At 69.1% G+C, this 110569-nt stretch carries 107 protein-coding genes and 2 riboswitches (2 of these 109 running past the window's edge); of the genes, 60 read left to right on the top strand and 47 right to left on the bottom strand.

Annotated features, from left to right (window positions below; genetic code table 11):
• Together JMV16_RS19510 and JMV16_RS19505 are read right to left on the bottom strand one after the other, a co-directional pair.
• Nucleotides 1–1128: the 5' end (the start) of a M16 family metallopeptidase gene (locus JMV16_RS19510; protein WP_201495962.1), read on the bottom strand. 1632 nt of this gene lie to the left of the window's left edge; only the first 1128 of its 2760 coding nucleotides appear in the window; its start codon is at nucleotides 1126–1128; its stop codon lies off the left edge, out of view.
• Between the two features lie 129 nt (nucleotides 1129–1257).
• Nucleotides 1258–1995, bottom strand: coding sequence for a Crp/Fnr family transcriptional regulator (locus JMV16_RS19505; RefSeq protein ID WP_201495961.1), 738 nt, complete (start codon nucleotides 1993–1995; stop codon nucleotides 1258–1260).
• Nucleotides 1996–2121: 126 nt separating this feature from the next.
• On the opposite strand from JMV16_RS19505, the gene JMV16_RS19500 reads away from it, so the two are divergent.
• From JMV16_RS19500 to JMV16_RS19465, 8 genes are all read left to right on the top strand, one after another.
• Nucleotides 2122–4077, top strand: a complete 1956-nt coding sequence (locus JMV16_RS19500; protein WP_201495960.1) for an AMP-dependent synthetase/ligase — start codon at nucleotides 2122–2124, stop codon at nucleotides 4075–4077.
• 1 nt (nucleotide 4078) lies between these two features.
• Nucleotides 4079–4864: an ABC transporter ATP-binding protein gene (locus JMV16_RS19495; RefSeq protein WP_201495959.1), complete on the top strand. Its 786-nt coding sequence runs from the start codon at nucleotides 4079–4081 to the stop codon at nucleotides 4862–4864.
• Between the two features lie 12 nt (nucleotides 4865–4876).
• Entirely contained in the window at nucleotides 4877–5806 is a 930-nt protein-coding gene (locus JMV16_RS19490) for a branched-chain amino acid ABC transporter permease (protein ID WP_201495958.1), read from the top strand.
• 4 nt (nucleotides 5807–5810) lie between these two features.
• Nucleotides 5811–6875 (top strand): branched-chain amino acid ABC transporter permease, encoded by a 1065-nt coding sequence (locus JMV16_RS19485; protein ID WP_201495957.1) that lies wholly within the window; start codon nucleotides 5811–5813, stop codon nucleotides 6873–6875.
• A gap of 32 nt (nucleotides 6876–6907) precedes the next feature.
• Nucleotides 6908–8233, top strand: a complete 1326-nt coding sequence (locus JMV16_RS19480) for an ABC transporter substrate-binding protein (protein WP_201495956.1) — start codon at nucleotides 6908–6910, stop codon at nucleotides 8231–8233.
• 107 nt (nucleotides 8234–8340) lie between these two features.
• Nucleotides 8341–9147, top strand: coding sequence for an ABC transporter ATP-binding protein (locus JMV16_RS19475; protein WP_201495955.1), 807 nt, complete (start codon nucleotides 8341–8343; stop codon nucleotides 9145–9147).
• 109 nt (nucleotides 9148–9256) lie between these two features.
• Nucleotides 9257–9556 (top strand): hypothetical protein, encoded by a 300-nt coding sequence (locus JMV16_RS19470; protein WP_201495954.1) that lies wholly within the window; start codon nucleotides 9257–9259, stop codon nucleotides 9554–9556.
• Entirely contained in the window at nucleotides 9553–10821 is a 1269-nt protein-coding gene (locus tag JMV16_RS19465) for a phenylacetate--CoA ligase family protein (RefSeq protein ID WP_201495953.1), read from the top strand. Before JMV16_RS19470 ends, JMV16_RS19465 begins: the two co-directional genes overlap by 4 nt.
• On the opposite strand, the gene JMV16_RS19460 is transcribed toward JMV16_RS19465, so the two are convergent.
• Nucleotides 10812–11822, bottom strand: a complete 1011-nt coding sequence (locus tag JMV16_RS19460; protein WP_201495952.1) for a PEP-CTERM sorting domain-containing protein — start codon at nucleotides 11820–11822, stop codon at nucleotides 10812–10814. The two genes, JMV16_RS19465 and JMV16_RS19460, sit on opposite strands and share 10 nt — an antisense overlap.
• A 158-nt stretch (nucleotides 11823–11980) precedes the next feature.
• On the opposite strand from JMV16_RS19460, the gene JMV16_RS19455 reads away from it, so the two are divergent.
• Nucleotides 11981–12952, top strand: coding sequence for a tripartite tricarboxylate transporter substrate-binding protein (locus JMV16_RS19455; protein ID WP_201495951.1), 972 nt, complete (start codon nucleotides 11981–11983; stop codon nucleotides 12950–12952).
• Nucleotides 12953–12994: 42 nt separating this feature from the next.
• Here JMV16_RS19455 and dtd read toward each other — a convergent pair whose 3' ends face one another.
• The 3 genes from dtd to tyrS are packed head-to-tail and all read right to left on the bottom strand — an operon-like array spanning nucleotide 12995 to nucleotide 15590.
• A complete protein-coding gene (gene dtd, locus JMV16_RS19450; protein WP_201495950.1) occupies nucleotides 12995–13435 on the bottom strand; it encodes a D-aminoacyl-tRNA deacylase in 441 nt (146 codons plus the stop codon).
• On the bottom strand, nucleotides 13435–14325 hold the full coding sequence (locus tag JMV16_RS19445) for a cation diffusion facilitator family transporter (protein WP_201495949.1): 891 nt from the start codon (nucleotides 14323–14325) through the stop codon (nucleotides 13435–13437). Before JMV16_RS19445 ends, dtd begins: the two co-directional genes overlap by 1 nt.
• A gap of 17 nt (nucleotides 14326–14342) precedes the next feature.
• Nucleotides 14343–15590 carry a tyrosine--tRNA ligase gene (gene tyrS, locus JMV16_RS19440; protein WP_201495948.1) on the bottom strand — a complete coding sequence of 416 codons (1248 nt, stop codon included), beginning with the start codon at nucleotides 15588–15590 and terminating at the stop codon, nucleotides 14343–14345.
• A gap of 293 nt (nucleotides 15591–15883) precedes the next feature.
• Between tyrS and JMV16_RS19435 the strand changes: the two genes are divergently transcribed.
• Together JMV16_RS19435 and JMV16_RS19430 are read left to right on the top strand one after the other, a co-directional pair.
• Nucleotides 15884–17218, top strand: a complete 1335-nt coding sequence (locus tag JMV16_RS19435; protein ID WP_201496031.1) for a M23 family metallopeptidase — start codon at nucleotides 15884–15886, stop codon at nucleotides 17216–17218.
• 13 nt (nucleotides 17219–17231) lie between these two features.
• A complete protein-coding gene (locus JMV16_RS19430) occupies nucleotides 17232–18344 on the top strand; it encodes an anhydro-N-acetylmuramic acid kinase (protein ID WP_201495947.1) in 1113 nt (370 codons plus the stop codon).
• Nucleotides 18345–18363: 19 nt separating this feature from the next.
• Here the strand turns inward: JMV16_RS19430 and erpA are convergent, their stop codons facing one another.
• The 3 genes from erpA to rplM form a co-directional block, all read right to left on the bottom strand.
• Nucleotides 18364–18741 carry an iron-sulfur cluster insertion protein ErpA gene (gene erpA / locus JMV16_RS19425; protein ID WP_201495946.1) on the bottom strand — a complete coding sequence of 126 codons (378 nt, stop codon included), beginning with the start codon at nucleotides 18739–18741 and terminating at the stop codon, nucleotides 18364–18366.
• 264 nt (nucleotides 18742–19005) lie between these two features.
• Entirely contained in the window at nucleotides 19006–19398 is a 393-nt protein-coding gene (gene rpsI, locus JMV16_RS19420; RefSeq protein ID WP_201495945.1) for a 30S ribosomal protein S9, read from the bottom strand.
• A 10-nt stretch (nucleotides 19399–19408) separates the two neighbouring features.
• Nucleotides 19409–19837, bottom strand: coding sequence for a 50S ribosomal protein L13 (gene rplM, locus JMV16_RS19415; protein WP_201495944.1), 429 nt, complete (start codon nucleotides 19835–19837; stop codon nucleotides 19409–19411).
• Nucleotides 19838–20167: 330 nt separating this feature from the next.
• On the opposite strand from rplM, the gene JMV16_RS19410 reads away from it, so the two are divergent.
• The 3 genes from JMV16_RS19410 (at nucleotide 20168) to JMV16_RS19400 (ending at nucleotide 22668) form a co-directional block, all read left to right on the top strand.
• The gene (locus JMV16_RS19410) at nucleotides 20168–20821 is read left to right on the top strand and encodes a GNAT family N-acetyltransferase (protein ID WP_201495943.1); all 654 of its coding nucleotides are present in this window, start codon (nucleotides 20168–20170) and stop codon (nucleotides 20819–20821) included.
• A gap of 107 nt (nucleotides 20822–20928) precedes the next feature.
• Nucleotides 20929–21657 (top strand): DUF2726 domain-containing protein, encoded by a 729-nt coding sequence (locus JMV16_RS19405; protein ID WP_201495942.1) that lies wholly within the window; start codon nucleotides 20929–20931, stop codon nucleotides 21655–21657.
• On the top strand, nucleotides 21658–22668 hold the full coding sequence (locus JMV16_RS19400; protein ID WP_201495941.1) for a serine/threonine protein kinase: 1011 nt from the start codon (nucleotides 21658–21660) through the stop codon (nucleotides 22666–22668).
• Here the strand turns inward: JMV16_RS19400 and JMV16_RS19395 are convergent.
• A complete protein-coding gene (locus JMV16_RS19395; RefSeq protein ID WP_201495940.1) occupies nucleotides 22665–23687 on the bottom strand; it encodes a hypothetical protein in 1023 nt (340 codons plus the stop codon). The genes JMV16_RS19400 and JMV16_RS19395 overlap by 4 nt on opposite strands.
• Nucleotides 23688–23797: 110 nt before the next feature.
• A complete protein-coding gene (gene htpG, locus JMV16_RS19390) occupies nucleotides 23798–25669 on the bottom strand; it encodes a molecular chaperone HtpG (protein WP_201495939.1) in 1872 nt (623 codons plus the stop codon).
• 172 nt (nucleotides 25670–25841) lie between these two features.
• Between htpG and JMV16_RS19385 the strand changes: the two genes are divergently transcribed.
• From JMV16_RS19385 to JMV16_RS19375, 3 genes are read left to right on the top strand one after another with little or no spacing between them, the layout of a single operon-like run.
• Nucleotides 25842–26279, top strand: coding sequence for a hemerythrin domain-containing protein (locus JMV16_RS19385; RefSeq protein WP_201495938.1), 438 nt, complete (start codon nucleotides 25842–25844; stop codon nucleotides 26277–26279).
• Nucleotides 26276–26506 carry a DUF2249 domain-containing protein gene (locus JMV16_RS19380; RefSeq protein WP_201495937.1) on the top strand — a complete coding sequence of 77 codons (231 nt, stop codon included), beginning with the start codon at nucleotides 26276–26278 and terminating at the stop codon, nucleotides 26504–26506. The genes JMV16_RS19385 and JMV16_RS19380 overlap by 4 nt, the downstream gene beginning before the upstream one ends.
• Before the next feature lie 9 nt (nucleotides 26507–26515).
• Nucleotides 26516–27802 (top strand): hypothetical protein, encoded by a 1287-nt coding sequence (locus JMV16_RS19375; protein WP_201495936.1) that lies wholly within the window; start codon nucleotides 26516–26518, stop codon nucleotides 27800–27802.
• On the opposite strand, the gene JMV16_RS19370 is transcribed toward JMV16_RS19375, so the two are convergent.
• The 5 genes from JMV16_RS19370 to JMV16_RS19350 form a co-directional block, all read right to left on the bottom strand.
• The gene (locus JMV16_RS19370; RefSeq protein WP_201495935.1) at nucleotides 27777–29141 is read right to left on the bottom strand and encodes a S8 family serine peptidase; all 1365 of its coding nucleotides are present in this window, start codon (nucleotides 29139–29141) and stop codon (nucleotides 27777–27779) included. The genes JMV16_RS19375 and JMV16_RS19370 overlap by 26 nt on opposite strands.
• Before the next feature lie 253 nt (nucleotides 29142–29394).
• Nucleotides 29395–32136, bottom strand: a complete 2742-nt coding sequence (locus JMV16_RS19365) for a CHAT domain-containing protein (RefSeq protein ID WP_201495934.1) — start codon at nucleotides 32134–32136, stop codon at nucleotides 29395–29397.
• Between the two features lie 53 nt (nucleotides 32137–32189).
• Nucleotides 32190–32711 (bottom strand): hypothetical protein, encoded by a 522-nt coding sequence (locus tag JMV16_RS19360; protein WP_201495933.1) that lies wholly within the window; start codon nucleotides 32709–32711, stop codon nucleotides 32190–32192.
• A 73-nt stretch (nucleotides 32712–32784) separates the two neighbouring features.
• Complete coding sequence (locus JMV16_RS19355; protein ID WP_201495932.1) at nucleotides 32785–33375, bottom strand: RNA polymerase sigma factor; 591 nt, start codon at nucleotides 33373–33375, stop codon at nucleotides 32785–32787.
• Nucleotides 33376–33411: 36 nt separating this feature from the next.
• Nucleotides 33412–34443: an aldo/keto reductase gene (locus JMV16_RS19350; protein WP_201495931.1), complete on the bottom strand. Its 1032-nt coding sequence runs from the start codon at nucleotides 34441–34443 to the stop codon at nucleotides 33412–33414.
• A gap of 89 nt (nucleotides 34444–34532) precedes the next feature.
• On the opposite strand from JMV16_RS19350, the gene JMV16_RS19345 reads away from it, so the two are divergent.
• Nucleotides 34533–35660 (top strand): hypothetical protein, encoded by a 1128-nt coding sequence (locus JMV16_RS19345; protein ID WP_201495930.1) that lies wholly within the window; start codon nucleotides 34533–34535, stop codon nucleotides 35658–35660.
• 13 nt (nucleotides 35661–35673) lie between these two features.
• Here JMV16_RS19345 and JMV16_RS19340 read toward each other — a convergent pair whose 3' ends face one another.
• Both JMV16_RS19340 and JMV16_RS19335 read right to left on the bottom strand, forming a co-directional pair.
• Nucleotides 35674–36090, bottom strand: a complete 417-nt coding sequence (locus JMV16_RS19340; RefSeq protein WP_201495929.1) for a hypothetical protein — start codon at nucleotides 36088–36090, stop codon at nucleotides 35674–35676.
• 58 nt (nucleotides 36091–36148) lie between these two features.
• Nucleotides 36149–36793: a Crp/Fnr family transcriptional regulator gene (locus tag JMV16_RS19335; protein WP_201495928.1), complete on the bottom strand. Its 645-nt coding sequence runs from the start codon at nucleotides 36791–36793 to the stop codon at nucleotides 36149–36151.
• A 144-nt stretch (nucleotides 36794–36937) separates the two neighbouring features.
• On the opposite strand from JMV16_RS19335, the gene JMV16_RS19330 reads away from it, so the two are divergent.
• Complete coding sequence (locus JMV16_RS19330) at nucleotides 36938–39571, top strand: bifunctional acetate--CoA ligase family protein/GNAT family N-acetyltransferase (RefSeq protein WP_201495927.1); 2634 nt, start codon at nucleotides 36938–36940, stop codon at nucleotides 39569–39571.
• 22 nt (nucleotides 39572–39593) lie between these two features.
• Here the strand turns inward: JMV16_RS19330 and JMV16_RS19325 are convergent, their stop codons facing one another.
• Nucleotides 39594–40811 carry a 6-phosphofructokinase gene (locus JMV16_RS19325; protein WP_201495926.1) on the bottom strand — a complete coding sequence of 406 codons (1218 nt, stop codon included), beginning with the start codon at nucleotides 40809–40811 and terminating at the stop codon, nucleotides 39594–39596.
• Nucleotides 40812–40905: 94 nt separating this feature from the next.
• Between JMV16_RS19325 and JMV16_RS19320 the strand changes: the two genes are divergently transcribed.
• Nucleotides 40906–41496: a 1-acyl-sn-glycerol-3-phosphate acyltransferase gene (locus JMV16_RS19320; protein WP_201495925.1), complete on the top strand. Its 591-nt coding sequence runs from the start codon at nucleotides 40906–40908 to the stop codon at nucleotides 41494–41496.
• Nucleotides 41497–41537: 41 nt separating this feature from the next.
• Entirely contained in the window at nucleotides 41538–42050 is a 513-nt protein-coding gene (locus JMV16_RS19315) for a hypothetical protein (RefSeq protein ID WP_201495924.1), read from the top strand.
• Between the two features lie 10 nt (nucleotides 42051–42060).
• Here the strand turns inward: JMV16_RS19315 and JMV16_RS19310 are convergent, their stop codons facing one another.
• A complete protein-coding gene (locus JMV16_RS19310) occupies nucleotides 42061–43470 on the bottom strand; it encodes a hypothetical protein (RefSeq protein WP_201495923.1) in 1410 nt (469 codons plus the stop codon).
• Nucleotides 43471–43609: 139 nt separating this feature from the next.
• Here JMV16_RS19310 and glgC point away from each other — a divergent pair, with 139 nt between their 5' ends.
• Both glgC and glgA read left to right on the top strand, forming a co-directional pair.
• Complete coding sequence (glgC, locus tag JMV16_RS19305; RefSeq protein WP_201495922.1) at nucleotides 43610–44920, top strand: glucose-1-phosphate adenylyltransferase; 1311 nt, start codon at nucleotides 43610–43612, stop codon at nucleotides 44918–44920.
• A gap of 19 nt (nucleotides 44921–44939) precedes the next feature.
• Nucleotides 44940–46403, top strand: a complete 1464-nt coding sequence (gene glgA / locus JMV16_RS19300; RefSeq protein ID WP_201495921.1) for a glycogen synthase GlgA — start codon at nucleotides 44940–44942, stop codon at nucleotides 46401–46403.
• Here the strand turns inward: glgA and JMV16_RS19295 are convergent.
• Nucleotides 46400–46657: a hypothetical protein gene (locus tag JMV16_RS19295; protein WP_201495920.1), complete on the bottom strand. Its 258-nt coding sequence runs from the start codon at nucleotides 46655–46657 to the stop codon at nucleotides 46400–46402. The genes glgA and JMV16_RS19295 overlap by 4 nt on opposite strands.
• Nucleotides 46658–46659: 2 nt before the next feature.
• Nucleotides 46660–46842 (bottom strand): DUF3563 family protein, encoded by a 183-nt coding sequence (locus JMV16_RS19290; RefSeq protein ID WP_201495919.1) that lies wholly within the window; start codon nucleotides 46840–46842, stop codon nucleotides 46660–46662.
• 150 nt (nucleotides 46843–46992) lie between these two features.
• Here JMV16_RS19290 and hppD point away from each other — a divergent pair, with 150 nt between their 5' ends.
• From hppD to ipdC, 8 genes are all read left to right on the top strand, one after another.
• Nucleotides 46993–48072, top strand: coding sequence for a 4-hydroxyphenylpyruvate dioxygenase (hppD, locus tag JMV16_RS19285; protein WP_201495918.1), 1080 nt, complete (start codon nucleotides 46993–46995; stop codon nucleotides 48070–48072).
• A 150-nt stretch (nucleotides 48073–48222) separates the two neighbouring features.
• Complete coding sequence (locus JMV16_RS19280; protein ID WP_201495917.1) at nucleotides 48223–49260, top strand: ABC transporter ATP-binding protein; 1038 nt, start codon at nucleotides 48223–48225, stop codon at nucleotides 49258–49260.
• Nucleotides 49261–49347: 87 nt separating this feature from the next.
• Nucleotides 49348–50628: a PotD/PotF family extracellular solute-binding protein gene (locus JMV16_RS19275; protein ID WP_201495916.1), complete on the top strand. Its 1281-nt coding sequence runs from the start codon at nucleotides 49348–49350 to the stop codon at nucleotides 50626–50628.
• Nucleotides 50629–50663: 35 nt separating this feature from the next.
• Complete coding sequence (locus tag JMV16_RS19270; protein WP_201495915.1) at nucleotides 50664–51545, top strand: ABC transporter permease; 882 nt, start codon at nucleotides 50664–50666, stop codon at nucleotides 51543–51545.
• Nucleotides 51545–52438 (top strand): ABC transporter permease, encoded by an 894-nt coding sequence (locus JMV16_RS19265; protein ID WP_201495914.1) that lies wholly within the window; start codon nucleotides 51545–51547, stop codon nucleotides 52436–52438. Before JMV16_RS19270 ends, JMV16_RS19265 begins: the two co-directional genes overlap by 1 nt.
• 37 nt (nucleotides 52439–52475) lie before the next feature.
• Nucleotides 52476–53231: an aspartate/glutamate racemase family protein gene (locus tag JMV16_RS19260; protein WP_201495913.1), complete on the top strand. Its 756-nt coding sequence runs from the start codon at nucleotides 52476–52478 to the stop codon at nucleotides 53229–53231.
• An 85-nt stretch (nucleotides 53232–53316) separates the two neighbouring features.
• Nucleotides 53317–53955 (top strand): MBL fold metallo-hydrolase, encoded by a 639-nt coding sequence (locus tag JMV16_RS19255; protein ID WP_201495912.1) that lies wholly within the window; start codon nucleotides 53317–53319, stop codon nucleotides 53953–53955.
• A gap of 27 nt (nucleotides 53956–53982) precedes the next feature.
• Nucleotides 53983–55623 (top strand): indolepyruvate/phenylpyruvate decarboxylase, encoded by a 1641-nt coding sequence (ipdC, locus tag JMV16_RS19250; protein WP_201495911.1) that lies wholly within the window; start codon nucleotides 53983–53985, stop codon nucleotides 55621–55623.
• Here ipdC and JMV16_RS19245 read toward each other — a convergent pair.
• Complete coding sequence (locus JMV16_RS19245) at nucleotides 55620–56198, bottom strand: TMEM165/GDT1 family protein (protein WP_201495910.1); 579 nt, start codon at nucleotides 56196–56198, stop codon at nucleotides 55620–55622. The two genes, ipdC and JMV16_RS19245, sit on opposite strands and share 4 nt — an antisense overlap.
• A 14-nt stretch (nucleotides 56199–56212) precedes the next feature.
• Nucleotides 56213–56391, bottom strand: a riboswitch (yybP-ykoY riboswitch).
• 226 nt (nucleotides 56392–56617) lie between these two features.
• Between JMV16_RS19245 and JMV16_RS19240 the strand changes: the two genes are divergently transcribed.
• The 4 genes from JMV16_RS19240 (at nucleotide 56618) to JMV16_RS19225 (ending at nucleotide 61557) form a co-directional block, all read left to right on the top strand.
• Nucleotides 56618–57433 carry a substrate-binding domain-containing protein gene (locus JMV16_RS19240; RefSeq protein WP_201495909.1) on the top strand — a complete coding sequence of 272 codons (816 nt, stop codon included), beginning with the start codon at nucleotides 56618–56620 and terminating at the stop codon, nucleotides 57431–57433.
• Nucleotides 57433–59670 (top strand): EAL domain-containing protein, encoded by a 2238-nt coding sequence (locus tag JMV16_RS19235; RefSeq protein ID WP_201495908.1) that lies wholly within the window; start codon nucleotides 57433–57435, stop codon nucleotides 59668–59670. Before JMV16_RS19240 ends, JMV16_RS19235 begins: the two co-directional genes overlap by 1 nt.
• Before the next feature lie 81 nt (nucleotides 59671–59751).
• Nucleotides 59752–60129, top strand: a complete 378-nt coding sequence (locus JMV16_RS19230; RefSeq protein WP_201495907.1) for a carboxymuconolactone decarboxylase family protein — start codon at nucleotides 59752–59754, stop codon at nucleotides 60127–60129.
• Nucleotides 60130–60297: 168 nt separating this feature from the next.
• Entirely contained in the window at nucleotides 60298–61557 is a 1260-nt protein-coding gene (locus JMV16_RS19225) for a nitronate monooxygenase (protein WP_201495906.1), read from the top strand.
• 109 nt (nucleotides 61558–61666) lie between these two features.
• On the opposite strand, the gene minE is transcribed toward JMV16_RS19225, so the two are convergent.
• From minE to JMV16_RS19200, 5 genes are all read right to left on the bottom strand, one after another.
• A complete protein-coding gene (gene minE / locus JMV16_RS19220; RefSeq protein ID WP_201495905.1) occupies nucleotides 61667–61930 on the bottom strand; it encodes a cell division topological specificity factor MinE in 264 nt (87 codons plus the stop codon).
• Nucleotides 61931–61935: 5 nt separating this feature from the next.
• Nucleotides 61936–62751: a septum site-determining protein MinD gene (gene minD / locus JMV16_RS19215; protein ID WP_201495904.1), complete on the bottom strand. Its 816-nt coding sequence runs from the start codon at nucleotides 62749–62751 to the stop codon at nucleotides 61936–61938.
• 49 nt (nucleotides 62752–62800) lie between these two features.
• Nucleotides 62801–63613, bottom strand: a complete 813-nt coding sequence (gene minC / locus JMV16_RS19210; RefSeq protein WP_201495903.1) for a septum site-determining protein MinC — start codon at nucleotides 63611–63613, stop codon at nucleotides 62801–62803.
• A 146-nt stretch (nucleotides 63614–63759) separates the two neighbouring features.
• Nucleotides 63760–64947, bottom strand: coding sequence for a vWA domain-containing protein (locus tag JMV16_RS19205; RefSeq protein ID WP_201495902.1), 1188 nt, complete (start codon nucleotides 64945–64947; stop codon nucleotides 63760–63762).
• Nucleotides 64948–64957: 10 nt separating this feature from the next.
• On the bottom strand, nucleotides 64958–65875 hold the full coding sequence (locus JMV16_RS19200) for an AAA family ATPase (protein WP_411565050.1): 918 nt from the start codon (nucleotides 65873–65875) through the stop codon (nucleotides 64958–64960).
• Nucleotides 65876–66077: 202 nt separating this feature from the next.
• Here JMV16_RS19200 and JMV16_RS19195 point away from each other — a divergent pair, with 202 nt between their 5' ends.
• Nucleotides 66078–66371, top strand: coding sequence for a hypothetical protein (locus JMV16_RS19195; protein WP_201495901.1), 294 nt, complete (start codon nucleotides 66078–66080; stop codon nucleotides 66369–66371).
• A gap of 84 nt (nucleotides 66372–66455) precedes the next feature.
• On the opposite strand, the gene JMV16_RS19190 is transcribed toward JMV16_RS19195, so the two are convergent.
• The 6 genes from JMV16_RS19190 to JMV16_RS19165 form a co-directional block, all read right to left on the bottom strand.
• Nucleotides 66456–67349 carry a 2-hydroxy-3-oxopropionate reductase gene (locus JMV16_RS19190; protein WP_201495900.1) on the bottom strand — a complete coding sequence of 298 codons (894 nt, stop codon included), beginning with the start codon at nucleotides 67347–67349 and terminating at the stop codon, nucleotides 66456–66458.
• Nucleotides 67350–67380: 31 nt separating this feature from the next.
• Nucleotides 67381–68169, bottom strand: a complete 789-nt coding sequence (locus tag JMV16_RS19185) for an HpcH/HpaI aldolase family protein (RefSeq protein WP_201495899.1) — start codon at nucleotides 68167–68169, stop codon at nucleotides 67381–67383.
• A gap of 22 nt (nucleotides 68170–68191) precedes the next feature.
• Nucleotides 68192–69526: a glucarate dehydratase gene (gudD, locus tag JMV16_RS19180; RefSeq protein ID WP_201495898.1), complete on the bottom strand. Its 1335-nt coding sequence runs from the start codon at nucleotides 69524–69526 to the stop codon at nucleotides 68192–68194.
• Between the two features lie 12 nt (nucleotides 69527–69538).
• Complete coding sequence (locus JMV16_RS19175; protein WP_201495897.1) at nucleotides 69539–70513, bottom strand: Bug family tripartite tricarboxylate transporter substrate binding protein; 975 nt, start codon at nucleotides 70511–70513, stop codon at nucleotides 69539–69541.
• A gap of 119 nt (nucleotides 70514–70632) precedes the next feature.
• Nucleotides 70633–71676, bottom strand: a complete 1044-nt coding sequence (locus tag JMV16_RS19170) for a LacI family DNA-binding transcriptional regulator (RefSeq protein ID WP_201495896.1) — start codon at nucleotides 71674–71676, stop codon at nucleotides 70633–70635.
• Between the two features lie 45 nt (nucleotides 71677–71721).
• Entirely contained in the window at nucleotides 71722–72564 is an 843-nt protein-coding gene (locus JMV16_RS19165) for a hypothetical protein (RefSeq protein ID WP_201495895.1), read from the bottom strand.
• Between the two features lie 108 nt (nucleotides 72565–72672).
• Between JMV16_RS19165 and JMV16_RS19160 the strand changes: the two genes are divergently transcribed.
• Together JMV16_RS19160 and JMV16_RS19155 are read left to right on the top strand one after the other, a co-directional pair.
• Nucleotides 72673–73134 carry a (2Fe-2S)-binding protein gene (locus JMV16_RS19160; RefSeq protein ID WP_201495894.1) on the top strand — a complete coding sequence of 154 codons (462 nt, stop codon included), beginning with the start codon at nucleotides 72673–72675 and terminating at the stop codon, nucleotides 73132–73134.
• 1 nt (nucleotide 73135) lies between these two features.
• Complete coding sequence (locus tag JMV16_RS19155; protein ID WP_201495893.1) at nucleotides 73136–75436, top strand: xanthine dehydrogenase family protein molybdopterin-binding subunit; 2301 nt, start codon at nucleotides 73136–73138, stop codon at nucleotides 75434–75436.
• Here JMV16_RS19155 and JMV16_RS19150 read toward each other — a convergent pair.
• A complete protein-coding gene (locus JMV16_RS19150) occupies nucleotides 75414–75680 on the bottom strand; it encodes a hypothetical protein (RefSeq protein WP_201495892.1) in 267 nt (88 codons plus the stop codon). The genes JMV16_RS19155 and JMV16_RS19150 overlap by 23 nt on opposite strands.
• A 165-nt stretch (nucleotides 75681–75845) precedes the next feature.
• A complete protein-coding gene (gene cynR / locus JMV16_RS19145) occupies nucleotides 75846–76724 on the bottom strand; it encodes a transcriptional regulator CynR (protein WP_201495891.1) in 879 nt (292 codons plus the stop codon).
• Between the two features lie 94 nt (nucleotides 76725–76818).
• Between cynR and JMV16_RS19140 the strand changes: the two genes are divergently transcribed.
• The 7 genes from JMV16_RS19140 to JMV16_RS19110 all read left to right on the top strand — a co-directional run bounded on the left by JMV16_RS19140 (nucleotide 76819) and on the right by JMV16_RS19110 (nucleotide 83127).
• Nucleotides 76819–78030 (top strand): muconate cycloisomerase family protein, encoded by a 1212-nt coding sequence (locus JMV16_RS19140; RefSeq protein WP_201495890.1) that lies wholly within the window; start codon nucleotides 76819–76821, stop codon nucleotides 78028–78030.
• A gap of 40 nt (nucleotides 78031–78070) precedes the next feature.
• A complete protein-coding gene (gene catC / locus JMV16_RS19135; protein ID WP_201495889.1) occupies nucleotides 78071–78352 on the top strand; it encodes a muconolactone Delta-isomerase in 282 nt (93 codons plus the stop codon).
• A 59-nt stretch (nucleotides 78353–78411) separates the two neighbouring features.
• Nucleotides 78412–79128: a 3-oxoacid CoA-transferase subunit A gene (locus JMV16_RS19130; protein ID WP_201495888.1), complete on the top strand. Its 717-nt coding sequence runs from the start codon at nucleotides 78412–78414 to the stop codon at nucleotides 79126–79128.
• On the top strand, nucleotides 79125–79772 hold the full coding sequence (locus JMV16_RS19125; protein WP_201495887.1) for a 3-oxoacid CoA-transferase subunit B: 648 nt from the start codon (nucleotides 79125–79127) through the stop codon (nucleotides 79770–79772). The genes JMV16_RS19130 and JMV16_RS19125 overlap by 4 nt, the downstream gene beginning before the upstream one ends.
• Before the next feature lie 18 nt (nucleotides 79773–79790).
• A complete protein-coding gene (pcaF, locus tag JMV16_RS19120; protein WP_201495886.1) occupies nucleotides 79791–80993 on the top strand; it encodes a 3-oxoadipyl-CoA thiolase in 1203 nt (400 codons plus the stop codon).
• 11 nt (nucleotides 80994–81004) lie between these two features.
• Nucleotides 81005–81838: a 3-oxoadipate enol-lactonase gene (gene pcaD / locus JMV16_RS19115; protein WP_201495885.1), complete on the top strand. Its 834-nt coding sequence runs from the start codon at nucleotides 81005–81007 to the stop codon at nucleotides 81836–81838.
• Nucleotides 81839–81912: 74 nt separating this feature from the next.
• On the top strand, nucleotides 81913–83127 hold the full coding sequence (locus tag JMV16_RS19110; protein ID WP_201495884.1) for a benzoate/H(+) symporter BenE family transporter: 1215 nt from the start codon (nucleotides 81913–81915) through the stop codon (nucleotides 83125–83127).
• Here the strand turns inward: JMV16_RS19110 and JMV16_RS19105 are convergent, their stop codons facing one another.
• Nucleotides 83128–84072 carry a LysR family transcriptional regulator gene (locus JMV16_RS19105; protein WP_201495883.1) on the bottom strand — a complete coding sequence of 315 codons (945 nt, stop codon included), beginning with the start codon at nucleotides 84070–84072 and terminating at the stop codon, nucleotides 83128–83130.
• A 121-nt stretch (nucleotides 84073–84193) separates the two neighbouring features.
• On the opposite strand from JMV16_RS19105, the gene catA reads away from it, so the two are divergent.
• The 7 genes from catA to JMV16_RS19070 all read left to right on the top strand — a co-directional run bounded on the left by catA (nucleotide 84194) and on the right by JMV16_RS19070 (nucleotide 91832).
• Complete coding sequence (catA, locus tag JMV16_RS19100) at nucleotides 84194–85108, top strand: catechol 1,2-dioxygenase (protein ID WP_201495882.1); 915 nt, start codon at nucleotides 84194–84196, stop codon at nucleotides 85106–85108.
• Nucleotides 85109–85257: 149 nt separating this feature from the next.
• The gene (gene benA / locus JMV16_RS19095; RefSeq protein WP_236580612.1) at nucleotides 85258–86673 is read left to right on the top strand and encodes a benzoate 1,2-dioxygenase large subunit; all 1416 of its coding nucleotides are present in this window, start codon (nucleotides 85258–85260) and stop codon (nucleotides 86671–86673) included.
• 35 nt (nucleotides 86674–86708) lie between these two features.
• A complete protein-coding gene (gene benB / locus JMV16_RS19090) occupies nucleotides 86709–87194 on the top strand; it encodes a benzoate 1,2-dioxygenase small subunit (RefSeq protein WP_201495880.1) in 486 nt (161 codons plus the stop codon).
• Nucleotides 87195–87252: 58 nt separating this feature from the next.
• On the top strand, nucleotides 87253–88260 hold the full coding sequence (gene benC, locus JMV16_RS19085) for a benzoate 1,2-dioxygenase electron transfer component BenC (RefSeq protein WP_201495879.1): 1008 nt from the start codon (nucleotides 87253–87255) through the stop codon (nucleotides 88258–88260).
• A gap of 10 nt (nucleotides 88261–88270) precedes the next feature.
• Nucleotides 88271–89059, top strand: a complete 789-nt coding sequence (locus JMV16_RS19080) for a 1,6-dihydroxycyclohexa-2,4-diene-1-carboxylate dehydrogenase (protein ID WP_201495878.1) — start codon at nucleotides 88271–88273, stop codon at nucleotides 89057–89059.
• A gap of 41 nt (nucleotides 89060–89100) precedes the next feature.
• The gene (locus JMV16_RS19075) at nucleotides 89101–90486 is read left to right on the top strand and encodes an MFS transporter (RefSeq protein ID WP_201495877.1); all 1386 of its coding nucleotides are present in this window, start codon (nucleotides 89101–89103) and stop codon (nucleotides 90484–90486) included.
• Nucleotides 90487–90506: 20 nt separating this feature from the next.
• Nucleotides 90507–91832 (top strand): amidohydrolase, encoded by a 1326-nt coding sequence (locus JMV16_RS19070; protein WP_201495876.1) that lies wholly within the window; start codon nucleotides 90507–90509, stop codon nucleotides 91830–91832.
• Between the two features lie 265 nt (nucleotides 91833–92097).
• Here JMV16_RS19070 and JMV16_RS19065 read toward each other — a convergent pair whose 3' ends face one another.
• The gene (locus JMV16_RS19065) at nucleotides 92098–92982 is read right to left on the bottom strand and encodes a LysR family transcriptional regulator (RefSeq protein ID WP_201495875.1); all 885 of its coding nucleotides are present in this window, start codon (nucleotides 92980–92982) and stop codon (nucleotides 92098–92100) included.
• Nucleotides 92983–93113: 131 nt separating this feature from the next.
• Between JMV16_RS19065 and JMV16_RS19060 the strand changes: the two genes are divergently transcribed.
• From JMV16_RS19060 to JMV16_RS19040, 5 genes are all read left to right on the top strand, one after another.
• Complete coding sequence (locus JMV16_RS19060) at nucleotides 93114–94094, top strand: tripartite tricarboxylate transporter substrate binding protein (RefSeq protein ID WP_201495874.1); 981 nt, start codon at nucleotides 93114–93116, stop codon at nucleotides 94092–94094.
• Between the two features lie 7 nt (nucleotides 94095–94101).
• Nucleotides 94102–95304: a M20 aminoacylase family protein gene (locus JMV16_RS19055; RefSeq protein WP_201495873.1), complete on the top strand. Its 1203-nt coding sequence runs from the start codon at nucleotides 94102–94104 to the stop codon at nucleotides 95302–95304.
• 94 nt (nucleotides 95305–95398) lie between these two features.
• A riboswitch (glycine riboswitch) is annotated at nucleotides 95399–95506 on the top strand.
• A gap of 50 nt (nucleotides 95507–95556) precedes the next feature.
• On the top strand, nucleotides 95557–96855 hold the full coding sequence (locus JMV16_RS19050) for a D-amino acid dehydrogenase (protein WP_201495872.1): 1299 nt from the start codon (nucleotides 95557–95559) through the stop codon (nucleotides 96853–96855).
• Between the two features lie 185 nt (nucleotides 96856–97040).
• The gene (locus JMV16_RS19045; protein ID WP_201495871.1) at nucleotides 97041–97328 is read left to right on the top strand and encodes a hypothetical protein; all 288 of its coding nucleotides are present in this window, start codon (nucleotides 97041–97043) and stop codon (nucleotides 97326–97328) included.
• Between the two features lie 453 nt (nucleotides 97329–97781).
• On the top strand, nucleotides 97782–98399 hold the full coding sequence (locus tag JMV16_RS19040) for a glutathione S-transferase family protein (protein ID WP_201496029.1): 618 nt from the start codon (nucleotides 97782–97784) through the stop codon (nucleotides 98397–98399).
• Nucleotides 98400–98871: 472 nt separating this feature from the next.
• On the opposite strand, the gene JMV16_RS19035 is transcribed toward JMV16_RS19040, so the two are convergent.
• From JMV16_RS19035 to JMV16_RS19015, 5 genes are all read right to left on the bottom strand, one after another.
• Nucleotides 98872–99471: a GDSL-type esterase/lipase family protein gene (locus tag JMV16_RS19035; protein WP_201495870.1), complete on the bottom strand. Its 600-nt coding sequence runs from the start codon at nucleotides 99469–99471 to the stop codon at nucleotides 98872–98874.
• Nucleotides 99472–99676: 205 nt separating this feature from the next.
• A complete protein-coding gene (locus JMV16_RS19030) occupies nucleotides 99677–100852 on the bottom strand; it encodes a HupE/UreJ family protein (RefSeq protein WP_201495869.1) in 1176 nt (391 codons plus the stop codon).
• A complete protein-coding gene (locus JMV16_RS19025; RefSeq protein ID WP_201495868.1) occupies nucleotides 100849–101862 on the bottom strand; it encodes a YHYH protein in 1014 nt (337 codons plus the stop codon). The genes JMV16_RS19030 and JMV16_RS19025 overlap by 4 nt, the downstream gene beginning before the upstream one ends.
• Nucleotides 101863–101909: 47 nt before the next feature.
• Nucleotides 101910–102209, bottom strand: coding sequence for a hypothetical protein (locus JMV16_RS19020; RefSeq protein WP_201495867.1), 300 nt, complete (start codon nucleotides 102207–102209; stop codon nucleotides 101910–101912).
• Nucleotides 102210–102382: 173 nt separating this feature from the next.
• On the bottom strand, nucleotides 102383–103000 hold the full coding sequence (locus JMV16_RS19015; RefSeq protein ID WP_201495866.1) for an outer membrane beta-barrel protein: 618 nt from the start codon (nucleotides 102998–103000) through the stop codon (nucleotides 102383–102385).
• Between the two features lie 148 nt (nucleotides 103001–103148).
• Here JMV16_RS19015 and JMV16_RS19010 point away from each other — a divergent pair, with 148 nt between their 5' ends.
• Together JMV16_RS19010 and JMV16_RS19005 are read left to right on the top strand one after the other, a co-directional pair.
• Entirely contained in the window at nucleotides 103149–104648 is a 1500-nt protein-coding gene (locus JMV16_RS19010) for an ATP-binding protein (protein ID WP_201495865.1), read from the top strand.
• Nucleotides 104645–105328, top strand: a complete 684-nt coding sequence (locus tag JMV16_RS19005) for a response regulator (RefSeq protein WP_201495864.1) — start codon at nucleotides 104645–104647, stop codon at nucleotides 105326–105328. Before JMV16_RS19010 ends, JMV16_RS19005 begins: the two co-directional genes overlap by 4 nt.
• A 255-nt stretch (nucleotides 105329–105583) precedes the next feature.
• Here JMV16_RS19005 and JMV16_RS19000 read toward each other — a convergent pair whose 3' ends face one another.
• Nucleotides 105584–106576, bottom strand: a complete 993-nt coding sequence (locus JMV16_RS19000; protein ID WP_201495863.1) for a DUF3616 domain-containing protein — start codon at nucleotides 106574–106576, stop codon at nucleotides 105584–105586.
• 410 nt (nucleotides 106577–106986) lie between these two features.
• Nucleotides 106987–108861, bottom strand: coding sequence for a glutamine--fructose-6-phosphate transaminase (isomerizing) (gene glmS / locus JMV16_RS18995; RefSeq protein WP_201495862.1), 1875 nt, complete (start codon nucleotides 108859–108861; stop codon nucleotides 106987–106989).
• Between the two features lie 156 nt (nucleotides 108862–109017).
• Here glmS and JMV16_RS18990 point away from each other — a divergent pair, with 156 nt between their 5' ends.
• A complete protein-coding gene (locus tag JMV16_RS18990; RefSeq protein WP_201495861.1) occupies nucleotides 109018–109497 on the top strand; it encodes an Lrp/AsnC family transcriptional regulator in 480 nt (159 codons plus the stop codon).
• Nucleotides 109498–109507: 10 nt separating this feature from the next.
• Here the strand turns inward: JMV16_RS18990 and JMV16_RS18985 are convergent, their stop codons facing one another.
• Nucleotides 109508–110299: a leishmanolysin-related zinc metalloendopeptidase gene (locus tag JMV16_RS18985; protein ID WP_201496028.1), complete on the bottom strand. Its 792-nt coding sequence runs from the start codon at nucleotides 110297–110299 to the stop codon at nucleotides 109508–109510.
• A 195-nt stretch (nucleotides 110300–110494) separates the two neighbouring features.
• A protein-coding gene (locus tag JMV16_RS18980) for a class I SAM-dependent rRNA methyltransferase (RefSeq protein WP_201495860.1) crosses the window boundary here: on the bottom strand, nucleotides 110495–110569 show its final stretch. 1119 nt of this gene lie beyond the right edge of the window; 75 of the gene's 1194 nt are visible here — the last part of the coding sequence; its start codon lies beyond the right edge, outside the window; it ends in the stop codon at nucleotides 110495–110497.

Here is a 110569-nt window from a genome sequence, read left to right as displayed (position 1 = left end):
GGCCGTCACCGGCTCGCCGGCGAGGCCGTCAATGGCGGCGGCCATCTCGGTGCGGGCGCGCTCCACGTCCTGGTCGGGCGCAATGGCCGCACCCAGGATCAGCGGCCCGGGTTCGGTGAGCGCCCAGGCACCGGCAAAGGCCTGGGCTGCCAGGCGCTTTTCGACCAGGCGCTTGTGCAGCCGGCCTCCGGGGGTGTCACCCAGCACCGAGGACAGCAACTCGACGGCGGCGAAATCGGGGTCGCCGCCGGCCGGTACGTGGTAGGTCATGTAGATCAGCGGCGCGCCGCCGACGCGCTTCACTGTGACCAGGCGCTCGCCGTCCTGCGGCGGGTCCAGCGTGTAGGTGGGTGCCAGGGCGCGCTGCGGCCGTGGCAGCGCACCGAAAGACTGAGCCACCCAGGTCAGCACCTTGGCCTCGTCGAACTTGCCGCTGACGATGAGGGTGGCGTTGTCGGGCTGGTAATGGCTGCGGTAAAAGGCCTGCAGGCGGCCGATGTCGACGTTTTCGATGTCGCTGCGCGCGCCTATCGTGCTTTTGCCGTAGTTGTGCCACTGGTACATGGCGGCAAAGAGCTTTTGCAGCAGCACGCTGCCGGGACGGTTCTCGCTCGCCTCGAATTCGTTGCGCACCACCGTCATCTCGGTATCGAGATCGCTGCGCGCGATCAGGCAGTTGACCATGATGTCGGCCTGCCAGCCCAGGTACCACTGCAGGTTGTCGTCGTTGGCCGTAAAGCTGGCGAAATAGTTGGTGCGGTCGTAGGAGGTGGTGCCGTTGGGACGGAAACCGCGCTTGGAGAACTCGGCCAGCGCGTTGCGCGTGGTCGGCGTGCCCTTGAACACCAGGTGCTCAAGCAGGTGGGCCATGCCGGTTTCGCCGTAGTTCTCGTGGCGCGAGCCGACGCGGTAGGTGACGTTGACGGTGGTGGTGGGCTTGGCGTCGTCGGGCACCAGCAGCAGTTGCAGGCCATTGGCGAGCCGGTATTCGGTGATGCCCTCGACCGAGGTGACGCGACTGAGGCCGGCCGGCAAGGACGCAGCTTGTGCGGCAGTCTGGGCGCTGGTGGTGCCGGCAAGGCCAGCCAGAGTGAAGCAAAAAGCAGCAAGAAACCAGGAACGGATCATGGGCAACCGGCCGGTGGATGGAACCCGGGCAGTGTAAGCAAAGGCCTGCTGGCCTGCGCCCGTCGTGCAGCTGACGTGTGGCGCGCGTCGGGCGCAGGACAGCCTCCAGGGACTGGCCTGCGGCCGGGCTCAGTCACTGCGGTAGCGGCGCAGCGCGTCGAGATCGGCCACGCGCACGCCGCCATATTCGACACGCACCACGCCCGCCGCCTGCAACGCGTCGAGCGCCTTGTTGACGCGCTGGCGCGAGAGGCCAACCAGGTAGCCCAGCTCCTGCTGCGTGATGCGCAGGATGTCTCCGACGCCGGGGTAGAGCAGCGGGTGGAACAGTGCCGCCAGGCTGCGCGCGACACGTTCGTCGGGGCGAGAGAGGCGGTCGATCTCGCGCGCCGCGATGAACTGGCCCAGGCGCTCGTTGAGCTGGTTCATCACGAAGCGGTTGAAGCCTATGCTGCGATCGAGCAGCCAGTGGAAGGTGACGGCCGACATGCCGGCCACGTTGCTGGTGCGCAGGGCCTGGATGTTGTAGCGGTAGATCTCGCGCTTGAGCACCGTGCCCTCGCCGAACCAGCCGCCCGGCCCGACGCCCGTGAACGTGATGGGCACGCCCAGGGCGGTGTCGTTGCTCATCTTGAGGAGGCCGTCGATGACGCCGAACCAGTAGGTCACCGGCCGCCCGACGCGGCAGACCAGCTCGCCCGGCGCCACCGTCACCACGCGCAGGTCGGCCACCACGCGCTGGCGCTCGGCGGCGTCCAGGCGGTCGAGCCAGGGAATCTGCGCCAGCTCGGCCGCGCCCAGCGAGCGCGAGCGCGACAGCGGCACGGCGGCGGCATGGGCGGCGGGGGGGAAGGTGGTGGTGGCCATCGTTGCAAGCGGCGGCAGACCCGGGAAAGGCCTGTCAGTGCGAACCCGTAAATTGTCGTCGTAACGACAACCTGGCGTCAAAGCCTTGGCCAGAATGCGACGCTCGCTCACCCCTCGGAGGTCTCGGTGGAGTCCACGTTTCCGCGACTGTTGCTAGCCCACGCCCAGCAGCGGCCCGATGCCCCGGCGCTGCGCGAGAAGGTCTACGGCATCTGGCAGACGACCACTTGGTCGCAGCTGGCGGTGATGGTGCGCCAGCTCGCCTGCGGCCTGGCCCGTGCCGGCCTGCAGCGCGGCCAGCACCTGGTGGTGGTGGGCGAGAACCGGCCGCGCCTGTATGCGGCGATGCTGGCGGCGCAGTCCATCGGCGCGGTACCGGTGCCGCTGTACCAGGACGCCGTATCGGCCGAGTACAAGTTCCCCATCAACAACGCCGAGGTCGCCTTCGCCGTGGTGGAAGACCAGGAGCAGGTCGACAAGCTGCTCGAGCTGCGCGATGACTGCCCCCAGCTCCAGCACATCTGGTACGACGACCCGCGCGGCCTGCGCAACTACGCCGAGCCCGGCCTCGAATCGCTGGACGCGCTGCTGGCCGCCGGCCAGGCCCATGACAAGGCCAACCCGGCCCTCTACGACGCCGAGCTGGCGCGCCTGCAGCCGCGCGACGTGGCGGCGATGTTCTTCACCAGCGGCACCACCGGCAACCCCAAGGGCGTGGTGCACACCCACTTCACGCTGCTCGACCGCGCCGAGGCCGGCAAGGACTTCGACCGCCTCACCGCGAGCGAGGAAGTGCTGGCCTACATGCCGCTGGCCTGGATCGGCCAGAACATCTTCAGCTTCGCGCAGTGGCTGGCCTGCGGCTACGTCGTCAATTGCCCCGAGAGCGCGGCCACGGTGACCATCGATCTGAAGGAGATTGGCCCGACCTATTACTTTGCGCCGCCGCGCATTTTTGAGGGCCTGCTCACCAGCGTGATGATCCGCATGGAAGACGCCAGCGCCCCCAAGCGCTGGCTGTTCGGCAAGGCGATGGACCTGGCGCGCCGCGTCGGCCCGGCGCTGATGGACGGCAGCCCGGTGGGCGCCCTCGACCGCCTGGCCTACAAGCTGGGCGAGCTGGGGGTCTACGGCCCGCTGCGCAATGCGCTGGGCCTGAACCGCGTGCGCGTGGCCTATACCGCCGGCGAGGCCATAGGGCCCGACCTCTTCACCTTCTACCGCTCCATCGGCATCAATCTCAAGCAGCTCTACGGCAGCACCGAGACCGCGGTCTTCGTGTGCCTGCAGCCCGACAACCAGGTCAAGGCCGACACCGTGGGCGTGCCCATCAAGGGCGTGGAGATCAAGGTCGCCGACAACGGCGAGATCATGGTCAAGAGCCCGGGCCTGCTCAAGGAGTACTACAAGAACCCGGCCGCCACGGCCGAGGTGCTGACGGCCGACGGCTGGTACCACACCGGCGACGCCGGCTTCCTGGACGCCGGCGGCCACCTCAAGATCATCGACCGCGCCAAGGATGTCGGCCGGCTTCTGGTGAAGGATGGCGGGGCCGGCGAGGGCGCCCTTTTCGCGCCCAAGTACGTCGAGAACAAGCTCAAGTTCTTCCCCTTCGTCAAGGAGGCGGTGGCCTTCGGCGACAAGCGCGAGAAGGTCTGCGCCTTCGTCAACATCGACTTCGAGGCCGTGGGCAACTGGGCCGAGCGGCGCAACCTGCCCTATGCCGGCTACACCGACCTGGCCAGCAAGAAGGAAGTGCTGGAACTCATCCGCGAATGCGTGGAGAAGGTCAATGCCGACCTCGCCGCCGATGCCATGCTGGCCGGCAGCCAGGTCAGCCGCTTCCTCGTGCTGCACAAGGAACTCGACGCCGACGACGGCGAATTGACACGCACGCGCAAGGTGCGGCGCGGCGCCATCGCCGAGAAGTACGCGGTGCTGCTCGATGCGCTCTACGGCGGCCGCAGCGAGCAGTTCATCGAGACCGCGGTCAAGTTCGAGGACGGCCGCAGCGGCAGCGTCAGCGCCACGCTGCCCATCGTCGACGCCAAGACCTATCCCGCCGTGAAGAAGGCAGCCTGACATGGCCGAAAGAACCATCGGCGAGGTCATCCTCGACGTCAAGAACATCAGCCTGCGCTTCGGCGGCGTGAAGGCGCTCACCGACATCAGCTTCAATGTGCGCGAGCACGAGGTGCGCTCCATCATCGGCCCCAACGGTGCCGGCAAGAGCAGCATGCTCAACTGCATCAACGGGGTCTACAGCCCGCAGGAAGGCAGCATCACCTTCCGCGGCAAGACATTCAGCCACATGAACAGCCGCCAGGTGGCCGAAATGGGCGTGGCACGCACCTTCCAGAACCTGGCCCTCTTCAAGGGCATGAACGTCATCGACAACCTGATGTCGGGGCGCAACCTGAAGATGAAGACCAACATCTTCCAGCAGGCCATCCACTTCGGCGCGGCGCGGCGCGAGGAGACGGCCCACCGCGAATTCGTCGAGCACATCATCGAGTTCCTCGAGATCCAGGCCTACCGCAAGACGCCGGTGGGCCGCCTGCCCTACGGCCTGCAAAAGCGCGTCGACCTCGGCCGCGCGCTGGCGATGGAGCCGCAGGTGCTGCTGCTGGACGAGCCGATGGCCGGCATGAACGTCGAGGAGAAGCAGGACATGTGCCGCTTCGTGCTCGACGTCAACGAGGAGTTCGGCACCACCATCGTGCTGATCGAGCACGACATGGGCGTGGTGATGGACATCAGCGACCGCGTGGTCGTGCTCGACTACGGCAAGAAGATCGGCGACGGGTCGCCGGAAGAGGTGCGTTCGAACCCGGACGTCATCAGTGCCTATCTGGGCAACAGCCACTAGGGCGGACGCGACATGGCCTTCTTCCTCGAAACCCTGATCGGCGGCCTCATGACGGGCATGCTGTATTCGCTGGTGGCCCTGGGCTTCGTGCTCATCTTCAAGGCCAGCGGCGTGTTCAACTTTGCGCAGGGCGCGATGGTGCTGTTCGCGGCGCTGGCGATGGCGCGGCTTTCCACCTGGCTGCCGGCGCTGCTGGGCTTCGACAGCCTGCTGCTGGCCAACCTGCTGGCCTTTGCCGGCGCCATGGTGGTGATGATCGTCGTGGCCTGGCTGATCGAGCGTCTGGTGCTGGGCAAGCTCGTCAACCAGGAGGGCGTGACCCTGCTGATGGCCACGCTGGGCATTGCCTACGTGCTCGACGGCGTCGGACAGACCCTGTTCGGCGCCGACATCTACAAGATCGATGTCGGCCTGCCCAAGGATCCGGTCTTCATGCTCGAATCCATGTTCCAGGGCGGCGTGCTGGTGAACAAGGAAGACCTCTACGCGGCGCTGATCGCCGCCACGCTGGTGGGCGCGCTCAGCGTCTTCTTCCAGAAGACTGCCACCGGCCGCGCACTGCGCGCCGTGGCCGACGACCACCAGGCGGCGCAAAGTATCGGCATCCCCCTGTCGCGCATCTGGGTCATTGTCTGGAGCGTGGCCGGCTTCGTCGCGCTGGTGGCCGGCGTCATCTGGGGCAGCAAGCTCGGCGTGCAGTTCTCGCTGTCGCTGGTGGCGCTGAAGGCGCTGCCGGTGGTCATCCTGGGCGGCCTCACCTCGGTGCCCGGCGCGGTGCTGGGCGGCTTGATCATCGGTGTGGGCGAAAAGCTCTCCGAGGTCTATGTCGGCCCCAGCCTTGGCGGCGGCATCGAGATCTGGTTCGCCTATGTTCTTGCACTCATCTTCCTGCTCGTGAGGCCGCAAGGCCTCTTCGGCGAGAAGATCATCGACCGGGTCTGAAGCCATGCTGTACAGAGAAAACGGTCAGTTCAAGACCAGCTACCAGGCCGACCAGCAGGTCTTCCCGATCCGGCAGGACCGCATCGCCATCGCGCTGCTGCTGGCCTTCGCCTTCCTGGTGGTGCCGATGGTGGCGCCGGAATACCTGTTCCGCGCCGTGCTCATCCCCTTCCTCATCCTGTCGCTGGCGGCGCTGGGCCTCAACATCCTGGTCGGCTATTGCGGCCAGATCTCGCTCGGTACCGGCGCCTTCATGGCGGTGGGCGCCTATGCCGCCTACAACGCCCAGGCGCGCATCGAGGGCCTGCCGCTGCTGGCGGCGCTGGCCCTGGGCGGCGGCGCCGCCACCCTGGTAGGCGTGGTCTTCGGCACGCCCAGCCTGCGCATCAAGGGCCTGTACCTGGCGGTGGCCACGCTGGCGGCGCAATTCTTCGTCGACTGGGCCTGCCTGCGCCTGAAGTGGGTGACCAACGATTCAAGCTCCGGCTCGGTCAGCGTGGCCGGGCTCAAGATGCTGGGCCTGCCCATCGAATCGCCGGTCAGCAAATACCTCTTCTGCCTGGCGCTGCTGGTGTTCTTCGCGGTCGTTGCAAAGAACCTGGTGCGCGGCCACATCGGGCGCGAGTGGATGGCCATCCGCGACATGGACGTGGCCGCCGCGGTGATCGGCATCCGCCCGGTCTATGCCAAGCTCAGCGCCTTCGCAGTCAGCAGCTTCATCGTCGGCGTGGCTGGCGCGCTGTGGGGCTTCGTGCACCTGGGCTCGTGGGAGCCGGCGGCCTTCAACATCAACCGCAGCTTCGACCTGCTGTTCATGGTCATCATCGGTGGCCTGGGCTCGATCATGGGCAGCTTCTTCGGCGCCGCCTTCATCGTCGTGCTGCCCATCCTGCTGGACAACGTGCCGCGCGCACTGGGCCTGCAGATCGACACCGCGCTGGCCGCCCACCTGACGACCACCATCTTCGGTGTGCTCATCGTCTTCTTCCTCATCAAGGAGCCGCACGGCATCGCGCGGCTCTGGTCCACGGCCAAGGAAAAGCTGCGGCTTTGGCCCTTCCCACACTAAGCAGTGACGATCAATTCCATCGGAGACCAGCCATGAAACTCGCATCGACCACCCTTGCCGCGGCGGCCTTTGTCGGCGCGGCCCTGTTCGCCGCCGACGCCGCCCAGGCCCAGGCCAAGGAACAGTTCTTCCCCCTGCTCGTCTACCGCACCGGGCCCTACGCGCCCAACGGCGTGCCCTGGGCCAATGGCAAGCAGGACTACATCAAGCTGGTCAATGCCCGTGACGGCGGCATCAACGGCGTCAAGATCACCTATGAGGAATGCGAGACCGGCTACGCCACCGACAAGGGCGTCGAGTGCTACGAGCGGCTCAAGGGCAAGGGCGCGACGCTGTTCGACCCCCAGTCCACCGGCATCACCTTCGCCCTCACCGAGAAGGCGCCCGGCGATAAGACCCCGCTCATCACCCTGGGCTATGGCCTTGCGGCCAGCCAGGATGGCGGCGTCTTCAAGTGGAACTTCCCGCTCATGGGCAGCTACTGGACCGGGGCCGACATCCTGATCCAGCACATTGGCAAGAAGGAAGGCGGCCTGGACAAGCTCAAGGGCAAGAAGATCGCCCTCGTCTACCACGACAGCCCCTTCGGCAAGGAGCCGATTCCACTCATCACCGAGCGCAGCAAGATGCACGGCTTCGAACTGCAGCTGATCCCGGTCACGGCGCCGGGCGTCGAGCAGAAGTCGGCCTGGCTGCAGGTGCGCCAAAGCCGCCCCGACTACGTGATGCTGTGGGGCTGGGGCGTGATGAACAGCACCGCGCTCAAGGAGGCCCAGGCCACCGGCTACCCGCGCGAGAAGATGTACGGCGTCTGGTGGGCCGGCGCCGAGCCTGACGTCAAGGACGTGGGCGAAGGCGCCAAGGGCTACAACGCCCTGGCCCTCAACCCGTCGGGCCAGACGCCCAAGGTGATCCAGGACATCCTCAAGCTCGTCCACGACAAGGGCCAGGGCACCGGCCCGAAGGACGAAGTGGGCTCGGTGCTCTACACCCGCGGCCTCATCATCCAGATGCTGGGCGTGGAGGCCGTGCGCCGCGCGCAGGAGCGCTTCGGCAAGGGCAAGGTCATGACCGGCGAGCAGGTGCGCTGGGGCCTGGAGAACCTGGCACTTGACCAGAAGAAGCTCGACGCGCTGGGCTTCGCCGGCGTGCTGCGTCCGGTCAGCACTTCGTGCAAGGACCACATGGGCAGCACCTGGGCCCGCGTCCACACCTGGGACGGCAAGAAGTGGAACTTCAGCTCCGACTGGCTGCAGGCCGACGAGCAGATCATCAACCCGATGGTCAAGGTGGCCGCCGACAAGTACGCCGGCGACAAGAAGCTGAGCCGCCGCGCGCCGGAAGACTGCCAGTCCTGACCCACCCCCGAAGGCGGCTGGCGCCGCCTTCCCCCTCAAGGGGGCGCCGCCAGCGGCCCGGCAGAGCCGGTTCCGCGGCGGCCGCTTGATCGGAGTTCCTGCACACCATGTCCAACGTCCTACTCAACGTCAACGGCATCGAGGTCATCTACAACCACGTCATCCTGGTGCTCAAGGGCGTGAGCCTGCAGGTGCCCGAGGGTGGCGTGGTGGCCTTGCTCGGCGGCAACGGCGCCGGCAAGACGACCACGCTGCGCGCCGTTTCCAACCTGCTGGCCGGCGAGCGCGGCGAGGTCACCAAGGGCAGCATCGAGCTGCGCGGCGAGCGCATCGAGAAGCTCAGCACCTCGGCCATGGTCGAGCGCGGCGTGGTGCAGGTGATGGAGGGACGGCACTGCTTCGCCCACCTGTCCATCGAGGACAACCTGATGACCGGCGCCTACACGCGCCGCGACGGCAAGGCCGCGGTGGCGGCCACGCTGGAGAAGGTCTACGCCTATTTCCCGCGCCTGAAGACGCGCCGCACCAGCCAGGCCGCCTACACCAGCGGCGGCGAGCAGCAGATGTGCGCCATCGGCCGCGCGCTGATGGCCAACCCCAAGATGGTGCTGCTCGACGAGCCGAGCATGGGCTTGGCGCCGCAGATCGTCGAAGAGGTGTTCGAGATCGTCAAGGATCTCAACAGCAAGGAAAAGACCACCTTCCTGCTGGCCGAGCAGAACACCAATATGGCGCTGCGCTATGCCGACTACGGCTACATCCTCGAGAACGGCCGCATCGTGATGGACGGTGCCGCCAAGGATCTGCGCGAGAACGAGGACGTGAAGGAGTTCTACCTCGGCATGGGCGGCGGCGACCGCAAGAGCTTCAAGGACGTGAAGAGCTACAAGCGGCGCAAGCGCTGGCTGTCTTGACCACCCCCAGCCCTTACCCAACCCCGGCTTCGCCGCTGCCCCTCAAGGGGCGAGGCCAGCGGCCCGGCGGAGCCGGTTCCGCGGCGTCAGCTCGATAAGAGGTTTTGCCATGGCTGACGATGAACTGGGTGGCTTCGCGCCGCCGCCTTTCAAGGCCGACGAGGCGCTGCAGCAGCTCAGGCGCAGCCTGCGCGACCTCAAGCTGGCCGAGCGCGGCAACGGCTTCGAGTTGCGCGGCAAGCGCGTGCTCGAGCTGGTGGCCGAGGACGGCGCCATCAACGCTCGCATCGCGCGCAAGCTGGCACTGACGCCCGAGTGGGACCGCCAGACGCTGCGCTCGGCCCCCGATCAACGCAAGCTCGTCGACGAGATCAAGAAGCGCCTGGCGCGCTGGGAACGCGAAGAATGAACACGCAAGCTCAAGCTCTGGATACCCTGGAAAAGCGCGACCCCGCGGCCCGCGAGGCCGCGCTCATGGCCGCCCTGCCGGCCCAGCTGCGCGCCGCGCTGGCGGTGCCGGCCATGGCCGAGCGCCTGGCCGGCACCGACCCCGCCACGGTGGACTCGCGCGCCGCACTGGCCCGCCTGCCGGTGACGCGCAAGCACGAGCTGCTCGAGCGCCAGCAGGCCCAGCGCGCCACCAGTTCCTTTGGCGGGTATTCGGCCCTGGGCTGGAACGCCCAGCGCGCGCAGCGTCCGGCGCGCCGCGTCTTCCAGTCGCCCGGCCCCATCTACGAGCCCGAGGGCTTTGCCGATGACTATTGGCGCACCGCCCGCGCCATGCGCGCTGCCGGCTTTGCGGCCGGTGACCTGGTCCACAACAGCTTCAGCTACCACCTGACCCCCGGCGCCTGGATCATGGAAAGCGGCGCGCTGGCGCTGGGTTGCACAGTCTTCCCGGGCGGCGTCGGCAACACCGAGTTGCAGCTTCAGGCGATGTCCGACCTGCGGCCCGATGCCTACGCCGGCACGCCCAGCTTTCTGCGCATCCTGCTCGAGAAGGCGGCCGAGACCGGTGTGGCGCTGCCCAGCCTGAAAAAGGCCCTGGTGAGCGGCGAGGCCTTCCCGCCGTCGCTGCGCGACTGGCTGGCTGCGCGCGGCGTGCAGGGCTTCCAGGCCTATGCCACGGCCGAAGCCGGCGTCATCGCCTACGAGACCGCGGCCCGCGAGGGCCTGGTGCTCGACGAAGGCGTGATCCTGGAAATCGTGCGCCCCGGCACCGGCGACCCCGTGCCCGATGGCGAGGTCGGCGAGGTCGTCGTCACCGTGCTCAACCCCGATTACCCGCTGGTGCGCCTGGGCACGGGCGACCTGAGCGCCGTGCTGGCCGGCGCCTGCCCCACTGGCCGCAGCAACACCCGCATCAAGGGCTGGATGGGCCGTGCCGACCAGACCACCAAGGTGCGCGGCATGTTCGTCCATCCCGGCCAGGTGGCCGACATCGCGCGCCGCCACCCCGAAGTGCTGAAGGCCCGCCTGGTGGTGGCCGGCGAGATGGCCGATGACCACATGATGCTGAAGGTAGAGGTGACCGGCGCCCCCGAAGGCCTGGCCGCGGCCGTGGCCGCCAGCGTGCGCGAGGTGACCAAGCTGCGCGCCGAGGTGGTATTGGCCGAACCGGGCAGCCTGCCCAACGACGGCAAGGTGATCGAGGACGCGCGCAGCTACGCCTGAAAGCGGCGGCGCACCGCCAGCCCCAGCAGCCCGGCACCCAGCAGCGCCCACGAGCCGGGCTCAGGCACCGGCGCCGTGGGCGTGGCGATGCCGAAAAGCCCGCCCTGCAGACGCAGCGCCGACGCGGTGATGTCGTTGCCGCCGGCATCGAAGGCCGCCAGGCCGGTCCAGTGCAGGGTGCTGGCGAAATCCGCGTCGGCGAAGGGACCGTTGGAGAAGGGCGCCGGCTGGTTCAGCGGGCCGGCCGCGGTGCCGCCGTCGGCCACCACCAGCGCCGTCTGCGCCAGTTGCACCAGCAGCGGCGCGCCGTTCCAGGCGCTGGCGTCCCAGGTGTAGGTGATGTCCAGACCGCCAGCCACCTCGGCAAAGCTGGCCAGCAGGCCGCCCCCCACCAGGGTGTCGGCAAAGGTGGCGCGCTGGGTGGATTGAACCACGCGGGCCAGCTCGCTGACGACGCCGCTGACGGCATCGCTGAAGGTCAGCTGGGCCGTGGCACGCGCAAAGAAGCGTTCATTGTTGCCAGCCACATCACCCAGTGCCGCCAGACTGCCTTCCATGCGCGTCTGAAAGCGCAGCGTGGCGACGGCCGGGGCACCCGGCACCGCCGACAGCAGATCGCCGTAGGCTGCACCGCTGTTGACGGCCAGCCCGTACTGGTTGCCGCGGGCGTCAATGGCGAAGTAGCCGTAGCCCAGCGTGGCGCGGGCACCCAGGTCAGGCCCGAGCACGCCGGCCTGGCCCTGGGCCATGCCGGTGGTGCGCACATCCGGCGTGGCCACGGTGCAGCCGATGCCCGGCAGGTCCAGCCGCGCCAGCGTGGCATCTGCTGCCTGCTCCAGGCAGGTGTCGCCCCAGCTGCCACCCAGGCGCTCGCGCACCGAGATGCCGGCGGCATAGCCGGTCTGGGCCACGGCCGGCAGGGCCGGCAGCAGCACCGCGGCCAGAACCGCCACCGCGACGGCCCGGCGGGCCGGCACCTTGTCGAGAACGCCTGTTGTCATTGCCATCCTCCCGTTAGAGTGCCGATGTTAATTGCGGGAAGCCGGTCGATGAGAAGACCTCGCGGCGGATCTGCGCGCTAAGTAGTTCCCACGCCTCGGCCAAGGTCTGACAGAGCTAGGATGTCGCCAAGACTTGTCCAAGCACCCGGAGACTAGACATGCACAAGACCTTGCTGGCCCTCGCGGCCATGGCCGTGACCGGCGCCGCCCTGGCCGCCTATCCGGAAAAGCCCGTCACCATCGTCGTGCCCTTCTCGGCCGGCGGCCCCACCGACAAGGTTGCACGCGACCTGGCCGAGGTGATGCGCAAGAACCTCGGCAACCAGACGGTGCTGATCGAGAACGTCGGCGGCGCCGGCGGCACGCTGGGCTCGGCCAAGGTGGCCAAGGCCACGAACGATGGCTACACCCTGCTGTTGCACCACATCGGCATGGCCACCGCGCCGGCGCTGTACCGCACCCTGCCCTACAAGGTGCTCGACGACTTCGAGTACGTCGGCATGATCAACGAAGTGCCGATGACGCTGATCGGCCGCCCCAACCTGCCGGCCGGCAACTATGCCGAACTGGTCAAGTGGCTCGAGGCCAACAAGGGCAAGATCAACCTCGCCAACGCCGGCCTGGGCGCCGCCTCCCACCTCTGCGGCCTGCTGTTCCAGCAAAGCCTCAAGATCGACATGACGACCGTGCCCTACAAGGGCACGGCACCGGCCATGTCCGACCTGCTCGGCGGCCAGGTCGACATCATGTGCGACCAGACCACCAACACCAGCAGCCAGATCGAGGGCGGCAAGGTCAAGGCCTTTGCGGTAACGACGCTCAAGCCGCTCACCACCCCCGCGCTGGCCAAGCTGCCCACCCTCGATTCGCAAGGTCTCAAGGGCTTCAATGTCGCCATCTGGCACGGCCTTTACGCACCCAAGGGCACGCCCAAGCCCGTGCTCGACCAGCTCAACGCGGCGCTGCGCAACGCACTCAAGGATCCGGAATTCATCAAGCGCCAGGAGGCGCTGGGCGCGGTCGTCGTCACCGACAACCGCGTGAGCCCGGCCGAGCACAAGAAGTTCGTCGAGGCCGAGATCAGCAAGTGGGGCCCGGCAATCAAGGCCGCGGGGCAATACGCCGACTGAGGCGCGAAGGCGGCTTGCAGGGCCGGCTGAGCCCGGCTCCGGTCAACGCATGGTGATCGGTATCGTCACTGGGCCGTCGTTGACCAGGTGTACCTGCATGTCGGCGCCGAAGACCCCGGCCGCCACCGGCGCGTGGCGCTCGCGCGCCAGGCGCAGAACCTCGTCGTAAAGCGCGCGGCCCAGGGCCGGCGGCGCAGCGGCCGTGAAACTGGGGCGATTGCCGCCCGAGCAGTCGGCGGCCAGCGTGAACTGCGAGACCACGAGCAAGCCGCCGCCCACATCCTGCACGCTGAGGTTCATCTTGCCGGCGGCGTCAGCAAAGACGCGCAGCTTCAGCATCTTGTCGACGAGCTTGGCGGCCAGCGCCGGCGTGTCGGCCGGCTCGGCGCACACCAGGGCCAGCAGCCCCGGGCCGATGGCCCCGACCTCGGCGCCGCCGACCACCACCCGCGCCTCGCGCACGCGCTGCAAAAGGGCCAACATCAGATCGGGTCTTCAACGTCGTTGAAGTGCGCCTCCACGTCCAGCGGCAGCAGCTGGATGGTGGCGCGCAGCCCCGGCACCGCGCTCATCAGCGCCTGTTCGACCGATCCGCGCACGGCGGCGGCGCGGCCCAAGGTCCAGGACGAGGGCATGTGCATGTGCAGGTCGACGAAGCGGCGCTGGCCGGCGCGGCGCGTGACCACATGGTCGAAACGAATGGTCTGGTGGCCGAAGCCCGCGAGCACCTTGTCGATCTCGGCACGCGCGTCGGGCTCGATGGCGCGGTCCATCAGCGCGTCGGCCGAGCCGCTGACCAGCGAACCGCCCTCGCGCATGATGTTCAGCGCCACGCCTATGGCCACCACCGGGTCCAGCCAGAGCCAGCCGGTGAGGTGAACCGCGCCCAGGCCCACCAGCACGCCGGCCGAGGTCCAGACATCGGTGAAGAGATGGCGCGCATCGGCCTGCAGGGCCATGGAGCGCGCGGCGCGCCCCTTGCGCAGCATCGACCAGGCCAGCGCCCCGTTGAGCGTGGAGCTGAGCACCGACAGCAGCAGGCCCAGGCCCAGCGCCTCGAGTGGCTGCGGATGCAGCAGCCGAGACACCGCGGCCCAGATGATGCCCACCGCGGCGGCGAAGATCAGCACGCCTTCGAAGCCGCTGGAGAAGTACTCGGCCTTGTGGTGGCCGTAGGGATGGTCTTCGTCGGGCGGACGCGCGGCGATGGTCACCATCACCAGCGCGAACATGGCACCGGCGAGGTTGACCAGCGACTCCATTGCGTCCGACAGCAGGCTGACGCTCGCCGTCACCCACCAGGCGCCTGTCTTGAGCGCGATGGTGGCGAGCGCGACCCCGACCGAGATCTTGAGATAGGTGCGGACTTCCAAGGACGGCCCGGTGCGGATCAGGCGCTCAGCGTGACGCGTGCAAACTTGCGCTTGCCCACCTGCACAACCACCGTGCCGGCATCCACCTTGAGCGCCTTGTCGGACACCACGGCGCCGTCGATGCGCACGCCGCCCTGCTCGATCATGCGCATGGCCTCGCTGGTGGACGGCACGAGGCCGGCCTGCTTGAGCAGGTTGGCTATGGCCAGCGGCGCGCCGGCCAGCACCACTTCGGCCACGTCGTCAGGCACGCCGCCGGCGGCGCGACGCTGGAAATCCTGCTCGGCCGCATCGGCTGCGGCGGCACCGTGGAAGCGCGACGTCACCTCCTTGGCCAGCATCACCTTGGCGTCCTTGGGGTTGCGGCCACCCTCGACCGCGGCCTTGAGGCTGGCGATGTCGGCCTCGCTGCGGAACGACAGCAGCGTGTAGTAGCGCCACATCAGCGTGTCGCTGATCGACAGCAGCTTGGCAAACATGGTGTTGGCCGGCTCGGTGATGCCGATGTAGTTGCCCTTGCTCTTGGACATCTTCTCGACGCCGTCCAGGCCCTCGAGCAGCGGCATGGTCAGGATGCACTGCGGCTCCTGGCCGTACTCGCTCTGCAGCGAGCGGCCCACCAGCAGGTTGAACTTCTGGTCGGTGCCGCCGAGTTCGAGATCGCTCTTCAGCGCCACCGAGTCATAGCCCTGCATCAGCGGGTACAGCAACTCGTGTACCGAGATCGGGTTGCCGGCCTTGAAGCGCTTGGTGAAGTCGTCGCGTTCCAGCATGCGCGCCAGCGTGTATCTGGCGGCCAGTTCGATCATGCCGCGTGCGCCCAGCGGGTCGCTCCATTCGCTGTTGTAGCGAATCTCGGTGCGCGCCGGGTCCAGCACCAGGCTGGCCTGCCGATAGTAGGTCTGGGCGTTGGCCTCGATCTGCTCGCGCGTCAGTGGCGGCCGCGTCGCGTTCCGCCCTGAGGGGTCGCCGATCATCGAGGTGAAATCGCCGATGAGGAAGATCACCTGATGCCCCAGATCCTGCAACTGGCGCATCTTGTTGAGCACCACCGTGTGGCCGATGTGGATGTCGGGCGCGGTGGGGTCGAGGCCGAGCTTGATGCGCAGCGGCACCCCGGTGGCCTGCGAGCGCGCCAGCTTCTTGAGCCAATCGGCCTCGGGCAGGAGTTCTTCGCAGCCACGCAGCGACACCGCCAGGGCCTCGCGGACACGGTCGGTGACGGGCCAGTCTGCGGCCGCCGGCACGGTTTGAGGCTCGGTCATTGCTTGTTACATCACGGGGTTTTTCGGGGCAATTGCACGAACCGCACCCGGTATACTCGGCATTCCCATTGCATTGTCATGGGCAATGAGCTTGGCTGCCGCGCTGCGGCGGACTGGCAAACGGATTCTAGGGGACGGCCGCCATCCGTCCCGGCGCTCCCGCCCCGCGGGCCGGCGCCGACAAGGCGGCCTTCCAGAGCAACAACGGCGACGCGTGCCCACACCGGCATGACGGCCCCTGAGACGTCGATTCGGGCTTGAATTCCTCCACCGACCGCGCCCTGCAAGGGCTTATGAGCCAGGCCAGGCAGCACCGCCGCGGCATCGTCGTGTCGGCGGTGGTGGCGATGGCCGGCTTCGCCGTCACTGCCGTGGCCGTGGCGCCGCTGGTGCCCGACGCCGGCACGCTGCCGCAGACCATCGTCACCGAGCCGGTGCAGCCGGCCGGCCTCGATGCCCAGCTTGACGCGTTAGCCGCCCATGACCTGCAGCTCACGCGCAGCGACATCACGCGCGCCACCGACAGCGCCGAGACCCTGCTCGCCCGCCTGGGCGTGCGCGACGCAGCCGCGGCCACCTTCCTGCGCCACAACGCCAGCGCCCGCGCCCTCCTTGGCGGCCGCGGTGGCAAGATGGTGCAGGCTCGCACGGCCGCCGATGGCAGCCTGGTTGAACTGATCGCGCGCTACCCGACCGAGCGCTCCGAACTCGCCCGCAGCCACTTCACGCGCCTGACGGTGGCACTGAGCGGCGGCCAGTGGAGCGCGCAGACGCAGAGCGTGGCCTTCGAATCACGCAAGCGCCTGGCCAGCGGAAGCATCCGCCAGTCGCTGTTCGCCGCTACTGACGAGGCCGGCCTGCCCGACGCGGTAGCCGTGCAACTGGCCGACATCTTCTCGGGCGACATCGATTTCCACCGCGAACTCAAGCGCGGAGACACCTTCAGCGTCGTCTACGAGGCGCTCACCGCCGACGGCGAGCCGGTGACCTGGAACGAAGGCGCCGGCCGCGTGCTGGCAGCGGAGTTCGTCAACCGCAACAAGACCTACCAGGCCGTGTGGTTCAACGGCCCTGACGGCCGCGGCGCCTATTACAGCCCCGATGGCAGCAGCCGCCGCCGCGCCTTCCTGGCCAGCCCGATGGAGTTCTCGCGCGTCACCAGCGGCTTCGCGATGCGCCTGCACCCGCTGGCACGGCAATGGCGCCAGCACCTGGGCGTGGACTACGGCGCACCCATAGGCACGCCGGTGCGTGCGGTCGGCGACGGCGTGGTCGATTTCGCCGGGCGCCAGAACGGCTACGGCAATGTCGTGCAGGTGCGCCACGGGGGCGAGCGCAGCACGCTCTACGCTCACCTGAGCCGCATCGACGTGCGCCAGGGCCAGCACATCGAGCAGGGCCAGCGTCTGGGCGCGGTGGGCATGACCGGCTGGAGCACGGGTCCGCATCTGCACTTCGAATTCCGCGTCGGCGGACAGCATCTCGATCCGCTGGTGGCCGCCAAGGCCGCCGAGACGGTGCCTCTGGACGCCGGCTCCAGGCCGCGCTTCGCGGCGCTGGCACGCACGGTGCGCTCCGAGCTGGATGTCGCCCAGACCCTGAGCAGCCAGCGCGCCACTTTCGAATAGGCGCTGCCGCCCCATGGCCTGGACCATCGGGCTGATGTCGGGCACCTCCCTCGACGGCGTCGATGCGGTGCTGGCCGAAGACGGGCCGGACGGCGAGTTCCGTTCCCGCGGCCATGTCCATCTGCCCATGCCGGCTCCGCTGCGCGCCGCGCTGCTGGCCCTCAACCGCCCGGCCGCCGACGAGTTGCACGCCGCGGCGCTGGCGGCCAATGCGCTGAGCCGGCTCTATGCCGAGACGGTGACGGCACTGCTGGCGGCCAGCGGGCTGGCGGCCGACGCGATCAGCGCCATCGGCGCCCACGGCCAGACGGTGCGCCACCGGCCGCGCGAGTTCGACGGCAACGGCTACACCCTGCAATTGCTCAACGGCGCCCTGCTGGCCGAACTGTGCGGCATAGCCGTCGTCTGCGATTTCCGCAGCCGCGACCTCGCCGCCGGCGGCGAGGGGGCGCCGCTGGTGCCGGCCTTCCACGCCGCGGTCTTCGGGTGGCCCGGACACGACATCGCGGTGCTCAACCTGGGCGGCATCGCCAACCTCACGCTGCTGCCCGCTGCGGGCGCGGTCAGCGGCTTCGATTGCGGCCCGGGCAACATGCTGATGGACGGCTGGTGCCAACGCCATCTGAACCTCGCCTATGACGCCGATGGCGCCTGGGCGGCCGGTGGCCGGGTCGACGCAGCCCTGCTGCAGCGCCTGCTCGCCGAGCCGTACTTCGCACGCCTGCCGCCCAAGAGCACGGGCCGCGAGCTCTTCGATGCCGCCTGGCTGGACGCCCGACTCGCCGGCATCTCGCTGGCCGCGGTGGACGTGATGGCGACACTGGGCGAACTCACGGCCTGCAGCGCTGCCGAGGCGCTGTTGGGCTATGCACCTGCAACGCGGCAGTTGCTGGTCTGCGGCGGCGGCGCTTACAACAGCCTGTTGATGGCGCGGATCAAGTCCCGCCTGGGCGCCGGGGTGGCGGTCGCATCAACAGCAAATGCCGGCGTGCCGCCTGACCAGGTCGAGGCACTGGCCTTCGCCTGGCTGGCACGCGCACACCTGCGCCGCGAGCCGGGCAACCTGCCGGATGTGACTGGGGCGCGCGCAGCAAGAGTGCTGGGCGCTCTCTATCCGGCCGCCTGAGCGGCGGCCGGCGTGTACATCAGACCGAGAAGGACGAGCCGCAACCGCAGGTGGTGGTGGCGTTCGGGTTCTTGATCACGAACTGCGCGCCCTGCAGATCTTCCTTGTAGTCGATCTCGGCGCCGGCCAGGTATTGCAGGCTCATGGCGTCGATGAGCAGCGTGACGCCGTTCTTGGCCATCTGCGTGTCGTCCTCGTTGACGACCTCGTCGAAGGTGAACCCGTACTGGAAACCCGAGCAACCGCCGCCCTGCACAAAGACGCGCAGCTTGAGGTCGGGATTGCCTTCCTCGTCGACGAGTTCCTTGACCTTGTCGGCGGCGCTGTCGGTGAAGATCAGCGGCAGCGGCGGCAGGTCTTCGGCCGCGGTGGGAAGGACTTCTGCGATGGCGTTCATATCGGGCTCCGGTACTGATTCTGTCCAGTTGTGGGCGGCGGCGGATTCAAGCCAGGGATTCTCGCCGCACTTCCAGGGCCGGCAGACCTGCGGCCGGCCGCGGCGCAAGAGGGCAATGATCCCACGCCGGGCCAACACCTTGCCCAGGCGCGGGCATTGCCGCCACGACAATGAAAAAGCCGCCGCCCGTGCAAGACGGGCCAGGCGGCTTTGCGGCTCTCGTTCCGGCGCGCGGGCCGCCTCCAAGGCAGCCCGACCCAGGGATCAGCGCTTGCTGAACTGCTTCCGACGGCGGGCGCCGTGCAGACCGACCTTCTTGCGCTCGACTTCGCGTGCGTCGCGCGTCACGAAGCCGGCACGGCTGAGGTCGGGCTTGAGGGCCACGTCGTAGTCGATCAGCGCACGGGTGATGCCGTGGCGCACGGCCCCGGCCTGGCCGGATTCACCGCCGCCGTGTACGTTGATCTTGATGTCGAAGGCCTCGTTGTTGCCCGTGAGCAGCAGCGGCTGACGCACGATCATGATCGAGGTCTGGCGACCGAAGTAATCATCGATGGTCTTGCCATTGATGACGATCTGCCCGCTGCCCTTCTTGATGAAGACGCGAGCCACGCTCGATTTGCGGCGGCCGGTGCCGTAGTTCCAAAGTCCGATCATCGCTGCGTCCTCAAATCTCGAGCGGCTTGGGCTGCTGCGCGGTATGCGGGTGGGTGTCACCGGCATAGACCTTCAGCTTCTTGACCATCGCGTAACCGAGCGGGCCCTTGGGCAGCATGCCCTTGACCGCCTTCTCGAGGGCGCGACCCGGGTGGCGGGCCTGCATGTCCTTGAACGCGGTGGCATAGATGCCGCCCGGGTAGCCGGAATGCCGGTAGTACATCTTGTCGGTGGCCTTGGCCCCGGTGACGCGGAGCTTGTCGGCGTTGACGACGATGATGAAATCACCGGTATCGACGTGAGGCGTGTAAATGGCCTTGTGCTTGCCGCGCAAACGGCGTGCTGCTTCGCTGGCAACACGTCCGAGCACCTTGTCGGTGGCGTCAATCACAAACCACTCGTGCGTCACCTCGGCCGGCTTGGCGCTGAAGGTCTTCATGAGGGTCTTTCGGATTTGCACGAGCCGCCCAGTGGCGAATCGCGCAGGTCTGTCGGCTGAACGCTCGGCGGATGCCGATCCGGCCCGCTCCTCGGCGCCGCTTGTGCAGGCGGCCTCTCGGACCCTTTCGGGCGTGCGGTGAGCGTTCCTGCAAAAGGACTGCCACACCGCCAGGCTGGCTCTCCCCCAGCCGAACCACGGGGGAAAGCCGATCAGTATACGACGCCGGCGTTGATTGCCGCAAGGGTGTCAACGGCCGAGCCCAAGGCCTTGTTGAGGGTTAACCCTAAATCATTCGACTACCATGTCGATGAACACCTGGGAGTCGCCATGAAACTGCAGCAAACATCGCAAGCCCCCGCCGGCGTGCGCACTGCGCCCAGGGGAAACTGGATCCCGATCCGCATGCTGGCGCCACGCCACCGAGAACGCGTGCTGGCCCATCTGCTGGCCCTTGCCGACGACGCCCGTCTGTTGCGTTTCGGCCACGTTGCCAGCGACGAACAGATCGGCCAATACGTCGAGCAGATGGACTTCGGCCGCGACGAGCTTTACGGCGTCTTTGACCGCCGCCTGCGCCTCGTCGGGATGGCTCACCTGGCCTTCGACAACGACGGTCTCGAGGTCGAATTCGGCGTTTCGGTGCTGCCCAAGGCGCGCGGCAAGGGGCTTGGGACGCGACTTTTCGAGCACGCGGTGATGCACGCCCGCAACCGCGGCGTGGGCCTGATGGTTATCTATGTCGCCCGCGAAAACGTGCCCATGCTCAACATCGTGCGCAATGCCGGCGCCGAGATCAGCTTTGACGGCCCGCAGGTGGTGGCAAGGCTCGCGCTGCCCGAAGACACGCTGGGCTCGCAGATCGGCGCCCTGCTCGACCACAGGGCCGCCGAATTCGACTACCAGGTCAAGCTGCAAGTCAGGCGCCTGGACGGCCTGTGGCCGGCCTGGACCTGGGGCTCGGGCGCCCACGGAGCCTCATAGTCGGCGAATTCGTGATGTCCGAGGCGCAGGTGGGGCGTAGCATCCACACTGGCGTCGAGACGTGAGTTGTTGCACGGTTCGGCAGCGACAAGCAGCGCCAGCCGACCATGCAAACCGTTCTGCCCTGGGCCATCGCCACCGTGTCCGTCGTGCTGCTGCTCGGCGGCGGCCTCTTTTTGTTGCGCCAGCGCTCGCGCCGCACCCCGACCCTGCCCACGGAATGGCCGCTGTCGGCCCGGCCCATCTTTGGCACCGATGAGCGCCGCGTCTACCGCCATCTGCACGAAGCCCTGCCCCAGCAGCTGGTGCTGTCGCGGCTGCCGCTGGTGCGCCTGTGCCAGCCCACCGACCCGCGCCAGCTGCGCTATTGGTACCGCCTGCTCGGCGCCCTCCACGTCGATTTCGCGGTCTGCAGTGCCAATGGGCGCGTGCTGCTTGTGATCGACATCGAGGGCACCCGCCCCATGCCGGGGCGTGCGCTCCAGATCAAGGAATCGGTGCTGGCCGCCTGCCGCGTGCGCTACCTGCGCTGCCCGGCTGATCGCCTGCCCTTGCCGGCCGAGTTGCAGGCGCTTGTGCCCCAGACTGGCAGCGCCGCCGCCGGCACGCAGCCAGCCTCGGCACCGATGCCGCTGGAAGGCGTTGCTCCGGCGCGACGCCACGAGCAATTGACGCATTGGCGCGAATCGATGCCTGCCTACGACTCCTTCTTCTTCACCGACAGCGGCCCTGCCGCTCTCGGCACGACCGGCGGCGAAGGTGCTGAGCAGGGGCGGATGAAGGTTGACGAGGGCGGCGCCGCGGTCGACACCCGGCGCTCTTCGACCCGTTCCTGAGTGAACTTCTCCGGCCTCGATCCCCAGCAGGTGCTCGACGCGCTCGACGCCGTCGGGCTGCGCGGCGACGGTCGCGTGCTGCAGCTCAACTCCTATGAGAACCGGGTTTTCCAGGTTTTTCTGGAAGATGGCGGCGCGGTGGTGGCCAAGTTCTACCGGCCGGGGCGTTGGAGCGAGGCGCAAATCGTCGAGGAACACGGCTTCGCGCTCGAACTCGCCGCCGCCGAGGTGCCGGTGGTGCCGCCGCTGGCACTGGTCGACGCCGTGACGGGCGTCTCAGGCCTGCGCCTGTGTGGCGAGCCGCCCACGCTGGCCTGCCTGAGCCTCCAGGGCCACGCCCACCGCTACACCGCGGCGTTGCGCTGCGCCGGCCGCGAGCCGGAGCTTGACGACCCGGCGACGCTGCGCCAGATCGGCCGCTTCATCGGGCGGCTGCACGCCGTGGGGCGGCAGCGGCCCTTCGAGCACCGCCACCGGCTCGACCCGCACGTCGACGGCCCGCGCGCACAGGCCTTGCTGCTGGACGGCGGCTACGTCTCCGACGCCGAACGCCCGGCCTGGCAGCAGGCCTGCGAACGCGCGCTGGCCGCCGTGATCGCCGCCTTCGACGCCGTGCGCGGCCTCGCCACGCTGCGTCTGCACGGCGACTGCCACATCGGCAACGTGCTGTGGCGCGACAGCGGGCCGCACATCGTCGACCTCGACGACGCGATGCAAGGCCCGGCGGTGCAGGATTTGTGGATGCTGGTCTCGGGCGACCCGTCGACCATGGCACAGCAGCTGAACACCCTGCTCGAAGGCTACGAGCAGTTCTGCGATTTCGACGACCGCGAGCGCGCCCTCATCGAGCCGCTGCGCACCCTGCGCATGCTGCGCCACAGCGCCTGGCTGGCCGCGCGCTGGGGCGACCCCAGCTTCCCGATCAACTTTCCCTTCTTCGGCAGCGCCGCCTACTGGAGCCAGCAGACGACGCAGCTGCGCGAGCAGATCGAGCTGATGGGTGGCGCCTAGCCGCCGACGACGCGGTAGCTCGGCGCGCCGCCGCCGGCCGGGTAGGTGGCAATGACGCTGAAGTTCAGCGTCGCGGCAGCCGAAGTCAGTGTCACGGCGTACACGACCGTGTCGGCCGTCGTGCCGCTGACGCGGATGGAAGCGCTGTTGCCGGCGGCGCCGTTCACCGTCAGCGCCGAACCGGGTGCGGGACGGCCGTTCACCACGCGCCAGTTCTCGAAGGCCAGGTCGACATAGGTGTTGGCGGCGGTCCAGTGGGCGGCACGAACGGAGCCGCTGCCGAGGGTGTAGTTGTTGGCGTCGGTCACCGACACCGTGCCCAGGCCGGTGTACTGGCGACCGGCGGCGACCACTGACGCCACGCCCTGGGCACTGATGCGCAGCTCGGCGATATCGCTGACCGGGCCGAAAGCACGTCCACCCAGCGAGCCGCCGAACTGCTCGGTGGTCAGGATGACGTGCAGGCCGGCCGGGGTCTGCGCATCGGCGTCGATGGCGCTCAGGAAATCCATGCGCAGCCGGCCGGCGAGCGTGGCGCTGCGGCCGAAGATGAAGCCGCTGACGGCGTTGAAGCGGACGTCGAAGAAGGCGCCGGCCGGGATGGCGGTGGCGTTGTCGGCCAGATTGGTGTCGACGGTGGCGCTGCCGTTGCAGGGCGCGTCGATGAGGTCGCCGCAGGGCAGGTTGCGCACCACCAGCGGCTGCGCCCGCGTGGCCTGGGGCTCGGGCGCCATGCCGATGGGCGTGCCAAGCAGGGCGCCCAGGCCGCTGAGCGCGCTGGAACGGTTGACCGCGGCATCGGCACTGGCCACCGCCGCCTGCACCGCGGCGCTGGCCTCGGCCTCCGTCGTGCCCAGCGTGGCCGGTGTCGTGGGCGGCGCCACCACCTGCGCCGGCTGGGAGCTGGTGGCGTCGCCGCCGCCGCCACAGGCGACGAGCAGGGCAGCCAGCGCGACCAGCGCGGCGCGGCCGGCCTGGCGGACGGTGATGAAGTTGCGGGACGGGGTGAAGGTGTTCATGCGTACTCCTGGCTGCCGGACCCGGTCGTTGAAGAGGAAGTGGGGCCGGCCGCCAGACTAGGCCCGGCGGGCCGGCCGTCAAGCCCCCAAAGGGCTGATGCGCCGGGCGCTCAGCCCGTGGTCAGCAGGCGGTTGACGCGCTGCACATAGGCGGCCGGGTCTTCCAACTGGCCGCCTTCGGCCAGCAATGCCTGGTCAAAGAGGATCTGGGCCAGGTCGTCGAAGCGCGCGTCGCCGTCCAGGCGCTTGACCAGGGCATGCTCGGCATTGACCTCCAGGATGGGCAGGCTCTTGGGCGCGGTCTGGCCGGCCTGCTTGAGCATGCGCGCCAGATGGGCGCTCATGTCGCCCTCGTCGACGACGACGCAGGCCGGCGAATCGACCAGGCGCGCGGTCGTGCGCACGTCCTTGGCGCGGTCTTTCAGCGCCGTCTTCAGGCGTTCCAGCACCGGCTTGAAGGCCTCGGCGGCGGCCTCGGCGGCCTTCTTCTCTTCCTCGTCCTGCAGCGAGCCGAGGTCGACCCCACCCTTGGCGACGCTGGTCAGCGGCTTGCCGTCGAATTCGTACAGGTGGGACAGCATCCACTCGTCGACGCGGTCCACCAGCAGCAGCACCTCAATGCCCTTCTTGCGGAAGATCTCCAGCTGCGGGCTGTTGCGCGCCGTGGCCAGGGTGTCGGCGGTGACGTAGTAGATGGCCTCCTGGCCTTCCTTCATGCGCTTGACATAGTCCTCGAAGGAGACACCCTCGTCGGCCTGCGTGCTGGCGAAGCGGTAGAGCTTGGCCAGGCGCTCGCGGTTGGCGTGGTCTTCGCCTATGCCCTCTTTCAGCACGCTGCCGAATTGCTTCCAGAATTCGGCGTACTTGTCCTTCTGGTTCTCCGCCACGTCTTCCAGCATGGCCAGCACGCGCTTGGTGCAGCCCTCGCGGATGGCCTTGACGTCGCGGCTTTCCTGCAGCAGCTCGCGGCTGACGTTGAGCGGCAGGTCGGCGCTGTCGATCACGCCCTTGACGAAGCGGAGGTAGACCGGCATCAGCGCCTCGGCGTCGTCCATGATGAAGACGCGCTTTACATAGAGCTTGACGCCACCGCGCTTGTCGCGGTTCCACAGGTCGAACGGCGCCTTGGCCGGCACGTAGAGCAGCTGGGTGTATTCGGTGCGGCCCTCGACGCGGTTGTGCGTGTAGGCCAGCGGCGCCTCCTGGTCGTAGCTGATCTGCTTGTAGAACTCCTGGTACTGGGCGTCGGTGATGTCGCTCTTGGCGCGCGTCCACAGCGCTGCGGCCTTGTTGACGGCTTCCCACTCGTCGGTGGTGACCTGGGCCGACTTTTCCTCGTCCCAGCTCTGCTTTTGCATCAGCACCGGCAGGCTGATGTGGTCGCTGTACTTGCCGATGATGGATTTCAGCTTCCAGGCCGAGAGGAACTCCTCCTCGCCCTCGCGCAGGTGCAGGATGACGTCGGTGCCGCGCCGGGCGCGCTCGATCGTCTCGACCTCGAAGTCGCCCGTGCCTCCGCTGCTCCAGCGCACACCCTCGGCGGCGGCGGCGCCGGCGCGGCGCGTTTCCACCGTGATGCGGTCGGCGACGATGAAGCCGCTGTAGAAGCCGACGCCGAACTGCCCGATGAGGTTGGCATCCTTCTTCTGCTCGCCCTCGAGCCGGGCCATGAATTCGCGCGTGCCGCTCTTGGCGATGGTGCCCAGGTGGGCCACGGCCTCCTCGGCGCTCATGCCGATGCCGTTGTCGCTGATGGTGATGGTCTTGGCCTGCTCGTCGTAGCCGACGCGGATCTCGAGATTCGGCGCGTCTTCGTAGAGCTCAGCCTTGTCCAGAGCCTCGAAGCGCAGCTTGTCGCAGGCGTCGGAGGCATTGGAGACCAGCTCGCGCAGGAAGATCTCCTTGTTCGAGTACAGCGAGTGGGTGACGAGGTGCAGGATCTGCTTGACCTCGGCCTGGAACGACAGGGTTTGCTTTTCCATGGATCTTCTGGGCTGTTCGGGGGAAGGGGGACCGGCAGCCGGCGGCTGCCAGAAGGGGCGGATTTTGGGGCCGCGCGCAGGAATTCAAGCCCGGCCCGGGCCGTTGACCGTCATCAAGGCGTGGCGGCGGCGGCCTGCGCAAGATGCCGCACCCCAACGCCAGAGCACCGCCATGAGCCTGACCACCCCGCTGCGCGAGCACCACCGGCACTGCGACGACATCTTCGCGCGGGCCGAGGAAGACGCGACCGAGGGCCGCTGGGACCAGGGCGCGGCCTCGCTGGCACTGCTGCAGGGCCAGCTCGAGGCCCACTTCGCGAGCGAGGAGGAACTGCTGTTCCCGGCCTTCGAGGCCGCCACCGGCATGTGCTCGGGCCCGACCGCGATCATGCGCGGCGAACACGCCCAGATGCGCGATCTGCTGGCCCAGCTCGGCCGCGATCTGGCGGCGCGCGACGCCGAGGGCTATGGCGGCACGGCAGAGACCCTGCTCATCCTGATGCAGCAGCACAACCTGAAGGAAGAGAACATCCTCTATCCGATGTGCGACCGCGCCGTGGCGGGCGCAGCGCTCGCCGCGGGGCTGGCGGGCCGGCTGGCGCAGGCATGACGAGGGTCATCGACGGCCGCGGCATGGAGCCGCCCGAGCCGCTGCAGCTCTGCCTCCAGGCCCTGGAAGGCCTGGCCGAGGGCGAGGAGTTGGTGCTGCTGCTGTTCTGCCGGCCGCAGCCGCTGTTCGACATCCTGGGCCCGCGCGGTTACGGCTGGAGCGAGCGGCAACTGCCCGACGGCACGAACGAGGTCCGCATCCGCGATTCGCGCGGACCGCACGGCTGAGGCTGGGCGGTGGCCGGGGCCTTTGGCCTGTCCTTCGAGCAGGCACCACCGGTTTCGGTGCCCTACCGCTTCTTCCTGGCCGCGCCGGTCTTCGGCGTGCTTGCCGGCCTGTTGCTGGTGGTGGAGGGCGGCGATGCCCTGGCCTCGCGCTGGACTCCGCAGGCGTTGGCCCTGACCCATCTGCTGGCGCTGGGCTTCATGCTGCAGGCCATGTGCGGCGCCCTGCTGCAGTTCATGCCGGTGGCGGTGGGCGCCAATGTCTGGCGACCGGCCTGGGTGGCGGCGGCCGTGCAAGCGCTGCTGTTGGCCGGCACCCTGATGCTCACCGGCGGCTGGCTGTTCGCGTGGCCGGCGCTATGGCAGGCCGCCGCACCGCTGTTGCTGCTGGCCGGGCTGGGATTTGCCGCTGTCGTGTCCTGGGGCCTGTGGCGCACGCCGGCCACCGGGATGACGCTGTGGACGCTGCGCGCGGCCGTCGGCGGACTGGCGGTGACCGTGGCGCTGGGTGCGGCTCTGGTGGCCACCGTCGCGCTGGGCCTGCCGCTGCCGCTGCTGAGGCTGACCGATGTCCACCTGGCTTGGGGTCTCGGGGGCTGGTCGCTGATGCTGCTGGCCGGCGTGTCTTACCACGTCGTACCGATGTTCCAGCTCACCCAGGCCTACCCGCCACGCTACACGCGCGCCTTCGCGCCGCTGCTGCTGGCCTTGCTGCTGGGCTGGAGCGCGCAGCTGTGGTTCAACCTGGGGCCGGTGGCCACGGCACTGGCCCTGCTGCTGCTGGCCCTGGCCGCCGGCCACGGCGCCATCACGCTGTGGCTGCAGCACACGCGCAAGCGCAAGATCCATGACGCTACCTCGCGGCACTTTCGCCTCGCCATGCTGTCGCTGCTGGCCTTCTGCACGCTGGGCGCCGCCTGTGCGGTGTGGCCACCCCTGGGCACCGATCCGCGTACCGCGGTGGCCCAGGGCGTGCTGGCCCTGGTCGGCGTGTTCACGCCGGCGATCAGCGGCATGATGGTCAAGATCCTGCCCTTCCTGAACTGGCTGCATTTGCAGCGCCTGGGCGTGCCGACCGCGGGGGTGCCGAACATGAAGCAGATGATCCCTGCCGCAGGCCTGGCGGGCCAGGGAAGGCTGCAGGGCTGGGCGCTGGCCTTGCTGCTCGCCGCAGTGGCTGGCCACCGCTGGCGCGGCCGGCTGGCGCCGCCTTGGCGGCCTCTTACGCGTGGCTGGGTTGGAACCTGCTCAGCGCGGCACGCGGCTATGTCGGTCAGCGCAAGCGGCTGCTGGAGGTGAAGCCGCTCGTCTGAGTCAAGGAACAGTTCAGCGGCGCCGGCAGCCTGTCGGTCAGAGCCGCCATGGCATTGACCTGGACCTGGGAAACCCTGCCGCAAACCGTGGCACCCGACTTGCGGATGCGCTCGGCCACGGCGCGAGGCGTCAGGCCGGGCTCGCGAGCGCGCAACAGGGCCACGGTGCCGGCCACCAGAGGTGCGGCCATCGAGGTGCCGCTCCAGGTGGCATAGCCGCCCCCTGCCGCCAGGCTGGTGATGCCACCACCGGGAGCCGCGACATCGATCCAGCTGCCGTAGTTGCTGAAGCCCGCCATGAAACCGTTGCTGCCGGTGGCGCCCACCGGAATCACGCCATAGACGCTCTCGGCCGCCGGGTATTGCTTGATGCTCCTGCTGCCGTCGTTGCCGGCAGCGACCACCACGACCGTGCCGGTGCTGGCGGCGGCGCAACGCGCCCGGTCGTCGGCGTAGCCCGGATCGCTGAGGTCTGCCACCGGATCCCCGAGCACGGGATCGCCGCAGGTCGCGATCAGCTGGATGGTGCCGAGCAGCTTGGTGCGATTCAGGCTGCCCAGGCTCAGGTTGATCACCTGGGCACCGTCGTCGGTGGCCGGATTGCCGTCCGGATCGACGGCGCGGAGCAAGGCTTCGGCCAGCACCCAGGCATTGCCGACGCCATCGGCATCGAGCACGCGCATCGGCACGATCGAGGCGCCTGGGGCAGCCATGGCGATGAGGCCAGCGACATGGGTGCCGTGGCCATAGGAAGCGCCACCCGGAACCTCGGCAGGATCGGTGTCGAAATCGACGAAATCGAAGCCCGGCAGCAGGCGGCCGGCCAGCATGGGGTGGCTGGCGTCGATGCCGGTATCGAGTACCGCCACCCGGATGCCGGCGCCATTGCTCAGGGTCTGGGCCTGGGCCAGGCGCATGGACTGCGGCGCCCATTGCTCCACGTAGTCGGTGGCCGTCCCGATGGCCCAGGGCACGTTGCGGCGCGCCTCGGGGCTGGCATGGCTGGCATTGGCCTCGGCGAGCATCACGCCCGGCTCCAGCGCGAGGCCGGCCAGCACATCATTGACCGCGGCGGCGCCTATCACCTTGAGCCGGTAGATGGGGCGGGCACCGAACTGGCTGGCCAGCGTCAGCGGAAACCGGGCCAGCAAAGGCTGGAGATCGGCGGTGCTGCGCAGCTTGACCAGCACCTCGCTCGCCACGGCCTGGTCGAACTTGCTCGCGACCTGAGCATGGGCCGACACGCTGCCCGCACCCAGGAGAGCAACCAGAGACACGAGCGCGGCTCCGGAGCAGCGGCGCAGGAATTGGGGCATCTGGTTCATGGGCGGGCTCACTGGAAATCGGACGAATCCGTCGGACAGAGTGTGAAGTACTGCACGAAATACATCCCGGTTCGATTTGGCCTGCGGCCAAGGGCTGGGACAAAAGCGTGCGGCAAAAGTGCATTGAGCACATTTCACGGCTTCGCCGACGGCAGTGCAAGAGAGTGAACTGATTATTACAGTCGCTTGCAGGCTGCGCCCCCCCGATCCGGGAGGGTTCAAGGTGACCAGCAGTGACCAATTCCCGCAGGAATCACCAGCCGCCGTAAAGCACGAAGGCTGACCACATGTAAGGATGCGGATGCTCGGCCCGGGTCGCCAGCTGCGCGCTGCGCAGGGCCTGTGCCGGGCACTGGCCCTGGCGCAGGGCGCCATAGAAGCGGGCCATGAAGGCGGCGGTGAGCTGGTCGTCGACCGGCCACAAGCTGGCCAGCACGCGCGAGGCCCCCGCCACCAGAAAGGCCCGCACCAGACCCACCATCTCGTCGCCGGTGTCCTGCTCGGCGAGACCGGTTTCGCAGGCGCTCAGCACTACGGTGCAGGGCTTGAGCCCCAGCGCCTCGGCCTGGTCGACGGTGAGCGCGCCATCGTGCAGATGCAGCGCCGAGAAGCGCGGGTTGTCGCTGCGGAACTGTGCATGGCAGGCCAGGTGCAGCACATCGGCCTGGCCGGCGTGGGCCTGCAGCTGCTGCAGCGTGGCCTGCTCGCCCACCAGGCTGAGCCCGAGGTCGAAATGCGCGGCCACGCCGCGTGCCTCGCCGGCGGCATGGGGCAGGCGACTCGATTCGCCCAGCGCCAGCGCCCGGTGCGGCGTCACCGGCGGGCGCTGCAGGCCGCGCAGCGCCGCACGCGCGCTGGGCACGAGGGCAATCTCATGCCGCTCCACCAGGGTTGTCACGCCATCGCCCAGCGCCGCGAATGGCAGGGCGCCCAGCTGGCCATGAGGCACGATGAGCACGCGATTGGCATTCGCCAGCGCCGGCAGCAAGGGCGACCAGATCAGCGCGTGCAACTGCACCAGGCGCAACTGCAGGCGCTGCATCAGCCTGTCCATGTGCTGCAGGATGGGTGCGACCCCGTGCCGAAGGGTCTCGAGCTGGAAGCGCACGCCGCGCACTGCCTCGGCCACCTCGACCCAGGGCGCCAGCCCGCGCACCAGCACCACGGCGTGTTGCGTCGCCACACAGGCGAAGAGTTCACCGTCGAGTACCCCGTATTCGACCAGCGCATCGCCCTCTTGCAGCGCAGCCTGCAGCGCGGCCACGCCAAAGCCCTGCTGCGCGCCTCCGGCAAGGGCAGGCGCTGCCAGGCGGTGGCGGCGTGCGCGCTCGAGCAGGTCCTGTTCGGTGCGCAGCAGTTCCTGGTTGAGGGTGACCGAGACCAGGGCCTCGTCCTGCTGCTGCTGGACGCGGCGGTAAAGCCAGTTCAGGCGGTCGCGCAGCGGTTGCACCTCGGCCTGCAGGGTGGGTTCGACCCCTTCGGCAAGCCGCTCGTCGAGGGCACGGGCGCGGAAGCGGTCGAGCTGGGCCAGGGCCTCGCCACCCTCGCCCGCCGCCACGGCCATGCGCAGGCGCTCCTGGTACGGCCGCAGATGGTCGGCGAGGAAGGCCGAACGCAGGTCGTCGCCGGGCAGGGTGCGGCGCTGGTCCTCGAACAGCTCGATGGCGGCTTCGAAGGCGGCGCGCGCCTCGTCGGCCTGGCCGGCTGCCTGCGCCGACAGGCCCAGGCCGGTGAGGCAGCGCACCTGCACCTGCACCTGCTGATTGGCGCGTGCGGTGGCCAACGTGGCCTCGAACAGTGACTGAGCCGCGATCACCTGGCCCATCTGGAGCAGCGCCTGCGCATGCGCAACCGCGGCGCGGGCGCGGCCGTCGGCCTGCTCGGCCTGCGCATAGCCGTGCTCGGCCTGGGACGCCCATTCCAGCGCCGCCGGAGCATCGCCACGGGCGAGCGCGAGTTCGGCCCGCGCCAGCGTCACCGCACTGCGGCCGACGGCATTGCGCTGGGCCTCGAAAAGGGTCGCGGCCGACGCGAACGAGGCGGCTGCCGGTGCCGGCTGGCCCAGCAGCGCCTGGGTGCGCCCGCGCTGCACCAGGGCCCAGGCCTGCTCATCGGGCAGGTCGAGGCCCGCAAAGCGCTCGACTGCGGTGTCGAAGTGAGCGAGCGCCTCCGGCAAAAGCCTCAATTCCAGGTAGGCATCGGCGAGTTGCTTTTCGGCGATGGCCAGGTACTGGGGCACGGCCAGCGCCTCGTAGCGGCGCCGCGCCGATTCGAAGGCGGCCAGCGCCGGCCGGTAGCGGCCCCGTGCCAGTTCGACCAGGGCCACCGACTCGTCGACCAGCGCCAACTGCAGTGAGAGGCCGCGGTTCTCGGAGCGCATGCGGGCGCGGGCGTAGATGCGCATCGCCTCGTCGAAATCGCCCATCGAGGCGAGCTGGCCCGCCAGGCCGATATCGGCCAGCACCGAATGCTCGTGGTCGCCCAGGCGCGCGAACAACACCGCCGCCTCGCGAAAGATGTCGGCCGCGTCTGCGTACTCGTCCTGACGCTCGAGCAGTCCGCCCAGGTTCAGGCTGACGCGGCTGGCGGCGCGCAGATTGCCCAGCGCCAGCAGTTCGCGCTGGGCCACCCGCGCGCAGGCGGCTGCCGCCTTGTGATGCCCCAGCATCGACAAGGCCATGATCTTGGGTATCTGGGTCTGGGCCGCCGGGTCGGGCTTGCCGGCCTGGCGCAGCGCGGCGGCGGCATCGTCGAGCGCCTGCACGCCGGCAATCATCTGGCCACGGGTGAGACAGGCGATCCCTTCGGTCCAGCGCGCCAAGCCTTCGATTTCCAGGGCGTCGGCCTCAGGGACACCGCTGGAAGCCAAGCCGCGCAAGGCCTCGGCGGCGCGCGCTGCGCGCGGGGGCTCGCTGCTCCAGGCCTCGTAGCAGAGATCCTTGAGCGCCCAGGCCACCGCCAGGCAATCTTGGGCAGCCACAGCGGCAGTGGCCATACCCGGCTCCAACAGGCGTCTTGCCTGTGTCAGCGCTTCTTCAGCGCCGAGGCTCAATTGGGCCGCTCACCCACCTCGACTGCCGGCAGAACGATCTCGTCGCCACCCATGCGCAGCGTCAGCACATAAGTACCACCGCGCACGCCGTCGATGCGGAACTCGCCCAACGCGTCGAGGTGGGTGACATGGGCGGCCCGGTCTTCACCGCGCTGCACCGCGAGTTCGATGCTGCCTGCATCGTCGGGGCCCAGGATCTGGCCGGCCACCGAGAAGGTCTCGGCCACGGTGGCGATGCGCAGGTCGATGTCGCGGCCCTGGGCGCTGAAGAGCAGGTGCCGCGTCGGCGAGCGCAGCGAGCGCATGCCATGGGCCAGGGCCGGCGTCGCCCAGCTGTCGAAGGTGAGCACGGCCGCAACGCGGCGGACGACGGACTGCACCGCGCTCTTGAACGCGGCCACCGTCCACAGGTTCACGGCGGCGCGCTGCCAGGACGCCGGGGCGTCGGGCAAGGCACGCACAGCCTTCTGGACCTGCTGGGCGAACTCTTCGTCTGAGAGGAAATCAAGGGATTTCATGGCTGGGCACTCGTCGGGATGCCACACAGAGCGGCGGCACACCGCACAAATACATTGTCTTACGGACTTTCAATCATTCCGAGCCGACCAGTTTGCGGAGTTTGTCCAGGCAGCGTCCGCGGGTCGGCCCGATGCTGCCCTGGGGTATACCCAATATCTTCGCCACTTCATCGTAAGGAAGCCGCTCGTCCTCATCACGGAAGACGAGCATCAGCAGTTCACGGCAGCGCTCGTCCAGGAGGTCGAGCCCGTTGCGCAGGCGGTCAAGTTGCTGCAGGTCGGACAGCATCTGCTCGGCCAGCGGGGTTTCGTCGGCCAGGGTGTCCTCGATGGCGTCGCCGTCGGTGCCGCCGTCGTCATCGTGGCGCGTCATGGACACCGTGCGCCGGGCCAGTTCGCGCGCACGCAAGGCCTCGCGCTTGGCGGTGGTGACGATCCAGGCCTGCAGCCGCTCGGGCTGGGACAGGCGCGGCATGTGCTCGATGAGGCGCGAGAACACGGTCTGGAAGACATCGGCCGCCATGTGCTCGTCGAGCCCGACGCGCGACACGATGGCGTAGACCAGGCGCTGGTAGCGCTTCACCAGGGTCTGCCATGCGGCGGCGTCACCCTGGCGGCAGCGGGCCACCAGGCTGGCGTCGTCGGAAGGAGCGGAGGCGGTCATGAAGAGCCGGGCATGGTAGTCGCAGCCCGTGAACGGTTATTGGTCAAACTGCTCGGTATCGACTTCGGCCAGCGTGGCCGGGTTGTAACGCTCGCCGCTCACCGTGCCTTTGTTGATCAGCACATCGATGCGCGTCAGCAGGGCCCCGGGTAACCGCACACGCTCGGCATCAAGGTTCTCGCGCAGATGCGCCGCGCTGGTCGTACCGGGGATGGGCAGCACATGCTCACCGCGCGACAGCACCCAGGCCAGGGCCAACTGCGCCGGCGTGCAGCCGGCCTCGGCGGCCAGCGCCGCCCAACCGGACAGCAGGCCGCGGTTGACGGCATGGTGGACCGGCTCGAAGCGCGGCACGTTGAGGCGGATGTCACCCGCCACCAGCGCCGCCGGGTCGGGCGGCGCACTGGTCAGGAAGCCGCGCGCCAGCGGGCAGAAGGCAACCAGCGCGGCGCCGATCTCGGCGCAGGCGGCCCGCACGCCGATCTCGACATTGCGCGACCAGGGCGAGTACTCGCTCTGCACGGCGGCGATGGGGCAAACCGCGTGCGCTTTCTTCAGCGTGGCGGCCGAAACCTCGCTCAAGCCGATGGCGCGCACGAGGCCGCGCTCGACCAGGCGCGACATCTCGCCCACGCTGTCCTCGATGGGCACGCGCTTGCACCAGCGGTGCAGGTAGTAGACGTCGAGCGTCTCGGTCTGCAGCCGCCTCAGGCTTTCCTCGCAATGCCGGCGCAGGGTCTCGGGGCGGCCGTCGATGACGCGCCGGATGCTGCCGTCGGGAAAGGTCTCGCCGGCGAGGCCGCCTTTGCTGCACAGCACGATGCGCTGGCGGTGGGGCTTGAGCACGCGACCCAGCAGCGTTTCATTGGCACCAAAGCCGTAGAGCGCGGCGGTGTCGAAAAGCCGCACACCCTCGTCCACCGCCTGCAGCAGCAGGCGCTCGGCCTGGGCGGCCGACGGCGGGTGGCCGTAGGCGTGACTGAGGTTCATGCAGCCCAGGCCTATGGCCGGCAGGTCAAAGGGGCCGATGCGACGAGAATGGCTGCCAAACTGGGATGTCGTGTTCATGCCGGGATGGTCTCGGTGGTCTGCACTCCCGTGGATGATCCCACGCCGCCCTCCCGCCTGTGTCCCGCCCGGGCCCCCCGCCCCCCGCCATGCACAAGAGACAAAGCCTAGAGATCGCCGTCGCCACGTCGCGCCAGCCCACGCCCGAGCAGAAGCGCTTCACCACGCTGCTGGCCAAGATGGACAAGGCGCGCGCTCGCTTGCAGGCCTGGCAGGCGCAGGCGCCCGTGTACGCGCAAATGCACGCCCAGCGCGTGCAGCCGGAACTTGCGCGCCTGGGCGCTGCGCGGCGCGCCTGGGCGCTGGAGCTGGAGCAGTTGCTGCTGCAGCGGCGCTGGTCCAGGACCGAACGGCAGACGCTGACGGCGATGATTTGCGATCTCTGCGGCGCGCTGCTCGATGCCGCCGAAGCGCCCGATGAGGAGATCAAGGCGCTCTACAACCGCTGCGCCGAGGTCGATTTCGACACCGAGGGTCAGCAGCAGTTGGAAGCGATGAAGCAGGCGCTCGAGGAGATGGGCGGCTTCGACCTCGGCGACGAGGCGCCGGCCTCGGTGGACGAATTGATGGAGCGCGCCCGGGCCCAGATGGCCGAACGCCAGCAAGACGAGCAGGCAGCGGCCCAGGCGGCACGGCCTCGCAAGGGCAGCAGGACGGCGGCCAAGTCAGCCGCCTCCCGACGCGCCGAGGAGGACGCGGCGCGCATTTCCCAGACCGTGCGCGAGGTCTACCGCAAGCTCGCCGCGGCCCTCCACCCCGACCGTGCCGCCGTCGACGCCACCGAGGCGCAGCGGGGCGAGCGCCACGACCTGATGGCGCGCGCCAATGCCGCCTATGCCGCCGGCGACCTGCTGTCACTGCTGTCACTGCAATTGCAGATCGAGCAGGTCGACATGGCCCATGCCGCCGGCGTCGCGGCCGAGCAGTTGCGCCACTTCAACAAGGTGCTGGCCGAGCAGCTGCGCGAGCTGGAAGCCGAGATCGAGGGGCGCGAGCACGCCTTCTGCGCCGCCTACGGCCTGATGCCGGACCGGCGGCTCGACCCCGAGCGCCTGCGCCCGCTGCTGCAGGACGAACTGCGCATGCTGGCGCTGGCCGAACTTCAGCTCGAGCATGAACGCCGCTGCCTGCGTGGCGAGCCCCCCAATGCGCGGCGCTACCTCAAGCAGGTGCGCGCCGAACAGCGCGCCGACGAACTGGATTTCCCCTTCTTCTAGGGCCGGCTGCCGTTCAGACCTTGACCAGGGCCGAGACCACGGCGCCAGTGGCTTCCTTGAGCTTGTCGCGCGCAAGCGCCTTGCAGGCCTCCATCGTGGCGCCGGGCTGGGCATCGAAGGCGGTGGCGGTCTTGGCCGGCCGCAGCGTCACCACCTTGAGCGTGGGCGTCAGCGGCAGCAGCATCACGCGCGCCGTGACGGCACAGATGCCGGCGGCGGTGAGGCCGCCCTCGACCTGGCTCACGAAGGCCCATTTGCTGGCCGGATAGAGCTTCCAGACCTTGGCCGGGATCTGCTCGGCCATCAGCGCCGTCGCGGCCTCGTGGCCGATGAGGGCCTGTTGGGAAAAATCCAGCAAGCGGGTCTTGGGATCGGCGGCGGAAGCCGACGTGGCGAGCACCAGGGCGCAGAGCGCGATCAGGGATTTCATACGGCACCTGTATTGAGTGGGGCGCAGTGTAATCACCAAGGCACCGGCAGGCCGCCACCTACCAGCGCGGCGGCAGCGCACGCAGCAACGCGATGCGGCCGCCACGCTGCTCGATGTAGCCGCCCTCGGCCAGCGTCTTGAAGACGCGGCTGACCATCTCGCGCGACGATCCCACGCGCTCGGCGATGTCCTGCTGCGTCAGGCGGTCGGGCAGCACGGCCACGCCGTCTTCGCCCGGCCGCGCCAGCGTGCGCAGCAACCGCGCGATGCGGCCATAGACGTCTTCGAGCGCCAGGCTCTTGACGTGCTCGGTGCTGGCGCGCGCCAGGCGGATCAGCTTTTGGATCAGGTGCAGCGCGAAATCGGGGTGGCGGGCCAGGAATTCGCGTACCTCGGCGCCCGGCACCACGGCGCAGGTGGTGGCTTCGAGCGTCATCACCGAGGCCGAGCGCGGGCCACCGTCCAGCGTCATCTCGCCGAAGTACTCGCCCGCGCCCATGGTGCCGTAGACGACCTCGCGGCCATCGTCCCCCGAACCATAGGCCTTGACGCGCCCGCTCAGCACGATGAACAGTGCGTCGGAGCGGTCTTCCTCGGTCACCAGCACCGCCTGGGCCGGGTAGGAGCGCACGCCACCGCGCTGGGCAATGGCCCGCAGCAGCTGGTCGCTCAGGATGTCGGGGGTGGGGCGCGGCGGCGGCATGGGGGTGGATGCTGCCACGGCCCGCGCCCGCGCGGATTTATCCGGGATTTCCCTAGGCATGCTTGTTGCACGTCATGCCCAGGTCACTTGGAAGCCCCTATGCTCGCCCCAGGCTATCCCGCCCGCCCTCTTCTGCCCTCCGCCGTGGACCGCCACTACCTGCACCCGCTGTTCAATCCGCGCTCGCTCGTCGTCTTTGCCGGCGACCCCGAGGCCGAGGCCCCCACCCGCGAGGCGCGCACGCTGCGCCAGGCCCTGGCCGCGAGCGGCTTCGCCGGCAGCGTGACCTGGCTCGACATCGCGATGACCGGCACGCTGTCGGATCTGGCGAATTCGCGCGCCGACCTGGCGCTGATCGCGCTCTCGCCCGACGACAGCGCCGCGGCGCTGGAGATCGTCGGCCGCATCCGCTGCCGCGCCGCCCTGGTGCTGACCACCGGCATGCCGGCGGCACGCTGCCAGGAACTGCACGAGACGGCGCGCCGCCACGGCGTCAACCTGCTGGGGCCCAACAGCCTGGGCCTGCAGCGCCCGGCGTTCAAGCTCAATGCCAGCGCCCTGGGCCCGCTGGCCGCGCCGGGGCCGCTGGCCCTGGTGTCGCAGTCGGGCGCGCTCACAGCGGCCATGCTGGACTGGGCGCGCCAGCACGGCGTGGGCTTTTCCACCGTGGTCTCGCTGGGCCCCAACACCGCCGTCGAACTGCCCCAGGTGCTGGACTACCTGGCCGCCGACGCCTCCACCCAGAGCATCCTGGTCTACATGGAGGGCATACGCCACGCGCGCCGCTTCATGAGCACGCTGCGCGCCGCCGCCCACGCCAAGCCGGTGGTGGTGATGAAGTCGGGCCGCCAGGCCACCGGCTCCAAGGTGGCGCTCACGCACTCGGCCTCCATCGTCGGCGCCGACGACGTCTTCGACGCCGCGCTGCGCCGCGCCGGTGTGGTGCGGGTGCGCCAGTTCACCCAGCTCTTCTCGGCCGCGCAATGCCTGGCCTCGCGCTTTCGCCCGGTGGGCGACCGGCTGGCCATCGTCACCAATGGCGGCGGGCCGGCGGTGCTGGCGGCCGACTGGGCCGACACGCTGGCGATCAAGGTTGCCGGCGTCACCGACCTGGGCGAGGACGCCGACGGCCCCGCCTATGTGCAGGCGATGCAGGCGGCCGTGGCCGACCGCGCCACCGACGGCGTGCTGCTGATCCACGCCCCCAAGGCCGGCGGCGACGCCGAGGCGGTGGCGCGCGCCGCCGCCGAGGCCTTCGTGCCCAATGCCAAGCCTGTGATCGGCTGCTGGATGGGCGAGGCCACCGTGCGCAGTGCCCGCGAGGTGCTGGTGGGGCGGCAGATGCCGGTCTTCCGTACCCCCGAGGCGGCGGTCGATGCCTTCCACAACATCGCCAGCTTCTACCGCAACCAACGCCTGCTGCAACAGACGCCGCCGCCGCTGACCGGCCTGGCCGAGCCCGACACCGAGGGCGCCCGCCTGCTCATCGAGAGCGTGCTGGCCGAGCGCCGGCGCGTGCTCACCGAGATGGAGAGCAAGGCGCTGCTGGCGGCCTTCCATATCCCGGTCACGCGCACCATGCTGGCGCGCAGCGCCAACGAGGCGATGCTGATCGCCAGCCAGCTGGGCTATCCGGTGGCGCTGAAGATCGACTCGCCCGACATCGCGCACAAGAGCGACGTGCAGGGCGTGATCCTCGACGTCCACAACGCGACCCAGGTGCGCGACCGCTACAACGAAATGCTGCAGGCGGTGGCGCGCGCCCAGCCCACGGCGCGCATCAACGGCATCACCGTGCAGCCCATGGCCGGCCGCGGCCCCGAGGGCCAGCGCGGGCGCGAGGTCTACGTCGGCCTCACCACCGACGAGGCCTTCGGCCCGGTGATCACCTTCGGCGCCGGCGGCACCATGATCGAGCTCATCGCCGACCGCGCGATGGAGCTGCCGCCGCTGAACCAGTTCCTGGCGCGCCAGCTCATCGAGCGCTCACGCGCGGCCGAGATGCTGGGCGAATGGCGCGGCGGCCCGGCCGCCGACATGCAGGCGCTCGAGCAGCTGCTGCTGCGCGTGAGCGAGATGGTGTGCGCCCTGCCCCAGTTGCGCGAAATGGACATCAACCCGGTCATCGTCGACGCCAATGGCGCGGTGGCGGTGGACGCGCGCATCGTCGTCGACAAGACCAGCCAGGCGCCGGGCAGCTACAACCACCTCGCCATCCTGCCCTACCCCTCGGGCCTGGAGCGCGAGTACCCGCTGGGACCGCAGGCCGGCGGCGGCGTCTACACCGTGCGCCCCATCCACCCCGACGACGCCGAGATGCTGCAGGCCCTGGTGCGCGGCCTCTCGGCCGAGAGCCGCTACTTCCGCTTTGCCAGCGTGATGCCCGAGCTGCCCGAGCGGCTGCTGGCGCGCTTCACGCTGATCGACTACGACCGCGAGATGGCCCTGGTGGCCATCGTGCGCGACCCGCCCGCCGCCGGCGAGGACGCCGACGCCGGCCATGAACGCATCATCGGCGTCAGCCGCATCGTCACCAACCCCGACGGCGCGAGCTGCGAGTTCTCGCTGGTGGTGGCCGACGAGCTGAAGGGCCAGGGCATAGGCTCGCGCCTGATGCAGTCCATCATGGAAGTGGCGCGCAGCAAGGGCCTGTCGGAGATCATGGGCCTGATCCTCACCAACAACGGGCCCATGCTCAAGCTGATGCACAGCCTCGACTTCCGCATCGGCCCCTTCCCCGAAGACCCCGACTTCCGCATCGCCACCCGCCTGCTGTAGCGCGGGCGCGGCGGCGGCCCGATCAGCCCTGGTTCAAGACCTTGGGCACCAGATTGGGCCGCAGGCGGAAGGCATCGGGCATGCCCGAGCCCAACAAGGGGCGCAGGTAGAGGCGGAAGGCGTCGGTCACGTCGGTGCCGCTGGCGGTGATGAAGGCGTCTTCCATCGTGCGCGTCTTGCCGGCCACCGCCTCCAGAGGCAGCAGCTCGTAGTCGACCGAGTAGAAGCCGGTGCGCTTGATGGCCACCGAGCCGCTGCGCTCGCCCCACATCGCGTACTGCACCGCCTTCTCGCCGACCTCGCGCGCCTCGCGCTGGTCGACATCGCTGACGCAGCCGACGAAGCTGCGCTGCAGGTAGCCGAAGGTGTCGCCGCGCACGCGCTTGATCTTGAGCTTGGCCTTGACCTCCTCGCACAGCAGGTCGGCCAACGCGCCCGAGCCCGAGAGCTGCACATTGCCGTGGGCATCGCGTTCCAGATCCTTGGCCAGGCGGGCCAGGATGGGCTGGCCGGCGGCATCGTGGATGCCCTCGCTGACGGCGATGACGCAGCGGCCGTGCCTGTCGTACATGGCCTTCACGTCGGCCAGGAACCTGTCGACATCGAAGACGCGCTCGGGCACGTAGATCAGGTGCGGGCCGTCGTCGGGAAATTTCTTGCCCAGCGCGCTGGCGGCGGTCAGGAAGCCGGCATGGCGGCCCATCACCACGCCCACGTAGACGCCGGGCAGGGCCGCGTTGTCGAGATTGGCGCCGGCAAAGGCCTGGGCCACGAAACGCGCCGCGCTGGGGAAGCCCGGCGTGTGGTCGTTGAGGACGAGGTCGTTGTCGATGGTCTTGGGAATGTGGATGCAGCGCAGCGGATAGCCGGCCTTGGCGGCCTCCTCGGCGACGATGCGGATGGTGTCGCTGCTGTCGTTGCCGCCGATGTTGAAGAAGTGCTCGATCTGGTGCGCCTTGAGCACCTTGAACATCTCGCGGCAATAGGCCAGGTCGGGCTTGTCGCGCGTGCTGCCCAGCGCCGCCGCCGGCGTGTTGGCCACCAGCTCGAGGTTGTGGCTGGTTTCCTGGGTGAGGTCGACGAAGTCTTCGTTGACGATGCCGCGCACGCCGTGGCGCGCGCCATAGACGCGGCGTATGCCCTGGTGGCGGCGCGCCTCCAGCACGACGCCGGCCAGGCTCTGGTTGATGACCGCGGTGGGGCCGCCACCCTGGGCGACGAGGATCTTGCCGGACGACATGCGGGCCTCCTTGGGGCTGAACCTGTGGATTCCACCGCATCGTAGCGGCTGCCGCCCCGCCGACAATCGGCGACCCCAAGCCCCAAGCCGGCGCATGCACCGCACGATCTTCGACACCCCGCTGGTCAACACCCTGCTGCGCGCCGGCTCGCGCGCCTTCATGCGCCTGAACGGCTGGCGCATCGAGGGCGAGCTGCCAGCCGCCGCGGCACGCAGCGTGCTCATCGCCGCGCCCCACACCAGCAACTGGGACCTGCCCTACACGCTGATGTCGGCCTTCTGCCTCAACCTCAACATCTACTGGATGGGCAAGGCCAGCATCTTCGGCTGGCCCTGGGGCGCGTTGATGCGCTGGCTGGGCGGCATCGCGGTGGACCGCAGCAAGAGCAACAACCTGGTTGCCGCCTCGGCCGCGGTGCTGGCCGGCGCCAGCGGCGCGCTGCAACTGGTGGTGCCGCCCGAGGGCACGCGGGGCCGCACGCGGCACTGGAAGACCGGCTTCTACTACATCGCCCTTGAAGCCAAGGTGCCGGTGGTGATGGCCTACCTGGACTACGAACGCAAGATCGCGGGCCTCGGCCCCATGCTCGTGCCCAGCGGCGACATCGAGGCCGACATGGCGATCATCAAGCGGTTCTACGCTCCCTTCAAGGGGCGACGGCCCGATCTCTTCGAGGCCAGTTGAGGTCGGCTGAGGCCAGCTTGCGTGGCCATAATCAAGCCACCATGAGCCCCGCCCTCACCCGCCGCCAGACCTGCCGCGCCGCCATCCTGTTCGCCTGTACGCCCATGCTGCCCCACGCGGCGTCGGGGGCAGCCGCCACCTTTGACCTCGTCACGGCCGACGAGGCCCTGCGCGAGGCCACCGCACCCAAGCCGGCACGCTCGCGCGCCATGCCGCCGGGCGCCGCCAGCGCGCCAGTGCTGGCGCCCACCATCCAGGTCATCGCACCGCAAGGCGCGGGCAATCCGCTGTCTTCGCCGCTGCGCATCGAGGTCGCCTTCAAGCCGCCGCCCGATGCGCGCATCGTGCCGTCGAGCTTCCGCCTGCTCTACGGCGTGCTGAAGATCGACCTCACCGACCGCGTCAACAAGCACGCCACCATCCGCGAGACCGGCGTGGTGGTCAGCGAGGCACGCGTGCCCGACGGCACCCACCGCCTCATCGTGCGCGTGGCCGACGACAAGGGCCGCTTCGGCGAGCAGGAACTGCTGATCCGCGTCGCTGCCGCGCGCTGAGCCGCAGGCTCTAGAAATCCAGCACCTCGACGCGCATGCCGCGCGAGGCCAGCAGCGCGCGGGCCCGGTCGGCGTCTTCGCGGCGGGCAAAGGGCCAGCCGATGACGCGCCAATCGGCGCCGTGCGGAACGACATCGACGCGCGCACCCTTGGCGCCCATGCCGTCGAGCAGCGACTGCATGGCCTCCATCACCTGCTCCGACTCGGCCCGCGTGCGCAGCAATCGGGTCGAGACCGCGAAGCTGCCGCGCGGCGGCAAGCCGGCGGCCGACGGGGGCCGCACCGGCGCGGCGGCAAGCGTTGCGGCAGGCGGGGCGGGTGCCACGGCCACCGGCGCCTTGGTGCCGGGCCCCGGCTCGTGCCCAGGCGCCTCGTGGGACGCCGGGTGCGCGGCCTGCGGCGCCTCTGGTGGGGCTGGCGCCGCGGCCGCCGGGGCGGAATGCGCGGCGGCAGCGGGCGGCCTTGCGGCAGGCGCCGATGCCGGCTCTGGCGCGCGCACCGGGACGGCGGCCGATGCCGGCGCCAGCACCGGCGCCACGGGGGCGGGCGGCGCGGCCAGGTGCAGTTCGGACTGCGGCCTCCGGAGCGCCGGCAGCGCCACCTGACCCAGTTGCGGCTCGACATCCACCGGCCGACCCTGGGCGTCAAAGGCGGGCGGTGCCGCCGGCCCGGGCTGTGCGGCGGGTGCAGCCACGGCCGCACTGGCCGGCGCTGACGCCGCCGCAAGCCCATCCGGCGCCGCCGCGCGGCCAAACAGCCCCCAGCCGGCAAGCCCCAGCACTGCCAGCAGCAGCGGCACGGCGGCACCGACCAGGCGAGGGCGGCTCCACAGGCGCCGGCCCAGCACCGCGGGCTTGTCGCCAGCGCCCACGAAGACGCGGCGACTGCGGCCGTCGGCCTCGATCTGCGCCGTCAGCACGTAGAACAGGCGGGCAAGTCCACCGCCGTCGGCGTCAACCCGGCGCACCGGCGCGTCGCGTGGCGCGGCATCCAGTTCCTGGCCATGACGGGCGACCCAGGCCGCGACGCGCCGCGGGCGCAGCGGCGGCAGGATGTCTTCGGTGAAGGCGGGCGTCAGCGCAGCCTCGGCGGCGGGCTTGGACTTGGCCGCGACCTTGGCCGATGGGGCCGCCGCGGCTGATGCAGCCGGCGGTGCGGCAGCCGGCTGCTGGGCGCGTGCCAACGCCTTCTCGCGCAAGCTGGCGCCGGCCGGCGGCTCGGCGGCAGGTTGCGCGGCCGCAGGCGGTGCGGCCGGCGGGGCCGCAGCAGCAGCGGCTGGCGCCACCTCACCGCCGCGGAAAGGCAGGGCCACATAGCCCATGGACAGCAGATCCGCCGCGGCAATGCGGCGCGCCAGCGGATGTCGGTTGTGCCATTCGACGATGCGAGCGGCCAGGGCCTCCGGGCTCATCTTGTCCATGTTCGGCAAGGATTGTGCGGCCTGCCGCGCGCCGCGGCAGGCCCGCGGCAGCCGCGCCGACGCCGGCACTCGACGCGGATCAAGGATTTCGCCGGCAGCCGGTAAAAAGCCGTAACTTCGCTGCTACCGTCATGGCTGAATGTCGCCCACCGCAGCGGCGGCAGCGAGGAGAAGCCCCGTGTCCGACAACAGCGAACTGGCCCGCCGGCTGGACCTGCCCAAGCACGCCATCGCCCTGGTGCTGGCCGGTGGCCGCGGCAGCCGCCTGCACCACCTCACCGACACGCGTGCCAAGCCGGCCGTCTACTTCGGCGGCAAGTTCCGCATCATCGATTTCGCGCTTTCCAACTGCCTCAACTCGGGCATACGCCGCATCGGCGTCATCACGCAATACAAGAGCCACAGCCTGCTGCGCCACCTGCAGCGCGGCTGGGCCTTCCTCAAAAGCGAGATGAACGAATTCGTCGACCTGCTGCCGGCCCAGCAGCGCCTCGACGAGGAGACCTGGTACCGCGGCACCGCCGATGCCGTGAGCCAGAACCAGGACATCCTCGACAGCTACGGCGCCGAGTACGTGGTGGTGCTGGGCGGAGACCACATCTACAAGATGAACTACGCCATCATGCTGGCCGACCATGTGGCCAAGGGCCGGCCCTGCACCGTGGCCTGCCTGGAGGTCTCGCGCGAGGAAGCCAAGGGCTTCGGCGTGATGGCGGTCGACGCGGCCTGGAACATCACCGATTTCGTCGAGAAGCCGCCCGAGCCGCCCACCCTGCCCGGCAAGCCGGGCCGCTCGCTGGCCAGCATGGGCATCTACATCTTCGACGCGCAATACCTCTATGCCGAGCTGGCGCGCGACATGGCCGACCCGCAGTCCAGCCACGATTTCGGCAAGGACATCATCCCGCGTGCCGTGCGCCTGGGGCAGGCCGCGGCCCATCCCTTCGCGCTGTCCTGCGTGGGCGGCCACATCGGCCAGCCGCCCTACTGGCGCGATGTCGGCACCATCGATTCCTACTGGGACGCCAACATCGACCTCACGGCCACCGAGCCGCTGCTCGACCTCTACGACACGCGCTGGCCGATCTGGACCCACCAGCCCCAGCTGGCGCCGGCCAAGTTCGTCCACAACAGCGAAGATCGGCGCGGCCAGGCCATTGAATCGCTGGTCTCCGGCGGCAGCATCATCTCGGGCTCGGTGCTGCGCTCGGTGCTGTTCTCGCAGGTGCGCGTGCATTCGGGCTCGCACATCGCCTGGTCGGTGCTGCTGCCCGAGGTGACGGTGGGCCACGGCGTGCGCCTGACGCGGGTGGTGGTCGACCGCGGCTGCCGCCTGCCCGACGGCCTGGTGGTGGGCGAAGACCCGGCGGCCGACGCGGCGCGCTTCTTCCGCACCGACAGCGGCATCACCCTGGTCACCGCGGCCATGCTGGCGCGGCTGCAGGCCTGATGCGAAGGCGGGGACCGCCATGAAGGTGTTGCACCTTGCCGCCGAAATCTACCCCTGGATCAAGACCGGCGGCCTGGCCGACGTGACCGGCGCGCTGCCGCAGGCGCTGCGCGAGGCGGGCGCCGAGGTGCGCCTGCTGCTGCCGGGCTTTCCGGCCATCGCCGCGGCGCTGGAGCAGCAGCGCACGCTGGCCAGCTTCGGCCCCGCCTTCGGCGCCGGCGAGGTGCGCCTGCTGCTGGGCAGCCTGGGCCAGGACGGTGTCTCGGTGGTGATGATCGACGCGCCCTGGCTCTACCGCCGCGACGGCGGCCCCTACGAGAACGCCCGCGGCGCACCCTGGCCCGACAACCTGCAGCGCTTCGGCCTGCTGTCCTGGGTGGCGGCGCACCTGGCGGCGGGCGAATTCGACCCACGCTGGCAGGCCGACGTCGTACACGCCCACGACTGGCACGCCGGCCTGGCCTGCGCCTACATGGCGGCCCACCCGGGCCGCAGCGCGAGCACCGTCTTCACCATCCACAACCTGGCCTACCAGGGCCTGTTCGGCAACGACGAGTTCGCCACCCTCGGCCTGCCGGAGCGCTACCTGCAGCCCGACGCGCTGGAGTTCCACGGCCGCTTCTCCTGCCTGAAGGCGGGCCTGGTGTTCGCTGACCGCATCACCACCGTGAGCCCGACCTATGCGCGCGAGATCGCCACGCCCGAGTTCGGCTGCGGCATGCAGGGCCTCATCCAGCAGCGTGCGGCCGTGGTCTCGGGCATCCTCAACGGCGTCGATCCTGCCGTGTGGAGCCCGGGCCACGATGCCCTGCTGGCCGCGCCCTACAGCGCCGCCGACGGCGCCGGCAAGGCGCTGTGCAAGCGCGCACTGCAAGCGGAATTGGGGCTGGAGGCCGATGCCCAGGCGCCGCTATTCGGCCTGGTGAGCCGGCTCACGCCGCAAAAGGGCGTCGACCTGGTGCTGGCCGCCCTGCCGGCCGCGCTGGCCCAGGGCGCGCAGTTCGTGCTGCAGGGCAGCGGCGACGCCGCGCTCGAGGCCGCCTGCGCCGCCGCGGCGCGCGAGCACCCCGGCCGCGTGGCCACGCGCATCGGTTACGACGAGACGCTGGCGCACTGGCTCATCGCCGGCGCCGATGCGGTGCTCGTGCCATCGCGCTTCGAGCCCTGCGGCCTGACCCAGCTCTACGGCCTGCGCTACGGCACCCTGCCCTTGGTGCGGCGCGTGGGTGGGCTGGCCGACACCGTGGTCGACGCCAGCCCGCAGGCCGTGGCCGAGGGCCGCGCCACCGGCTTCGTCTTTGACGCCGCCACGCCCGAGGCCCTGGCCGGCGCGCTGCAACGCGCCATCACCGCCTGGCGCGAGCCGGTGCTGTGGCAGGCGCTGATGCGGCGCGCCATGGCGCAGGATTTCTCCTGGGCCGAGGCGGCCCGCCGCTATCTCGATCTCTATCGCGACCTGCGCGAGGAAAGGGCGACCTCCTAGACCCGCCGCGCCCACGGCCCCAGGGCCAGGCCTTCCAGGGCGGCGACACCGCGGTCGAAGGCGCCGCTGGCCACCATCGACCGGCGGATAACGCCGGCGTACACGCCCTGGGCATAGAGGGCGCGGGCGCTGTCGAAGGGCCAGGTCAGCGGGCAGGTGGGGCGGCCGTTGCCGACCTGCGGGCAGGGCATGAAGTCCAGGCCGCGCACGAGGGAAACCGGCGCGGACGAAGGCGGGGGCAGGTTCGAACCCATGGTCAGTGTCGCCCGATGCCCAGGGCCAGCGCCCGGGCATGATCGCGGCCGTGGCCGTCCACTTCGCGCATGCGGCGCTCGAGGTCGCAGCGGTCCACCGCCCCGGCCAGGAAGGCTTCGTCACGCTCCTGCTGCGATTCGATATGGGGTATGAGAGCCTTGATGAGGCCCATGAGGCTGGACATGATCAGTCCCTTCCAAGTGAGTTTGGCTGGACTATAGGTACAAACCCTAGGTGTCGCCACCCACAACCGGGTGGCGCTTGTCGCAAAACGTGTGCTGCAGCGCACAAACCACAGCCAACGCCCGCCGCACAGAGCCAAGGAGCAAAGCACATGGCCGATCTCTTCGACAACCCGATGGGCCTGATGGGCTTCGAATTCGTCGAGTTCGCCTCGCCCACGCCCGGCGTGCTTGAGCCGCTGTTCGAGAAACTGGGCTTCACGCTGGTGGCCCGCCACCGCTCCAAGGACGTGCTGCTCTACCGCCAGGGCGGCATCAACTTCATCGTCAACCGCGAGCCGCGCAGCCCGGCCGGCTACTTTGCCGCCGAACACGGCCCTTGCGCCTGCGGTCTGGCCTTTCGCGTGAAGGACTCGCACCACGCCTACTACCGCGCGCTGGAACTCGGTGCCCAGCCGCTGGAAATGCCCACCGGGCCGATGGAGCTGCGCCTGCCGGCCATCAAGGGCATAGGCGGGGCGCCGCTGTACCTGATCGACCGCTTCGAGGACGGCCAGTCCATCTACGACATCGACTTCGCCTTCGTCGAAGGCGTGGACCGCCGCCCGCGCGGCCATGGCTTCAGCGTCATCGACCACCTCACGCACAACGTCTACCGGGGTCGCATGGCCTTCTGGGGCGGCTTCTACGAGAAGCTCTTCAACTTCCGCGAGATCCGCTACTTCGACATCCAGGGCGCCTACACCGGCCTCACCTCGCGCGCCATGACCGCCCCCGACGGCCGCATCCGCATCCCGCTCAACGAAGAATCGGGCAAGGGCAGCGGCCAGATCGAGGAATTCCTGATGAAGTTCAACGGCGAGGGCATCCAGCACGTCGCCCTGCTCTGCGACGACCTGCTGGCCGCCGTCGACAGCCTGCAGATGGCCGGCGTGCCGCTGATGACGGCGCCCAACGACATCTACTACGCGATGCTGGAAGACCGCCTGCCCGGCCACGGCGAGCCTGTGGCGGCGCTGCAGGCACGCGGCATCCTGCTCGACGGCTCCACCCAGGGCGGCGACAAGCGCCTGCTGCTGCAGATCTTCTCCGAGACCCTGCTGGGCCCGGTGTTCTTCGAGTTCATCCAGCGCAAGGCCGACGAGGGCTTTGGCGAGGGCAATTTCAAGGCGCTGTTCGAATCGCTGGAGCGCGACCAGCTGCGGCGCGGCGCGCTCAAGGCCCCGGGCTGACCCGGGGCACTCCCAGCGGCCGGCGCACCAAGTCAGACCAGCCCATCGGCAAGGTCCGGGCACGGGGACCGATTCTGGTGCGCCAGGCGCACGAAAACGGCGTCCGGATCGTGTCCGGGCCCGGGCCCGGGGCTTGCAAAGGCACAGCCCATGTCAAGCCCAGCCACGGACAAGGGCGCCGCCATCGAGGTGGTCGGCCTGACCAAGCGCTTTGCCGAAGCCAAGCCAGCGGTCGACAACATCAACCTGCGCATCGCCAGCGGCAGTTACTGCTGCCTGCTCGGCCCTTCGGGCTGCGGCAAGAGCACCACCCTGCGCATGGTGGCCGGGCACGAATCGGTCACCAGCGGCGACATCCTGCTGGCCAACCGCAACATCACCCGCCTGCCCGCGGCCGCGCGCGGCACGGCCATGATGTTCCAGAGCTTCGCGCTGTTCCCGCACCTGAGCGCGCTCGACAACGTGGCCTTCAGCCTGAAGATGAAGGGCGCCGCCAAGGCCGAGCGCCATGCCAGGGCTCAAGACCTGCTGCAACGGGTGGCGATGGGCCACCTCGCCCAGCGCAAGCCGGGCGAGTTGTCGGGCGGGCAACAGCAGCGCGTGGCGCTGGCGCGCGCCCTCATCACGCAACCGCAGGTGCTGCTGCTCGACGAGCCGCTGTCGGCACTGGACCCTTTCCTGCGCATCCAGATGCGCGCCGAACTGCGCCGGTGGCAGAAGGAACTGGGCCTGACCTTCGTCCACGTCACCCACTCGCAGGAAGAGGCGATGGCCCTGGCCGACACGATGGTGGTGATGAACCACGGCGTCATCGAGCAGGTGGGCTCGCCGCACGAGGTCTACAACCGGCCGGCGAGCGAATTCGTGGCGCGCTTCATGGGCGGCCACAACGTGCTCGACACGCCGCGCGGCCGCATCGGCGTGCGCACCGACCAGATGCAGATCCATGACGCCGACGCCGTGCCGGCGGGCGCCAACCGCCAGCCCGCGGTGGTCAGCGACGTCGAGTACCAGGGCACCTATGTGTTGATCGGCCTGCAGATGCCCGGTGCCGCCCTGGCCGCGGATGCCACGGCGGCGCTGTCGGTGATGCTGTCCGAAGCGCAATTCGGCGCCCGCCCCGTCGCGGTGGGCCAGGAGGTGTGCCTGTCGTGGGCGGACGATGCCGCCCATCCCCTGCCCCACTGACGCGCCGATGCGGACCCGCCTTCCGTCAAGACCGGCCGCGCCGGCATGAACGAGCCCCACCCCTACCCCTCCACAGGAGCGAGAACCATGTCAGACGACCAAGCCAAGACCCTCGATGTCCAGTCCGCCATTGCACGCCGCACGTTGCTCAAGGGCACGGCGGGCATCCTGGCCACCGGCATGTTCCCGGCCGTTCATGCGGCCGACAAGATCGTGCTGCGCTACCTGGGCACCGCGGTGAACCAGGACAAGGCCATCGGCGAGAAGTTCAAGGCCGACACCGGCATCGAGATCCAGTACGTGGCAGTGACCACCGACGACGTGACCAAGCGCGCCGTCACCGCGCCCAACAGCTTCGACCTGATCGACACGGAATACTTTTCGCTCAAGAAGATCGTGCCCACCGGCAACCTGAAGGGCATCGACACCAAGCGCATCAAGAACGCCGACAAGATCACCAGCCTGTTCACCACCGGCCAGGTGGCGGGCAAGGCCGTGGGCGACCAGGGCACGGCGCCGAAGAAGGTGATCTACCTTGAGGGCGAGAAGAGCAAGGTCTTCGCCAAGAGCCCGACCCAGTTCATGAGCCTGATCCCCACGGTCTACAACGCCGACACGCTGGGCATCCGGCCCGACCTGATCAAGCGCCCCATCGAGAGCTGGAAGGAACTGCTCAACCCCGAGTTCAAGGGCAAGGCAGCGATCCTGAACATCCCGTCGATCGGCATCATGGACGCGGCCATGGTGGTCGAGGCGATGGGGCTGTACAAGTACCCCGACAAGGGCAACATGACGAAGAAGGAGATCGACCTCACCATCAAGACCCTGATCGAGGCCAAGAAGGCGGGGCAGTTCCGCAGCCTGTGGAAGGACTTCAACGAGTCGGTCAACCTGATGGCCTCGGGCGAGGTGGTGATCCAGTCGATGTGGAGCCCGGCCGTCACCGCGGTGCGCACCAAGGGCATCGCCTGCACGTTCCAGCCGCTCAAGGAGGGCTATCGCGCCTGGGCCGCCGGCTTCGGGCTGCCCGCCACGCTGAGCGGCAAGAAGCTCGACGGCGCCTACGAGTTCATCAACTGGTTCCTCGATGGCTGGGCCGGTGCCTACCTCAACCGCCAGGGCTATTACAGCGCTGTGCTGGAAACCGCCAAGGCCAAGATGGAGGCCTACGAGTGGGCCTACTGGATGGAAGGCAAGGCGGCCGAGAAGGACATCAAGAGCCCCAACGGCGACCTGCTGGCCAAGGCCGGCAGCAAGCGCGACGGCGGCAGCTACGAGCAGCGCATGGGCGGCATCGCCTGCTGGAACGCGGTGATGGACGAGAACAACTACATGGTGCAGAAATGGAACGAGTTCGTGGCCGCCTGATGGTTGGTTCGCCGAACGCCACGGGTTCCTGATCCATGCACCGCACCGCCGCTCCAGCCTGGCTGCAAGCCACGCCGTTGTCGGCGGTGTTCGCGCTGTTCTTCCTGGTGCCGCTGGGGCTGATCCTCATGGTCAGCTTCTGGGACTTCAACGAATACGAGCTGCAGCCCGCCTTCACGTTCAAGCAGTACGCGGCCATCTTCGAAGGATGCGGCAGGCTGGCCGATGACGGCGGGCTGTGCGTGACGCTCAAGACCTACCTCTCGACCTTCAAGTTCTGCCTGCTGGTATGGCTCATCACGCTGGGGGTGGGCTTTGCCGTCTCCTACTTCCTGGCCTTCCACGTACGCTCGAGCGGCATGCAGACCGCCCTGTTCGTGCTGTGCACGATTCCGTTCTGGACCAGCAACGTGATCCGCATGATCTCCTGGGTGCCCCTGCTCGGGCGCAACGGCCTCGTCAACCAGAGCCTGGTCGGCATCGGCCTGGTCGAACAGCCCGTGGAGTGGCTGCTTTTCTCCGACTTCTCGGTCGTGCTGGCCTTCGTGCATCTGTACACGATGTTCATGATCGTGCCCATCTTCAACAGCATGATGCGCATCGACCGCAGCCTGATCGAGGCCGCCAGCGACATCGGCGCCAGCGCCTGGCAGACCCTGTGGCACGTGATCGTGCCGCTGTCGCGCACCGGCATCATCATCGGCTCGATCTTCGTCATCACCATCGTGATGGGCGACTTCGTCACCATCGGCGTGATGGGCGGGCAGCAGATCGCTTCGGTAGGCAAGATCATCCAGGTGCAGGCTTCCTACCTGCAGTTCCCTTTGGCCGCGGCCAATGCCGTCATCCTGCTGGCCCTGGTGCTGATGATCATCTGGGGGCTCACGCGCCTGGTCGACATCCGCAAGGAACTGTGATGGGCCGGCAACGCGAGCCGCGCGCCCCCGGCTTCTGGCCGCTGGCCCTGTTCTTCGCCCTCTTCGTGCTGTTCATGTATGGGCCGATGCTGGTGATCGTGGTGCTCAGCTTCCAGGGGCCGGGTGGCGGGCTCACGTTCCCTATCCAGGGCTTGTCGCTGCACTGGTTCCACAAGCTTGCTGAGGGCCTGGGCGTGGTGGACATCGGCGCCGCGCTGCGCCGGTCACTGGGCCTGGGCCTGGTGGTGATGCTTTGCACCGTGGTGCTGTCGGTACTGGCGGGCCTGGCATTCCGCAAGAAGCTGGCCGGCGGCAACGTGCTGTTCTACGTCGTCGTGGCCAGCCTGATCATGCCGTCGATCATCGTGTCGCTGGGCATCGGCCTGGAGTTCCGGCTGCTCGACACCGCGATCAAGAAGACGCTGGAGCTGCTCGGCCTGCAGGCCACGCTGGACGACTTCGGCTCCTCGCTCGGCCTCTACACCTCGGCGCTGGGCGCCCATCTCACCTGGACGCTGCCCTTCGGCCTGCTGATCATGTTTGCCATCTTCAACCGCTTCAACCCGGCCTACGAAGAGGCCGCGCGCGACCTGGGCGCCACCCCGTGGCAGAGCTTCCGGCACGTGGTGCTGCCGCTGATCGCGCCCTCGGTGGTCGGCATCGGCATGTTCGGCTTCACCCTCAGCTGGGACGAGATTGCACGCACCTCGCAGGCCATTGGCGACGTCAATACCCTGCCGCTGGAACTGCAGGGCCTGACCACCACCGTGACCACGCCGTCGATCTACGCGCTGGGCACCGTGACCATGGTGGTGTCGTTCCTGGTGATGGGCCTCACCGTGGCGCTGGCCAGGCTGCTGCAACGGCGGCAGTCCGGCACCGCGGCCCGGTAGCGGCAGAATTTGCTGGCCCCGCGAACCGAAGGCCGCCATGGCAACCCTGTTGCTCATCAATCCCAATACCTCGCCGGCCGTGACCGGGCTGCTGCAGCACCACGCGCAGTCGGCCGCCGGCACCCAGGTGCAGGTGCAGGCCGTGACCGCGCGCTTCGGCGCGCCCTATATCGCCTGCGAGGCCAGCTATGCCGTGGCCGGCCACGCCGTGCTGGACGCCTGGGCAGCGGCACGGGCCCAGGCCGCCACGGCCCCGCTGGCCGTGTTGATCGGCTGCTTCGGCGACCCCGGCCTGTGGGCCCTGCGCGAGGCCAGCCCGGCTCCGGTCACAGGGCTTGCCGAAGCGGCCTTCGCCGAGGCCAGCGCCCTGGGTCGCTTTGCCGTCGTCACCGGGGGCCTGCGCTGGCGGCCTATGCTGCAGCGGCTGGCACAGGCCCTGGGCCATGGCGGGGCCCTGGCCGGGATCCACGCAGTGGCACCAAGCGGCGCCCAACTGGCCGCCGACCCCGACGGCGCGCTCGCGCTGCTGGCGGCGGCCTGCCGCGAAGCGGCCTCGCAGGACGGCGTGCGCAGCGTGATCCTGGGTGGCGCAGGCCTGGCAGGCCTGGCCGCCCGCATCCAGCCCATGCTCGGGGTGCCGGTGATCGACAGCGTGCTCGCGGGCATCCGCCATGCGCTGGCCCTTGCCGCCGCCGCGACCCCGGGCGGCACCAGTGCGCCCCGCGCCGGCTTCGATGTGCAGTGGCAGCACCTGTCCCCCGAAATGACGGCCATCGGACGCCCCGGTCAGTGATGCGGGTGGGTGGCGGCACCGAGAGCCCCGCCAGCGGGGAAAAGGCGCCCAGAATCAACGGGGTCGCGAACTCACGGCTGCGCCGATGCTGAAATACGAAACCCTCCCCGTCACCCCCTTCCAGCAGAACTGCAGCCTGGTCTGGTGCGACCAGACCATGAAGGGCGCGCTGGTGGACCCCGGCGGCGAACTGCCGCGCCTGACAGCCGCAGCGAAGCGGCGCGGCGTGGTGCTGGAGCAGATCCTGCTCACCCATGCCCACATCGATCACGCCGGCGGCGCCGGTCAGCTGGCGCGCGAGCTGGGCCTGCCCATCGTCGGGCCGCACACTGGCGACCAGTTCTGGATTGACGGCCTGGCCCAGCAGTCGGCGATGTTCGGCTTTCCGGCGGCCGAGCCGATAGTGCCCTCGCGCTGGCTGGACGATGGCGACGAGGTGATGGTGGGCCAATGCCGGCTGGCCGTGCGCCACTGCCCGGGCCACACGCCGGGCCATGTGGTCTTCCACAGCGCCGAGGCGGGGCGCGCCTTCGTCGGCGACGTGCTGTTTGCCGGCAGCATAGGCCGCACCGATTTTCCCGGCGGCGACCACGACACGCTGATCGCCAGCATCACCGGCCGCCTCTGGCCCATGGGCGACGACACCGTCTTCATCCCCGGCCACGGCCCCGAAAGCAGCTTCGGCCGCGAACGCCGCGCCAACCCCTATGTGCGCGGCACCTGAACCACGGGCCGCGGCCATGGAGATCGCATGAACCTCACGACCCGCCTGCTGCAGGCGCTGAAGGCGCGCGGTGCGACCGAGATCTTCGGCATCCCGGGCGATTTCGCGCTGCCGCTGTTCCGCGAGATCGAGCGCGCCGCGCTGCTGCCGCTGCACACGTTGTCGCACGAGCCCGGCGTGGGCTTTGCCGCCGATGCCGCGGCACGCGTGCGCGGCGGCCTGGGCGTGGCGGCGGTCACCTACGGCGCCGGCGCCTTCAACCTCGTCAACGCGGTGGCCGGCGCCTATGCCGAGCGCGTGCCGCTGGTCGTGCTCTCGGGCGCACCGGCGGCACATGAGGCCGCCAGCGGCCTGCTGCTGCACCACCAGGTCAAGACGCTGGATTCGCAGTGGCGGGTGTTTGAGGAACTGACGGTGGACCGCGCCCGGCTGGACGACATCGCCCTTGCGCCGGCGCAGATGGCGCGCGTGCTCGACGCCGCGCTGGCGCGCTCGCGCCCGGTCTACCTGGAAATACCGCGCGACATGCCCATGCGGCCCTGCGCCGCCGTGCCGGCCACGCCGCGCTTCGCGCCCGATGACCAGCGCCTGGCGGCCTGCGCCGACGAGCTGCTGGCCCGCCTGCACGCGGCCTCCCGGCCGGTGTTGATGGTGGGCGTGGAGGTGCGCCGCTACGCGCTGGAGGCGCGCGTGGCCGAGCTGGCGCGGCGGCTGGCAGTGCCGGTGGTCACCAGCTTCATGGGCCGGGGCCTGCTGGCGCACGACGATGTCGACCTGGTGGGCACCTATCTGGGCCTGGCCGGTGACGCCGCAGTGAGCGAGCGCATCGAGCGCTCCGACGGCCTGCTGCTGATGGGCGTGATCGTCTCCGACACCAATTTCGCCGTCTCGGCACGCCGCATCGACCTGCGCAACAGCATCCAGGTCTACGACGGCAATGTCGTGATGGGCCACCACGTCTACCACGAGCTGCCCATCGCCGACCTCATCGAGGCCCTGCTGGCGCGCGTGCCCCCGCGCGCCGCGCCGGCCGCCGCCCGGCCCGCGCCCCTGCCGCCGGCGCCGGCGGTGGCCGATGAGGCGCCGGTGACGCCGGCCGACATCGCCGCCGCCGTCAACGCGCTGCTGGCCCGCGAGGGCAGCATGCCGGTGGCCTGCGACGTGGGCGACTGCCTGTTCACGGCGATGGACCTGGCGCCCGCCACCTTCATCGCCCCCGGCTACTACGCCGGCATGGGCTATGGCGTACCGGCCGGCATCGGCCTGCAGGTAGCCAGCGGCGAGCGGCCCCTCATCCTGGTCGGCGACGGTGCCTTCCAGATGACGGGCTGGGAGCTGGGCAATGCCGCGCGCTGCGGCTGCGACCCCATCGTGCTGGTCTTCAACAACGCCAGCTGGGAGATGCTGCGCACCTTCGAGCCCGGCGCGCGCTTCAACGCGCTGCCGCGCTGGGATTTCGCCGCCATGGCCGCCGGCATGGGCGGCGACGGCCACGCGGTGCGCACGCGCGCCGAGCTGCAGGCGGCGCTGGCGCGCGCCCACGCCACGCGCGGGCGCTTCCAGCTGCTGGACATCCGCCTTGAGCCGGGTGCGCTGTCGGCCACGCTTTCGCGCTTTGTCGGCGCGGTGAAGCGACTCTCGATGCCCGAAGCGAGCGCGGACGGCTAGAAGCCCAGCTTCTCGCCCACGCCCAGCAGGGTGGCCACGCCCAGGCCAGCGAAGATGGCCGCGGCGATGCTGTGTACCAGCTTCATCGGAATCCTGGCCGCCAGCTTGTCGCCGACGAAGACCGCCGGCACGTCGGCGATCAGCATGCCCAGCGTGGTGCCTATGACCACCAGCACCGGGCTGGCGTAGTGCGCCGCCATCGCCACGGTGGCGATCTGGGTCTTGTCGCCCATCTCGGCCAGGAAGAAGGTGATCAGGGTGGCGCCGAAGACGCCGAAGCGGTGGGCGACCTGGGTTTCCTCTTCCTCGATCTTGTCGGGGATCAGCGTCCAGATGGCCATGCCGATGAAGGACGCCGCCAGCACCCAGCGCAGCACGCCGGGGCTGACGCTGGTGGTGATCCAGGCGCCCAGCGCCCCGGCCAGACTGTGGTTGAGGACCGTCGCGACAAGGATGCCGGCGATGATGGGCAGGGGCTTCTTGAAGCGCGCGGCCAGGATGAAGGCCAGCAGCTGGGTCTTGTCGCCGACTTCGGCGAGGGCGACGACGCCGGTCGAGACGAGGAGAGATTCCATGGGGTTTCCGAAAAAATGGCCGGAAGCGGGACGGTTGACCACGACGCATCCCCGGCCAGGTCGGAGGCATCGTGGTCAAAGGTCTTGCCAGGCGTGGAAACCGCTTGCGCCATGGCCTGTGGGCCAAGTGTGTTGACGCAAGCCACCGCCGTTTATTAAGACGGCAGCGCGACTACTCCCCAATGACCGGGCGATGATAGCCGACACCCCAGCCTGCCCCGCTGACAGCCCGCCAGCCAGCCACCCACTTTGCACCTGCCGCAGCCGAAGGTAAGAACGGTAACCCGCCCTGGATTCAGAACCGGCCGAACCGAAGAGTGCCGAAGAATGGCCCCGGCGCCTTGCCATCCGTGAAGGGCTGCCACAAGCCCGAAACGGCCACCTGCAGCGCTGCCCCGTCCATGGTCAAATACCTTCACATGATTAGCAGATGGGCCGCGCCGGGCTTGGCCTGGTTGCTGGCCCTGGCCACCTGTGTCGTACCCGCCAGGGCCGAAGAAATCAGGATAGGCGGCACCGGTGCCGCCCTGGGCACGATGCGCTTGCTCGGTGCCGCGTATGCCAAACAGCACGCAGGCGATGTCGTCACCGTGCTGCCCAGCCTGGGCAGCGGCGGCGGCATCAAGGCACTGGCAGCCGGCGCGGTGCAGATCGCCGTCAGCGGGCGGCCTCTTACCGCGGCCGAAGCCGCGGCCGGCGCGTCGGCCGTCGAGTACGGCCGCACGCCGGTGGTGTTTGCCACGCACTCCCGCAACCCCGTCTCCAGCCTGAGCCTGAAAGAGCTGGCCGAAATCTACAGCGGCGAGCGCCTGGCCTGGCCCGACGGCAGCCGCATCCGGCTGGTGCTGCGGCCAATGGGCGACGCCGACTCCGAGGCCATCAAGAACCTCTCGCCGGCGCTGCGCCGGGCCAAGGAACTGGCCGAGCAGCGCCAGGGCCTGCTGGTCACGGTCACCGACCAGGAAACCGCCGAACAGCTCGAAAAGGTGGCCGGCGCCGTGGGACCGACGACACTGGCCCTGCTGCTGTCGGAGCGGCGTGCGCTCAAGCCGTTGGCGCTTGACGGCGTGCGCCCCGATGCACAGGCCATCGCCGACGAACGCTACCCGTTGCAGCGTGTGCTGTACCTGGTGACGGCACCCCGCTCCGGCCCCGCCGCCCAGGGCTTTGTCGATTTCGCACGCTCGCCGGCCGGGCGCGCCATTCTGCAGCGCACCGGCCACTGGGTGAAGTGATGGCCTCCCACGACAACCGCGCCTGGCAGTTGGTGGGGCACAGCAACAAGGGGCTGCTGGCCGGACTGGTCTGGCTGGTGCTGGTGCTGCTGGCCGTGGGCCTGCCGGCCGGCTACTTCGCGATCGGCTACAGCGCCCAGGCCTCGGCGCTGCGCACCAAGGTCGAAGTCAAGGCCGAGGTCATCGGCCAGCTCATAGGCCGCAACCCCGAGCTGTGGCGCTTCGAAGATCTGCGCCTGCGCGACCTGCTGGTGCGGCTGCCGCAGGAGCCGCCCGAGGAGCGGGCGCGCATTGTCTCGCTGCAGGGCGAGCTGATTGCCGAATCGCCGCACGCCACGCCCTGGCCGGCGATGGCCCGTTCGGCGCTGCTGTACGACGCCGGCACCCCTGTCGGCCGGGTCGAAGTGAGGCACTCCATACGCCAGTTGCTGGCCGAGACCGCGTTGTCGGCGGCCTTCAGCCTGGCCAGCGCGGCGGCCCTGTTTGCCATGCTGCGACGGCTGATCGCCAGCAACGAGCGCATCGCCGCCGCCATGGCCGACGAGCAGGAGCGCGCCCGAGACACGCTGCAGTCCATCGGCGATGCCGTCATCACCACCGACGCCCAGGAGCGCATCGAATACCTCAATCCGGTGGCCGCGCTGCTGACGCAATGGCGGCTGGAGGAGGCGCGAGGCCGTGCCCTGGATGAGGTTTGCCATCTCGTGGACGAGGGCACGGGCGCGCCGCTGGCAACGCCGCTGACACGCGCGATGCGCGAGCGCCGGCATGCCGCCAGCGACGAGGCCCGGGTGGCGCTGCTGCGACGCGACGGCAGCCTGCTGGCTATCGAGACCTCGGCGGCGCCGCTGCGCAACGCCAACGGCGTGCTCAGCGGCGGCGCCATGGTCTTCCGCGACGTGACCGAGGCGCGCCGACTGGCCCAGCGCATCACCTGGGCGGCCACCCACGATGCGCTGACCGAGCTCGTCAACCGCAGCGAGTTCGAGACCCGCGTCGACGCCGCGCTGCTGAGCGCGCGCAACTCGCAGCGCCGCCATGTGCTGTGCTCGCTCGATCTCGACCGCTTCAAGCTCGTCAACGACAGCTGCGGCCATGCCGCGGGCGACGCCCTGCTCAAGCAGCTGGCGCTGGTGTTGCAGGACAAGCTGCGCGAATCCGACACGCTGGCGCGGCTGGGCGGTGACGAGTTCGGCGTGCTGCTCGAGGGCTGCTCGCTAGCGCGCGCACGCCTGATCGCGGCCGACCTGCTGGCCGCCGTGCGCGACCACCGGCTGCACTGGGACGGCAAGACCTTCGGCGTCGGTGTCAGCATGGGCCTGGTCGTCATAGGCCCCGACAGCCCCGGCCGCGACGAAATCCTGGCCGCCGCCGACACCGCGCTCTACACCGCCAAGGAGCAGGGGCGCGACCGCGCTTGCATCTACCAGGCCAGCGAGGCCGACCGCAGCCAGCGGCGCGGCGAGGCGCGCTGGGCCGACCGCCTGCGCCGCGCCCTGGCCGAAGACCGCCTGCGCCTGCACTACCAGCCCTGGCTGGCTTTGCAAACGGCCGGCGCGGTGGCCGACGCGGCAGGCCCATCCGGCCCTCGCATCGAGATCCTGCTGCGCCTGCAGGACGAAGACGGCCGACTGGTGCTGCCCGGCAGCTTCCTGGCCGCGGCCGAACGCTCGCACCTGATGCCCGAGATCGACCGCTGGGTCATCGCCACCGTCTGCGCGCGCCACGCCGCGCTGGCGTTGCATTTCGGCCCCGGCCTGGTCTGCGCCATCCACCTCTCGGCGGCCACGCTGGCCGACGAGGGCCTGATCGGGCACATCCGTGATCGCGCGCAGGCCCTGCCGCCGGGTGCGCTGTGCTTCCAGATCGGCGAGTCCGCAGCCGTCAACGACCTGCGCGGCAGCGCGCGCTTCGTGCAGGCGGCCCGGGGGCTGGGCTGCAGCGTCGCGCTGGACGGCTTCGGCGCCGGTGCCGGCTCGCTGAGCTGCCTGCGCGCGCTGCCGGTAGACCTGCTCAAGATTGCCGGCAGCATCACGCGCGGCATCATCAGCGACCCGGTGGACCGCGCGCTGGCCGACACCATCAACCATGCCGGCCATCTGCTGGGCCGGATCACGGTGGCGGAAGCGGCCGATACCGCGGCGGCGCTGGCCGAACTGCGCCACCTGGGGGTGGACTACGCCCAGGGCCTGGCGGTGCAGGAACCCCTGCCACTGCCATCGACGTTGACAGCCTGAGCCCGGGGCCGTCAGTTTTGCAATATACCCAATTGGGTATATTGCGAGTCCGGAATCCCCACCCTTCCCAGGAGCCCCGCCATGGCCTTTGCCCCCGACAAGTACCGTGACCTGACGCAATCGGTCTCGGCCCAGCTCGCCACGCTGCGGACGAGCACGCCCGAGGTGATGAAGGGCTTCAACGATCTCGGCCGCGCCGCCACCGCGCCGGGCGCGCTGGACGGCAAGACCAAGGAACTGATCGCGCTGGCCCTGGGCGTGGCGGCACGCTGCGACCCCTGCATCGGCTTCCACGCCAAGGCCCTGGTGAAGCTGGGCGCGACGCGGCAGGAAGTCGACGAGATGCTGGGCGTCACCACCTACATGGGTGGCGGGCCTTCGCTGATGTATGCAGCCAGCGCGGCCGCGGCCTTCGACGAGTTTTCGCGCGTGGCAGCGGCGGCAGCCGGCAAGGCCTGAATTTCTGCGCCGCGCCCACCCCGGCGGGCGCAATGGTTTGGCCGCCGTTTACAGTGCGGTCTGCAGGGTCGGCGGCCACGGCGCCCCGGCCCTGCCGCCGCATACTTGCCCCGAAGCCATCGGCTCCACCGGCCGATGGCCCGGGCACATAAGAGATAAAGGCCGACCATGAAGCGCTTGGATGACTACCGCATGCGGCTGGGCCGCCACGAACTGGTGCCGATCATGATCGGCGGCATGGGGGTGGACATCTCGTCCTCCGACCTTGCCCTCGAGGCGGCGCGCCTGGGCGGCGTGGGCCACATCTCCGACGCCATGGTCAAGACGGTGACCGACCGCCGCTACAAGACCAAGTTCGTCAAGGCCAAGCAGGCGCAGTACAAGTACAACGTCGATTCGCAGGACAAGTCGCCCGTCAAATTCAACCTCGAGCACCTGGCCGAAGCCACCCGGCTGCACGTCGAGGGCACGATGGCGCGCAAGCAGGGCAGCGGCCTCATCTTCATCAACTGCATGGAGAAGCTGACGATGAACGGCCCGCGCGAGACGCTGCGCGTGCGCCTGGCGGCGGCGCTGGACGCCGGCATCGACGGCATCACGCTGGCCGCCGGCCTGCACCTGGGCTCGTTCGCGCTGATGGAGGACCACCCGCGCTTTCGCGATGCCAAGCTGGGCATCATCGTCTCGTCGTTGCGCGCGCTGCAGCTCTTCCTGAAGAAGAACAGCCGCCTCAACCGCCTGCCCGACTACGTGGTGGTCGAAGGCCCGCTGGCCGGCGGCCACCTGGGCTTCGGCATGGACTGGGCCAACTACGACCTCGCCACCATCGTGGCCGAGATCATGGCCTACCTCAAGCAGGAGGGCCTGGCCGACATCGCCGTCATCCCGGCCGGCGGCATCTTCACCGGCAGCGATGCGGTGCGCTTCATGGAAGCCGGCGCCGCCGGCGTGCAGGTGGCCACCCGCTTCACCGTGACGCGCGAATGCGGCCTGCCCGACGAGATCAAGCAGGAATACTTCAAGGCCGAGGAAACCGACATCGAGGTCAACGAGATCTCGCCCACCGGCTACCCCATGCGCATGATCAAGAGCAGCCCCGGCATCGGCGACGGCATACGCCCCAACTGCGAAGCCTATGGCTACCTGCTCGACGCCAATGGCAAGTGCGCCTACATCACGGCCTACAACCGCGAGGTGGACGCCCACCCCGAGGAACGCCGCGTCTCGGTGATGGATAAGACCTGCCTGTGTACGCACATGCGCAACTTCGAGATCTGGACCTGCGGCCACAAGACGTACCGTCTCAAGGAGACGACGCTGCGGCAGCCGGACGGCAGCTGGCAACTGCTGAGCGCGGCGCATGTCTTCCAGGACTACCAGTTCAGCACCGACGGGCAGATTCGCCTGCCCGAGCCGGCCGCCACCTGATACGGATTCGCCTTCAACCGTCTAACGTCGTTGGGTCGCCTCGCCGTGCTGGCGCACTGTCTTCGGCTCCCCGCCTGGTTATACGGTCGAATGCAAACCCGTATGAGCGCTACTTCAGCTCGTCGGGCAGCTCGATCTTCACCTCGAGCACCTCGAAGTTGTCCTGCTTCTCGACGCTCACCTTCACATCGGCGAGCGAGACCTTGACGTACTTGCTGATCACCGCCATCAGCTCCTGCTGCATCTGCGGCAGGTAGTCGGCGCGCGAGACGCCGCGGCCCGAGCGCTCGTGCGCCAGGATGATCTGCAGCCGCTCCTTGGCCACGGACGCGGTTTTCTTCTTCTCGCCGAGAAAGAAAGACAGAAAGGACATCGCGCTCACCTCCCGCCGAACAGGCGCTTGAGGAAGCCCTGTTTCTCCGCGTTGACGAAGCGCATCGCCACCTTCTCGCCCAGGAAGCGCGCGATCACGTCCTGGTAGGCCTGGGCGACATCGCTGTCCTTCAGGTGAATGGCCGGCAGGCCCTGGTTGCTGGCCTGCAGCACGGTCTCGCTCTCGGGGATGACGCCGATCAGCGGGATGCGCAGGATCTCCTGCACGTCGTCCAGCGACAGCATTTGCCCGCCCTGCACGCGGCTCGGGTTGTAGCGGGTGATCAGCAGGTGTTCCTTGACCGGCTCCTTGCCCTCGATGGCGCGCTGGGTCTTGGACGCCAGCATGCCGAGGATGCGGTCGCTGTCGCGCACCGAAGAGACCTCGGGATTGGTCACCACCAGGGCCTCGTCGGCATAGTGCATGGCCATCAGCGCGCCGGTCTCGATGCCGGCCGGCGAATCGCAGACGATGTACTCGAAGCCCAGGCCGGCGAGGTCGTCGAGCACCTGCTTCACGCCCTCCTGGCTGAGCGCGTCCTTGTCGCGCGTCTGGCTGGCGGCCAGCACATGGAGCTGGTCGCAGTTCTTGTCCTTGATCAGGGCCTGGTTGAGGTTGGCCTCGCCCTGGATCACGTTGATGAGGTCGTAGACCACGCGGCGCTCGCAGCCCATGATGAGGTCGAGGTTGCGCAGGCCGACGTCGAAGTCGATGACGGCGGTCTTGTGGCCGCGCAGGGCCAGGCCCGACGCGAAGCTGGCACTCGTCGTGGTCTTGCCCACGCCGCCCTTGCCGGACGTGACGACAATGATTCGGGTCATCGGGACGTTTTCCTGTTCAGTGTGTAGTTGCAGCGGCGGGCCGGCGCGCTCAGGCGCGCAATGGCTCGACGATGAGGCTTTCGCCCTCCAGGCGCACCTGGGCCGGATGGCCGGTGACGCCCGGGGGCAGCGGGGTTTCGGTGGTGCGGTAGATGCCGGCGATGGACACCAGTTGCGGCTCCATGCAGGTGCTGAAGATGCGCGCCTCGGTGTTGCCGCGCGCACCGGCAATGGCGCGGCCACGCAGCGGCGCATAGACGTGGATATGGCCGTCGGCGATGACCTCGGCACCGAAGCTCACCACCGACAGCACCACCAGGTCGGCGCCGCGGGCATAGACGCGCTGGCCCGAGCGCAGCGGCTTGTCGACCACCATCGTCGGCAGGCGCGCCGGCAGCGCGGGGGCTTGCGCTGCCGCCTGCGGTTCTGGCACGGCTTCGACAGCGTCCGCGGCCGGCGCGGCTTCCACCGGCGGCAGCGCCGGCTCGGTCAAGGTGATGGCGGGCTGGATGCGCGGCTCGCGCCGCGGTTCGGCCTCGCCGGCCTCGGCCAGGCCGGCCTCGCGCGCCGCGGCGCGCTGCGCGGCGCTGCCGCCCTGCACGCCCACCGGCCGCATGCCGTGGTGGCGCAGCGCCGCCAGCAGCGCCGGCCAGTCGAGTTCTGCCTCGGCCTGGTCTTCGGGCAGGGCGCCGAGGTCGACCACCACCGCCTCGTCGTCAAAGAGGCCGGGGCTGTCGGCAAAGCGCGCGTCCAGTTCGGCCGCCAGCAGGGCCGCATCGACCGTGTGCAGGCGCAGCGCGGTGAGGATCCAGGTGTGGCTCTTCAGCTCGAACGGGGTTTTGGCCAGCAGGGCAACAGACATGGGCTGAATGGGGCGTGGCGGCCGGCTCGGCCGAGCCCGCCGGTGCGGACGGGCATGCACCGAAGACCGTGGAAGCGGGTTCGGCGGCGGGGTTGACGTGGGGCGCCTTGCGCGGCCGCCGCGTCGGGGACCGGGGACAAAGTCTACTATGGCCGCCCTTTTGGCCCGCAGACCGGCCCAGCGCGCCGGCCGGGAGAACCCTGGGTGCCCAGCGCCGCAGCCAGACCGGCCAGGCTGGCGAGGTTGTGTACCGGCAGGAAGCGGTCGACATGCGGCAGCAGCGCACGCACACCGGCAGCGCGCGGCTCGAAGCCCGCAAAGCGAAGCAGCGGGTTGAGCCAGACCACGCGGTGGGCCGTGCGCCGCAGCCGCGCCGCGACCTGTCCCAGGCGCTGGCTGTCATCGTGGTCCAGGCCGTCGCTGACCAGCAGCACGGTGGCCCGGGCGCCGAGCACGCGGCGCGACCAGTCGCGGTGGAAGGCGTCCAGTGCGCCGGCGATGCGCGTGCCGCCCTTCCAGTCCTGCACCGCGGCCTCGACCCGGGCCAGCGCGCGGTCGGGGTCGCGCTCGCGCAGGCAGCGCGTGATGTTCGTGAGCCGGGTGCCGAAGGTGAAGGCCTGCACGCGCAGATGGCGGCACATCAGGCCGTGGATGTAGTGCAGGAAGAGGCGCGCATAGCGGTCCATCGAGCCCGAGATGTCGAGCAGCACGACAAGGGGTGGCAATTGCTGGCGCGGCCGGGTGTAGCGTGGCAGCAAGGTGTGGGGCTGGCGCACCATGGCCTGCAGGGTGCGGCGCAGGTCGATGCGACCGCGCGGCGCGGCCCCTCGGCGGCGCTGGCGCACAGGGGCCACCGGCGGCGGCAGGCGGGCGGCCTGCGCCTGCGCCCAGGCGTACTCGGCGGCCGTCATCTGCTCGAAGTCAGCGCGCTGCAGGCGTTCTCGCGCAGTGAAGCCGGTGCCAGCCTCGTGTACCGGCGGCTCGGGCGCGGCCGGGGCCGCCGGTGGCGCCTTGGCCAGCGTCCCGGCCTGCACCACTGCCAGGGCCTCAGCCAGGCGGCGGGAGGGCGACACCTCGGTGGCGCTCACGGGCGCCGAAGCAAGCGCGGCATGGCCAGGCGCGCGCCAAAAGGCATCGAAGGCCGCATCGAAGACGGCCTGCTGCTCGCGGTGGTCCAGCATCACCGCGGCCAGCGCCGCATGCACATCGTCACGGCGCTCCAGGCCCACGGCCTCGACAGCCGCGAGGGCGGTCAGCACGCGGTCGGGCCCGGCCTGCAGGCCGGCGGCGTGCAGAAGGCGCGAGAAGCGGGTGATGTGGGCGGCCAGCCGCATGCGGGGCACTTCAGCGCGGGGCGGCGTCAGCACCCAGTTCGGCCAGCAGGCGCGCGACTTCGCCGCCTTCGACGCGGGCGATGTCGTCCTGGTACTTGAGCAGCACGCCCAGGCTGTCGTGTACGGCCGCCGGCTCCAGATGGCTTGCATCCAGCGCCACCAGGGCACGCGCCCAGTCCAGGGTCTCGGCCACGCCCGGCACCTTGAAGAGGTCCAGCTGGCGCAGGCGCTGGACGAAGGCCACCACCTGCCGCGCCAGGCGCTCGCCGGCCTCGGGCGCCTTCAGCGCCACGATCTGCAGCTCGCGCTCGGCGTCGGGAAACTCCACCCAGTGGTAGAGGCAGCGGCGCTTGAGCGCGTCGTGGATTTCGCGTGTGCGGTTGCTGGTGATCAGCGTGATGGGCGGCGCGCTGGCCTTGATGGTGCCCAGCTCGGGCACGGTGATCTGGTTCTCAGCCAGCACCTCGAGCAGGAAGGCATCGAAGGGCTCGTCGGCGCGGTCGAGCTCGTCGATCAGCAGCACCGGCCGCCGGCTCTGGCTCAGCGCCTGCAGCAGCGGCCTCTCGATCAGCATCTCGCGGGCGTAGAGGCTGCGCACGAGACGGTCGTGGTCAATGGCGTGGGCCGCCTCGGCGAGACGGATCTCGACCATCTGGCGCGCCACGTTCCATTCGTAGGCGCACTGGGCGATTTCCAGGCCCTCGTAGCACTGCAGGCGCAGCAGCGGCGCATCCAGCACCGCGGCCAGGGCCTTGGCCAGCTCGGTCTTGCCGACACCGGGCTCGCCTTCCAGAAACAGCGGGCGCTGCAGCTTGAGGCTCAGGAACACGGCGGTGGCCAGGCGCCGGTCGCACAGGTAGTGACGCTCGGCCAGGGCCTGCATCACGGCGTCGACGGAGCCGGGCGGGCCCGGGTTGGCTGGGGTCATGGCTGCGGAGTCACTTTCATGGTGCTGAAGATTGCGGGGCGTCGCAACGATGCCGCACCGCAACATTTTCTTGGCTTCTTTTTGCACAAGCCTAGGGTTAACCCGTAAACTCGCCCCGTAAGTATCTGCAAGCCAAGGCCACAAGCCCGGCGCTCGCCCCCCCCCGCCAGATCCCATGCATTCCATCCGAGGGAGATCCCCCATGATCAAGTTCATCCGCCCCATCCTGGCCGTGTTCAGCGTTTGCGCACTGGCCGCCCTGCCGGCACAAGCCGAGCCGGTGGCCAAGGTCGTGGCCGACTACACCGTCTTCGTCGACCCGCCGTCGGGCTTCACCTACGTCAAGCTGCCCACGGGCTGGGTGTTCGTCGGCAAGGTGGAAGCCGCCCATGTGGCCAAGCTGCCGCCCACCGTGGTGACGGCCCTGCTCGCCGGCCGCTACGTGGACGAAGACACCGCGCTGGTGGCCGGAAGCCAGGCCGCGAAGAGCCGCTGACGGCTCTGCCGGGCCCCGGGGTCCGGCTGTGCGGGCGGGTGGGCCGCCAGGTCGGGGCCACACCAGGGCTCGGCGCGGGCCGTCTCAGCCCTTGGCGACTTCGTGGCCGGCCATCAGTTCCAGCGCTTTCACCAGCGCCGAGTGATCGAGCTCGGCCATGCCGTTGGCGGCACAGGTCTGCATCAGCTGGGCCGCGCCGGCGGTCTGCGGCAGCGCCACGCCCAGTTCCTTGGCGCCCTGCAGCGCCAGGTTCAAGTCCTTCTGGTGCAGCTTGATGCGAAAGCCCGGCTTGAACGTGCGCTTGATCATGCGCTCGCCGTGGACCTCAAGAATGCGGCTGGCCGCGAATCCGCCCATCAGCGCCTGGCGCACCTTGGCCGGGTCGGCGCCGGCCTTGCTGGCGAAGAGCAGGGCCTCGCCGACGGCGGCGATGTTGAGCGCGACGATGATCTGGTTGGCCACCTTGGTGGTCTGGCCGTCGCCATTGCCGCCGACCAGGGTGATGTTCTTGCCCATCGCCTCCAGCAGCGGACGCACGCGCTCGAACACCGCCTCGTCGCCGCCGCACATGATGGTGAGCGACGCCGCCTTGGCCCCCACCTCGCCGCCCGAGACCGGGGCGTCGATGTAGTCGGCGCCCAGCGCATTGATCTTCTGCGCGAAGGCCTTGGTTGCCATCGGCGAGATCGAGCTCATGTCGACCACCACCTTGCGCACAGCGCCCGCCTGCAGGCCGGCGGCCACGCCCTGCTCGCCGAAGAGAACGGCCTCGACGTCCGGCGTGTCGGGCAGCATCAGGAAGATGACCTCGGCGCGGCGCGCCACCTCGGCGGCGTTGGCACAGGCCAAGGCCGAAGCTGCGGTGATGGCCTCGGGCAAAGCGCTGCGCGTGTAGACGTGCAGCGTGTGGCCGGCAGCGGCCAGGTGCAGGGCCATGGGCGTGCCCATGATGCCCAGGCCGATGAATCCGATGTTCATGGGTGTTCCCCTTGGAGTTCGCGAAAGCGGTTCAGTAGCTGCCGCCGGCGGCGGGTGCCGTGCCGGCGCGCATGCGCGCCATCACCTGCTGCGCGCCGGCGGCCATCAAGCGGGCGTCGGAGCTGACGGTGACGAATTGGAAGCCGCGGGCGATGCGTGCCAGCGCCGCCTCGGGGCTGCCGTTGTGGATGCCGGCCACCACACCGTGGGCCTTGGCACGCGCCAGGATGTGGTCTACCGCCTCGGCCGCCTTGGGGTCGAGGTCGTCGAAGGTGGGGCGGCAGCCCAGCGCCAGCGAGAGATCCGACGGGCCGATGTAGATGGCATCCAGGCCCTCGACCGAGAGGATGGCATCGAGGTTGTCCAGCGCCGCCGCGGTTTCGATCATCGCGAAGGTGACGATGGTGTCGTCGGCATGCTGGGGGTAGTCGGCGCCGCCGTAGAGCAGCGCGCGCACCGGCCCGAAACTGCGCGTGCCACGCGGCGCGTAGTGGGTGTAGGCCACCAGCTTCTGCGCGTCCTCGCGCGTGTTCACCATGGGGCAGATCACGCCATAGGCGCCGGCGTCCAGGCTCTTCATCAGGATGCCAGGTTCCAGCCAGGGCACGCGCACCACCGGCACCGTGGCCGTGGTGCTGATGGCCTGCAGCATGGTGAGCATCGCTTGATAGTCGACCACGCCGTGCTGCAGGTCGATGGTGAGCGAATCCCAGCCCTGGTGGGCCATGGTCTCGGCCGAGAAGCTGTTGGGAATGGCCAGCCAGCCGTTGACGGCGGCACCGCCGCTCTTCCAGATCTGGCGCAGTCGGTTTTCACGCATGGAGCGCTCCTGGGTGTTTCGCTCAGCGGTCCAGCGCGGGCCGCTTGGGGTTGAAGGTCCAGCCGGGGACGAGGTATTGCATGGCCGCGGCGTCGTCGCGTGCGCCCAGGCCGTGCTCGCGGTAGAGGCGGTGCGCCTTCTCGACCTCGGCCATGTCCAGCGTGACGCCCAGGCCCGGCTTGGTGGGCACCTGCACATGGCCGCCAACGATTTGCAGCGGTTCCTGCGTCAGGCGCTGGCCGTCCTGCCAGATCCAGTGCGTGTCGATGGCCGTCACCTTGCCCGGCGCGGCGGCCCCGACATGGGTGAACATGGCCAGCGAGACATCGAAGTGGTTGTTCGAGTGCGAACCCCAGGTCAGGCCCCAGTCGCGGCAGGTCTGGGCCACACGCACGCTGCCGGCCAGCGTCCAGAAGTGCGGGTCGGCGAGCGGGATGTCCACGCTTTGCAGCGCCAGCGCGTGGCTGAGCTGGCGCCAGTCGGTGGCGACCATGTTGGTGGCCGTGGGCAGGCCGGTGGCGCGACGGAACTCGGCCATCACCTCGCGGCCGGAGAAGCCGTCTTCAGCGCCGCAGGGGTCTTCGGCATAGGCGACGACGCCGCGCATGCGCTGGCCCAGGCGGATGGCGTCCTTCAGCAGCCAGCCGCCGTTGGGGTCCAGCGTCACGCGCGCCTCGGAAAAGCGCTCGTGCAGCGCCGTGACGGCGTCGACCTCCTCGTCGCCGCGCAGCACGCCGCCCTTGAGCTTGAAGTCATTGAAGCCATAGCGCGCACGCGCCGCTTCGGCCAGGCGCACCACGGCCGCGGGCGTCATCGCTGCCTCGTGGCGCAGGCGCAGCCAGTCGTCGGCGGCGCCGGGATCGCTGGCATACGGCAAGCCGGTCTTGGCGCGGTCGCCCACGAAGAAGAGATAGCCGAGCATCTCGACTGCGTCGCGCTGCTGGCCTTCGCCCAGCAGCGCCGCCACCGGCACCTCGAGGTGCTGGCCCAGCAGGTCGAGCAGGGCCGATTCGATGGCGGTGACGGCATGGATGGTGGTGCGCAGGTCGAAGGTCTGCAAGCCGCGGCCGCCGCTGTCGCGGTCGGCAAAGGCCTTCTGCACCGCCTGCAACAGGGTCTGGTGCGCGCCTATGGGCTGGCCGACGACGAGGGCGGCTGCGTCTTCCAGGGTCTGGCGGATCTTCTCGCCGCCGGGCACCTCGCCCACGCCGGTGCGGCCGGCGCTGTCGCTCAGGATCAGCAGGTTGCGCGTGAAGAAGGGGCCGTGGGCGCCGCTCAGGTTGAGCAGCATGCTGTCGCGGCCGGCCACGGGGATGGCCCGCAGCGCGGTGACGACGGGCGTGGACGAGGAACTCATGGCGCCGCGCCTTCAGTCGGCGCTGATCTTGCGTACTTCGATGACCTTCTTCCAGCGCGCGAACTCCTGCTGCTGGAAGGCGGCAAACTGCTCCGGCGTGTTGGCCACGATCTCGAGGCCGACGCCGGTGAACTGTTGGCGCGTCTGCGGGTCGTTCAGCGCCGCGATCACGGCGGCATGGAATTTGGCACGCACATCGGCCGGCAGGCCCTTGGGGCCGACCACGGCCTGCCAGGAATAGACGTCGACGTTCTTCACGCCGGACTCGGCCATGGTGGGCACGTCGGGCAGCACCGGCGAGCGCTTGGCGCCGGTGACGGCCAGCGGGCGCAGCTTGCCCGACTTGATGTGCTGGAACACCGTGTTGACGTTCTGGAACGAGGCGTCGACCTGGCCGCCAAGCAGATCGGACACGGCCGGGCCGCCGCCCTTGTAGGGGATGTGGACGCCGGTCGTGCCGCTTTCCAGCCAGAAGAGTTCGGCCGTGAGGTGGTCGCTGGAGCCATTGCCCGACGAGGCAAAGCTCATCTTGTCGGGGTTGGCCTTCTGGTAGGCAATCACATCGGCCAGCGACTTGTGCGGCGAACTCGCCGGCACCACCAGCACATTGGGCGCCTGCACCGCGACGGTGATGGGGTCGAAGTCTTTCAGCGCGTCATAGGGCACGCCACCCTTGATCAGGTGGGGCGCGATGACCAGCGGGCCCAGCGAGGTGACGAGAAAGGTGGTGCCGTCGGCCGGCGCGCGCTTGACGAAGGCCGCGCCTATGGTGCCGGTGGCGCCGGCCTTGTTGTCGACGATGAAGGTCTGGTTCAGGCTCTTGGTCAGCAAGGGGCCGATGGCGCGGGCGATGGAATCAGTGGACCCGCCGGGCGGGAAAGGCACCAGCAGGGTCACCGGCTTGGCCGGCCAGGCCTGAGCCAGGGCGCTGGTGGCGGCCATCAGGCCGACGGCCAGGCCGGCCAGGGCGGTCTTGAATCTGTTCATGGCGGGCAGTCTCCTTGGGGGGAATTCGGGGCAGCTGCACCTCAAACGGTAGCGCTACCAAATGCGGACGAAATGGTAGCGCTACCTGTCAACCCTCACAAGCGCAAAAACCTAAGGGTTCACCCGAGTCCGCTGCTCGCGCGCTCGACCAGCGAGAAGCCGATGTCGACCACCCGCTGCTCGATGGCGCGGCCCTCGGCACTGTCGACGATGAACTGCGCCGCCTGGCGCCCGATCTCGCGGCTCTTGATGTGGACCGTGGTCAGCGCGGGGTCGACATCGGCGGCGAAGTCGAGGTCGCCGAAGCCGACCACGGCCAACTGCTCCGGCACGGCAACGCCGCGCACGCGCGCCTCGGTCATCACGCCCAGGGCCAGCAGGTCGGAGCTGCAGAAGACGGCGTCGATGGCGGGGTCGGCATCCAGCAGTTCGGCCAGGCCGCTGCGGCCACGCTTGAGCGTGGTGGGCGCTGGCACCAGGGCGCTGCGCACCGGCGCCAGGCCCAGGGCCAGCGCCTCGGCGCAGAAGGCGTCGCAGCGGCGCCGGGCGCGCTCGTCGTCGCCGCTCACCACCGCCAGCCGGCGCCGGCCCTTGGCGTACAGGTAGCGCGCCACCGACCGCCCCACCTCGACATGGGAGAAACCGACCAGCATGTCGATGGGCGTGGGCGTGAGATCCCAGGTCTCCACCACCGGGATGCCCGAGGCCAGCAGGCGCTTGCGGCCCGCGGCCGAATGCATGATGCCGGTGAGCACGATGCCGTCGGGGCGGCGGCCGACGATGGCCTCGATCAGCGCGTCCTCGCGCGAGCCGGCATAGCCGGCCTGGCCCAGCATCAGCTGGTAGCCGCGCTCGGCCAGGGCCTCGGTGAGCGACTGCACGGTCTCCAGGAAGACGGGGCCCGAGATCGTGGGCAGCACCGCCGCCACCAGGCGGCTGCGCGCCGAGGCCAGGCCGCCAGCCAGGCGGTTGGGCACATAGCCGGTGCGCGCCACCGCATCGGCCACCTTCTGGCGCACCTCGTCCGAGACCTGGCCCGGGTGGTTGAGCGCACGCGAGGCGGTGATGGGTGCCACGCCAGCCAGCCGGGCCACGTCGTGCAGGGTGACCGCGCCGCTGCCGCGCCGGCTGCGCCGTGGGGCTTGAACGTCTTGCTGTGCCATGGCCGATTCTAGGCAGATGACAGCGCTACCGTATTGCAGCCGCCCCTAAGGCCTTCCGCCCTCGGCGTAGACGCTGTCGCGCGACATGCAGTGCGCCAGTGCGTGCGGGCGCTGGACGGCGCCACTGCGCTCGTCGAAGCTGGCCGCCACCAGTTCCAGCGCGTCGGCATGGGCCTCCAGCGGCAGCCAGGGCGCGCCCAGCGCCGCCCACTCGGCGTCACCAAGCGCCAGTTCGCCGGCCAGAAAGACCTGGCGCGCGCCGGCGCCAGCCGCGAACGAGGCCGCCACCGCCTGCCCCTGGTCGCGCGGGCGGCACAGGCCGTGGGCCAGGGTCTGGTCGAAGACGATGAGGTCGCCCGGCTGCAGCGGCAGGCGCAAGCCGGCATGCGGCATCACGAACTCGACATCGTCCACCGCCAGCGCCAGGTTCCAGAACAAACAGGCCGTCCAGTGCCGCGCGACATCGTTGTGGAAGCCGGCACCCTGGGCGCCGAGAAAGTCGATGCGGGCGGCCACGCGCGGCCGGTAGGCCGCCTCATCGTCGCCCAGCACGCCGGTGCCGCGCAGCGCCGCAGCGATGAGCCCGACCAAATCGGCCACGCCAGGCGATGCGTCGGCCAGCTCCTGCAGTCCGACGAGGGCGTAATCGATGTCGGAGAAGGCCGCGAGCCGCATGCGGGCGAGGCCCAGGGCAGCCAGGCCGGCCAGCGCCGACGCGTTGTGCAGCACGCCGCGGACGAGGTGAACGCGGCCGTAGGGCGAGCGCGCCAGTTCGGCATGGCGCGCTTCCTCGCTGCGCACTGCATAACGCTTGAAAGGTGCAGGCACCGCCAGCGCCGCAGCTTCATAGGCCTGGTGGCTGGGCGTGCGGGCGGGGGCGGCCGTCATGGGCGCCCATTCTGCGGTCGCTGGGGATTGCGGGGCCGGGCCTCACGGCATAGATTGCGCCCACGCCGCGCCTGGCGCCGCCCCGTTCACCCTCAAGGAGTTCCACCCATGGCCAGCCTCACCGTGAATGGCGTTGTGCACGCCTACGACGGCGATCCCGAGATGCCGCTGCTGTGGTATCTGCGCGATGTGCTGCAGATGACCGGCACCAAGTTCGGCTGCGGCCAGGCCTTGTGCGGCGCCTGCACCGTGCATGTGGACGGCGAGCCGGCGCGCGCCTGCCAGACCGCCATGGGCACGCTGGCCGGCAAGCGCATCACCACCATCGAAGGGCTGCACCCCCAGGGCCAGCATCCGCTGCAGGTGGCCTGGCGCGAGCACGGCGTGCCGCAATGCGGCTACTGCCAGGCCGGCCAGATCATGCAGGCTGCCGCGCTGCTGAAGAGCAGGAAGCGCCCCAGCGACGAGGAGATCGAGGCCGCGATGTCGGGCCACATCTGCCGCTGCGGCACCTACACACGCATCAAGGCCGCCATCAAGCAGGCCGCAGCCTCCACCAAGGGAGCCTGAGATGAGCGCCCTCCTCCAGACACCCGAACCCCTGATCGGCAGCCTCGGCCGCCGCCATTTCATCGGTGGCGCCGCCGGCGGCGGCTTCGCGCTGGCCCTGGGCTGGCCGGACAGCGCCGACGCTGCCGAAGCGCCCAAGTACGGCGCCTACGGCATGCCCAACGGCGTGGTCGAGAACCCGCTGGTCTTCGTCGCCATCGCCGACGACGGCACCGTCACCATCACCTGCCACCGCGCCGAGATGGGCCAGGGCGTGCGCACCGGCGTGCCCATGATCGTGGCCGACGAACTCGAGGCCGACTGGGCCCGCGTGCGCGTGGTGCAGGCGCCCGGCGACGAGCCGCGCTACGGCAACCAGGACACCGACGGCTCGCGCACCACGCGCCACTTCTTCATGCCCATGCGCCGCTGCGGCGCCGCCGCGCGCCAGATGCTGGAATCCGCCGCCGCCGCACACTGGGGCGTGCCGGTGGCCGAGGTGGTGGCGCGCAAGCACCAGCTGCTGCACAAGCCGAGTGGCCGCAGCCTGGGCTTTGGCGAGGTGGCGCGCGCCGCCGCCGCGCTGCCGGTGCCGGCCAGCGCCGACATCAGGCTCAAGACGCCGGCCGAGTTCCGCTACATCGGCAAGGGCAAGCTGCCCATCGTCGACGGCTTCGATATCACCACCGGCCGCGCCGTCTTCGGCATGGACGTGGTCTTCCCCGACCTGCTTTTTGCCGTGGTGGCGCGCTCGCCGGTCTATGGCGGCACGCTCAAGCGCCATGACGCCCGTGCCGCGCTGAAGGTGCCGGGCGTCGTCAAGGTGGTCGAGATCAAGGGCTCGGGCATCCCCAGCGCCTTCGAGCCCCTGCCCGGCGTGGCCGTGGTCGCCACCACCACCTGGGCCGCGATGAAAGGCCGCGAGGCCCTGGTGCTCGAATGGGACGACGGCCCCAACGCCGGCTACAGCTCCGACACCTACCGCGCAACGATGTCCGAGGCCGCCGCCAAGCCCGGCAAGCTGATCCGCAAGACCGGCGATGTCGAAGCTGCCTTCCAGGCCGCGGCCAAGGTGGTGAAGGCCGAGTACTACATGCCCCACCTGACCCAGGCACCGATGGAGCCGCCGGTGGCGACGGCGCGCCTCAAGGACGGCCAGCTCGAGCTCTGGGGCCCCTTCCAGAGCCCGCAGGCCGTGCGCGGCGGCGTCGCCAAGCGCCTGGGCCTGGGCGCCGACAAGGTGACGGTCAACGTCACGCTGCTGGGCGGCGGCTTCGGCCGCAAGAGCAAGGGCGATTTCGCCAGCGAGGCCGCCCTGGTGGCGCAGCAGACCGAGGGCCGGCCGGTCAAGCTGGTGTGGACGCGCGACGACGACCTGCACCATTCGTACTACCACACGGTCTCGGTCGAGCACCTTGAGGCCGGCCTCGACGCCAAGGGCAAGCCGACCGCCTGGCTGCACCGCAGCGTGGGCCCGACGCTGATGGCGCTGTTCATGCCCGACCCCAAGCTCGAATCCCCCATCGAGCTGGGCATGGGCCTCACCAACGTGCCCTTCGCCGTGCCCAACCTGCGCATCGAGAACCCCGAGGCCGCGGCCCATGTGCGCGTGGGCTGGTACCGCGCGGTCTCCAACCTGCCGCATGCCTTCGCGATCCAGTCCTTTGTGGCCGAACTGGCCCACGCGGCCGGCCGCGACCCCAAAGATTTCCTGCTCGAACTGCTGGGCCCGCCGCGCCAGATGGACCCGCGCGACCTCAACGACAGCTGGAACCACGGCGAAGACCCCACCGCCTATCCCATCGACATAGCCCGCCTGCGCCGCGTCACCACCACAGTGGCCAAGAAGGCCGGCTGGGGCCGGGCGCTGGCCAAGGGCCGGGGCCTGGGCATCGCCGCGCACTACAGCTTCACCACCTATGTGGCGGCGGTGGTCGAAGTGGCCGTCAACGCCCAGGGCGACCTGACCATTCCGCGCGTGGACATCGCCATCGACTGCGGCGCCATCGTCAACCCCGAGCGCCTGCGCTCGCAGATGGAAGGCGCCTGCATGATGGGCATAGGCAATGCGCTGGGCAGCGAGGTCACCTTCAGCAAGGGCCGCGCCCAGCAACACAATTTCGACGGCTACGAGGTGCTGCGCATGAGCGCGGCCCCCAAGCGCATCGAGGTACACATGCTGGGGGGCGACTACAGCGCGCCGTTGGGCGGTGCCGGCGAGCCGGGCGTGCCGCCCATCGCCCCGGCGCTGTGCAACGCCATCTTCGCCGCCACCGGCAAGCGCATCCGCAACCTGCCCATCAAGGGCCAGCTGCGGGCCTGAAACCCGGAGGCGGCGCGGCCCGCGCCGGCACCTCGCCGGCCTTCTCGCGCGCCGCGTCGTGCAGATGCCGGCGCAGGAAGTTGGCCGCCGCCTCGCTCTGGCCGGCCAGCAGCAGCCCGTTCTCGGTGCAACGCTCGGGCAGCCGGCCCAGCAGGCAGTCGTCGGCAATCCGCAGGTAGACGGACTCGTTCTCGTCGGCCGGCGGCAAGGCTGGCAGGGCCGGGGTGCGCTGGCGCGGGCCCACGGCATAGCCGCCCTCGGGGCAGGCCTTGAGCCGCCGTACGTCAGCTGCCCCTCGAAAATGCTCACCGCTTCAAAGCGGACGTCCAAGGACCGCAGGCGCCTCTCGAAGGCCTTCGCAGCTTTGCTGCCCGACAGAGGGCAGCGCGCGGCGGTTGATTGGCCAGCCTCAACGGCGTAGCGCCTCGCGCAGTCTCGCTGCGAACTCGCGTGCCGCCGCGCTGCGTGACGCGCCGCGGCGCCAGAGGATGCCTGCGTGCCGCACCACTTGCGGCGCGGTCAGCGCGATGGCGTGCAGATCGGGTGCCAGGCGCGCGGCGCGCTCGGGCACGATGCTGGCCACGTCGCCATGGCGGCACACCACCAGCAGCGACTCGACCGACGCCATCTCGATGCGCACCGTGGGCACGACGCCGGCTTCGTGCAGGCCCGCATCGACCAGGCGCCGCGTTGCGAAACTGCGCGGCAGCAGCGCCAGCGGCACGCCGTTCAGCGCCTTCAACGCCAGGCTGCGCCGCGCCGCCAGCGGGTGCGCGGGCGCCACCACCAGCAGCATGTGTTCGTCGAACAGCGCTTCGGTCTCGATCTCGGCGTGTGTCGTCGGGTGGAAGGCGATCCCCAGGTCAAGTTCCCCGCTGCGCAACTGCTCCTCGATGGGCCCGGCGCGCAGTTCGCGCACCTCGATCACCACGCCCGGGTAACTGCGGCTGAAGGCCCCCACCGTGACGGGCACGACGGTGTTCAGGAAGGTCGGGATCGCGCCCACCGTGAGGCGACCCGACTGCAGGCCGCTGAGCTCGGACAGTGCCATGCGACCGGCCTCGATTTCCTTCAGCGCGCGCGTGGCGTAGCTGCGGAACTCGGCGCCGGCCTGTGAAAGCCTGAGGCCGCGCCCCAGCCGCTCGAAGAGCTGCACCTGCAGTTCCTCTTCCAGCTGGCGCAGGCCGTGGGACAGCGTGCTCTGCGTGACGAACAGGTTCTGCGCCGATTGCGTGAGGTGTTCGGTCTCGGCGATGTCGAGGAAGTAGCGCAGCTGGCGGAGTTCCATCGCCGCATCGTAGCGCGTACCGTTCGTTCATATCGAACGATTCATCGAAAATATGTCATTGGAGTTGGCAACGCAGGCGCCTTAACGTGGCGACATGCAACACCATCCTAGGTTCCTCCCCACGCCGGGAAGCTGGCCCATCGAACGCATCGAGGCCCGCATCATCGACATCCCGACGGTCCGGCCGCACAAGCTGGCCTTCGGCGCCATCAGCCGCCAGAGCCCGGTCATCGTTCAACTTTGGCTGGCCGACGGCGCCTGCGGCTTCGGCGAGGCCGCGACCATCGGCGGCCCCTCATGGAACGAGGAATCGCCCGAGAGCATCCTGCACGCCATCCAGAACCACCTGGCCCCGGCGTTGTTGGGACAACCGGGCGGCCACTTCGGCGCCGCTCTGGCGCGCATGGACCTCGCCTGCCGCGGCAATGCCTTCGCCAAGAGCGCGGTGGAGATGGCGCTCATCGACGCCGTGGCGCGCACGCTGGGTCTGCCGGCCTGGCAGCTGCTGGGCGGGCGCCGCCACAACAGCCTGCCGCTGGCCTGGACGCTGGCCAGCGGCGACGCGGCCCGCGACATCGAGGAAGCGCAGCTGCGGCTGCAGCAGCGCCGCCACCGCATCTTCAAGCTGAAGATCGGCGCCCGCGCGCCGGCCCAGGATGTGGCGCATGTGGCGCAGATTGCCCGTGCGCTGGACGGCCAGGCGACGCTGACGGTGGACGTCAACCAGGCCTGGGACGGCGCCACTGCGCGGCGTTGGCTGCCGCCGCTGATCGCCGCCGGCGTGACCCTGATCGAGCAGCCGGTGGCGAAGTGGAACGTCGAGGCCCTGGCCATGCTGACCGCGACGCTGGGCGATCGCGCAGCCTTCATGGCCGACGAAACCGTGTGTACGCCCCAGGACGCGATGCGGCTGGCGCGCGCCCAGGCGGCGCAGGTGTTCTCGCTGAAGGTGGCCAAGCACGGCGGCCTGCTGCGCACGCTGCAGGTGGCGGCCGTCGCCGAGGCGGCCGACATCGGCTGGTACGGCGGCACCATGCTCGAAACTTCGATCGGCAGCGCCGCCGCGGCACATGTCTTCAGCACGCTGGGCCCCCAGCACCACGGCTGCGAACTCTTCGGCCCGCAGTTGTTGGTGGACGATGTCGTGGGCGCGCGCATGGAGATCCGCGACTTCGAATTGCAATTGCCCGACGGGCCGGGATACGGCGTCGAGGCCGACATCGCGCAGCTGACCCGCTTCGACCGCGCTCGTGCGGGCCTGAACGCCACGCACGTCGATCTCGGCCGTCGCGCCGCAATGGCTTGAGCAATCCCGCCTGAAAACCCATCCTGAGGGAGCCCAAACCATGTTGTTCCTGGTCCGCATGGACGTCCATATCCCGCACGACCTGCCCACCGCGCAGGCCGATGAAATCAAGGCCCGCGAGAAAGCCTACGCACAAGACCTGCAGCGCGACGGCCGCTGGCGCCACCTGTGGCGCGTGGTCGGCGAGTACGCCAACTACAGCGTCTTCGACGTCGCTTCCAACGACGAACTGCACACCCTGCTGTCGAAGCTGCCACTCTTTCCGTACATGAAGCTGCACGTCACGCCGCTGGCGCAACACCCCTCGGCGCTGGTCGGCTGACCGCCACGCCAGGCCCCGCGCAGGCCCTGCCTGCGACAACTTATGAAGGCGAAATCCAAGTGATAGACAAGATCACGACCTCCATCGCCGAGGCGCTGGCCGGCACGGCCGACGGCGCCACGGTGCTGATCGGCGGCTTCGGCACCGCCGGCATCCCCAACGAGCTCATAGCCGGCCTCATAGCGCAGGGCGCGCGTGAGCTCACGGTGGTCAACAACAACGCCGGCAACGGCGACAGCGGCCTCGCCGCACTGCTGGCCGCGGGCCGCGTGCGCAAGATCATCTGCAGTTTTCCGCGCCAGGCCGATTCGCACGTCTTCGACGCGCTCTACCGCAGCGGCAGGATCGAACTGGAACTGGTGCCGCAGGGCAACCTGGCCGAGCGCCTGCGCGCCGCGGGCGCCGGGGTTGGCGCCTTCTTCACGCCGACGGGCTATGGCACCGAGCTGGCCAGGAACGCCGATGGCAGTGCCAAGGAAACCCGCGTCATCGCCGGCCGGCCCTATGTGCTGGAGTACCCGATTCACGGCGACCTGGCGCTGGTCAAGGCCGAGCGAGGTGATCGCTGGGGCAACCTGGTCTACCGCAAGGCGGCGCGCAATTTCGGCCCCGTGATGGCCACCGCCGCCAGGCGCACGGTGGCCACCGTACACGAGGTGGTGGAACTCGGCGCACTCGACCCCGAAAACATTGTCACGCCGGGCATCCACGTCAGCCGCGTGGTGTGCATCGACCGCGTGGCCACGCAAGCTGGCGGCTTCAAGGTGGCAGCATGAGCAAGAACTACCAACGACGGACCAAGGACGAACTGGCGCGGCGGGTGGCGCAGGACATCTTCGACGGTGCCTACGTCAACCTGGGCATCGGCATGCCGACCACGGTGGCCAACCACATTCCGCCCGGCATCGAAGTGGTGCTGCACAGCGAGAACGGCATCCTGGGCATGGGCCCCGCACCCGCAACGGGCGACGAGGACTACGACCTCATCAACGCCGGCAAGCAGCCGGTAACGTTGCGCCCGGGCGGCGCCTACTTCCACCACGCCGACAGCTTCGCGATGATGCGCGGCGGCCATCTCGACATCTGCGTGCTCGGTGCCTTCCAGGTCTCGGCCACCGGCGACCTGGCCAACTGGAGCACCGGCGAGCCCGGCAGCATCCCGGCCGTGGGCGGCGCGATGGACCTGGCCATCGGCGCCAAGCAGACCTGGGTGATGATGGATTTGCTGACCCGCGAAGGTGCCAGCAAGGTGCTGGAGCGCTGCACCTACCCGCTCACCGGCCTGGCCTGCGTCAAGCGCATCTACGGCGACCTGGCCACGCTGGCCTGCACGCCGCAGGGCCTGCAACTCATCGACAAGGTCGATGGCCTGAGCCATGCCGAACTCGAACGCCTGCTCGGGCTGCCTGTCCGCCCCTGACGCACTGAAAAGGTTCCCATGACACAAGCCTATATCTGCGACGCGATCCGCACGCCTTTCGGCCGCTACGGCGGTGCGCTGGCCTCCGTCCGTGCCGATGACCTCGGCGCCATCCCCCTGCGTGCGCTGATGGCGCGCAACCCCGGTGTCGACTGGGCGACAGTGGACGATGTGCTCTACGGCTGCGCCAACCAGGCCGGCGAGGACAACCGCAACGTCGCCCGCATGTCGCTGCTGCTGGCCGGGCTGCCGGAGGGTGTGCCGGGGGCCACCATCAACCGCCTGTGCGGCTCGGGCCTGGACGCGCTGGGCACGGCCGCACGCGCCATCCGCGCCGGCGAGGCCCGTCTGATGGTCGCCGGCGGCGTCGAGAGCATGAGCCGCGCCCCCTTCGTGATGCCCAAGGCCGAGAGCGCCTACAGCCGCGCCAATGCCATCCACGACACCACCATCGGCTGGCGCTTCGTCAACCGGCTGATGAAGGCGCAGTACGGCGTCGACAGCATGCCCGAGACGGCCGAGAACGTCGCCACGGAGTACGGCATCGAGCGCGAGGCGCAGGACCGCATGGCGCTGGCCAGCCAGCTGCGTGCGGTGGCGGCGCAGCAGGCCGGCCACCTGGCGCGCGAGATCACGCCGGTGAGCGTGGCGCAGAAGAAGGGCGATGCGCTCGTCGTCGACACCGACGAACACCCGCGCGCCACCAGCCTGGAAGCGCTGGCCAAGCTGAAGGGCGTGGTGCGCCCCGACGGCACGGTGACGGCCGGCAATGCCAGCGGCGTCAACGATGGCGCCTGCGCGCTGCTGCTGGCCGACGAAGCCGCTGCCGCGATACACGGCCTCAGGCCCCGGGCCCGCGTGGTCGGCATGGCCACGGCCGGCGTGGCGCCGCGCGTGATGGGCATCGGCCCTGCGCCGGCGACGCAGAAGGTGCTGGCGCTGACGGGATTGAAGCTGGACCAGATCGACGTCATCGAACTCAACGAGGCCTTCGCCGCGCAGGGCTTGGCCGTGTTGCGCCAGCTCGGCCTGGCCGACGCCGACCCGCGCGTGAACGCCTGGGGCGGCGCCATCGCGCTGGGCCACCCGTTGGGCGCCTCGGGCGCGCGCCTGGCGACGACGGCCGTCAACCGGCTGCACACGACCGGCGGGCGCTATGCGCTGTGCACCATGTGCATCGGCGTCGGGCAGGGCATCGCCGTGGTGCTGGAGCGGGTGTGAAGGGGAACGACATGAACGCCGTGACCGGACTCACGACCCGCGCACCGCGCCTGCGCTACGACGTCCAGGGCCCGCGTGAGCGCTTGCGTGAGGGCGGCCCGGCGCACCCCACCTTCGTGCTGGCGCACGCGCTGGGCTGCGACCTGACGATGTGGGACGCATTGGCCCACCACCTGGCCGAACATGGCCGCGTGGTGCGCTACAACCAGCGCGGCCACGGTGGCAGCGAGGCGCCGATCGGGGTCTACACCCTGGCCGAGCTGGCCGACGACGCGTCTCGCCTGATCGACGAGCTGGCCCAGGGGCCGGTGGTCTGGGTGGGCCTGTCAATGGGCGGCATGGTCGGCCAGGAGCTGGCGCTGCGCCATCCGGGCAAGGTGCGGGCGCTGGTGCTGGCCAACACCACGTCGGGCTATCCGCAAGAGGCGCAGGCCGGCTGGTCGCAGCGCATCGCCAGCATTGCCCAGGGCGGGCTGGTAGCCATCGTCGACGGCGCGCTGCAGCGCTGGTTCCACGCCGGCTTCCACGCCCGGCAGCCGCAGACCGTCGCGCATTGGCGCGCCCGTGTGCTGAGCTGCGATGCGGCGGGCTACATCGCCTGCTGCCAGGCCATCGCCGGGGTCGACACCACGGACCGTCTGCCCGGCATCGCAGTGCCAGCCCTGGTGATCGCCGGCGCGCTGGACCAGGGCACGCCGCCCGAGATGGCGCGTGTCATCGCGCAAGGCATCCCTGGTGCGCGTCTTGTGGTGCTGCCCGAGGCCTCGCACCTGAGCGTGCTGGAACAGCCGCTGGCCTTCCGCAGCGCGGTGGACGACTGGCTGCAACACGCATTGCCAGCCTGAGCACGGTCTGCAGCTGCCGTCCCGCACGCCCGCGGCTTGCGGGCGCTCCCGTTTCACGCCTTCCGCCCTACACCATGCTCCGACGCGACTGGTCCGTTTCCGCCGTCACCGCCGGTTTCCTGGCCGTGTTGATCTCCTACGCCGGCCCGCTGCTGATCTTCTTCCAGGCCGCCCGGGCGGCGGGCGCCGGGCCGGAGCTGATGGCCTCCTGGGTCTGGGCAATCTCGATGGGCGCGGCCGTCTCCGGCATCGCATTGAGCTGGTGGCTCAGGGTGCCGGTCATCACCGCCTGGTCGGCGCCGGGCACGGCGCTCCTCATCACGCTGTTTCCGGCGCTGTCGCTGCAGGAAGCGGTGGGGGCGTACATCACCGCCGCGGCTCTGATCCTGATCGTTGGCCTCAGCGGCAGCTTCGACTGGTTGATGCAGCGGATTCCCCGCGCCATCTGCGCCGGGATGATGGCCGGGATCCTGTTCCAGTTCGGTGCCCGGGCCTTCAAGGCGGTGGAAGCGATGCCGCTGCCCACGCTGTGCATGGTGGCCGGCTACCTGGTGGCGCGCCGCTTCTGGCCGCGTTACCACCTGCTGATGGTGCTGGCCCTGGGTCTGGCCCTGGCCGCAGCCGTCGGGGGTAGCGACTGGAGCAGCGTGCGCCTGGAAGTCACCAGACCCGTGTTCACCGCGCCCACCTGGAACTGGGCCTCGACCCTGAGCCTGGCTGTGCCGCTGGCCGTGGTCAGCCTGGCCGGACAGTTCCTGCCCGGCATGGCCATCCTGCGTGGCGCGGGTTACACCACGCCGGCCCGTCCGGTGCTGATTGCCACGGGTGTGGCGTCACTCTGCACGGCGCCGTTTGGCGGCATCACCACCGTGCTGGCGGCCATCACCGCGGCCTTGTGTACGGGTCGTGACGCGCATGAGGACCCGGGCCGACGCTACGTGGCCGGCATCGCCAACGGCCTGTTCTACCTGCTGGGCGGCTGCCTGGCGGGCACCCTCATCGGCGTCTTCACCGTGCTGCCCGCGCCTTTCGTCGCCGTGCTGGCCGGGCTGGCGCTGATCGGCGCGATCACGGCCAACGTACAGGGCGCCGCCAGCGACCCCGAGCACCGTGAAGCAGCGATGGTCACCTTCCTCGTCACCGCCAGCGGGATGAGCCTGTGGGGCCTGGGTGCAGCGTTCTGGGGCGTGGTGATCGGCGGCTGCGCGCATGCCGTGCTGGGCTGGCAGCGACCACGCGCAAGTGCAGCGCCGGCGCCGGACCCGGCCGTCCGCGCCGTCACCCGGTAGCTAGACCGGCTTGTCCACTGCCGCCGCGCGTGTTGCTTCGGCACGCTGGCGTGCCTCGGCCTGTTCCTGGTAGATGCGATCGATGAGCGCGCGCAAGGTGGCAATGTCTTCGTTCTGGCCGTGAAGCCGGGTGCTCATGATGATCGGTGACACCGCCTGAGGGTCGCTCAGCGCGCGGTAGATCACTTCGTCCGGACGCAGCCGGCTCACGCCTTCGGGCACCACACAGATGCCCATGCCCGCGGCCACCAGGCCCAGCGCGGTCTGGATCTCCTGCACCTCGTGCACGGCTGCGGGATGCAGACCCTGGTCACGGAACAGCGACAGCACCTGATCCGCGTAGCTGGGGCGCGGCTTTCGGGGGTAGACAAGAATGTCCTGGCTCTCGAGCGCAGCCAGGATGATGGGCTTGCCCGGAATGGCCAGCGCATGCTCCATGGGTATTGCGGCGACCAGGCGTTCCTCGCGCAAGACCTCCCGCTTGATGCTCGCGTCCTCGAGCCGTATGCGTCCGAAGCCGACGTCGATGCGCCCGCTCTTCAGGGCCTCGATCTGGTCGAGCGTCGGCATCTCCTCCAGGGCAATTTCGACCTGCGGCAGTGCCGCGCGGAACAGCCGCACCAGGCGCGGCAAGGCGCCGTACATCGTCGACGCCACGAAGCCGATCACCAGCCGGCGCTCCATGCGCGCCACGCGCCGCGTGGCCCGCGCGGCCTGCGCCGCCTGCTCCAGCAGCCGCGTGGCGTGGCTGTAGAAGAAGCGGCCCGGCTCGGTCAGCTTCAGCGGCCGCGACCCGCGCTCGAACAGCGGCGTTCCCAATTCCTCTTCCAGATCCTGGATCTGCCGGCTCAGCGGAGGCTGCGAGATGTGCAGCCGCTCCGCCGCGCGGGTGAAGCTCTGCTCGTCGGCAACCGCCACGAAGTAGCGAAGGTGACGCAATTCCATTGCATGCCTTTTGGGTATCAAAACAGTCTAAAAGCGTCTTGGACTCGAGGCAAACGAATTCCTACTATTCGTTCCATTCCAGGCCTTTCTTCCCCCACCAACCTCACAGAGGAGACAACCCATGGACACCAAGACCATCGACCAACTGCTGGACCGCTTCGAGAAGACCGGCGTCGTCGGCGAAGGCAATTCCCGCGTGAAGCTCGTCGTGAACCGCCTGGTGCGCGACCTGATGCTCGCCATCGAAGACCTGGACATCACGCCCGAGGAGTTCTGGTCTGGCCTGAACTACTTCGCCGAAGCCGGCCGCAACGGCGAACTGGGCCTGATCGCCCCGGGCATCGGCCTCGAGCACTTCCTGGACCTGCGCATGGACGAGGCCGAGGCCCGTGCCGGCCTGAAGGGCGGCACGCCGCGCACCATCGAAGGCCCGCTGTACGTGGCCGGTGCGCCTGTGGCGCAGGGCGAGGCCCGGCTGGACGACGGCCAGACCGCCGGCGAGGTGGTCGTGATGCAGGGCGTGGTGCGCGGTACCGACGGCCAGCCCGTGGCCGGCGCCACGGTCGAGGTCTGGCATGCCAACGACAAGGGCAACTACTCGTACTTCGACACCACGCAGAGCGCGTTCAACCTGCGCCGCACCATCGTCGCCGACGCCCAGGGCCGCTACAAGTTCCGCAGCGTGATGCCGGTGGGCTACAGCTGCCCCCCGGGGGGCGCCACCGACCGCCTGCTGCAGCAACTCGGCCGCCACGGCCATCGCCCGGCCCACATCCACTTCTTCGTATCGGCCCCCGGCCACCGCAAACTGACCACGCAGATCAACATCGAGAACGACCCGCACCTGTGGGACGACTTCGCCTTCGGCACGCGCGAGGGCCTGGTGCCCAAGGTCTACACCAACAACGACCGCGCCGCCATGAACGCGCTGAACGTCGACAAGCCGTTCTACGAGATCCAGTTCGACTTCACGCTGCACGCGGATCAGGTGCGCGCGCCGGCCACGGACTTCGCCCGCACCCGCGCCGCGGCTTAAGCCCGCTGCTCCCCTGACGCCGGCGCCGCCCCGCCCGGCGCCACCTTCCCCCCCCCCCAAGAAGCCTCTCCCCCCGGCGCAGCCTTGCGACCGGGTCGGGCGAAGCCTTGCCCAGAACAGGCCCGCGTGAGTCGGGCATGGAGACAAGCATGAGCACTTCCGCATCCCTGGAAAACGTCAAGCAGCGCCTGGCCGGCATGCTGGTGGAGGACGCCGAACGGCAGCTCTACCGCCTGCACCGCAGCGCCTTCACCGACGAGGCCCTGTTCGACCTGGAGATGAAGCACATCTTCGAAGGCAACTGGATCTACCTGGCCCACGAGAGCCAGATCCCGAACCCCAACGACTACCTCACCACGCAGATCGGCCGCCAGCCCATCGTCATCACGCGCAACAAGGCGGGTGAGCTCAACGCCATCATCAACGCCTGCTCGCACCGCGGCGCCACGCTGTGCCGCCACAAGAAGGGCAACAAGACCAGCTTCACCTGCACCTTCCACGGCTGGACCTTCAACAACTCGGGCAAGCTGCTCAAGGTCAAGGACGCCAATGGCGCCGGCTACCCGGACAGCTTCAACAAGGACGGCAGCCACGACCTGAAGAAGGTGGCGCGCTTCGAGAGCTACCGCGGCTTCCTGTTCGGCAGCCTCAACCCCGACGTGCCGCCGCTGGTCGAGTTCCTGGGCGAGTCCACCAAGATCATCGACATGATCGTGGACCAGTCGCCCGAAGGCCTGGAGGTGCTGCGCGGCTCGTCCACCTACACCTTCGACGGCAACTGGAAGCTGCAGGCCGAGAACGGCGCCGACGGCTACCACGTCAGTTCAGTGCACTGGAACTACGCGGCCACCACCAACCAGCGCAAGCAGGCGGCCGCGGGCGACAGCATCAAGGCCATGGACGCCGGCAGCTGGGCCAAGCAGGGCGGCGGCTTCTACTCCTTCGAGCACGGCCACATGCTGCTGTGGACCAAGTGGGCCAATCCCGAAGACCGTCCGGCCTATCCCATCCGCAACCAGCTTGCAGCGCAGTTCGGCCAGGCCCGCGCCGACTGGATGATCGGCCACTCGCGCAACCTGTGCCTGTACCCGAACGTCTACCTGATGGACCAGTTCAGCTCGCAGATCCGCGTGCTGCGTCCCATCAGCGTCGACAAGACCGAAGTCACCATCTACTGCATCGCGCCCAAGGGCGAGGCGCCCGAAGCGCGCGCCCGGCGCATCCGTCAGTACGAGGACTTCTTCAATGCCACCGGCATGGCCACGCCCGATGACCTGGAGGAGTTCCGCGCCTGCCAGCAGGGCTACGCCGGCATCGCGCTGCAGTGGAACGACATGTGCCGCGGCGCCACCCAGTGGGTGCAAGGCCCGGACGGCGCCGCCCGCGAGATCGGCCTGAACCCGCTGCTCTCGGGCGTCAAGACCGAGGACGAGGGCCTCTACACCGTGCAGCACGGCTACTGGCTGCAGACCATGCAGCGCGCCATTGCGGTGGAAGAAGCGCGCCAGGCCGCGGGTACCGCGCATGTGGTGTGCGAGCACAGCCAAGCCTGCGATCACGCATAACTCGCGCCTGACCTGCGCCTGAAGGAGACAAGCAAATGATGACCATTGAACAAGTGCAGGCCTTCCTGTACCGCGAAGCCCGGCTGCTGGACGACCGCCAGTGGGACGACTGGCTGGCGCTCTACCACCCGGCCGTGGACTTCTGGATGCCGTCGTGGGACGACGACGACCAGTTGACGACGGACCCGCAGCGCGAGATCTCGCTCATCTACTACGCCAACAAGGGCGGGTTGGAAGACCGGGTGTTCCGCATCAAGACCGAGCGCTCGGCGGCCAGCATGCCCGAGCCGCGCACGGGCCACAACGTCCACAACGTCGAGATCGTCTCGGCCAAGGGCGAGCAGATCGAACTGCGCTTCAACTGGCACACGCTGAGCTACCGCTACCAGACGGTGGACAGCTACTTCGGCACCAGCCACTACACGCTGGACCTGAGCAGCGGCCAGCCGCTCATCAAGCGCAAGCGCGTGGTGTTGAAGAACGACTACATCCACCACGTCCTGGACGTGTACCACATCTGACCCTGCCGGCGTCGGTGACCTGCAAAAGCAGGCATCGGCAAGCAAGAGGAGACAAGCCATGCCCCACCAGATTGCCTTCCGCTTTGAAGACGGCGTCACCCGCTTCATCGAGGCCAGCCCGACGGAGACGGTGGCCGACGCCGCCTACCGCCAGGGTGTGAACCTTCCGCTGGACTGCCGCGACGGCGCCTGCGGCACCTGCAAGTGCCTGGCCGAATCGGGCCCGTTCGAGATGGGCGAGTACATCGAGGACGCGCTGAGCGCCGACGAGGCCGCCCGCGGCTACGTGCTGACCTGCCAGATGCGCGCCCGCGGCAACTGCGTGGTGCAGGTGCCGGCGTCGTCGGCGGTGTGCCGTGCGTCGCAAGCCGCGGTGGAGGCTGCCATCAGCGAAGTTCGGCAGCTCTCGCCCAGCACCCTCTCGTTGACGCTGAAGGACGCCGCGCTCGACAAGCTGGCCTTCCTGCCCGGGCAGTACGTGAACCTGCAGGTGCCGGGCACCGACCAGACGCGGGCCTACTCGTTCAGCTCGCTGGTGCGCGACGGCGAGGTCTCGTTCCTGATCCGCAATGTCCCGGGGGGCCGAATGAGCGGCTACCTCACGGGCCAGGCCCAGCCCGGTGACCGCATGAGGCTTACCGGCCCGCTGGGCACCTTCTACCTGCGCGACATCCAGCGGCCTCTGCTGCTGCTGGCTGGCGGCACCGGGCTGGCGCCCTTTACCGCGATGCTGGAGAAGATTGCCGCGGAGGGCAGCCCTTACCCGGTGCACCTGATCTACGGCGTCACCCACGACGCCGACCTGGTGGACATGGACAAGCTGGCCGGCTTTGCCGCGCGCATCCCGAACTTCAGCTTCGCCGCCTGCGTGGCCAGCCCGGACAGCGCCTGGCCGAACAAGGGCTTCGTCACCCACCACATCCAGCCGGCCCATCTGAACGACGGCGAAGTGGACGTCTACCTGTGCGGCCCGCCGCCGATGGTGGAAGCGGTCAACCGCTTCATCCGCGAATGCGGTGTGCAGCCGGCCAGCTTCCACCACGAGAAGTTCGCCGCCAGCGCCTGAGGACAAAACCATGAACCCCCGTTTCGAGAACAAGGTTGCCGTCGTCACCGGCGCGGCGCAAGGCATCGGCCGGCGCGTCGTCGAGCGGTTGCTGGACGAAGGCGGCCGGGTGGCCGCGGTGGACCGCGCCGACCTGGTGCATGAACTGCGCGCCCAGCCCGGCGCCGCCGAGCGGCTGCTGACGCTGACGGCCGACCTGGAACGCAACGCCGATGCCGAGCGCGTGATGCTTGATGCCGCGCAGCGCTTCGGCCGCATCGACATCCTCGTCAACAACGTCGGCGGCACCATCTGGGCCAAGCCCTTCGAGCACTACCGCGAGCACGAGATCGAGGCCGAGGTGCGGCGCTCGCTGTTCCCCACGCTGTGGTGCTGCCACGCCGTGCTGCCTTTCATGCTGGAGCAGGGCGCGGGTTCAATAGTCAACGTCTCGTCCATCGCCACCCGCGGCGTCAACCGCGTGCCCTATGGCGCGGCCAAGGGCGGCGTCAACGCGCTGACGGCCTGCCTGGCCTTCGAGAACGCGCAGCGCGGCATTCGCGTCAACGCCACCGCCCCGGGCGGCACCGAGGCGCCGCCGCGGCGCATTCCGCGCAATACCTACACCCCCGCCGAACAGCCCACCGAGCAGGAGAAGGCCTGGTACCAGCAGATCGTGGACCAGACCGTCTCGTCCAGCCTGATGAAGCGCTACGGAAGCATCGACGAGCAGGCCGGCGCCATTCTTTTCCTGGCCTCGGACGACGCGGCCTACATCACCGGCGTCACGCTGCCCGTCGGCGGCGGCGACCTGGGCTGAACCTCCCCGACCCCACACACAACATCTTCAGGAGACAAGTCATGAGACAGATCGACGTTCACAAGATAGCCGACGAGGCCCGCTTCAACGGCTTCCACGGCCTCGTGCTTTTCTGGTGCGCCCTCATCATCATCTTCGACGGCTACGACCTTGCCGTGGCCGGCATCGCGCTGCCGTCGATCATGAAGCAGATGGGCGTGCAGGCGACCCAGGCGGGCTTCATGGTCAGCTCGGCGCTGTTCGGCATGATGTTCGGTGCCATCTTCATGGGCACCATCGCCGACCGTATCGGCCGGCGCTGGGCCATCGTCATCTGCATCGCGCTGTTCAGCGTGTTCACCGCTGCGGCCGGCATGACGAACGACCCGGTAATGTTCAGCGTCACCCGCTTCCTGGCGGGCCTGGGCATCGGCGGCGTCATGCCCAACGTGGTGGCCCAGATGACCGAGTACTCACCGCGCAAGGTTCGCTCGACCATGGTCACGCTGATGTTCAGCGGCTATGCGGTGGGTGGCATGCTGGCCGCAGTGCTGGGCAAGGGTCTGATCGAGAGCCATGGCTGGCAGTCGGTCTTTCTCGCCGCGGCCGCGCCGGTGGTGCTGATCCCGTTCATCCTCAAGTCGCTGCCCGAATCGATGCCCTTCCTGCTGAAGCAAGGGCGGCATGACGAGCTCAAGGCCATCGTCGCCAGGCTCGACCCGGCCTTCAGGCCGACCGCGGAGGACCGCTTTGCGCTGCCCGCCGTCGACAAGGCCGCTGACGCGCCTGTGAGCCAGCTGTTCCAGGATGGCCGCGGCTTCAGCACGGCGATGTTCTGGGTCGCGTTCTTCATGTGCCTGTTCATGGTCTACGCGCTCAGCTCATGGCTGACCAAGCTGATGGCCGGCGCCGGCTACAGCCTGGGCTCGGCCCTGACCTTCGTGCTGACGCTGAACTTCGGCGCCATGATCGGCGCGGTGGGCGGTGGCTGGCTGGCCGACCGCTTCAACATCAAGTGGGTGCTGTTCTCGATGTACGTGCTGGCGGCGGTGTCGATCACGCTGCTGGGCGTGCCCATGCCCACCGAGGCGCTGTTCCTGGTGGTCGGCCTGGCGGGTGCGTCGACGATCGGCACGCAGATCGTCACCTACGCCTATGCCGGCCAGTTCTACCCAATGGCCATCCGCTCGACAGGCATCGGCTTCGCTTCCGGCGTGGGCCGCAGCGGTGCCATCCTGGCCCCGATCGTGATCGGCACGCTGGTGGCGATGGCGCTGCCGCTGCAGCAGAACTTCATCGCCATCGCGATTCCCGCGGTGATCGCCGCGGTGGCCGTGGCCATGATCAAGCATGGACGCTCAGCCTCGGCCCGGGCGCACGGTGCCGGCGCGGCCGTCGGGACGGGCGTGGGCACGTCGCCCGCAGTGGCCATCTCCGCCTCCAAGTGAGCGTGCGCCAGGGGCATCCCATGACAACACGCTTCCAGTGCGCCATCGTTGGCGTTGCTGCATGCCTGCTGGCGACCACCGGTCAGGCGCAGCCATCGGGACTGGCAGACCGGATCGGCCGCGACATCGACGCCCAGGTGGCGCTGCACTACGCCGGCGTGGAGCGGCTCTACCAGGACCTGCACGCCCATCCCGAACTTGGCTTCGAGGAGGTCCGCACCGCCCGCACTCTGGCGGGCGAGTTGCGCAGCGCGGGATTCGAGGTCACCGAGCAGGTCGGCCGCACCGGCGTGGTGGCCCTGTTGCGCAACGGGCCCGGGCCGACCATTCTGGTTCGCACCGAACTTGACGCGCTGCCGATGGAGGAGAAGACCGGCCTGTCCTACGCCAGCCGGGTGCAGGTCGACCACCTGGGTCGGCAGACCTTCGTGGCCCACAGTTGCGGACACGACCTGCACATGGCGAGCTGGGTCGGCACGGCTCGCACGCTGGTGGCCTTGAAGGACCGGTGGCAGGGCACGCTGATGTTCATTGCCCAGCCGGCCGAGGAACTGCTGGGCGGCGCGCGGGCGATGCTGGCCGACGGCCTGTTCCAGCGCTTCGGCAAGCCCGACTTCGCCTTTGCACTGCACAGCTGGCCGATGGCCTACGGCGAGATCGGCTTCAACGTGGGCCCGGTGACGTCCAACGCCGACGCCTTCGAAGCGACGTTCCGCGGCCGTGGGGCGCATGGATCGGCGCCGGACAAGGCGATCGACCCGGTGCTGATGGCCTCGCGCTTTGTCGTCGACGTGCAGGGCGTGGTCAGCCGCGAGAAGGATCCGTTCCAGTTCGGCGTGCTCAGCGTCGGCGCGATCCAGGGCGGCAGCAGCGGCAACATCATTCCCGACAGCGTGGTGTTGCGCGGCACGCTGCGCAGCTATGACGCCACCGTTCGCAGCAAGCTGCGCGACGGCCTGCGACGGACCGCGCTGGCCACGGCGACGATGGCCGGCGCCCCCGAGCCTGAGCTGCGCTTCACCCAGGGCGGCGACGCCACGGTCAATGACGCGGCCCTGGTCGAGCGCACCGAGACCGTATTGAAGGCGGCCTTCGGCAGCCAGGTCCGCCGCATGCCGCCGATCACGCCGAGCGAAGACTTCGCAGAGTTCGGCGCCGCGGGCGTGCCGTCGATGTTCTTCCTGGTGGGCGTGCTCGACCCGAAGGATGTGGCGGCCTCGCGCCAGCCCGGCGGCAAGCCGCTGGCTGGCAACCATTCGCCGTTCTTTGCGCCGGTGCCGGAGCCTTCGATCAAGACCGCGGTCAAGGCCATGAGCCTGGCCGTGCTGAGCGCGCTGCAGCGCTGAGCTCCTTTGCATGAACGCACCGGCAGGGCGCAGGGGCCGCCCGGTTTGCCGCCGGACAAGCCGCGCTGCTTCCGGCCTGATGGTGCTGCGCGGCGCCCGAAGCCCAGCGCGTCAGGCCACAGCATGGCTCGTTCAATCGGGTGAAGGTGGTTGGCGCGCATGAAATGCCATCGTGGTGGCCGGCTCCACGGCGATCTGGGTGTGGGACAGGGCCCACGGGAGGGTGTTTGCCATGCCCCCGAGTTGGCGGCCGTGCCCTGGTTCATCAGTCGTGCATCACGGCGGCAATGAGGGTCCTGACGATAGCCAGGGCTGGCGGCTCCGCCCGGCGGGCGAGCGTGACGATCCCGAAGCGCGCGGTTGCGCTCATCGCGGGTTTGAGCACCAGTTCCACCAGGTCAGGCGCCGCCGAGCGTATCGCCAACAGCACCGCGTCACTCTGGCGCACCACCTCGACCAGACTCGGAATCTCCTCGCAGCGCACCGTGACGCACTCTGAAGGATGGGCTGCCGGTCCATAGCGTTCGACCATGGTCCGTGCCACCTCATCACTCAGCGGCGTGGACGCAATCGGGAACTGCCGCAACGCGTCGAAGCGCAGGGTGCCGTTCCATCGGGTGAGCGGATGCCCATCGCGCACCATGAAGGCGCCGCGCATCTCCACCACGTTGGACACCCGCAGATCGGGTGCAGGCGACAGCGAGCGCACATCGACGACCAGCGCGTCGAGTTCCCGTTCCCGCAAGCGCCGTGCGAGCACATCGGTAGGGCCCCGCGCGACCTCGATGTGCACCGACGGGTGCGATATCGCCATCGTCTTCAACAGCGGCGTCATGAGCAGCGCACCGGGTCCCGAGCCCAATCCGATGCGCACGGTGCCCGCACGGCCCTCGCGCATCTGCAGCCCGCTGCTGGCGAGTTCATCAGCATCGAAGACCAGTTGCCGGGCGCGCTGCAAGGCGTCGAGGCCGAAAGGCGTCAGGACACTGCGCCTTCCCACGCGGTCGAACAAGGGCTGTCCCAGTTCTTCCTCCAGCGCCCGGATGCTGCGGCTAAGGGCTGGCTGCGTCAGGAACAGCGCCTCCGCGGACCGGGTGAACGACCCGCTCTGGGCCAGCGAGATCAGGTGTCGAAGCTGGACCAGCGTCACGGGTCAGGCCTGGGTTATGCATGCACTGGACTCATCATATAGAAGTCAACAATGCATTGGACGTGCTTGAGACGTGACCCTACATTGACGGAACCCGAGGCCCACCGTCACCCCACCCGGAGAGATTCGCCATGACCAGATTCCAACGTTCGTTGACCTTGATGGCCGGCCTGATGCTGGCCGCAGGCGCCGCCATCGCGCAGACATGGCCCGCCAAGCCAGTCAACCTGATGGTTCCGTATCCGGCGGGGGGGCCGTCCGACGCGATCGCGCGCATCTTCTTCAACCCGCTCGGCAAGGATCTGGGTCAGCAGGTGCTGGTGGAAAACCTCGGCGGCGTCAGCGGCGCCCTGGCGGCACAGAAGGTGCTGGCTGCGCCCGCGGACGGCTACTACATCTTCCAGGGCTCGCCCAACGAAGTCATCCTGTCGCCGTTGGCCAATGCCGCCGTGAAACTGAAGACGGAGGACTTCCGCCTGGTGCACCCGGTGGCCGATGCGGTGATGGTCTTCGTGACGCGCAAGGACTTGCCGGTGAACAACGTCGACGAACTCATTGCCCTGGCGCGCAAGTCGGCAGACAAGCCGCTGACCTACGGCAGCGTGGGCATCGGCTCGCTGTACCACCTGATCCTGGAGAACGTGCAGGCGCAGACCGGCATCAAGCTGGCGCACGTACCCTACAAGGGCAATGCACCGCTGCTGCAGGACGTCGCCGGCGGCCAGGTCGATTTCGCCGTGCTGGTCTACAGCGCTGCGATGGGTGCACTGGCCGAGCAAGGGCGCATGAAGGTGATTGGCCAACTGGGCATGCAGCGCTCGGAACTGTTGAAGGGCGTGCCTGCCGTGAGCGAGGGTCAGGCGCTGAAGGGCTTCTCCTACAAGATCTGGACCGGCTTCATGGTGCCAAGGAGCACACCAGAGAACGTCGTTGTCCGCCTGCACGATGCCATCGGCAAGGCGCTGCAAGACCCGGCGGTGCGCACGCAACTCGCGGCGCAGACCCAGATCCCGGCGGCGCCGATGACGCTCGCCGAGTCGGCGAAGTTCTTCGAAGCGGAGACTGCACGCTATCGCGCCATCGCCAGGCAAATCAACTTGCAGCCGCAGTGAGCCGACCGTGACCTATCTGCTTCAGGCGCTGCAGGCCCGGGCTGGCGAGTTCATCAGTCTGCGCCGAGACATCCACCGGCACCCCGAGTTGGCCTTCAATGAGCACCGCACGGCCCGCCTGGTGGCCGACAAGCTCGAAGGCTGGGGCTATGCCGTCCATCGCGGCATGGGTGGCACCGGCGTGGTTGGCAGCCTGGTGCGCGGCAGCGGCACCCGGCGCCTGGGCATCCGCGCCGACATGGACGCGCTGCCGATCAGCGAAGCCAGCGGCGCCGGCTGGTCCAGCGTCCACGCTGGCGTGATGCACGCCTGCGGTCACGATGGCCACACGGCCATGCTGCTGGCGGCCGCGCGCCACCTGGCCGAACAGGGGTCGTTTGACGGCACGCTGCACCTGATCTTCCAGCCGGCCGAGGAAGGGGGTGGCGGGGCGCTGCGCATGATGGAGGACGGCTTGTTCGAGCGATTTCCCTGTGACGCCGTCTTCGCCATGCACAACATGCCAGGCATTGCGCAGGGCCACTTCGTCCTGCGCGAAGGTGCGGCGATGGCCTCGTCCGACTATGCCACCGTGACGCTCACAGGCACCGGCGGGCACGGCGCGATGCCGCACCGGGCGGCCGACCCGATCGTCGCCGCGGCCAGCATCGTCATGGCGCTGCAGACCATCGTCTCGCGCAACATCGACCCGCTGCAGGCTGCGGTGGTCACCGTCGGCGCACTGCACAGCGGCCAGGCAAACAACGTGATTCCGGCCCAGGCCACGCTGGAAATCAGCGTGCGCGCGCTGGACCGCGAGGTGCGCGCCACGCTCGAGTTGCGCATCAAGGCCCTGGTGGCGGCGCAGGCCGAAAGCCTGGGCGTCCGGGCGCAGATCGACTGGCGGCCGGGTTATGCGGTCCTGGTCAACACGCCGTCCGAGACCACATTGGCGCGCGCCGTGGCGACCGAACTGGTCGGCGCCGAGCGGGTGACGCCGCAAGGCCCACCGCTGACCGGCAGCGAGGACTTTGCCTTCATGCTGGAGAGAGTGCCGGGCAGCTACGTCTTGATCGGCAACGGCACCGACGGCAGCCCGGGCGCAGGCGGCTGCATGGTGCACAACCCCGGCTACGACTTCAACGACGACAACGTCGCCACCGGCAGCGCCTACTGGGTGCTGCTGGCTGAACGCTACCTTGCCACCCAGGAGCAGGCCAGCCTTTCATAGTTTGTTTGAACCCCGCAGGAGAGCGCTCCGGCCGCTGCCGGAGCCACCGAAGGCGCAATCTCCCATGAACGCTCAGGTCCCGTACTGCACACCACCATCGCCGTCTGGAGAGCCGTCACACGCGTGACGCACCGAAGGAGCAAGGCCCCGGGTTTGATGCTCGAGGCTGAATCTCTCAGGTACCAAGGACAGGGGGAGCGGCACACCGCATGGCCATCGCCATGCGGGCTTTCTTGCCTGTTGGAGTTCTCCATGAAAGTCATCGTCCTCGGCGCCGGCCTGCTCGGCGTCACTTCCGCGTACTTCCTGCGCCAGCAGGGTCACGACGTCACCGTGATCGACCGGCAGGCCAGCCCGGCCGCCGAGACCAGCTTTGCCAACGGCGGGCAGATTTCGGTGAGCCACGCCGAGCCCTGGGCAAATCCCAGCGCGCCGTTGAAGGTCCTCAAGTGGCTCGGCAAGGAAGACGCGCCCCTGCTGTTCCGCATCCGCGCCGACATGCGGCAATGGCTGTGGGGCCTGCAGTTCATGCGCGAATGCACCCCGGCCCGTACGCGCCACAACATCGAGCAGATCGTGCGACTGGGCACCTACAGCCGCGACATGCTGCAGGCTCTGCGCCGCGACACCGGCATCGAGTACGACCAGCGCACCCAGGGCATCCTGCATTTCTATACCAGCCAGAAGGAGTTCGAGGGTGCTGAAGGCCCTGCCGCACAGATGCGCGAACTGGGCTGCGACCGGCGCGTGATCTCGGCCGACGAGGCCGTTGCGCTCGAGCCGGCGCTGCGCCACATCCGACCGCAGCTGGCCGGCGCGACCTACACGGCCGAAGATGAGTCGGGCGACGCGAACCGTTTCGCGCGTGAACTCGTGGCACGCTGCCGCAGCGACGGCGTGCAGTTCCTGATGAGCCACACGGTCACGGCGCTGCGCGAAGCGGGCGGCAGCATCGATCACGTCGAGGCCACCGATGCCGAGGGCCGCTTCCAACGCGTGCGCGGCGATGCCTACGTGCTGGCGATGGGCAGCCTGAGCCCGCTGCTCGCCTCGCCGCTCGGCATCCGGTTGCCCATCTACCCGGCCAAGGGTTACTCGGTGACGATGCCGGTGAAGGACGCCTCGATGGCCCACCAGGTCTCGCTCACGGACGACGAGTACAAGCTGGTTTTCTCTCGCCTGGGTGACCGCCTGCGCATCGCCGGCACAGCCGAGCTGAACGGCTACGACCGGGATCTGAACCGCGTCCGGTGCGAGGCCATCGTCAGGCGCACCGAAGAACTCTTCCCGGGTGCAGGCGACAGCGAGCAGGCGCAGTTCTGGACCGGTCTGCGGCCCGCGACGCCGTCCAACGTGCCGATCATCGGGCGCTCGAAGATCTCCAATCTGTTCCTGAACACCGGCCACGGCACGCTAGGCTGGACCCATGCGTGCGGATCGGGCAAGAGCATTGCGCGCATCGTCAGCGGGTTGGCGCCGGAAGTCGACTTTGCGTTCACCGGCTTGCTGGCCCGCGCCGGAGCGTTCAAAGGTGTCGAGTTGCCGGCCTAGGCCGCAGTTTGTAGGGCACGGCTGCGAGCCGCGGGGCAGTGTCGTGCGATTGACTAACTCGGTATCTCGGGCCGCGCCATCCAGCACTACGAGCTTGGCAACAGCACGATCCGGTCCAACAGAACCGGTTCGCTCGGCTTGTACGGCGCGGTGCAGTCGCCCTGGCTGGCCCGAGAACACTTGCGGTGAAACATGCGCAGCAGCGTCGGCGCGCTGCCTACCTGATGGGCTACGGCATCTGCGCGTGGATGCTGATCGTGCTGTGGGGCATGTTTCAGCAAAGTGGCGTGGAAACGTCCTTCGTCGTCGTCTACCTCGTGGGCACTCTCCTCGTAGCCGCATGGTCCACGCGTCAAGTTCTCCTCGATCTCAAGGAGGACTCGGCGGTGGTGGCCGCTGCAACCCAGGGGCTACGGCCGCGTCGGGTCAAAGCGGAGAGCTCCACGAACAAGGCCGAATCGCAAAGCCGCTAGACGACGCCGGACTCCGACGTTGGTCGCTTCAGCCAGTTCAATGCGCGCCGGCGGACTCGGACCCTGGCGGCCGGGCCGTCCCGCACTTTATTGGCAAGGAAGACCAGCAGGTGTTCTGACCAAAAATAGTCGTAAACAGCACCCCGCGAAAAGCCTAGCGATCCAGCGTGGCGATTCAGCCACAGTGACCGGAGAAGTCGTAAACACCCGAGGTCGGATCGGTCCTGAAGGCCCCGACCTTGACAAACATAGTCGAAAACAGGCTCTGCCGGCTTCAATCGAGACAGTTTCCGGTCTTGGCGGTCACTCAGCGGTCGAACTTGACCGGTGGCACGTAGTCTGACGCCGCCATTCATGGATCACGGGTCCATCGGGCACGGCGCTGGCGGCAGGACGGCCCAAACGGTGACACTGCAGCCCTCTCCGGCCAATTGGATCCTGCCGACCATGACGATCCCCCGCGTTCTCGGCCGACTCAGTTCCATCAATGTCCGCAAGGTGATGTGGACGGCTGCCATCTTGGGAATTCCGGTCCAGCGAGAGGACTGGGGCGCTGGCTATCGCTCGACGCGGGAGCCGGACTTCCTGAGGCTGAATCCCAATGCGTTGGTACCGGTTCTGGTGGATGACCAGACCGTGCTCTGGGAGAGCAACACCATCTGTCGGTATCTCGCTGCGCGACAGGCCGACACACAGCTGCTGCCATCTGCTCCGCGAGACCGCGCATTGGTCGAGCAGTGGATGGACTGGCAAGCCACCGAGCTCAATGATGCGTGGCGCCCCGCGTTCCTGGCGCTCCACCGGGGCGTGCCCACCCCGGCAGAAGTGGTACGGGAAAGCGAAAGCCGCTGGAACCAGAAGATGCGCATGCTGGACGAGCAGCTCGCGCGCACAGGCGGCCATGTGGCCGGCGAACAGTTCACGGTGGCCGACGTCGTTATCGGTCTATCGTGCCACCGCTGGAAGGCCACGCCGATCGATCACCTGGATCTACCTGAGGTCGCGGCATATCTGCTTCGTTTGAAGGCCCAACCTGGATATGCCGAGTTCGTCGACAACGGCATGCCCTGAAGAGCAGCAGCGTTCCGCGCGCGCGAGCCTGGTCCGAGACGTCCAGTCGCCAAGACGAGAGGCAGTTCCGCAGCGTAGGCCGGTCGCCTGCGGCCAGCGTACTCACGGTAGGCGCCATCAAGCCGACGTTCGGCCCAGCGGCCTGCGCTGGTCCGAGTGACAGCTATGCGAAGTACTGCTGACGTATCCGGCACCGGCACTGGGCCAGCACCGCCGGCACCCGGCCGGTGACTGCTGTTCACTCGGCCGAACTCACCCAACCGACCCCTTGGAGACATTCGATCCGTCGAACTTGTGGCCGCAAAGTTGCCTTTCAAATCCGTCACTTTCCATGGGTCGACGTGGATTCCCTGGCAGCCATAGCGGCCGACGCCTTGTGTCGTTTCGTCGCCAGGAAGGGCAGCAGGCGGTCGCGCCAGATGCGATAGACCGTTTGGTTGGGGTGCAATCCGTCAGTGAACAGCGCAGCCACTTACAGGCCAGATGCGTCTACAAATCCAGGCATCAGGTCGAGCCAGCCCGTGAGCGTCGACCAGTCCGGGCAACGCGCCAGCGCCTGCAGGCGCTGGTTCACCACCTCCATCACCTCGCGGTTCTTGACAGGATCGTTCGTAGGCAGGATGGACTGCACAACGATGCGCGCCTGCGGTTGCCTCTCGTGCGCGGCCGCCAGCACCGCGCGCACACCCTCAAGGACGCTGTCGGCCACCGGCGACTCGGCGGCCCAAGTGTTGATGATGCCGAGCATCACCACCAGAAACTCCGGCCTCAAACCGACCGCATTCAAGTGACCCAGCCCTCCAGCAGCGTGCGGCTTGATGCGATGCAAGAGATGCTCGGTGCGGTCCCCAGAGATGCCGATGTTCAGTGCCAGGTTCTGCGGTGTGTCGCCCGCAAAGCTCTCGTTCCAGACCTGCCGGCCGTACTTCTGCCCGCTGACCCAGGGGTTGTCGTCGAAGAGCCAAAAGTCGGCTATTGAGTCGCCTACGAAGACCAAACGCGTCGCCGCCATGCGCGTGCGGTCTTGCAGTTCCTGCTCGATGGCGGACTGCCTGTGTTGCCAATGCTCCACGCGTGGCGTGGGCTGTATGGACAAAGAGCCACCCGCGGCCTGTGCGGGGGTCGTCAGTGCACCCGCTGTGGCCAGGGCAAGGGCCCAGGCCAGGACGCTGCGGCGCCTTGGCGTACGGCGCCGCGTGTGCGAGGTTGGGGCCGTTGGGGTGGTCGGTGGCAAAGCGGTCAACGAGGTCTCCTTGTTTGTGCCGCAATGCCAGCGGCTAGATGGACAGGGCTACACGTTCAATGAACCAGAACGAGCCGGCCATCATCGCAGCGGCCGAGGCCATGGTGCCGACCCGCTGCGCTTCCAGCGGCTGCATCCAACCCTTTGGCGCAGCTCTTAGCCCCAGCACCAACAGGCCCGCCAGCGCGGCCACGCCGACTTGCGCCGCTTCGATGCCGAGGTTGAAACCGACCAGCGCCCAGGTCAACTGCTCGCTGCCTGGCGCCCACCGCGTCAGTTCGGCCAGCGCGCCGGCCAGACCCAGGCCGTGGACCAACGCGCAGGCGAACACCAGGGACAGCCGCACGCCGGTGTGCAGGGGCCGGGCACAGCGTCGTGTCCACTGGTCGAAAGCGGCCAGCCCGACGATGGTGGCGGCGATGGCCGGCTCCACCAAGGCCGCTGGTGCCGACCAGCCGCCCCACATGCAGGCCAGTAGGGTCAGCGCGTGGCCGGCCGTGAAGCAGGTCAGGGCGCCCAGCAGGCGCTTCCAGCCCCAGCCCGCGGCCAGCACTACCAGCAGGAACAGCAGGTGATCGGGGCCGCTCAGCACGTGCGTGGCGCCGGTGCGCACGTACTCGGCCAGCACCGCCCCGGCAGACGGCAGCAGGGCGTGGGTCGGGTGATCGGGCATCAAGCGCAGCCACTGCGTGTCGGACTGCCGGGTGATGGTCAGGTCTTGCTGTCTTTCGCCGGCAGCCGTGCCGAACAGTGTGAAGGTCAGCGACAGCGGAAGGGACTGCACCGCCGCCACCGTGGCGGCCGGCTGTGCGGCCGGCGCGCGAAGCTGGAACCGCCCCATCACCGTCAGATGGCGCGCCGCCGGCTGCGGTGCGTTCTCGGGCGGTGCCACGTCCAGCATCACCAGCTGCAGGGGCAGCGCCCCCGCGCTGTCGTGCAGTTTCACGCCGGCCTGCACCTGGCTGCGGACGGTGTCGGTGTGGGCGCGCAATTCGGCCACCGACAGGGCGCCGTCGCCGTCGTCGTCCACACCCTGCAAGGCCGACACCGGCACCGACAACACCAGGAAGGCGGCATCGCCGACGATGTTGAGCGTTCCCTTCTGCGCCGCCATCAGATGGGCCTGGGCGGGCACGGCGGCTAGCAGGGCGCCGCACAGCGCCAGCCCGGCCAGCGTGGCACGGCACCAGCGTTGCGCGGCAGCGCTCACAACTGGCCCTTCACGCAGCGCTGCAGGTGGGGGAAGGTGTCTGTCGCGTAGTAGTGGTATGTGCCCTTGGGAAACTCGGGCGTCACGCCGGTGCGGCCATTGCATTCGTCCAGATCACCCGCGCCAGCCACGTACTCATAGTCCTGCGTGAAGGTGCCCATGGCATAGAGGGTCGTCGCCGGTCGACTGGCATCCGGCGCGGTCTTGAGGCGGTAGCTGGCCGTGACGACCTTGACGGCCGAGCTGGCGTCGGTGGCGGTCGTGTAGCCGTAACGCGCATAGATCGGAAACCCATCGGCCGCCCAGCCGATCAAGGTCATGGCCTTGTTTCCATTGCCCAACTTGGTGAGCAGGCCCTCTGGAACACCGTGGTAGTGGTACATGCCGTTCGGCTGCACATGCGCGTTGCTGGAGTCTGTTCCCCATTTGAAGGCGGTCTGGCCCAACGCCTCCAGGCTCCAGCCGCCCACAGTCGCGCCACCTTGCTGACAAGTGCCGGCGTTGTTGCAGGTGCCCGCCGTGCCCGGGTCGAAGACGATGCCGTTCAAGGCGATGCCGGGCTTGTCCGTGGCCCCGACACGCGGCGTGACGACCGATGTCGCGGTGGGTGTCACGGTCACGGCGACCGCGATGGTCTGCGCGGCGATGGTGTTGGGGTTGTCGGCGTTGGGGAAGGTGCCCACGGCGTGGTCTGGCAGACCGTTGGCAGCGAGCTTGCGTTGGGTGCTGGTGCACGACCAGGTCGCGGTGGCCGTCGCGTTGACGGAGGCGGAGCTGTTGAAGACGCTGCTGGCGTAACTGCACAGCACGCCCGCGGTGCCCGTGCCGGCGGTGGTGGAGTCGGTGGTGGTGCTGGCATCGCCCCCGCCACAGGCGGCCAGCGCGAGGCCGGCCACCAGCGCAGCCATGACAGGCGCCCAGGTCTTGCGGGGTTGGTTCTGGAGATGGGGCTGGATTTGGTATTGGGGTAGTGTGGTTTGCATGGAAGCGTCACTCGGGTTGGGAAGCATCAGACTTGTCCTTTCACGCAGAGCTGCGGATACGGAAGCCGGTCAGTTCAGGGCTTTGCCGACGAGCCCGGACGCGCGGCCGCGGCCGCGGCCGGGGGCGGGTTGGTGGGTTTGCAGGCCAACGGCTTACCCTCGGGTGCCCAGCAACTGCCGCTGACCGCGCCGTGCGGCGAGTTGAAGTTGCAGGCGGCGCCGGCTGCGGCCGCCTTGCAAGCGGCCAGCGCCTCGGGCGGGGGTGGCGGGCGGTCGTGGCCGCCGGCAGGCTGGGCGCAGGCGCAGGCCGACAGCAAGGCCGTGGCAAGGGTGGTCAGGCCCAGGTGTGCCCGAGCGAAGTGGCGAATGGTCATGACTGTTCTCCGGGGTGACAGCCGGCCCGACGGGCCGGCAACGAGGCCGAACTCTGCGCAGTCAATGCGGAGCCAATATGGCAAGCTCCCCACGGTGTGCACACAGTTGCGCCGGTAGTGGTCGGCGGGCTCAGAACTCGAGGCTGATGCCCACCGACGGCAGGCGCGGGCGACTAGAAGCTGTAGCGCGCGCCCACGGTGGCCGTGGCGGCCTTGACCTTGTCAGACACCTTTCCGTAGCCATCCAGATCGATGGTCAACGCGACGTTGCGGTTGACCTTGTATTCCGCGCCTATGCCCAGCAGCGGCGAGGCCTTGTTCCCGCCCAGTGTGAAGTTGGTGTCACCCGACTCCTTGGCGCTGACGCGGCCGAATGACACGCCCGCCTTGCCGGTGAGCGAGAAGCCATGGCCCAGCGCCAGGCGTCCGGTACCCGCCGCGTACAGGCTTTGCGCTTCGCCGTTGTGGTGCACCTTGGAGCCGTCATTGGCAAGGGTGTCGTTGTGCATGCCCCCCAACTTCACCAAGCCCGCTTCCACGCCCCAGGTCTCGGTGAGGCGGTAGCCGCCATAGAGCTTGGCGGCCCCGGGGCGTTCGCCATGCGCGCCGTCCTTGCCCTCGTTGCGGGGCCCCAGCTTGCTCAAGCCCAGGCCGATGCCCACGTAGGGCCCCGTCGCATCACCAGCCGGGGCCGGAGCCTCGTCAGCGATTGCGATGGAGACGAACCCAATTGCCAGCGCAAGGGCGCCGAGAACACGGGGAAAGGGGAGGTGGCGGGTTGGCTTCTTCATCAAGGATCTCCTACGGTGGGCCGGCCCGGTGCGAGCCGGTGATGTGCACTGAATTTGCCCCGGCAATGCGGGGCAACGATGAGGCGGTGCTCACAATGTCCTCACGATGCGGATGTCCAATGGACACCTCACGACACCCCGGCTTCCCATGCGTCTGCGCCTTGTCCACACCCTGTCCCTGACCTTGCTGGCCTTCGCCGGCCTGGCCGTGCTGGCCCTGGGCGGCCTGACGGCCTGGAATCTGCGCAACGGCTTCGGCAACTACCTGGCAGCGCGCGACGTCGCGCACCTGGAGCGCTTCGCCGGTGTGGTGGGCGCGGCCGCCGCACGACCGGGCGGCTTGCCCGACTTGCTGCAGGGCCGGCTCGACCTTCGCACCTTGCTGGACGAACTGAATCCCCCGCCGCTGAGCCTGCCAGGCCTGCCTGCCCCGCAAGACCGACGTCCGCCGCCAGGGCCCGACTCCGACCCGTTTCCGGACCGGGTTCAGGTGGTCGCTCTGGATGGCCGGGTGCTGGCGGGGTCACCGCTGTCGGCCGGCAGGGGCGGCGCCGGCCCGGTCGTCGAGCGCCCGGTGCGCGTCAACGGCGAAGTGGTGGCGCTGGCCCGCATGCGGCCGAAGCCGCTGGTGCGTGACGGCGGAGAGGCGCGCTTCCTGCACGACCAGTACCGCGTCATCGCGGCCGGCTCGCTGGGGCTCATGGCGCTGGCACTGCTCACGGCGGCCTTGCTGGCGCGCCGCTGGACGCGCCCGCTGGCCGCCGTGCAGGACGCCACGCAACGCCTGGCCCGTGGCGAATTGACGGTGCGCCTGCCGGCCGGGCCTGACCTGGCCGACCGCAGCGACGAGATCGGCGACGTGGTGCGCAACGTCAATCGCATGGCCGAAGGACTGCAACGCCTGGAAGGCGCCCGTCGGCGCTGGCTGGCCGACATCTCGCACGAATTGCGCACGCCGCTGACCGTGCTGCGCGGCGACATTGAAGCGCTGCAAGACGGCGTGCGGCCGCTGCGGCTTGAAGCCATCGGCGTGCTGCACGACGAGGTGCTGCGCATCGGCAAGCTGGTCGACGACCTGCACCTGCTGGCGACGTCAGACCTGCAGGCGCTGCCTTGCCACTTTGCGCCCACCGATGCGCTGGAACTGCTGCAGCGTGTGGCCCGCCGCTTCGAAGGCCGGGCCCGCGCGGCCGGGCTGAGCGTCAGCCTGCAAGGGCCTGCTGCCCCACAAACGCCAGCAGTGCCGGTGACTTGGGACGCCGACCGCGTAGAGCAATTGCTGGCCAACCTGATGGAAAACAGCCTGCGCTACACCGACGCGCCGGGCCAGATCCGCATCGGACTGCAACAGGCCGGCGACGAAGTGAAGCTGGTCGTGGAAGACAGCGCTCCCGGCGTGCCTGCCGACCAGTGGCCGCAACTCTTCGAGCCGCTGTACCGCGGCGACGCGGCGCGCGCGCGCCTGCATGGCGGCAGCGGCCTGGGTCTGGCGATTTGCGAGGCCATCGCGCGGGCGCATGGCGGCCAACTGCGTGCCTCGGCCTCGACGCTGGGCGGCCTGCGCATCACCGTGACTTTGCCGCTGAACGGGGGGGCTCCAACCGCAACGCAGCCGCAAGCCGACGCCGATGCAGGCGCCCGCCCATGAACGCCGCACGCCGCATCCTGGTGGTGGAAGACGACACGCGCATCTCGCAGCTTCTGCTCGACTACCTGCGCAACGACGGCCACCAGGCGCAGGCGCTGGCCGACGGCGAACTGGCGCTGTCCGAGATCCGCCATGCGCCGCCGGACTTGCTCATCCTGGACCTGATGCTGCCGGGGCTGGATGGCGTGAGCCTTTGCCGAGCCGTGCGCCAGTTCAGCGCCGTGCCCATCCTGATGCTGACTGCGCGGGTGGATGAACTCGACCGCCTGCTGGGCCTGAACAGTGGCGCCGACGACTATGTCTGCAAGCCCTTCAGCCCGCGCGAGGTGATGGCCCGCGTGCAGGCCCTGCTGCGCCGCGCCGAAGGCCGCGTGGCCGCCGCGCCGCGCCCCTGGACCATCGACGACGCCGGCCTGCGCATGGCCTGGCGCGGCCAGTGGCTGCAGCTGACGCCGCTGGAATTCCGCATGCTGCGGCAGTTGCTGAGCCAGCCGGGGCGGGTGTTCTCACGCGCCCAATTGTTGGACAGCGCCCATGGCGACCTGCGCGACGTGAGCGACCGCGCCATCGACACGCATGTGAAAAACCTGCGGCGAAAGCTGCAGTCGGTGCGCGCCGATGACGACTGCATCGCCTCGGTCTACGGCGTGGGCTATCGCTTCGACCCGCCGGCAGCGTGAGATCGGATCGCGGCTGTCCCAACCCATGCCCGGTCAACGACTTGCAGCGGTCTCGCCGCGCAGGCATCACGGAGGTCCGATGGCTTGAACCGGACGGTCCAGAGCACCCGCTCCTGGTCGTCAGCACCAGTTCGTGACCTTCGGATGCAGTCGTTCAGCCGCTTCATATTCCACCCACCATGTCGCACCCGCGAACGAATGCTGTCGCCAGGCCGTGACTTCTCGACAGCATCGGCGGCGTGAACTCCTCTGCGCTCAGGGATGCAGCGTGATACCGCGGAACCCCTGCGCAGACATCGGCCGGTCCTTGCACGCCCTGCCGTTGGTCACGACGCCGCCGTCGTCGCTCAGGATCTGCAAGCCGCCGCCGCCACTCGGCAGATCGAACAGCGCCTCGGGCCTGAGGCCGACAAGTTCGCTGCTGTCGACGATCTGCGGCGCGTCTTTCGACTGGCCCGACCAGCGGTACAGCCTGAACGCACCGGCGTCGGATGCCGGCCCGGCGACTATCCAGTAACCACGGCCGTCAAGGGCGCGCTCGATGCTGCGAACTCCACGGCCGCGCAGTTCGAGCAGGATCGGCTCGCCGAAACGTGCCTTGCGCCCAGACACGGTCCCAACGAGCTCTGCGGGGTTGAGCAACGGCACCAGCAGCGCCCGACCGTTTGGCACCGGGTTGCGGAATCCAACCAGCAGGCTGCCATCGGGCATCGCCGCCAGCCCTTCGATGTTCAGTCCGCCGGGCGCCTCGGGCGCGAGCTGCGCTGCCTCGCCGAGACGCAGACCCGCCAACGTCTGCGCGGCGGCCAAGTCGTCGAGCAGACCGCGGTAAGGCTTTCCCGCCGGGGTTACGCCCGGCTGCGCACCCGGATCGATATCGGTGGCGAAGAAACGCTGCCTGTCGGGCCGCAGCTTGCCCTTGCTGTTGCGGCCATGCGAGGCGATCCAGTAAATGCGCCTGCCGACGGCCGCCGCGGCCTCGAGGTCCGACTCCTTGTCGCCGGTGCCGAGGAAGGCGGCGAGCGGCGCCTCGCCCACGTGCTCCGGCCGCCCGTGCCTGTAGACGCGCAACGTGTTGTCCTCGTCGCCGGCGACGACGAAATGAGCAGCGTCCAGGGCTACGGCGGCCGAGGCATCGCATGGTCCGCGGTAGGTCATGACGGCGGAGGCGGGTGCGCCCGGCGCGGCGCCGGCGAACAGCATCAGCGCGAGGGCCGACAACGACGAAGAAGCGTGTGGCAATCGCATGCCATTCCTTACTGTTGGGACCGGCGCCCGGGGGATCGACATGACACACCGGGCGCCACCGTATTGGGATGCGTGGCCGGGCTTCGTGTCAATGCCGCGTGCAGCTCAGTCGAAGCAACCATCTCAGTGCCGACGCGCAGCGGCAGGTGGGTTGCTGTGGCATCCGGAAGACGAGGGTCCTTTGGCACTCTTCTTGAAAGTCACCAGGCGGAACGGGCCTACTTGGCTGCCCGTGCTTCCTCGCCCGGCAACTCGGCGGGCGACCCTGATGCTCCGACTGTGGCCCGCAGCAGCGCTTGGGGAGCGGAACGTGTAACAGCCCGGGGGAGTGCCTCAAATCCTGGACAGGTCTTAATGTCTCTGGACAACTTTTATTGTCAGAGAACAACAGGCGGGCAGCCCGCCTCGCCCTACTCCACCGTCACGCTCTTGGCCAGGTTGCGCGGCTTGTCGACGTCGGTGCCGCGTGCGCAGGCCGTGTGGTAGGCCAGCAGTTGCAGCGGCACGACGTGCAGGATGGGGCTGAGCGCGCCGTAGTGCTCGGGCATGCGGATGACGTGAACGCCGGGCTCGTTCTCGATCTGGGTGTCGCCGTCGGCGAAGACATACAACTGGCCGCCGCGTGCGCGCACTTCCTGCAGGTTGCTCTTGAGCTTTTCCAGCAGCGCGTCGTTGGGCGCCACCGTCACCACCGGCATCTGGTCGGTCACCAACGCCAGCGGGCCGTGCTTGAGCTCGCCGGCCGGGTAGGCCTCGGCGTGGATGTAGCTGATCTCCTTGAGCTTGAGCGCGCCTTCCAGCGCGATGGGGTAGTGCAGGCCGCGCCCCAGGAAGAGGGCGTTTTCCTTGCGCGCGAAGTCCTCGCTCCAGGCAATGACCTGCGGCTCCAGCGCCAGCACCGCCTGCAGCGCCACCGGCAGATGGCGCAGCGCCTTCAGCTCCGCGGCTTCCTGCGCATCGCTGAGGCGGCCGCGCACCTGGGCCAGGGCCAGGGTCAGCAGGTACAACGCCGCCAGCTGGGTGCTGAAGGCCTTGGTGCTGGCCACGCCGATCTCGACCCCGGCACGCGTGATGTAGGCCAGCTCGCATTCGCGCACCATGGCGCTGGTGGCCACGTTGCAGATGGTCAGCGTGTGCTTCATGCCCAGGCTGCGCGCGTGCTTCAGCGCCGCCAGCGTGTCGGCGGTCTCGCCGCTCTGGCTGATGGTGACGACCAGGGTGCGCGGGTCGGGCACGCTGTCGCGGTAGCGGTATTCGCTGGCGATCTCCACCGCTGTGGGTATGGCGGCGATGCTCTCCAGCCAGTACTTGGCCGTCATGCCGCTGTAGGAGCTGGTGCCGCAGGCCAGGATGAGCACGCGGTCGATCTCCTTGAAGATGCGGTGGGCGCCGTCGCCAAAGAGCTCGGGGCTGATGCCCTCGACGCCTTCCAGCGTGTCGGCCAGCGCGCGAGGCTGCTCGAAGATCTCCTTTTGCATGTAGTGCCGGTAAGGGCCCAGCTCGGCGGCGCCGCTGTGGGCGTGTACCGTGCGCACCACTCGCTCGCGCGGCAGGTAGCGCGCCTCGGGGCCGGGAGCCTCGGCCGAGGTGATCCAGTAGCGGCCCAGTTGCAGGTCGACGACGTCGCCCTCTTCCAGGTAGACGATCTGGTCGGTCACGCCGGCCAGGGCCATGGCGTCGGAGGCGAGGAAGTTCTCTCCGGCCGCGGCCGTGCCCACGCCCAGCACCAGCGGCGAGCCGTGGCGCGCACCCACCACGCGCAGCGGCTCGTCGCGGCAGAACACCGCCACCGCATAGGCGCCGCGCAGGCGCGGCAGCGCGCGCTGCACGGCCTCGAGCAGATCACCGTCGTAGAGGCTGTGGACCAGGTGGGCGATGACCTCGGTGTCGGTCTGGCTGGCGAACACATAGCCGCGCTGGCGCAGTTCGGCGCGCAGCTCGTCGTGGTTCTCGATGATGCCGTTGTGAACCAGCGCGATCTTGCCGCTGGCCGCCGCGGCGGCGCCCGGGCCGGCCGAGAAGTGAGGATGGGCGTTGTGTACCGCCGGCGCGCCGTGCGTGGCCCAGCGCGTGTGCGCGATGCCGGTGCTGGCACCAATGCCCTCGGCAGCGACATTGACCTCCAGCTCGGCCACGCGCGAGGTGCTGCGCGCTCGCCGCAGTTCGCCGCCCTGGTGTACGGCCACGCCGCAGCTGTCATAGCCGCGGTACTCGAGCCGCTTCAGGCCTTCAATGAGGATGGGAACGATGTTGCGGGTGCTGACGGCGCCGACGATGCCACACATGGGAGAACTCTCCTTCCAGACGGGATGGCGAATCCTAGGCCAGGCGAGGCGGTGAAAAATTTCATTCAATACGCAATCGTGAAGGAATTTCCACTCGCCGCAGGCTGATGAAATATTTGCTTTTGTTCTACAAACATTTAGTTCAAACTTTTCATCATGGAATTCGACGCCACCGACCTGCGCCTGCTTGATCTGCTGCAGGCCGACGCCTCGCTGTCCAACCAGGAACTGGCCGAGCGCGCCCTGACCTCGCCCGCGACGGCGCTGCGCCGGGTGCGGCGGCTGGTGGAGGAAGGGGTGATCACGCGAAGGGTGGCGTTGCTTGATCCGCAGCGCCTGGGCGCGGGTCTCACGGCGCTGGTCGAGATCACGCTCGACCGCCAGGGCGCCGAGCACCTCGACGCCTTCGAGCAGCGCGCCGTGGCCGATGCCGCCGTGCAGCAGTGCTGGCGCGTCTCACCCGGGCCGGACTTCGTGTTGGTGCTCCAGGTGCGCGACATGGCGGCCTACCACGCGCTGGTTCAGCGCCTGTTCACGCAGGACGCCAATGTGCGCAACGTGAAGGCCTTCTTCAGCGTCAAGCGGGCGAAGTTCGAGCCGCGCGTCGACCTGCAGGGCCTAGCCGGCCCGGCCTGAGGCCTTTTCTTCAGCCGTGACGGCGGCGCAGCGCCACCACGGCCATGCCGGCCAGCAGCAGGGCGTAGGGCGCGGGTTCGGGCACCGGGCTGAGCGCGAGCACGTAGCCAATGTCCTGGAACGAGGCCAGCGTGGTGGCGCTCAAATAGGCGGGTGTATTGAGCCAGCCGGTCATCAGTTCGCGGCGCATGTCGCGGCCCTGCGGGTCGATGAGGCCCGTATTGCCTGTGCCATTGTCGACCTCGTTCCAGTGGCTATTGGCGGTGCCTGGACTGCCACCGAGTTCAACCGGCACGAAGGTCGCGCCGGGCTGGTTGTACTCGACGCGATAGGCCGCCAACGCATGGGCGCCGGTGTACTGGCCACTGCCGTCGACATAGACATTGTTCAGATCCCACACGGTGCCGAAGCCTATGGTGTGGGCCATCTCGTGGCGGATGACGTCGGTGAAGGAGCCGGCCGCAATCATGCTGTCGATGTCGGCGGTGTCGAACTGCATCACCCCATCGGTGGCATAGGCGTAGCCCCCGGAAAAGACCCCGCCGGTCGGGCCGGCGCTGCCAAGCACACCGCCGACGCCGTCGATGGCCTGGCCCGAGGCGTCGATGACCAGGCCGCCCAGCGTGGCGCTGCCCACGTAGCCCGTGATCACGCCTTCCCAGAAGGATTTCGCGGCCGTGAAATAGGACTCCTGCGTCGCCGTCAACCCGGTGAAGGAGAGATTGATGGTGAACGCGGCCTGCGCGCCGGCCGAGGCCGCGCACAGGGCGGCGATGGCGATCAGCTTGGGAGTGAACTTCATGGTCGGTCGCTTATTGGAGTTGTGGCAGGGGGTGCAGTTGGGCTGGATTCTCGCCCGCCTCACCCTGCGCGGGGCGCAAGAAATGCCGGTCTGCGCGCCTTTGTCCCACCCCGAACAAGGGGGTCGACGAGTCTGCTCCGCACTCCTGGCAAAAGGCTCCGCCCGCCCCTGCCAGGCGCAGGCCTCGAGACACGCTCAGTACTTGAGCAGCGCCAGGCCCTTCAGATACTCGCCTTCCGGAAAAACCAGGGTCGTCGGGTGGTCGCAGGC

It is taken from the genome of Rubrivivax sp. A210, assembly GCF_904426505.1.
GTDB lineage: Bacteria > Pseudomonadota > Gammaproteobacteria > Burkholderiales > Burkholderiaceae_C > Rubrivivax.
This window is presented reverse-complemented; position numbering and strand designations above follow the sequence as displayed.

What these genes read in the sequence shown, in the direction of transcription:
- JMV16_RS19505 (WP_201495961.1), bottom strand. Translation starts at nt 1,995, where the DNA reads ATGGCCACCACCACCTTCCCCCCCGCCGCCCATGCCGCCGCCGTGCCG.
- JMV16_RS19495 (WP_201495959.1), top strand. Translation starts at nt 4,079, where the DNA reads ATGGCCGAAAGAACCATCGGCGAGGTCATCCTCGACGTCAAGAACATC.
- JMV16_RS19490 (WP_201495958.1), top strand. Translation starts at nt 4,877, where the DNA reads ATGGCCTTCTTCCTCGAAACCCTGATCGGCGGCCTCATGACGGGCATG.
- JMV16_RS19485 (WP_201495957.1), top strand. Translation starts at nt 5,811, where the DNA reads ATGCTGTACAGAGAAAACGGTCAGTTCAAGACCAGCTACCAGGCCGAC.
- JMV16_RS19480 (WP_201495956.1), top strand. Translation starts at nt 6,908, where the DNA reads ATGAAACTCGCATCGACCACCCTTGCCGCGGCGGCCTTTGTCGGCGCG.
- JMV16_RS19475 (WP_201495955.1), top strand. Translation starts at nt 8,341, where the DNA reads ATGTCCAACGTCCTACTCAACGTCAACGGCATCGAGGTCATCTACAAC.
- JMV16_RS19470 (WP_201495954.1), top strand. Translation starts at nt 9,257, where the DNA reads ATGGCTGACGATGAACTGGGTGGCTTCGCGCCGCCGCCTTTCAAGGCC.
- JMV16_RS19465 (WP_201495953.1), top strand. Translation starts at nt 9,553, where the DNA reads ATGAACACGCAAGCTCAAGCTCTGGATACCCTGGAAAAGCGCGACCCC.
- JMV16_RS19460 (WP_201495952.1), bottom strand. Translation starts at nt 11,822, where the DNA reads ATGACAACAGGCGTTCTCGACAAGGTGCCGGCCCGCCGGGCCGTCGCG.
- JMV16_RS19455 (WP_201495951.1), top strand. Translation starts at nt 11,981, where the DNA reads ATGCACAAGACCTTGCTGGCCCTCGCGGCCATGGCCGTGACCGGCGCC.
- dtd (WP_201495950.1), bottom strand. Translation starts at nt 13,435, where the DNA reads ATGTTGGCCCTTTTGCAGCGCGTGCGCGAGGCGCGGGTGGTGGTCGGC.
- tyrS (WP_201495948.1), bottom strand. Translation starts at nt 15,590, where the DNA reads ATGACCGAGCCTCAAACCGTGCCGGCGGCCGCAGACTGGCCCGTCACC.
- JMV16_RS19435 (WP_201496031.1), top strand. Translation starts at nt 15,884, where the DNA reads ATGAGCCAGGCCAGGCAGCACCGCCGCGGCATCGTCGTGTCGGCGGTG.
- JMV16_RS19430 (WP_201495947.1), top strand. Translation starts at nt 17,232, where the DNA reads ATGGCCTGGACCATCGGGCTGATGTCGGGCACCTCCCTCGACGGCGTC.
- erpA (WP_201495946.1), bottom strand. Translation starts at nt 18,741, where the DNA reads ATGAACGCCATCGCAGAAGTCCTTCCCACCGCGGCCGAAGACCTGCCG.
- rpsI (WP_201495945.1), bottom strand. Translation starts at nt 19,398, where the DNA reads ATGATCGGACTTTGGAACTACGGCACCGGCCGCCGCAAATCGAGCGTG.
- rplM (WP_201495944.1), bottom strand. Translation starts at nt 19,837, where the DNA reads ATGAAGACCTTCAGCGCCAAGCCGGCCGAGGTGACGCACGAGTGGTTT.
- JMV16_RS19410 (WP_201495943.1), top strand. Translation starts at nt 20,168, where the DNA reads ATGAAACTGCAGCAAACATCGCAAGCCCCCGCCGGCGTGCGCACTGCG.
- JMV16_RS19405 (WP_201495942.1), top strand. Translation starts at nt 20,929, where the DNA reads ATGCAAACCGTTCTGCCCTGGGCCATCGCCACCGTGTCCGTCGTGCTG.
- JMV16_RS19395 (WP_201495940.1), bottom strand. Translation starts at nt 23,687, where the DNA reads ATGAACACCTTCACCCCGTCCCGCAACTTCATCACCGTCCGCCAGGCC.
- htpG (WP_201495939.1), bottom strand. Translation starts at nt 25,669, where the DNA reads ATGGAAAAGCAAACCCTGTCGTTCCAGGCCGAGGTCAAGCAGATCCTG.
- JMV16_RS19385 (WP_201495938.1), top strand. Translation starts at nt 25,842, where the DNA reads ATGAGCCTGACCACCCCGCTGCGCGAGCACCACCGGCACTGCGACGAC.
- JMV16_RS19380 (WP_201495937.1), top strand. Translation starts at nt 26,276, where the DNA reads ATGACGAGGGTCATCGACGGCCGCGGCATGGAGCCGCCCGAGCCGCTG.
- JMV16_RS19370 (WP_201495935.1), bottom strand. Translation starts at nt 29,141, where the DNA reads ATGAACCAGATGCCCCAATTCCTGCGCCGCTGCTCCGGAGCCGCGCTC.
- JMV16_RS19365 (WP_201495934.1), bottom strand. Translation starts at nt 32,136, where the DNA reads ATGGCCACTGCCGCTGTGGCTGCCCAAGATTGCCTGGCGGTGGCCTGG.
- JMV16_RS19360 (WP_201495933.1), bottom strand. Translation starts at nt 32,711, where the DNA reads ATGAAATCCCTTGATTTCCTCTCAGACGAAGAGTTCGCCCAGCAGGTC.
- JMV16_RS19355 (WP_201495932.1), bottom strand. Translation starts at nt 33,375, where the DNA reads ATGACCGCCTCCGCTCCTTCCGACGACGCCAGCCTGGTGGCCCGCTGC.
- JMV16_RS19350 (WP_201495931.1), bottom strand. Translation starts at nt 34,443, where the DNA reads ATGAACACGACATCCCAGTTTGGCAGCCATTCTCGTCGCATCGGCCCC.
- JMV16_RS19345 (WP_201495930.1), top strand. Translation starts at nt 34,533, where the DNA reads ATGCACAAGAGACAAAGCCTAGAGATCGCCGTCGCCACGTCGCGCCAG.
- JMV16_RS19340 (WP_201495929.1), bottom strand. Translation starts at nt 36,090, where the DNA reads ATGAAATCCCTGATCGCGCTCTGCGCCCTGGTGCTCGCCACGTCGGCT.
- JMV16_RS19335 (WP_201495928.1), bottom strand. Translation starts at nt 36,793, where the DNA reads ATGCCGCCGCCGCGCCCCACCCCCGACATCCTGAGCGACCAGCTGCTG.
- JMV16_RS19325 (WP_201495926.1), bottom strand. Translation starts at nt 40,811, where the DNA reads ATGTCGTCCGGCAAGATCCTCGTCGCCCAGGGTGGCGGCCCCACCGCG.
- JMV16_RS19320 (WP_201495925.1), top strand. Translation starts at nt 40,906, where the DNA reads ATGCACCGCACGATCTTCGACACCCCGCTGGTCAACACCCTGCTGCGC.
- JMV16_RS19315 (WP_201495924.1), top strand. Translation starts at nt 41,538, where the DNA reads ATGAGCCCCGCCCTCACCCGCCGCCAGACCTGCCGCGCCGCCATCCTG.
- JMV16_RS19310 (WP_201495923.1), bottom strand. Translation starts at nt 43,470, where the DNA reads ATGGACAAGATGAGCCCGGAGGCCCTGGCCGCTCGCATCGTCGAATGG.
- glgC (WP_201495922.1), top strand. Translation starts at nt 43,610, where the DNA reads ATGTCGCCCACCGCAGCGGCGGCAGCGAGGAGAAGCCCCGTGTCCGAC.
- glgA (WP_201495921.1), top strand. Translation starts at nt 44,940, where the DNA reads ATGAAGGTGTTGCACCTTGCCGCCGAAATCTACCCCTGGATCAAGACC.
- JMV16_RS19295 (WP_201495920.1), bottom strand. Translation starts at nt 46,657, where the DNA reads ATGGGTTCGAACCTGCCCCCGCCTTCGTCCGCGCCGGTTTCCCTCGTG.
- JMV16_RS19290 (WP_201495919.1), bottom strand. Translation starts at nt 46,842, where the DNA reads ATGTCCAGCCTCATGGGCCTCATCAAGGCTCTCATACCCCATATCGAA.
- hppD (WP_201495918.1), top strand. Translation starts at nt 46,993, where the DNA reads ATGGCCGATCTCTTCGACAACCCGATGGGCCTGATGGGCTTCGAATTC.
- JMV16_RS19280 (WP_201495917.1), top strand. Translation starts at nt 48,223, where the DNA reads ATGTCAAGCCCAGCCACGGACAAGGGCGCCGCCATCGAGGTGGTCGGC.
- JMV16_RS19275 (WP_201495916.1), top strand. Translation starts at nt 49,348, where the DNA reads ATGTCAGACGACCAAGCCAAGACCCTCGATGTCCAGTCCGCCATTGCA.
- JMV16_RS19270 (WP_201495915.1), top strand. Translation starts at nt 50,664, where the DNA reads ATGCACCGCACCGCCGCTCCAGCCTGGCTGCAAGCCACGCCGTTGTCG.
- JMV16_RS19265 (WP_201495914.1), top strand. Translation starts at nt 51,545, where the DNA reads ATGGGCCGGCAACGCGAGCCGCGCGCCCCCGGCTTCTGGCCGCTGGCC.
- JMV16_RS19260 (WP_201495913.1), top strand. Translation starts at nt 52,476, where the DNA reads ATGGCAACCCTGTTGCTCATCAATCCCAATACCTCGCCGGCCGTGACC.
- JMV16_RS19255 (WP_201495912.1), top strand. Translation starts at nt 53,317, where the DNA reads ATGCTGAAATACGAAACCCTCCCCGTCACCCCCTTCCAGCAGAACTGC.
- ipdC (WP_201495911.1), top strand. Translation starts at nt 53,983, where the DNA reads ATGAACCTCACGACCCGCCTGCTGCAGGCGCTGAAGGCGCGCGGTGCG.
- JMV16_RS19245 (WP_201495910.1), bottom strand. Translation starts at nt 56,198, where the DNA reads ATGGAATCTCTCCTCGTCTCGACCGGCGTCGTCGCCCTCGCCGAAGTC.
- JMV16_RS19240 (WP_201495909.1), top strand. Translation starts at nt 56,618, where the DNA reads ATGATTAGCAGATGGGCCGCGCCGGGCTTGGCCTGGTTGCTGGCCCTG.
- JMV16_RS19235 (WP_201495908.1), top strand. Translation starts at nt 57,433, where the DNA reads ATGGCCTCCCACGACAACCGCGCCTGGCAGTTGGTGGGGCACAGCAAC.
- JMV16_RS19230 (WP_201495907.1), top strand. Translation starts at nt 59,752, where the DNA reads ATGGCCTTTGCCCCCGACAAGTACCGTGACCTGACGCAATCGGTCTCG.
- JMV16_RS19225 (WP_201495906.1), top strand. Translation starts at nt 60,298, where the DNA reads ATGAAGCGCTTGGATGACTACCGCATGCGGCTGGGCCGCCACGAACTG.
- minE (WP_201495905.1), bottom strand. Translation starts at nt 61,930, where the DNA reads ATGTCCTTTCTGTCTTTCTTTCTCGGCGAGAAGAAGAAAACCGCGTCC.
- minD (WP_201495904.1), bottom strand. Translation starts at nt 62,751, where the DNA reads ATGACCCGAATCATTGTCGTCACGTCCGGCAAGGGCGGCGTGGGCAAG.
- minC (WP_201495903.1), bottom strand. Translation starts at nt 63,613, where the DNA reads ATGTCTGTTGCCCTGCTGGCCAAAACCCCGTTCGAGCTGAAGAGCCAC.
- JMV16_RS19205 (WP_201495902.1), bottom strand. Translation starts at nt 64,947, where the DNA reads ATGCGGCTGGCCGCCCACATCACCCGCTTCTCGCGCCTTCTGCACGCC.
- JMV16_RS19200 (WP_411565050.1), bottom strand. Translation starts at nt 65,875, where the DNA reads ATGACCCCAGCCAACCCGGGCCCGCCCGGCTCCGTCGACGCCGTGATG.
- JMV16_RS19195 (WP_201495901.1), top strand. Translation starts at nt 66,078, where the DNA reads ATGATCAAGTTCATCCGCCCCATCCTGGCCGTGTTCAGCGTTTGCGCA.
- JMV16_RS19190 (WP_201495900.1), bottom strand. Translation starts at nt 67,349, where the DNA reads ATGAACATCGGATTCATCGGCCTGGGCATCATGGGCACGCCCATGGCC.
- JMV16_RS19185 (WP_201495899.1), bottom strand. Translation starts at nt 68,169, where the DNA reads ATGCGTGAAAACCGACTGCGCCAGATCTGGAAGAGCGGCGGTGCCGCC.
- gudD (WP_201495898.1), bottom strand. Translation starts at nt 69,526, where the DNA reads ATGAGTTCCTCGTCCACGCCCGTCGTCACCGCGCTGCGGGCCATCCCC.
- JMV16_RS19175 (WP_201495897.1), bottom strand. Translation starts at nt 70,513, where the DNA reads ATGAACAGATTCAAGACCGCCCTGGCCGGCCTGGCCGTCGGCCTGATG.
- JMV16_RS19170 (WP_201495896.1), bottom strand. Translation starts at nt 71,676, where the DNA reads ATGGCACAGCAAGACGTTCAAGCCCCACGGCGCAGCCGGCGCGGCAGC.
- JMV16_RS19165 (WP_201495895.1), bottom strand. Translation starts at nt 72,564, where the DNA reads ATGACGGCCGCCCCCGCCCGCACGCCCAGCCACCAGGCCTATGAAGCT.
- JMV16_RS19160 (WP_201495894.1), top strand. Translation starts at nt 72,673, where the DNA reads ATGGCCAGCCTCACCGTGAATGGCGTTGTGCACGCCTACGACGGCGAT.
- JMV16_RS19155 (WP_201495893.1), top strand. Translation starts at nt 73,136, where the DNA reads ATGAGCGCCCTCCTCCAGACACCCGAACCCCTGATCGGCAGCCTCGGC.
- cynR (WP_201495891.1), bottom strand. Translation starts at nt 76,724, where the DNA reads ATGGAACTCCGCCAGCTGCGCTACTTCCTCGACATCGCCGAGACCGAA.
- JMV16_RS19140 (WP_201495890.1), top strand. Translation starts at nt 76,819, where the DNA reads ATGCAACACCATCCTAGGTTCCTCCCCACGCCGGGAAGCTGGCCCATC.
- catC (WP_201495889.1), top strand. Translation starts at nt 78,071, where the DNA reads ATGTTGTTCCTGGTCCGCATGGACGTCCATATCCCGCACGACCTGCCC.
- JMV16_RS19125 (WP_201495887.1), top strand. Translation starts at nt 79,125, where the DNA reads ATGAGCAAGAACTACCAACGACGGACCAAGGACGAACTGGCGCGGCGG.
- pcaF (WP_201495886.1), top strand. Translation starts at nt 79,791, where the DNA reads ATGACACAAGCCTATATCTGCGACGCGATCCGCACGCCTTTCGGCCGC.
- pcaD (WP_201495885.1), top strand. Translation starts at nt 81,005, where the DNA reads ATGAACGCCGTGACCGGACTCACGACCCGCGCACCGCGCCTGCGCTAC.
- JMV16_RS19110 (WP_201495884.1), top strand. Translation starts at nt 81,913, where the DNA reads ATGCTCCGACGCGACTGGTCCGTTTCCGCCGTCACCGCCGGTTTCCTG.
- JMV16_RS19105 (WP_201495883.1), bottom strand. Translation starts at nt 84,072, where the DNA reads ATGGAATTGCGTCACCTTCGCTACTTCGTGGCGGTTGCCGACGAGCAG.
- catA (WP_201495882.1), top strand. Translation starts at nt 84,194, where the DNA reads ATGGACACCAAGACCATCGACCAACTGCTGGACCGCTTCGAGAAGACC.
- benA (WP_236580612.1), top strand. Translation starts at nt 85,258, where the DNA reads ATGAGCACTTCCGCATCCCTGGAAAACGTCAAGCAGCGCCTGGCCGGC.
- benB (WP_201495880.1), top strand. Translation starts at nt 86,709, where the DNA reads ATGATGACCATTGAACAAGTGCAGGCCTTCCTGTACCGCGAAGCCCGG.
- benC (WP_201495879.1), top strand. Translation starts at nt 87,253, where the DNA reads ATGCCCCACCAGATTGCCTTCCGCTTTGAAGACGGCGTCACCCGCTTC.
- JMV16_RS19080 (WP_201495878.1), top strand. Translation starts at nt 88,271, where the DNA reads ATGAACCCCCGTTTCGAGAACAAGGTTGCCGTCGTCACCGGCGCGGCG.
- JMV16_RS19075 (WP_201495877.1), top strand. Translation starts at nt 89,101, where the DNA reads ATGAGACAGATCGACGTTCACAAGATAGCCGACGAGGCCCGCTTCAAC.
- JMV16_RS19070 (WP_201495876.1), top strand. Translation starts at nt 90,507, where the DNA reads ATGACAACACGCTTCCAGTGCGCCATCGTTGGCGTTGCTGCATGCCTG.
- JMV16_RS19060 (WP_201495874.1), top strand. Translation starts at nt 93,114, where the DNA reads ATGACCAGATTCCAACGTTCGTTGACCTTGATGGCCGGCCTGATGCTG.
- JMV16_RS19050 (WP_201495872.1), top strand. Translation starts at nt 95,557, where the DNA reads ATGAAAGTCATCGTCCTCGGCGCCGGCCTGCTCGGCGTCACTTCCGCG.
- JMV16_RS19025 (WP_201495868.1), bottom strand. Translation starts at nt 101,862, where the DNA reads ATGCTTCCCAACCCGAGTGACGCTTCCATGCAAACCACACTACCCCAA.
- JMV16_RS19020 (WP_201495867.1), bottom strand. Translation starts at nt 102,209, where the DNA reads ATGACCATTCGCCACTTCGCTCGGGCACACCTGGGCCTGACCACCCTT.
- JMV16_RS19015 (WP_201495866.1), bottom strand. Translation starts at nt 103,000, where the DNA reads ATGAAGAAGCCAACCCGCCACCTCCCCTTTCCCCGTGTTCTCGGCGCC.
- JMV16_RS19010 (WP_201495865.1), top strand. Translation starts at nt 103,149, where the DNA reads ATGCGTCTGCGCCTTGTCCACACCCTGTCCCTGACCTTGCTGGCCTTC.
- JMV16_RS19005 (WP_201495864.1), top strand. Translation starts at nt 104,645, where the DNA reads ATGAACGCCGCACGCCGCATCCTGGTGGTGGAAGACGACACGCGCATC.
- JMV16_RS19000 (WP_201495863.1), bottom strand. Translation starts at nt 106,576, where the DNA reads ATGCGATTGCCACACGCTTCTTCGTCGTTGTCGGCCCTCGCGCTGATG.
- glmS (WP_201495862.1), bottom strand. Translation starts at nt 108,861, where the DNA reads ATGTGTGGCATCGTCGGCGCCGTCAGCACCCGCAACATCGTTCCCATC.
- JMV16_RS18990 (WP_201495861.1), top strand. Translation starts at nt 109,018, where the DNA reads ATGGAATTCGACGCCACCGACCTGCGCCTGCTTGATCTGCTGCAGGCC.
- JMV16_RS18985 (WP_201496028.1), bottom strand. Translation starts at nt 110,299, where the DNA reads ATGAAGTTCACTCCCAAGCTGATCGCCATCGCCGCCCTGTGCGCGGCC.